Source organism: Pseudomonas sp. L5B5 (assembly GCF_020520285.1).
GTDB lineage: Bacteria > Pseudomonadota > Gammaproteobacteria > Pseudomonadales > Pseudomonadaceae > Aquipseudomonas.
This window is the reverse complement of record NZ_CP084742.1, coordinates 3,334,333-3,446,619: the sequence shown is the minus strand read 5'-3', so window position 1 is coordinate 3,446,619 and position 112,287 is coordinate 3,334,333. Positions and strand designations below refer to the sequence as shown.

Annotated in this window: 98 protein-coding genes, 2 tRNA genes, 3 rRNA genes and 1 pseudogene (2 of these 104 cut by a window edge); 48 read left to right on the top strand and 56 right to left on the bottom strand. The window is 63.7% G+C overall.

All coding sequences use genetic code 11. The features are described 5' to 3' along the window. The 10 genes from purH to LGQ10_RS15765 all read right to left on the bottom strand — a co-directional run. Positions 1 to 1,441, bottom strand: the 5' portion of a protein-coding gene (gene purH, locus LGQ10_RS15810; RefSeq protein WP_226522509.1) for a bifunctional phosphoribosylaminoimidazolecarboxamide formyltransferase/IMP cyclohydrolase. It extends 167 nt beyond the left edge of the window; 1,441 of the gene's 1,608 nt are visible here — the first part of the coding sequence; the start codon lies at positions 1,439 to 1,441; its stop codon lies beyond the left edge, outside the window. 83 nt (positions 1,442 to 1,524) lie between these two features. Further along, a complete protein-coding gene (fis, locus tag LGQ10_RS15805; protein ID WP_003186237.1) occupies positions 1,525 to 1,845 on the bottom strand; it encodes a DNA-binding transcriptional regulator Fis in 321 nt (106 codons plus the stop codon). Next, positions 1,842 to 2,855, bottom strand: a complete 1,014-nt coding sequence (gene dusB / locus LGQ10_RS15800; RefSeq protein WP_226522508.1) for a tRNA dihydrouridine synthase DusB — start codon at positions 2,853 to 2,855, stop codon at positions 1,842 to 1,844. Before dusB ends, fis begins: the two co-directional genes overlap by 4 nt. Positions 2,856 to 3,050: 195 nt before the next feature. Then, a complete protein-coding gene (locus tag LGQ10_RS15795) occupies positions 3,051 to 4,379 on the bottom strand; it encodes a DUF3426 domain-containing protein (RefSeq protein WP_058435669.1) in 1,329 nt (442 codons plus the stop codon). Between the two features lie 30 nt (positions 4,380 to 4,409). Further along, positions 4,410 to 5,288, bottom strand: a complete 879-nt coding sequence (gene prmA / locus LGQ10_RS15790; protein WP_226522507.1) for a 50S ribosomal protein L11 methyltransferase — start codon at positions 5,286 to 5,288, stop codon at positions 4,410 to 4,412. Positions 5,289 to 5,455: 167 nt separating this feature from the next. After that, positions 5,456 to 6,817 carry an acetyl-CoA carboxylase biotin carboxylase subunit gene (accC, locus tag LGQ10_RS15785; protein ID WP_226522506.1) on the bottom strand — a complete coding sequence of 454 codons (1,362 nt, stop codon included), beginning with the start codon at positions 6,815 to 6,817 and terminating at the stop codon, positions 5,456 to 5,458. A 17-nt stretch (positions 6,818 to 6,834) separates the two neighbouring features. Next, on the bottom strand, positions 6,835 to 7,293 hold the full coding sequence (accB, locus tag LGQ10_RS15780) for an acetyl-CoA carboxylase biotin carboxyl carrier protein (protein ID WP_058435672.1): 459 nt from the start codon (positions 7,291 to 7,293) through the stop codon (positions 6,835 to 6,837). A gap of 48 nt (positions 7,294 to 7,341) precedes the next feature. After that, positions 7,342 to 7,794: a type II 3-dehydroquinate dehydratase gene (gene aroQ / locus LGQ10_RS15775; RefSeq protein WP_058435673.1), complete on the bottom strand. Its 453-nt coding sequence runs from the start codon at positions 7,792 to 7,794 to the stop codon at positions 7,342 to 7,344. 296 nt (positions 7,795 to 8,090) lie between these two features. Beyond that, positions 8,091 to 9,134: a methyl-accepting chemotaxis protein gene (locus LGQ10_RS31565; RefSeq protein WP_413247625.1), complete on the bottom strand. Its 1,044-nt coding sequence runs from the start codon at positions 9,132 to 9,134 to the stop codon at positions 8,091 to 8,093. 971 nt (positions 9,135 to 10,105) lie between these two features. Beyond that, entirely contained in the window at positions 10,106 to 11,776 is a 1,671-nt protein-coding gene (locus LGQ10_RS15765) for a response regulator (protein WP_226522504.1), read from the bottom strand. Positions 11,777 to 12,063: 287 nt separating this feature from the next. Here LGQ10_RS15765 and LGQ10_RS15760 point away from each other — a divergent pair, with 287 nt between their 5' ends. The 4 genes from LGQ10_RS15760 (at position 12,064) to speA (ending at position 16,379) form a co-directional block, all read left to right on the top strand. Then, positions 12,064 to 13,131 carry a DUF2333 family protein gene (locus LGQ10_RS15760; RefSeq protein WP_058433636.1) on the top strand — a complete coding sequence of 356 codons (1,068 nt, stop codon included), beginning with the start codon at positions 12,064 to 12,066 and terminating at the stop codon, positions 13,129 to 13,131. A gap of 3 nt (positions 13,132 to 13,134) precedes the next feature. Next, positions 13,135 to 13,674 (top strand): NUDIX hydrolase, encoded by a 540-nt coding sequence (locus LGQ10_RS15755; protein WP_226522503.1) that lies wholly within the window; start codon positions 13,135 to 13,137, stop codon positions 13,672 to 13,674. A 197-nt stretch (positions 13,675 to 13,871) separates the two neighbouring features. Continuing rightward, positions 13,872 to 14,243, top strand: coding sequence for a translation initiation factor Sui1 (locus LGQ10_RS15750; RefSeq protein ID WP_058433634.1), 372 nt, complete (start codon positions 13,872 to 13,874; stop codon positions 14,241 to 14,243). Between the two features lie 222 nt (positions 14,244 to 14,465). Then, positions 14,466 to 16,379 (top strand): arginine decarboxylase, encoded by a 1,914-nt coding sequence (speA, locus tag LGQ10_RS15745; RefSeq protein WP_226522502.1) that lies wholly within the window; start codon positions 14,466 to 14,468, stop codon positions 16,377 to 16,379. Positions 16,380 to 16,484: 105 nt separating this feature from the next. Here speA and LGQ10_RS15740 read toward each other — a convergent pair whose 3' ends face one another. Together LGQ10_RS15740 and LGQ10_RS15735 are read right to left on the bottom strand one after the other, a co-directional pair. After that, positions 16,485 to 17,831 carry an MATE family efflux transporter gene (locus LGQ10_RS15740; protein ID WP_226522501.1) on the bottom strand — a complete coding sequence of 449 codons (1,347 nt, stop codon included), beginning with the start codon at positions 17,829 to 17,831 and terminating at the stop codon, positions 16,485 to 16,487. 64 nt (positions 17,832 to 17,895) lie between these two features. Further along, entirely contained in the window at positions 17,896 to 18,189 is a 294-nt protein-coding gene (locus tag LGQ10_RS15735) for a hypothetical protein (RefSeq protein WP_226522500.1), read from the bottom strand. A gap of 190 nt (positions 18,190 to 18,379) precedes the next feature. Here LGQ10_RS15735 and LGQ10_RS15730 point away from each other — a divergent pair, with 190 nt between their 5' ends. The 5 genes from LGQ10_RS15730 (at position 18,380) to LGQ10_RS15710 (ending at position 22,774) form a co-directional block, all read left to right on the top strand. Then, positions 18,380 to 18,685 carry a MazG-like family protein gene (locus tag LGQ10_RS15730; protein WP_058433631.1) on the top strand — a complete coding sequence of 102 codons (306 nt, stop codon included), beginning with the start codon at positions 18,380 to 18,382 and terminating at the stop codon, positions 18,683 to 18,685. Beyond that, complete coding sequence (locus LGQ10_RS15725; protein WP_226522499.1) at positions 18,682 to 19,431, top strand: methyltransferase domain-containing protein; 750 nt, start codon at positions 18,682 to 18,684, stop codon at positions 19,429 to 19,431. The genes LGQ10_RS15730 and LGQ10_RS15725 overlap by 4 nt, the downstream gene beginning before the upstream one ends. An 11-nt stretch (positions 19,432 to 19,442) precedes the next feature. Beyond that, positions 19,443 to 20,069, top strand: coding sequence for a DUF4136 domain-containing protein (locus tag LGQ10_RS15720; RefSeq protein WP_226522498.1), 627 nt, complete (start codon positions 19,443 to 19,445; stop codon positions 20,067 to 20,069). Positions 20,070 to 20,101: 32 nt separating this feature from the next. Then, positions 20,102 to 20,659 (top strand): DUF4136 domain-containing protein, encoded by a 558-nt coding sequence (locus LGQ10_RS15715; RefSeq protein ID WP_058437609.1) that lies wholly within the window; start codon positions 20,102 to 20,104, stop codon positions 20,657 to 20,659. Between the two features lie 117 nt (positions 20,660 to 20,776). Further along, a complete protein-coding gene (locus LGQ10_RS15710; RefSeq protein ID WP_226522497.1) occupies positions 20,777 to 22,774 on the top strand; it encodes a pilus assembly protein TadG-related protein in 1,998 nt (665 codons plus the stop codon). On the opposite strand, the gene LGQ10_RS15705 is transcribed toward LGQ10_RS15710, so the two are convergent. Both LGQ10_RS15705 and LGQ10_RS15700 read right to left on the bottom strand, forming a co-directional pair. After that, positions 22,759 to 25,527, bottom strand: coding sequence for a PAS domain-containing sensor histidine kinase (locus tag LGQ10_RS15705; RefSeq protein WP_226522496.1), 2,769 nt, complete (start codon positions 25,525 to 25,527; stop codon positions 22,759 to 22,761). The genes LGQ10_RS15710 and LGQ10_RS15705 overlap by 16 nt on opposite strands. Next, positions 25,524 to 25,961 carry a TadE/TadG family type IV pilus assembly protein gene (locus LGQ10_RS15700; RefSeq protein WP_058438630.1) on the bottom strand — a complete coding sequence of 146 codons (438 nt, stop codon included), beginning with the start codon at positions 25,959 to 25,961 and terminating at the stop codon, positions 25,524 to 25,526. The genes LGQ10_RS15705 and LGQ10_RS15700 overlap by 4 nt, the downstream gene beginning before the upstream one ends. Positions 25,962 to 26,035: 74 nt before the next feature. On the opposite strand from LGQ10_RS15700, the gene LGQ10_RS15695 reads away from it, so the two are divergent. After that, positions 26,036 to 26,503 carry a prepilin peptidase gene (locus tag LGQ10_RS15695; RefSeq protein ID WP_058438628.1) on the top strand — a complete coding sequence of 156 codons (468 nt, stop codon included), beginning with the start codon at positions 26,036 to 26,038 and terminating at the stop codon, positions 26,501 to 26,503. 123 nt (positions 26,504 to 26,626) lie between these two features. Continuing rightward, on the top strand, positions 26,627 to 27,412 hold the full coding sequence (locus tag LGQ10_RS15690; protein ID WP_058438626.1) for a response regulator transcription factor: 786 nt from the start codon (positions 26,627 to 26,629) through the stop codon (positions 27,410 to 27,412). Between the two features lie 42 nt (positions 27,413 to 27,454). On the opposite strand, the gene LGQ10_RS15685 is transcribed toward LGQ10_RS15690, so the two are convergent. The 8 genes from LGQ10_RS15685 to cpaB are packed head-to-tail and all read right to left on the bottom strand — an operon-like array spanning position 27,455 to position 34,934. Beyond that, positions 27,455 to 27,727 (bottom strand): DUF3613 domain-containing protein, encoded by a 273-nt coding sequence (locus LGQ10_RS15685; protein ID WP_226522495.1) that lies wholly within the window; start codon positions 27,725 to 27,727, stop codon positions 27,455 to 27,457. After that, on the bottom strand, positions 27,727 to 28,461 hold the full coding sequence (locus LGQ10_RS15680; RefSeq protein ID WP_058437338.1) for a tetratricopeptide repeat protein: 735 nt from the start codon (positions 28,459 to 28,461) through the stop codon (positions 27,727 to 27,729). Before LGQ10_RS15680 ends, LGQ10_RS15685 begins: the two co-directional genes overlap by 1 nt. Positions 28,462 to 28,471: 10 nt before the next feature. Continuing rightward, positions 28,472 to 29,356, bottom strand: a complete 885-nt coding sequence (locus LGQ10_RS15675) for a type II secretion system F family protein (protein ID WP_058437339.1) — start codon at positions 29,354 to 29,356, stop codon at positions 28,472 to 28,474. Position 29,357: 1 nt separating this feature from the next. Next, complete coding sequence (locus LGQ10_RS15670) at positions 29,358 to 30,239, bottom strand: type II secretion system F family protein (protein ID WP_058437340.1); 882 nt, start codon at positions 30,237 to 30,239, stop codon at positions 29,358 to 29,360. Between the two features lie 16 nt (positions 30,240 to 30,255). Continuing rightward, a complete protein-coding gene (locus tag LGQ10_RS15665) occupies positions 30,256 to 31,530 on the bottom strand; it encodes a CpaF family protein (RefSeq protein ID WP_226522494.1) in 1,275 nt (424 codons plus the stop codon). Further along, positions 31,527 to 32,726 carry an AAA family ATPase gene (locus tag LGQ10_RS15660; protein ID WP_226522493.1) on the bottom strand — a complete coding sequence of 400 codons (1,200 nt, stop codon included), beginning with the start codon at positions 32,724 to 32,726 and terminating at the stop codon, positions 31,527 to 31,529. Before LGQ10_RS15660 ends, LGQ10_RS15665 begins: the two co-directional genes overlap by 4 nt. After that, positions 32,723 to 33,976: a type II and III secretion system protein family protein gene (locus LGQ10_RS15655; RefSeq protein WP_226522492.1), complete on the bottom strand. Its 1,254-nt coding sequence runs from the start codon at positions 33,974 to 33,976 to the stop codon at positions 32,723 to 32,725. Before LGQ10_RS15655 ends, LGQ10_RS15660 begins: the two co-directional genes overlap by 4 nt. A gap of 19 nt (positions 33,977 to 33,995) precedes the next feature. Beyond that, complete coding sequence (gene cpaB / locus LGQ10_RS15650) at positions 33,996 to 34,934, bottom strand: Flp pilus assembly protein CpaB (protein ID WP_226522491.1); 939 nt, start codon at positions 34,932 to 34,934, stop codon at positions 33,996 to 33,998. Between the two features lie 328 nt (positions 34,935 to 35,262). On the opposite strand from cpaB, the gene LGQ10_RS15645 reads away from it, so the two are divergent. The 3 genes from LGQ10_RS15645 to LGQ10_RS15635 are packed head-to-tail and all read left to right on the top strand — an operon-like array spanning position 35,263 to position 36,202. After that, a complete protein-coding gene (locus tag LGQ10_RS15645) occupies positions 35,263 to 35,469 on the top strand; it encodes a Flp family type IVb pilin (protein ID WP_058433255.1) in 207 nt (68 codons plus the stop codon). A 55-nt stretch (positions 35,470 to 35,524) separates the two neighbouring features. Next, positions 35,525 to 35,731: a Flp family type IVb pilin gene (locus LGQ10_RS15640; protein ID WP_058433254.1), complete on the top strand. Its 207-nt coding sequence runs from the start codon at positions 35,525 to 35,527 to the stop codon at positions 35,729 to 35,731. A gap of 57 nt (positions 35,732 to 35,788) precedes the next feature. Continuing rightward, a complete protein-coding gene (locus tag LGQ10_RS15635; RefSeq protein ID WP_226522490.1) occupies positions 35,789 to 36,202 on the top strand; it encodes a response regulator in 414 nt (137 codons plus the stop codon). Positions 36,203 to 36,493: 291 nt separating this feature from the next. Here LGQ10_RS15635 and LGQ10_RS15630 read toward each other — a convergent pair whose 3' ends face one another. Beyond that, on the bottom strand, positions 36,494 to 38,170 hold the full coding sequence (locus LGQ10_RS15630; RefSeq protein WP_226522489.1) for a ShlB/FhaC/HecB family hemolysin secretion/activation protein: 1,677 nt from the start codon (positions 38,168 to 38,170) through the stop codon (positions 36,494 to 36,496). A gap of 192 nt (positions 38,171 to 38,362) precedes the next feature. Further along, entirely contained in the window at positions 38,363 to 40,072 is a 1,710-nt protein-coding gene (locus LGQ10_RS15625; protein WP_226522488.1) for a collagen-like triple helix repeat-containing protein, read from the bottom strand. A 411-nt stretch (positions 40,073 to 40,483) separates the two neighbouring features. Here LGQ10_RS15625 and LGQ10_RS15620 point away from each other — a divergent pair, with 411 nt between their 5' ends. Continuing rightward, complete coding sequence (locus LGQ10_RS15620) at positions 40,484 to 40,933, top strand: DMT family transporter (protein ID WP_226526061.1); 450 nt, start codon at positions 40,484 to 40,486, stop codon at positions 40,931 to 40,933. Positions 40,934 to 40,939: 6 nt separating this feature from the next. Here the strand turns inward: LGQ10_RS15620 and LGQ10_RS15615 are convergent, their stop codons facing one another. Both LGQ10_RS15615 and LGQ10_RS15610 read right to left on the bottom strand, forming a co-directional pair. Next, positions 40,940 to 41,803 carry a MaoC/PaaZ C-terminal domain-containing protein gene (locus LGQ10_RS15615; protein WP_226526060.1) on the bottom strand — a complete coding sequence of 288 codons (864 nt, stop codon included), beginning with the start codon at positions 41,801 to 41,803 and terminating at the stop codon, positions 40,940 to 40,942. A gap of 2 nt (positions 41,804 to 41,805) precedes the next feature. Next, a complete protein-coding gene (locus tag LGQ10_RS15610) occupies positions 41,806 to 43,158 on the bottom strand; it encodes a 3-oxoacyl-ACP reductase (RefSeq protein WP_058438510.1) in 1,353 nt (450 codons plus the stop codon). 165 nt (positions 43,159 to 43,323) lie between these two features. On the opposite strand from LGQ10_RS15610, the gene LGQ10_RS15605 reads away from it, so the two are divergent. After that, a complete protein-coding gene (locus LGQ10_RS15605) occupies positions 43,324 to 44,601 on the top strand; it encodes an acetyl-CoA C-acetyltransferase (protein WP_226526059.1) in 1,278 nt (425 codons plus the stop codon). A gap of 44 nt (positions 44,602 to 44,645) precedes the next feature. Here LGQ10_RS15605 and LGQ10_RS31560 read toward each other — a convergent pair whose 3' ends face one another. Beyond that, positions 44,646 to 45,374, bottom strand: a complete 729-nt coding sequence (locus LGQ10_RS31560) for a methyl-accepting chemotaxis protein (RefSeq protein WP_413247624.1) — start codon at positions 45,372 to 45,374, stop codon at positions 44,646 to 44,648. A 129-nt stretch (positions 45,375 to 45,503) separates the two neighbouring features. Next, positions 45,504 to 46,436: pseudogene (locus LGQ10_RS31555) on the bottom strand (cache domain-containing protein); the annotation flags it as partial. 612 nt (positions 46,437 to 47,048) lie between these two features. Here LGQ10_RS31555 and LGQ10_RS15595 point away from each other — a divergent pair. Next, complete coding sequence (locus LGQ10_RS15595) at positions 47,049 to 47,945, top strand: PA4780 family RIO1-like protein kinase (RefSeq protein ID WP_226526058.1); 897 nt, start codon at positions 47,049 to 47,051, stop codon at positions 47,943 to 47,945. 214 nt (positions 47,946 to 48,159) lie between these two features. On the opposite strand, the gene cueR is transcribed toward LGQ10_RS15595, so the two are convergent. The 3 genes from cueR to LGQ10_RS15580 form a co-directional block, all read right to left on the bottom strand. Beyond that, on the bottom strand, positions 48,160 to 48,564 hold the full coding sequence (gene cueR, locus LGQ10_RS15590; RefSeq protein WP_058438517.1) for a Cu(I)-responsive transcriptional regulator: 405 nt from the start codon (positions 48,562 to 48,564) through the stop codon (positions 48,160 to 48,162). Next, complete coding sequence (locus LGQ10_RS15585) at positions 48,561 to 50,957, bottom strand: heavy metal translocating P-type ATPase (protein ID WP_226526057.1); 2,397 nt, start codon at positions 50,955 to 50,957, stop codon at positions 48,561 to 48,563. Before LGQ10_RS15585 ends, cueR begins: the two co-directional genes overlap by 4 nt. Before the next feature lie 139 nt (positions 50,958 to 51,096). After that, a complete protein-coding gene (locus tag LGQ10_RS15580) occupies positions 51,097 to 51,480 on the bottom strand; it encodes a hypothetical protein (RefSeq protein WP_058438184.1) in 384 nt (127 codons plus the stop codon). Positions 51,481 to 51,626: 146 nt separating this feature from the next. Here LGQ10_RS15580 and LGQ10_RS15575 point away from each other — a divergent pair, with 146 nt between their 5' ends. Next, complete coding sequence (locus tag LGQ10_RS15575; protein WP_058438181.1) at positions 51,627 to 51,824, top strand: heavy-metal-associated domain-containing protein; 198 nt, start codon at positions 51,627 to 51,629, stop codon at positions 51,822 to 51,824. Positions 51,825 to 51,916: 92 nt separating this feature from the next. Further along, on the top strand, positions 51,917 to 53,113 hold the full coding sequence (locus LGQ10_RS15570; RefSeq protein ID WP_226526056.1) for a Bcr/CflA family multidrug efflux MFS transporter: 1,197 nt from the start codon (positions 51,917 to 51,919) through the stop codon (positions 53,111 to 53,113). A gap of 1 nt (position 53,114) precedes the next feature. Here LGQ10_RS15570 and LGQ10_RS15565 read toward each other — a convergent pair whose 3' ends face one another. The 3 genes from LGQ10_RS15565 to LGQ10_RS15555 all read right to left on the bottom strand — a co-directional run bounded on the left by LGQ10_RS15565 (position 53,115) and on the right by LGQ10_RS15555 (position 54,779). Further along, positions 53,115 to 53,294, bottom strand: coding sequence for a hypothetical protein (locus tag LGQ10_RS15565; RefSeq protein ID WP_058438179.1), 180 nt, complete (start codon positions 53,292 to 53,294; stop codon positions 53,115 to 53,117). A 144-nt stretch (positions 53,295 to 53,438) separates the two neighbouring features. Next, positions 53,439 to 54,452, bottom strand: coding sequence for a zinc-binding alcohol dehydrogenase family protein (locus LGQ10_RS15560; RefSeq protein WP_226526055.1), 1,014 nt, complete (start codon positions 54,450 to 54,452; stop codon positions 53,439 to 53,441). A 33-nt stretch (positions 54,453 to 54,485) separates the two neighbouring features. Next, positions 54,486 to 54,779 (bottom strand): putative quinol monooxygenase, encoded by a 294-nt coding sequence (locus tag LGQ10_RS15555; protein WP_058437467.1) that lies wholly within the window; start codon positions 54,777 to 54,779, stop codon positions 54,486 to 54,488. Positions 54,780 to 54,895: 116 nt separating this feature from the next. Between LGQ10_RS15555 and LGQ10_RS15550 the strand changes: the two genes are divergently transcribed. Next, positions 54,896 to 55,807 (top strand): LysR family transcriptional regulator, encoded by a 912-nt coding sequence (locus LGQ10_RS15550; RefSeq protein ID WP_058437468.1) that lies wholly within the window; start codon positions 54,896 to 54,898, stop codon positions 55,805 to 55,807. A gap of 131 nt (positions 55,808 to 55,938) precedes the next feature. Then, a complete protein-coding gene (locus LGQ10_RS15545; RefSeq protein WP_226526054.1) occupies positions 55,939 to 57,309 on the top strand; it encodes an MFS transporter in 1,371 nt (456 codons plus the stop codon). Positions 57,310 to 57,544: 235 nt separating this feature from the next. Here LGQ10_RS15545 and LGQ10_RS15540 read toward each other — a convergent pair whose 3' ends face one another. Beyond that, complete coding sequence (locus tag LGQ10_RS15540; protein ID WP_058435757.1) at positions 57,545 to 58,498, bottom strand: adenosine deaminase; 954 nt, start codon at positions 58,496 to 58,498, stop codon at positions 57,545 to 57,547. Between the two features lie 278 nt (positions 58,499 to 58,776). Here LGQ10_RS15540 and LGQ10_RS15535 point away from each other — a divergent pair, with 278 nt between their 5' ends. Continuing rightward, positions 58,777 to 59,865, top strand: a complete 1,089-nt coding sequence (locus LGQ10_RS15535) for a calcium:proton antiporter (RefSeq protein ID WP_058435758.1) — start codon at positions 58,777 to 58,779, stop codon at positions 59,863 to 59,865. Here LGQ10_RS15535 and LGQ10_RS15530 read toward each other — a convergent pair. The 4 genes from LGQ10_RS15530 to LGQ10_RS15515 form a co-directional block, all read right to left on the bottom strand. Continuing rightward, positions 59,862 to 60,665 carry a formylglycine-generating enzyme family protein gene (locus LGQ10_RS15530; RefSeq protein ID WP_226526053.1) on the bottom strand — a complete coding sequence of 268 codons (804 nt, stop codon included), beginning with the start codon at positions 60,663 to 60,665 and terminating at the stop codon, positions 59,862 to 59,864. The genes LGQ10_RS15535 and LGQ10_RS15530 overlap by 4 nt on opposite strands. Positions 60,666 to 60,977: 312 nt before the next feature. Then, complete coding sequence (locus LGQ10_RS15525) at positions 60,978 to 62,336, bottom strand: 8-oxoguanine deaminase (RefSeq protein WP_058435760.1); 1,359 nt, start codon at positions 62,334 to 62,336, stop codon at positions 60,978 to 60,980. A 205-nt stretch (positions 62,337 to 62,541) separates the two neighbouring features. Continuing rightward, a complete protein-coding gene (locus LGQ10_RS15520; RefSeq protein WP_226526052.1) occupies positions 62,542 to 63,225 on the bottom strand; it encodes an SDR family oxidoreductase in 684 nt (227 codons plus the stop codon). 33 nt (positions 63,226 to 63,258) lie between these two features. After that, entirely contained in the window at positions 63,259 to 63,429 is a 171-nt protein-coding gene (locus LGQ10_RS15515) for a hypothetical protein (RefSeq protein WP_226526051.1), read from the bottom strand. A gap of 82 nt (positions 63,430 to 63,511) precedes the next feature. Here LGQ10_RS15515 and LGQ10_RS15510 point away from each other — a divergent pair, with 82 nt between their 5' ends. After that, complete coding sequence (locus tag LGQ10_RS15510; protein ID WP_226526050.1) at positions 63,512 to 63,949, top strand: hypothetical protein; 438 nt, start codon at positions 63,512 to 63,514, stop codon at positions 63,947 to 63,949. A gap of 359 nt (positions 63,950 to 64,308) precedes the next feature. On the opposite strand, the gene LGQ10_RS15505 is transcribed toward LGQ10_RS15510, so the two are convergent. From LGQ10_RS15505 to LGQ10_RS15495, 3 genes are all read right to left on the bottom strand, one after another. Beyond that, entirely contained in the window at positions 64,309 to 64,890 is a 582-nt protein-coding gene (locus tag LGQ10_RS15505; RefSeq protein WP_058435504.1) for an IMPACT family protein, read from the bottom strand. Between the two features lie 5 nt (positions 64,891 to 64,895). Beyond that, positions 64,896 to 65,564 carry a TetR/AcrR family transcriptional regulator gene (locus LGQ10_RS15500; protein ID WP_058435505.1) on the bottom strand — a complete coding sequence of 223 codons (669 nt, stop codon included), beginning with the start codon at positions 65,562 to 65,564 and terminating at the stop codon, positions 64,896 to 64,898. A gap of 103 nt (positions 65,565 to 65,667) precedes the next feature. Next, positions 65,668 to 66,588: a LysR family transcriptional regulator gene (locus LGQ10_RS15495; protein ID WP_058435506.1), complete on the bottom strand. Its 921-nt coding sequence runs from the start codon at positions 66,586 to 66,588 to the stop codon at positions 65,668 to 65,670. A 126-nt stretch (positions 66,589 to 66,714) separates the two neighbouring features. On the opposite strand from LGQ10_RS15495, the gene LGQ10_RS15490 reads away from it, so the two are divergent. The 13 genes from LGQ10_RS15490 (at position 66,715) to LGQ10_RS15430 (ending at position 87,271) form a co-directional block, all read left to right on the top strand. Next, on the top strand, positions 66,715 to 68,064 hold the full coding sequence (locus tag LGQ10_RS15490; protein ID WP_058435507.1) for an aspartate aminotransferase family protein: 1,350 nt from the start codon (positions 66,715 to 66,717) through the stop codon (positions 68,062 to 68,064). Between the two features lie 73 nt (positions 68,065 to 68,137). After that, complete coding sequence (locus LGQ10_RS15485; protein WP_226526049.1) at positions 68,138 to 69,631, top strand: CoA-acylating methylmalonate-semialdehyde dehydrogenase; 1,494 nt, start codon at positions 68,138 to 68,140, stop codon at positions 69,629 to 69,631. 623 nt (positions 69,632 to 70,254) lie between these two features. Further along, positions 70,255 to 71,791: ribosomal RNA gene (locus LGQ10_RS15480) — 16S ribosomal RNA — on the top strand. A gap of 123 nt (positions 71,792 to 71,914) precedes the next feature. Then, positions 71,915 to 71,991: transfer RNA gene (locus LGQ10_RS15475), tRNA-Ile, on the top strand. Between the two features lie 10 nt (positions 71,992 to 72,001). Further along, positions 72,002 to 72,077: transfer RNA gene (locus LGQ10_RS15470), tRNA-Ala, on the top strand. Between the two features lie 216 nt (positions 72,078 to 72,293). Beyond that, a 23S ribosomal RNA gene (locus tag LGQ10_RS15465) occupies positions 72,294 to 75,184 on the top strand. A gap of 145 nt (positions 75,185 to 75,329) precedes the next feature. After that, a 5S ribosomal RNA gene (rrf, locus tag LGQ10_RS15460) occupies positions 75,330 to 75,445 on the top strand. The 16S, 23S and 5S rRNA genes sit together here with 2 tRNA genes alongside, the layout of an rRNA operon. A gap of 160 nt (positions 75,446 to 75,605) precedes the next feature. Continuing rightward, positions 75,606 to 79,058: an exodeoxyribonuclease V subunit gamma gene (gene recC, locus LGQ10_RS15455; RefSeq protein ID WP_226526048.1), complete on the top strand. Its 3,453-nt coding sequence runs from the start codon at positions 75,606 to 75,608 to the stop codon at positions 79,056 to 79,058. Beyond that, complete coding sequence (gene recB / locus LGQ10_RS15450) at positions 79,055 to 82,744, top strand: exodeoxyribonuclease V subunit beta (RefSeq protein ID WP_226526047.1); 3,690 nt, start codon at positions 79,055 to 79,057, stop codon at positions 82,742 to 82,744. Before recC ends, recB begins: the two co-directional genes overlap by 4 nt. Continuing rightward, complete coding sequence (gene recD / locus LGQ10_RS15445; RefSeq protein WP_226526046.1) at positions 82,741 to 84,810, top strand: exodeoxyribonuclease V subunit alpha; 2,070 nt, start codon at positions 82,741 to 82,743, stop codon at positions 84,808 to 84,810. The genes recB and recD overlap by 4 nt, the downstream gene beginning before the upstream one ends. Before the next feature lie 105 nt (positions 84,811 to 84,915). Continuing rightward, positions 84,916 to 85,497: a YfiR family protein gene (locus tag LGQ10_RS15440; RefSeq protein WP_226526045.1), complete on the top strand. Its 582-nt coding sequence runs from the start codon at positions 84,916 to 84,918 to the stop codon at positions 85,495 to 85,497. Further along, positions 85,494 to 86,762 carry a diguanylate cyclase domain-containing protein gene (locus LGQ10_RS15435; RefSeq protein WP_058437058.1) on the top strand — a complete coding sequence of 423 codons (1,269 nt, stop codon included), beginning with the start codon at positions 85,494 to 85,496 and terminating at the stop codon, positions 86,760 to 86,762. The genes LGQ10_RS15440 and LGQ10_RS15435 overlap by 4 nt, the downstream gene beginning before the upstream one ends. 17 nt (positions 86,763 to 86,779) lie before the next feature. Next, the gene (locus LGQ10_RS15430) at positions 86,780 to 87,271 is read left to right on the top strand and encodes an OmpA family protein (RefSeq protein ID WP_226526144.1); all 492 of its coding nucleotides are present in this window, start codon (positions 86,780 to 86,782) and stop codon (positions 87,269 to 87,271) included. Between the two features lie 70 nt (positions 87,272 to 87,341). On the opposite strand, the gene LGQ10_RS15425 is transcribed toward LGQ10_RS15430, so the two are convergent. Next, positions 87,342 to 88,292, bottom strand: a complete 951-nt coding sequence (locus LGQ10_RS15425) for a LysR family transcriptional regulator (RefSeq protein ID WP_226526044.1) — start codon at positions 88,290 to 88,292, stop codon at positions 87,342 to 87,344. Between the two features lie 149 nt (positions 88,293 to 88,441). Here LGQ10_RS15425 and LGQ10_RS15420 point away from each other — a divergent pair, with 149 nt between their 5' ends. Both LGQ10_RS15420 and mmsB read left to right on the top strand, forming a co-directional pair. Then, a complete protein-coding gene (locus LGQ10_RS15420; RefSeq protein ID WP_226526043.1) occupies positions 88,442 to 89,968 on the top strand; it encodes a CoA-acylating methylmalonate-semialdehyde dehydrogenase in 1,527 nt (508 codons plus the stop codon). A 10-nt stretch (positions 89,969 to 89,978) separates the two neighbouring features. Further along, positions 89,979 to 90,866 (top strand): 3-hydroxyisobutyrate dehydrogenase, encoded by an 888-nt coding sequence (gene mmsB / locus LGQ10_RS15415; protein WP_226526042.1) that lies wholly within the window; start codon positions 89,979 to 89,981, stop codon positions 90,864 to 90,866. Positions 90,867 to 90,978: 112 nt separating this feature from the next. Here mmsB and LGQ10_RS15410 read toward each other — a convergent pair whose 3' ends face one another. The 3 genes from LGQ10_RS15410 to LGQ10_RS15400 all read right to left on the bottom strand — a co-directional run bounded on the left by LGQ10_RS15410 (position 90,979) and on the right by LGQ10_RS15400 (position 92,443). Next, on the bottom strand, positions 90,979 to 91,497 hold the full coding sequence (locus LGQ10_RS15410) for an RES family NAD+ phosphorylase (protein ID WP_058436509.1): 519 nt from the start codon (positions 91,495 to 91,497) through the stop codon (positions 90,979 to 90,981). Next, entirely contained in the window at positions 91,494 to 91,979 is a 486-nt protein-coding gene (locus tag LGQ10_RS15405) for an antitoxin Xre/MbcA/ParS toxin-binding domain-containing protein (RefSeq protein ID WP_058436510.1), read from the bottom strand. Before LGQ10_RS15405 ends, LGQ10_RS15410 begins: the two co-directional genes overlap by 4 nt. A 119-nt stretch (positions 91,980 to 92,098) precedes the next feature. After that, positions 92,099 to 92,443, bottom strand: a complete 345-nt coding sequence (locus LGQ10_RS15400; RefSeq protein WP_058436511.1) for a cupin domain-containing protein — start codon at positions 92,441 to 92,443, stop codon at positions 92,099 to 92,101. A gap of 282 nt (positions 92,444 to 92,725) precedes the next feature. Between LGQ10_RS15400 and kynB the strand changes: the two genes are divergently transcribed. The 3 genes from kynB (at position 92,726) to LGQ10_RS15385 (ending at position 95,993) form a co-directional block, all read left to right on the top strand. Beyond that, positions 92,726 to 93,367, top strand: a complete 642-nt coding sequence (gene kynB / locus LGQ10_RS15395) for an arylformamidase (protein ID WP_058436512.1) — start codon at positions 92,726 to 92,728, stop codon at positions 93,365 to 93,367. A 91-nt stretch (positions 93,368 to 93,458) separates the two neighbouring features. Further along, the gene (kynA, locus tag LGQ10_RS15390; RefSeq protein ID WP_226526041.1) at positions 93,459 to 94,310 is read left to right on the top strand and encodes a tryptophan 2,3-dioxygenase; all 852 of its coding nucleotides are present in this window, start codon (positions 93,459 to 93,461) and stop codon (positions 94,308 to 94,310) included. A gap of 171 nt (positions 94,311 to 94,481) precedes the next feature. Then, positions 94,482 to 95,993 carry a PLP-dependent aminotransferase family protein gene (locus LGQ10_RS15385; protein ID WP_226526040.1) on the top strand — a complete coding sequence of 504 codons (1,512 nt, stop codon included), beginning with the start codon at positions 94,482 to 94,484 and terminating at the stop codon, positions 95,991 to 95,993. On the opposite strand, the gene LGQ10_RS15380 is transcribed toward LGQ10_RS15385, so the two are convergent. From LGQ10_RS15380 to antA, 5 genes are all read right to left on the bottom strand, one after another. Further along, positions 95,988 to 97,196 carry a benzoate/H(+) symporter BenE family transporter gene (locus tag LGQ10_RS15380; protein ID WP_226526039.1) on the bottom strand — a complete coding sequence of 403 codons (1,209 nt, stop codon included), beginning with the start codon at positions 97,194 to 97,196 and terminating at the stop codon, positions 95,988 to 95,990. The genes LGQ10_RS15385 and LGQ10_RS15380 overlap by 6 nt on opposite strands. A 202-nt stretch (positions 97,197 to 97,398) precedes the next feature. Beyond that, positions 97,399 to 98,853, bottom strand: coding sequence for an amino acid permease (locus LGQ10_RS15375; RefSeq protein ID WP_226526038.1), 1,455 nt, complete (start codon positions 98,851 to 98,853; stop codon positions 97,399 to 97,401). Between the two features lie 25 nt (positions 98,854 to 98,878). Next, positions 98,879 to 99,901 (bottom strand): anthranilate 1,2-dioxygenase electron transfer component AntC, encoded by a 1,023-nt coding sequence (gene antC / locus LGQ10_RS15370; protein WP_058439015.1) that lies wholly within the window; start codon positions 99,899 to 99,901, stop codon positions 98,879 to 98,881. A gap of 17 nt (positions 99,902 to 99,918) precedes the next feature. Further along, positions 99,919 to 100,410, bottom strand: coding sequence for an anthranilate 1,2-dioxygenase small subunit (gene antB, locus LGQ10_RS15365; protein WP_058439030.1), 492 nt, complete (start codon positions 100,408 to 100,410; stop codon positions 99,919 to 99,921). A 2-nt stretch (positions 100,411 to 100,412) separates the two neighbouring features. Then, positions 100,413 to 101,801, bottom strand: coding sequence for an anthranilate 1,2-dioxygenase large subunit (antA, locus tag LGQ10_RS15360; RefSeq protein ID WP_226526037.1), 1,389 nt, complete (start codon positions 101,799 to 101,801; stop codon positions 100,413 to 100,415). Between the two features lie 390 nt (positions 101,802 to 102,191). Between antA and LGQ10_RS15355 the strand changes: the two genes are divergently transcribed. Beyond that, entirely contained in the window at positions 102,192 to 103,193 is a 1,002-nt protein-coding gene (locus LGQ10_RS15355; protein WP_226526036.1) for an AraC family transcriptional regulator, read from the top strand. A 15-nt stretch (positions 103,194 to 103,208) separates the two neighbouring features. Here the strand turns inward: LGQ10_RS15355 and LGQ10_RS15350 are convergent, their stop codons facing one another. Next, a complete protein-coding gene (locus LGQ10_RS15350) occupies positions 103,209 to 103,682 on the bottom strand; it encodes an Lrp/AsnC family transcriptional regulator (RefSeq protein WP_058439036.1) in 474 nt (157 codons plus the stop codon). Positions 103,683 to 103,867: 185 nt separating this feature from the next. On the opposite strand from LGQ10_RS15350, the gene kynU reads away from it, so the two are divergent. Then, the gene (gene kynU / locus LGQ10_RS15345) at positions 103,868 to 105,118 is read left to right on the top strand and encodes a kynureninase (RefSeq protein WP_058439024.1); all 1,251 of its coding nucleotides are present in this window, start codon (positions 103,868 to 103,870) and stop codon (positions 105,116 to 105,118) included. A gap of 129 nt (positions 105,119 to 105,247) precedes the next feature. Continuing rightward, positions 105,248 to 106,651 carry an amino acid permease gene (locus tag LGQ10_RS15340; protein ID WP_226526035.1) on the top strand — a complete coding sequence of 468 codons (1,404 nt, stop codon included), beginning with the start codon at positions 105,248 to 105,250 and terminating at the stop codon, positions 106,649 to 106,651. 78 nt (positions 106,652 to 106,729) lie between these two features. On the opposite strand, the gene LGQ10_RS15335 is transcribed toward LGQ10_RS15340, so the two are convergent. From LGQ10_RS15335 to LGQ10_RS15325, 3 genes are read right to left on the bottom strand one after another with little or no spacing between them, the layout of a single operon-like run. After that, positions 106,730 to 107,098: a MerR family transcriptional regulator gene (locus tag LGQ10_RS15335; protein WP_058438738.1), complete on the bottom strand. Its 369-nt coding sequence runs from the start codon at positions 107,096 to 107,098 to the stop codon at positions 106,730 to 106,732. A gap of 60 nt (positions 107,099 to 107,158) precedes the next feature. Continuing rightward, positions 107,159 to 107,734, bottom strand: coding sequence for an NAD(P)H-dependent oxidoreductase (locus tag LGQ10_RS15330; RefSeq protein WP_058438736.1), 576 nt, complete (start codon positions 107,732 to 107,734; stop codon positions 107,159 to 107,161). 57 nt (positions 107,735 to 107,791) lie between these two features. Beyond that, positions 107,792 to 108,673: a LysR substrate-binding domain-containing protein gene (locus tag LGQ10_RS15325; protein WP_226526034.1), complete on the bottom strand. Its 882-nt coding sequence runs from the start codon at positions 108,671 to 108,673 to the stop codon at positions 107,792 to 107,794. Positions 108,674 to 108,781: 108 nt separating this feature from the next. Between LGQ10_RS15325 and LGQ10_RS15320 the strand changes: the two genes are divergently transcribed. Further along, positions 108,782 to 109,546, top strand: a complete 765-nt coding sequence (locus tag LGQ10_RS15320; RefSeq protein ID WP_058436888.1) for a sulfite exporter TauE/SafE family protein — start codon at positions 108,782 to 108,784, stop codon at positions 109,544 to 109,546. On the opposite strand, the gene LGQ10_RS15315 is transcribed toward LGQ10_RS15320, so the two are convergent. Then, positions 109,536 to 109,847, bottom strand: coding sequence for a putative quinol monooxygenase (locus LGQ10_RS15315; RefSeq protein WP_058436889.1), 312 nt, complete (start codon positions 109,845 to 109,847; stop codon positions 109,536 to 109,538). The genes LGQ10_RS15320 and LGQ10_RS15315 overlap by 11 nt on opposite strands. Before the next feature lie 197 nt (positions 109,848 to 110,044). On the opposite strand from LGQ10_RS15315, the gene LGQ10_RS15310 reads away from it, so the two are divergent. The 3 genes from LGQ10_RS15310 to LGQ10_RS15300 all read left to right on the top strand — a co-directional run. After that, the gene (locus tag LGQ10_RS15310) at positions 110,045 to 110,635 is read left to right on the top strand and encodes an NAD(P)H-dependent oxidoreductase (protein WP_058436890.1); all 591 of its coding nucleotides are present in this window, start codon (positions 110,045 to 110,047) and stop codon (positions 110,633 to 110,635) included. A 106-nt stretch (positions 110,636 to 110,741) separates the two neighbouring features. Further along, positions 110,742 to 111,653 carry a LysR family transcriptional regulator gene (locus tag LGQ10_RS15305; RefSeq protein ID WP_058436891.1) on the top strand — a complete coding sequence of 304 codons (912 nt, stop codon included), beginning with the start codon at positions 110,742 to 110,744 and terminating at the stop codon, positions 111,651 to 111,653. A gap of 133 nt (positions 111,654 to 111,786) precedes the next feature. Continuing rightward, positions 111,787 to 112,287: the 5' portion of an NAD-dependent epimerase/dehydratase family protein gene (locus LGQ10_RS15300; RefSeq protein ID WP_226526033.1), read on the top strand. Its footprint extends 393 nt past the window's final position; the window shows 501 of its 894 coding nt (coding positions 1–501); the start codon lies at positions 111,787 to 111,789; its stop codon lies beyond the right edge, outside the window.

Here is a 112,287-nt window from a genome sequence, read left to right as displayed (position 1 = left end):
AGGCCATGACCGAACCGGCTACCTGCAGGCCGGCGTGCTCGGCCTTGATGGCAGCGATACGGGCGGAGTTCACGCGGCTCATCTGGCCGGCGCCGACACCGATGGTCTGGCGGTTCTTGGCGTAGACGATGGCGTTGGATTTAACGTACTTGGCGACTTTCCAGGCGAAGATCAGGTCGTTGATCTCTTGCTCGGTCGGGGCGCGCTTGGTCACGACTTTCAGGTCGTCGACACTGATCATGCCGATATCACGGCTCTGGACCAGCAGGCCGCCGTTGACGCGCTTGTAGTCCCAGGCCGCAGCGCGGTCAGCCGACCACTCGCCACAGGCCAGCAGGCGCACGTTGGCTTTGGCGGCGACGATGGCGCGGGCTTCTTCGCTCACCGACGGGGCGATGATCACCTCGACGAACTGACGCTCGACGATGGCTTTGGCGGTTTGAGCATCCAGTTCGCGGTTGAAGGCGATGATGCCGCCGAAGGCCGACTCGGTGTCGGTGGCGTAGGCCAGTTCGTATGCCTGGCGGATACCGCCTTCGGCGTCCGGGCTTACGGCCACGCCGCACGGGTTGGCGTGCTTGACGATGACGCAGGCCGGCTTGACGAAGCTCTTCACGCATTCCAGCGCGGCGTCGGTGTCGGCCACGTTGTTGAACGACAGTTCCTTGCCCTGCAGCTGGGTCGCGGTGGCGATGCCCACTTCGGCAGGCGTCGCTTCAACGTAGAACGCCGCGCTCTGGTGCGGGTTCTCGCCGTAGCGCATTTCCTGGGCCTTGATGAACTGGCTGTTGAAGGTGCGCGGGAATTCGCTGCGGCCGGAGGTCGAGAGCGTTTCAGCCGCCTGGTTCACGGTGCCCATGTAGTTGGCGATCATGCCGTCGTAGGCGGCCGTGTGTTCGAACGCCTTGAGCATCAGGTCGAAACGCTGGGCGTAGGTCAGGCCGCCGGCCTTGAGGCCTTCCAGGACGCTGGCGTAGTCGCTGGCGTTGACCACGATGGCCACGTCTTTATGGTTTTTTGCCGCCGAACGGACCATGGTCGGGCCGCCGATGTCGATGTTCTCGATGGCGGTCGGCAGGTCGCAGCCTGGCTTGTTGATGGTGGCTTCGAACGGATACAGGTTGACCGCTACCAGGTCGATCGGCTTGATGCCGTGCTCGTTCATGATGGCGTCGTCGATGCCGCGACGGCCGAGGATGCCGCCGTGGATTTTCGGGTGCAGGGTCTTGACCCGGCCGTCCATCATTTCTGCGAAACCGGTGTAATCGGCGACTTCCACTGCGGACACGCCGTTGTCCTGCAGCAGCTTGAAGGTCCCGCCGGTAGAAAGGATCTCCACGCCGAGGGCTTCCAGCTCCTTGGCGAATTCGAGGATCCCGGTCTTGTCGGAAACACTGATCAAGGCGCGGCGGATCGGCAGGCGGGTAGTCTGGTCGGTCATCTCAATTTCCATCAACAAGCTAGGGGGTCAGCAAAAAAGGCGACCGTTTTTTACGCGGGCGCCTTTCTGGTTTGGTTGAATGCTTACAGCAAATCGTACTGCTTGAGTTTCTTGCGCAGGGTGCCGCGATTCAGACCCAGGAGTTCGCTGGCCTTGGTCTGATTGCCCTTGACGTAATTCATCACACTTTCGAGTAACGGAGCCTCGACTTCGGAGAGCACCAGGTTGTACACGTCCGTGACGGCCGCGCCCTCAAGGTGGGCGAAATAATTGTGCAGCGCCTTCTCGACACTCCCGCGAAGGGTCTGGCCTTCTTCGCTGGGGGTATTGAGGTGCTGTTTCAAATTCACGTTGTCGCTCACGGGTGTTGTTCCACTCACTAAAGTCTCGGTCATCATCGTCATGCGGCCACCCCCTCTCCGTCCCCTGTTTCCAGGCTCTTGTAACGTCCGGCGAAGAACTCACGGACGTTGGCGCATTGTGCTTCCCTATCTTCCAAACGATTGAAGTGGGCGCGAAACTCCCTGGCGCCCGGCAGGGTTGCGAGATACCAGCCCACATGCTTGCGCGCAATGCGTACGCCCATGACATCCCCATAGAAGGCATGCAGCGCGGCCAGGTGCTCCAGCAGAATACGTTCCACTTCGAACAGGTCCGGTGCCGGGAGGGTTTCACCGGTACGCAGGAAGTGCTCGATCTCACGAAAAATCCATGGCCGCCCCTGGGCAGCCCGGCCGATCAACAGCCCGTCGGCCCCGGTGGCATGCAGCACCTGCCGGGCCTTTTCGGGCGAGTCGATATCGCCGTTGGCGAAGACCGGAATCGACACCGCCTGCTTGATCGCGGCGATGGTGTCGTACTCGGCTTCACCGGTGTACAGGTCGGCGCGGGTCCGACCGTGGACCGCCAGTGCCGTGATGCCCGCCTGTTCGGCGATCTTCGCCACGGTCAGGCCGTTCTTGTTCTGCCGGTCCCAGCCGGTGCGGATCTTCAGGGTGACCGGTACGTCCACCGCGGCCACCACCGCCTGGAGAATCTCGTTGACCAGGGCTTCGTCTTTCAGCAATGCAGAGCCGGCGGCCTTGTTGCAGACCTTCTTTGCCGGGCAACCCATGTTGATATCAATAATCTGTGCACCCAACTCGACGTTGGCGCGGGCGGCGTCTGCCAGCATCTGTGCATCGCCACCGGCAATCTGTACCGAGCGTGGCTCGGGATCGCCTTCGTGGATCATGCGCAGCCGGGATTTGCGGCTGTTCCACAAACTCATGTCGCTGGTGACCATTTCCGAGACTACAAGGCCGGCGCCCAGTTGCTTGCAAAGCTGACGAAAGGGCTGGTCGGTGACCCCCGCCATCGGGGCGAGAATCAAGCCGTTTTGCAATGTATATGGGCCGATGCGTACCGCCGACATAGGACTTCCCTGTTGTGGGGCCGGATCATGAGAGTTCGAAAAAGGGTTGGCATGATACCCGCTCTCGATGACCGGATAAAGGCTGAATTGGATAAAATCTGAACAGTTCTTCTGCCGGCTTCCAGGATCCATCCGAGGGAAGCTGTCACAAATCTGTCGTCAATCCAGAGTCGTCCGTCAACTCTTCCAGCCGTTTCACTCTGGCGAGTGGAAACTCAGACTGTAGTTCACGGCCTTGGGTCCGGGGTCGAGAATATCGAGGGCGATGTGAATGGGGGTTTGTGGTGGCATTTCTGCCACGTCCTGCAAGTCGCCGCCCAGGTATTCCCCCGGCTTGAAGCTACGGCTGGCGATCAGGTGGCCGTTGAGGTCGGCAAAGCGCAGTTCCAGCAGCGGAAAGGGCTGGGAGAAGGGGGCTCGGTTATAGATGATGGCATCCACCACCAAGGCGCCGCTGAACTCCGGATGGCTGCGCACCACCAGGTTGCTGCTCTTGATCCGGCTGATGTCGACGCGCGAGGGGACCGTGCATCCGAACTCCGGGCACAGCTGTTGGAACCATGGGCGGTACTGGTCCTGGCGGGCCAGTTCGTCGAAGTGATAGGCGATGTATTGTCCCACCAGGCCGCCAGCGGCCAGCAGGATCAGCAGCAGCCAGAGCAGGCGTCGGCCCCAGGGCGAGCGACGTTTCTGCCAGTCGAGGCGCAGCGGATCATCGACCAGGTCCAGCAGTACATCGTCCTGGACTCCCGGTTCACTGCGTTCGCGGCGTTTCTTGCCTGGCGCCGTGGCTTGCGGTTCATCGTCGTGCTCGAGGGCGCGCGTCGCGGCCAGGGGCTCTACAGGCTCCAGTTCAGCGTCCAGGCGCAGCCTGGGCGACGGTGGTTCGTCGTCCAGGTCCGCCAGGTTGAATGACAGCGACGGTTCGGTGCGGCTGGGCTTCGCCGGCTCGGGTTCGTCGGAGTCCCTGGCTGGGGGCTTGAGGTTGTCGGGGGTGGTTTCCTCCTGCTCGCCAGCGCTGCCGAACAGGGCGTCGGGCCACTGGGCCTCGTCGCTATCCTGCGGGTCGCGGCGGGCGCTCAGGCCGTTTTCCTGGTGCTCGCGCTCCTGGCCAAACGCCTTGGTGGGCTGGATCTCACGCTGCTCGAGCTTGGCCAGCTCCTCGTCGAGGTCGAGGTGGTCCAGGTCCATTTCTGCCGCCGACCATTGTTTCTGGCTGATGGCGCGTTGGGCGGGTGGCGGTTCGACAGGTGCCTGCGGCGGTGGTTCTGGCAACTCGGATTGCACTTGCGCTGCCGGTGCGGCCGGGGCCACTGGCGCCTCAGGTGAGGTTGCCGGTCTGGCGGCGGGTCTTGAGGCTGCACTTTCCTTGGCCGCGCGCTGCTCGAGCAATTGCCGCGCAGCGTTGAACACCTGCAGGCAGGAGCCGCAACGAACCACTCCGCGAGCCACGCTCAACTGAGCGTGGCTGACACGGAATCGGGTTTGGCAATGCGGGCACTGGGTGACGAAACTGTCGGTCATGCGGCCATCCGGATTATGCAGGCGGCCATTCTAGCGCCGACGGCCGGTGATGCGCACCCAGCCATCGAGGGTGGCAATCGGGTCCAGATCGAAGTCCTGGGCATAAGCTGCGGCCACCTCTTCGCCCTGTTCGGCGAGGATGCCCGAGAGCGCCAGGCGCCCGCCGGACTTGACCAGGCCCGACAGCTGCGGCGCCAGGGCTACCAGCGGGCCGGCGAGGATGTTGGCCACCAGCACATCGGCCTGCACCTGGGGCAGTTGCTCGGGCAGGTACAGCGGGAACAGTTCGTCGGCAATGCCGTTGCGCCCGGCGTTGTCGCGGGAGGCTTCCAGGGCCTGGACGTCGATGTCGGTGCCGACTGCCTGCTTGGCGCCCAGCAGCAGGGCCGCGATGGCCAGGATCCCCGAGCCGCAGCCGAAGTCCAGTACGTTGCAGTCCTTCAGGTCCTGGCCGTCGAGCCACTCCAGGCACAGGGCGGTGGTCGGGTGGGTGCCGGTGCCGAAGGCCAGGCCCGGGTCGAGCAGCAGGTTGACGGCCTCCGGTTCCGGCGCTGCGTGCCAGCTGGGGACGATCCACAGCCGCTGGCCAAAGCGCATTGGCTGGAAGTTGTCCATCCAGCTGCGTTCCCAGTCCTGGTCCTCGATGACTTCGCTGTGATGTTCGGGCAGTGGGCTGCCGGTCAGCAGCTCGAGGTGGGCCAGGACGCTGGCGGCCTCGGTGCCGCCTTCGAACAGGGCCAGCAGGTGAGTGTGGGACCACAGCGGGGTGGTGTTCAGTTCAGGTTCGAAGATCGGTTGATCCTCGGCGTCCATGAAGGTCACCGACACGGCGCCGACTTCGAGAAAAGCGTCTTCATAGGTTTCGGCTTGTTCTGGGCTGATGGCGAGACGGACTTGCAGCCAAGGCATGGCGGGCACCTTTGAAAATATGTGATGTGCAGCCTAGTGGGCCACGGGAAGCGCGCAAGTTTACGCGAGCAGGAGGCAGAAGACGACAGCGGCAGGCGGGCAAGCCTCGCTCCCGCGGAAACGACAAGGCCGCTCGAAAGCGGCCTTGTCGGTGTGGCGAATGCCGATCAGTGTTGTTCGGCCAGCTTGTGCTCGAGGTAGTGAATGTTCACGCCCCCTTTGCAGAAGCCTTCGTCACGGGTCAGCTCGCGGTGCAGCGGGATGTTGGTCTTGATCCCGTCGACGACGATTTCGTCCAGCGCATTGCGCATGCGCGCCATGGCTTCGTCACGGGTCGCCCCGTAGGTGATCAGCTTGCCGATCAACGAATCGTAGTTCGGTGGAACCGCGTAACCGCTGTACAGGTGCGAGTCGACGCGCACGCCGTTGCCGCCCGGAGCATGGAAATGCTTGACCGTGCCTGGGCTTGGCATGAAGGTTTTCGGGTCTTCGGCGTTGATCCGGCATTCCAGGGAGTGACCGCGGATAACCACGTCATCCTGGGTGAACGACAGCTTGTTGCCGGCGGCGATGCTGAGCATCTCCTTGACGATGTCGATACCGGTCACCATCTCGGAAACCGGATGCTCTACCTGCACACGAGTGTTCATCTCGATGAAGTAGAAGCGGCCGTTCTCGTAGAGGAACTCGAACGTGCCGGCACCGCGGTAGCCGATGTCGATGCACGCCTTGACGCAACGGGCGAAGACTTCCTGGCGAGCCGTCTCGTCGATGCCCGGTGCCGGCGCTTCTTCGAGTACTTTCTGGTGGCGACGCTGCAGCGAGCAGTCGCGGTCGCCCAGGTGGATCGCGTTGCCCTGGCCGTCGGACAGTACCTGGACTTCCACGTGGCGTGGGTTGGTCAGGAACTTCTCCAGGTAGACCATCGGGTTGCCGAAGGCTGCGCCCGCTTCGGAGCGAGTCAGCTTCGCCGAGGCGATCAGGTCTTCTTCCTTGTGCACCACGCGCATGCCGCGACCACCACCGCCACCGGCGGCCTTGATGATCACCGGATAGCCGACTTCACGGCCGATGCGCAGTGCGGTCTCTTCGTCTTCAGGCAGCGGGCCGTCGGAACCTGGGACCGTGGGAACGCCAGCGGCGATCATGGCGTGCTTGGCGGACACCTTGTCGCCCATCAGGCGAATGGTCTCGGCTTTCGGGCCAATGAAGGCGAAGCCGGAGTTTTCCACCTGCTCGGCGAAGTCGGCGTTTTCCGCCAGGAAGCCGTAGCCAGGGTGGATCGCCGTGGCGCCAGTGACTTCAGCGGCCGCGATGATGGCCGGGATGTGCAGGTAGGACTGCGCGGCTTGCGCAGGGCCGATGCACACCGATTCGTCTGCCAGGCCCAGGTGCATCAGCTCCTTGTCGGCCTTGGAGTAGACGGCTACGGTCTTGATCCCCATTTCCTTGCAGGCGCGCAGGATCCGCAGGGCGATTTCGCCGCGGTTGGCAATCAGGACTTTTTCCAGCTTCGCAGGCTTCAACATCAAAGACTCTCCGCGGTTCAAACGATGGTGAACAGCGGTTGGTCGTACTCAACCGGCTGGCCGTCTTCGACAAGGATGGATTCGATCACACCGCTGGTTTCAGCTTCGATGTGGTTCATCATCTTCATCGCTTCGACGATGCACAGGGTGTCGCCTTTCTTCACGCTCTGGCCGACTTCAACGAAGGCTGGCGAGGTCGGAGAGGACTTGCGGTAGAAGGTACCGACCATTGGCGAACGGGCCACGGTGCCGTTCAGCACAGGCGCAGCCGGGGCGGCAGGAGCAGCGGCGGCTGGTGCGGCAGCGGCAGGGGCGGCTACAGGCGCTGCGACCGGAGCCGGTGCGTAGTATTGCTGGGCTGGAGTCTTGCTGTGACGGCTGATGCGTACGGACTCTTCGCCTTCCTTGATCTCCAGCTCGTCGATGCCGGACTCTTCCAGCAGTTCGATCAGTTTCTTGACTTTACGGATATCCATGAATCATCAACTCCCAGGGGTCGGTCAGGGGCGTTTAACGCTTGTTGTTCAAGCTATTGCCGGTCTTTCAAGCTGTTCCAGGGCAGCCTCCAGGGCCAGTCGGTAACCGCTGGCGCCAAGGCCGCAGATCACTCCCACCGCAACGTCGGAAAAGTAGGAGTGATGGCGGAAAGGTTCGCGTTTGTACACGTTGGACAAATGCACTTCGATGAATGGGATGCTCACCGCCAGCAGCGCGTCACGTAATGCGACGCTTGTATGCGTAAAAGCTGCTGGATTGATCAAAATGAAATCCACGCCTTCATCCCGCGCGGCATGGATGCGCTCGATCAATTCGTACTCGGCATTGCTCTGCAGGTACTGCAGGTGATGTCCACCGGCACGGGCCCGCTGCTCCAGGTCCTGGTTGATCTGGGCCAGGGTGGTTGCACCGTAGACGCCCGGTTCGCGGGTGCCGAGCAGGTTCAGGTTGGGGCCATGGAGAACCAGTAGGGTGGCCATCGGTTGTTCCTTGTTATCGGAGGCGGTTGTCAGAACCCGGCGACTATGCCGGAAAGACTTTGTGACTGTCCAGTTCCCGGCAATAGCCAGCACGATGACCGATGTTTACGCGAAATATGTGACCGAGCGACTGGATTTGGTCATTTGCCCCCGGGAGCGGAGGCGGCGTGGGTGATGGTGCAGGTTTCGCCGATGTTGGGGGTGAGTGGCTCAGGTGGGCCGCTGCCGATCGTGGCGATCTCAAGGTGTTTGCAGGCCCTGCGGACCTGGGCGCAGCTGCGGCAGCGGCTAAGAGATCAGACGCGGAAGGCCTGTACCGCAGTGTGCAACTGGCCACCCAGGTCCAGCAGGTTTTCGCCCTGGGCGCGACCTTGGCCGATGCGCAGCAGGTTGTCGCCGCCCAGTTGATGGATACGTTCGCTGTGGTCGCGAATTTCGCTGACCGCACCACTCTGCTGGGCGGTGACGTCCGCGATCCGCACGGCGGTATCGGCAATGGTCTGGATCGCGCCGACGATTTCGTCCAGTGCGCCGTCGGCAGCCTGGGCCTGGCCGGCGGTGGCTTCGGCGTGCTCGACCTGGGCGCGCATGCCCTGTACCGATTGCTGCGCGGCGGTCTGCAGGCCGGCAATCAGGGTCTGGATCTCGGCTGTGGCGCCGGCGGTACGCTGGGCCAGGGAGCGCACTTCTTCGGCGACCACGGCAAAACCCCGGCCCATCTCGCCGGCGCGGGCTGCCTCGATGGCGGCGTTGAGGGCCAGCAGGTTGGTCTGGTCGGCGATGGAGCGGATGACCGTGAGCACGCCGCCGATGGTGGCCGATTCCTGCGCCAGGTGTTCGATCATCTGTGCGTTGCCCTGGACTTCCCCGACAAGCGCGTGCAAACCGGTGAGGCTCAGGCCGATGACTTTCTGCCCCTGCTGGACAGCCTGGCCGGCGCTGCGGCTGGCATCCGCGGCCTGGCTGGCATCGCCGGCCACCTGCTGGATGGTGGCCTCCAGTTCCCCCAGGGCATCGCGGATCTGCGCGGTGTCGCCAGCCTGGCGCTCGGCGCCGCTGTGCAGGCCGGTGCTCAGGTCAGCCAGGGCCCGGCTGCTGCCAGCCACTTGTTCGGCGTTCTGGCGAATGGTCCCCACCAGGTCCACGAGGTAGGCCCGCAGGCGGTTCAGGGATTCTTCGATGGCATGCAGTTCGCGGTTGGTCTTGCCCAGCTGGATCGGTCGGCTGAAGTCGCCTTCGGCCCAGTTCGACAGCGCCGGGGCGAGGTTGGTCAGGACCCGGGCCAGCTTGCGCTGCAGGGTGTCGATCACCAGGGCAATCAGCAGGATCAGGCCGATCATCAGTCCTTGCATCAAGCGCACTTCGCCCTGGATCTGTCCGTGCTGGGCTCGGACCGCCGGTTCCAGTTCGGCGATCGCCTGGCGTACGGCGGTGATCTTCAGCAGGGTCGCGGCGCTCAGGTCGGCACGTTTCTGGATCTGCTCGCGGGTGCGCTGCAGCTCTGCCGGGTAGCGGCTGAGCAGGCTGTGGAGCTCGCGCTTGAGGCCGATGCCAGCGTCTTCGGCGACACTTTCCTGGGTGTTCTCCAGGCCCATCATGGCGGCAAAGTCATCGGTGCTCGATGCGTTGCTGGTCGCCACGCCTAATAAAGGCAGCGCCTGGAGTTGGTCAGCCTGGGCGCGAATGTTGTTCAGCTCGCGCTCGACGTCGGCCGCCAGTTCGCTGCGCCCGCTGCTGACCAGCTTGTCCCGGGCCAGGGACAATTTGCCCAGGTGCTGGGCGGCCGTGAGCAGCAAAGGCAGGTAGTTCGCGGCTTCTGCGGTCTTGGCGCCGCTGGCGTACTGGCTGAGCTGTTCCAGGTTGGCTCCCAGCTCGCGTTCGGCTTGCAACAGCAGGGCCTGGGGATCGCCGGCCAGCTTGCCCGCTGCCAGCAGGTCGGTCTTGCTGAAGTCGTCGAGGCCGGCCAGGCTCGGGCGCAGGCTCTGGGCCAGTTGCGGTGGCAGTTCGGGCAACGCGCCCTGCAGGGTCTCGATGGCCTGGGTGGCGCTGCTCAGTCGCAGGGCATCGCCGCTGGCCAGGTAATCCTCGATGTTGCGTGCTGCCTGGTTCTGAAACTGCTGGGACAGCCCCAGGTAGCGCTCCATCAGGAGATAGGGTCGCTCCAGCGCGCGTTGCGACCACCAGAGTGTCGCTCCCAGGGCCAGGCACACGGCAACTAACAGCAGGGTATTGAGATTGGTCAGCAACTTCAGGCGCATCGGGGCTCTACCAACGACTTGAATGGCAAGCGCCTGAATTTATTGCGTTTGTATTACAGGGTTATGACCGAATCAGTGGAGTCGGATGAAAAGATGGCACTTTGACTTGATTGCCTAGCGCTCTGCACCCGATTGCGTCCGCTGTGCTTGGCGCGATACAGGGCCTCGTCCGCCTGGCTGGCCATCATCAGGCTGTCGGAGTCTTCCTGCATCTGCACCACCCCGGCACTGAAGGTGCACCACAGGTCCTGGGGTTGGGCCGGGTAGTGGATTTCGGCGAAGCGCTGGCGGATCTCGTCCAGTACCCGGCAGGCGGCGTCCTGGTCGGTATCGGGCATGACGATGGCGAACTCCTCGCCGCCGTAGCGGCCGATGAAGTCGGTCTTGCGCAGGCGTTGCTTGAGGAACAGTGCCAGGCTCTTGATCACTCGGTCGCCCATGGGGTGGCCGTGGCTGTCGTTGACCCGCTTGAAGTGGTCGATGTCCAGCATCGCGAAGCTCAGCGGCTTGTTTTCGCGGCGGGCGCGGAAACAGCAGTCTTCCAGCAGTTGCAGGATGTGGGTGTGGTTGTACAGCCCGGTCAGGCTGTCGCGGACCATCCGCGCCTTGAGATTGCGCGCTCGTGCTGCACGGTTGCGTACTGTGGTGATCAGGTGGCGTGGCTTGATGGGCTTGGTGAGGAAGTCGTCGCCACCTTCGCTCATGGCGTCCAGTTGCTTGTCCAGGTCATCTTCGGCGGACAGGTAGATGATCGGCACGCTGACGTAGCGGTCGTTGTGGCGAATGACCTTGGCCAGTTCGGTGCCGGTGCAGGCCGGCATGTACATGTCGAGGATGATCAGGTCCGGCTGGAAATCCGCCAGCTCGGCCATGGCCTGGATCGGCTCGATCAGGGTACGGGTGACGATCCCGGCGCTGTTGAGCAGGCGTTCGGTGTGCAGGGCCTGGGCCCGGGAGTCGTCGATGATCAGCACTTTATAGGGCTCGTACTGGGCGACGCAGGTCAGCACCTCGATCTTCTCCAGCAGGCTGGAGGCTTCCAGGGTGCCGGTGAGAAATTCCTGGCCACCGGCGCGCACTGCCGCGAGGCGGGTCGGAGTGTCGGTTTCGTGCAGGCTGAAGAACAGCAGTGGCAGTTTCTGTTCCAGGCCGACCTGGGCCTCGGCAGCCAGGGTCAGGCCCATACCGGGGCTGCAGAAATCGACGTCGATGACGATGGCCGCCGGCAGGCGCTCGAGCATGGACGAGCGAAATGCGCCGATGCTGTCCAGGGACTGGGCGCTGAGGCCGAAGAACTCCAGTTGCTTGGCCAGGCGCTCGGCCCGGTCATGATCTTGCAGCATCACGTAGATTGGTTTGCGCAGTGGCGGCAGGAAGGTCTGTTCCAGCTGGTCGCCATGGCGCAGACCGGTGCGCGACAGACGCTGCATCAAGCGGTTCAGATCGGTGATCAGATTGCTGCTCAGGCGTCCGCGATTGGCGTCCACGGCCTCCAGCGACTGGCTGATGCTGCGGGCCAGCTGCGTATGTTCGGGCTGTTCGAAGCGCTCGGCGAAACGCAGCAGGCGCAGGTTGGCCTCGCACAATTCCGACATGTCGGTGGACGACCATTCGCTGCGCTGCAGCCGCTGCCATATCTCAAGGATCTGCCGTGCCTGATGAATTACCCGCTGGGCAAAGTGGTGCTTGAGGCGCTCACGGCTGGGGTCTTCTGGCTCGGTCATATCCTGACTACTAGTTAGGGTGCATGCTGAGATCGACTGGTGGCTCTATGCTAGCACCACTTTTGGTTCGCATGAGTGTCGTACGTCAATAATGTGCAAAGCGACCTGACCGGGCTCCGATCGACTGGCTGCATAGGCTGTGGACTGTGCTTCATCTATAGTGGCCGTCTGATGCGCAATCATTGCACGGCGCGCCGTTGCCAGGAGATTTATCCCGCCAGGGCAAGGCACGATGGAGTAGGGTAGCGGTCGAATCGATGAACCCAAGTGATTGAAAGGATATAGCCATGCTGGATTGGAAGAATCGCGCAGACAGCGCTCCGGACCGTGCAGCCCAACCCAAGTCGGCGACACGCAGCTATTTCGGGACGCTGCTGTTCAGCCGCGCCCTGGCGACCTTGCTGGGTCTGTACCTGTTGGTTACCGGTGCCCTGGGCTGGTACTGGAGCGAGGAGCCGGCGCTGTTCCCGGTCCAGCAGAATGCCCAGATCGCTGCCGAGAAGGACGGGCGGCAGATGGTGGTGGGCTATACCACGGTGGAAACCCTCAAGACCGTGGTCGGTACCTTGCTCGACAAGCCGGGTGGCTATATCTCCAACGACCGTTTCCCCCCAGGCCTGTGGATGGACAACATGCCCAGCTGGGAATACGGGGTCCTGGTCCAGGTCCGCGACCTGACCCGCGCCCTGCGCAAGGACTTCGCCCGCTCCCAGTCGCAGTCCGCCGAAGACGCCGACCTGGCCAAGGCCGAACCGCGCTTCAACTTCGACAACAAGAGCTGGATCCTGCCGTCCAGCGAGTCGGAATACCAGGACGGCATCAATTCCCTGAGCCGCTACCAGGCGCGCCTGTCCGACCCGAACCAGAAGACCGCGCAGTTCTATGCCCGTGCCGACAACCTCAACAACTGGCTGGGTGACGTGGGCACGCGCCTGGGTTCGCTGTCCCAGCGCCTGTCGGCCAGCGTCGGCCGGGTCAAGCTCAACACGGCGCTGAAGACTGAAGTCCCGGCCCCGGGCCAGGTCCCGCAGGTGGGCGAGGAAATCGAAGAAACCCCATGGATGCAGATCGACAATGTGTTCTACGAGGCTCGTGGTCAAGCCTGGGCGCTGTCGCACCTGCTGCGGGCGATCGAAGTGGACTTTGCCGATGTGCTGGCGAAGAAGAACGCCACCGTCAGCGTGCGCCAGATCATCCGTGAACTGGAGGCTTCCCAGGAGCCGGTATGGAGCCCGATGATCCTCAATGGGGGCGGTTTCGGCGTGCTGGCCAACCATTCGCTGGTGATGGCCAACTACATTTCCCGGGCCAACGCGGCGGTCATCGATCTGCGTCAACTGCTCAATCAGGGCTGAACCATGGTTGCAACCCCCTACGACGAGGCGGCTCACCGAGCCGCTTCCGACGCCGAAGAGATTGCCTGGGTCGATGGCGAAGACCAGCTGCTGGGTGCCATGGTCCGTTCGCAGCTGCGCGAGCGCGGCCTGATCGGGCGGGGTACGTACATCATGCTGTTCAATTCCGCCGGTGAACTGTGTGTGCACCGGCGCACCCTGAGCAAGGCCATCTACCCTGGTTACTGGGATGTCGCAGCGGGTGGCATGGTCCTGGCGAGCGAAAGTTATGCCGAGTCGGCAGCCCGGGAACTGGAGGAAGAACTGGGGGTGAGCGGGGTAGAACTGACTGCCCACGACCACTTTTTCTTCGAGGACACCGACAACCGTCTCTGGTGCTCGGCCTTCTCTGCGGTCTGGGACGGTCCGCTGCGCCTGCAGCCCGAAGAAGTGCTGGAAGCACGCTTCCTTCCGTTGGATCAGGTGCTGCGGGAAATCCACGAAAAGCCCTATTGCCCGGACTCCCTGGCCGCCTTGCAACGCTATCTGGCGCGACGTCGCTAAAGTTGCATAAATTGGCGCTGATTGGCTCTTAGCAAGCCGGCTTTTTGCCGTTACACTGCGCGACTTTTCAAGCTGAGCCAGCGCTGCCTCCACAAGGGCCGCCGGCCAGTAGCGCTGCCCCTGCCTGAGTGGGGCTTCGCGGTCGGCGGCACCGCCATGTGCCCCGACCAGTCTTTGTCCTCCCAAGAGGATTGCCGGTGGCCAAAAAAGCCGCATCCTTCGCCGCCCTTGGTGGCCTGGTGTTTTCCACCGACGCAGGTCGACATTGCCCGGACTGTAGCCAGCCGGTGGCCGCCTGTATCTGCAAACAAACCGTGATTCCGGCCGGCGACGGCATTGCTCGCGTGCGCCGCGAAAGCAAGGGCCGTGGCGGCAAGACGGTGACCACCATCACCGGCGTGCCCCTGGCCGAAGACGCCCTCAAGGAACTGGCCACGGCGCTGAAGAAACGCTGCGGGACCGGTGGTGCCTTGAAGGACGGCGTCATCGAGATCCAGGGCGATCACGTCGAGCTACTCTTGGCGGAACTGGTCACTCGCGGTTTCAAGGCGAAGAAGTCCGGCGGCTAGCAGCCTCTGTGAAAACCACCTGTGACTGGACGCTGCCTTGATCGATTCGGGCCGCTGGCGTCATCTCCATGGTTTTCACAGAGCCTGTTCATGAACGGTTTCTAAACTCGGTCCTGCCGGCGTGGTCTATTGCGCTTGCAGGCTAATCGTCATTTTCATTCTTTAGACTGCGCCGGCCCCGGATCGGGGAGGCGCTTCATGACTTCTTCATAGGGGACTTCGATGTCCGTACGACGCACACGCAAAGACGATGGCAGCCAATGGACAGTTGCGGACAGCCGCAGTGTTTACGGGATTCGCCATTGGGGGGCCGGATATTTCGCGATCAATGACGCCGGTCGCGTCGAAGTTCGCCCGAACGGTCCAAGCAGCTTGCCCATCGATCTGTTCGAACAGGTCGAGCAATTGCGCAAAAGTGGTTTGTCCCTGCCGTTGCTGGTGCGTTTCCCGGACATCCTCCAGGACCGCGTGCGCCAGTTGACCGGCGCTTTCGACGCCAACATCGCGCGCCTTGAATACCAGAGCAAGTACACCGCCCTGTACCCGATCAAGGTCAACCAGCAGGAGGCGGTGATCGAGAACATCATCGCGACCCAGAACGTTTCCATTGGCCTGGAAGCCGGCTCCAAGCCTGAGTTGCTGGCTGTCCTGGCCCTGGCGCCCAAGGGCGGCACCATCGTCTGCAACGGCTACAAGGACCGCGAGTTCATCCGCCTGGCGCTGATGGGCCAGAAGCTGGGCCACAACGTGTTCATCGTCATCGAGAAAGAGTCCGAAGTGGGCCTGGTGATCGAGGAAGCGGCCTCGCTCAAGGTCAAGCCGCAAGTCGGCCTGCGGGTACGCCTGTCGTCCCTGGCTTCGAGCAAGTGGGCCGACACTGGGGGCGAGAAATCCAAGTTCGGCCTGTCGGCGGCGCAACTGCTGTCGGTGGTGGAGCGCTTCCGCGATGCCGGCCTGGACCAGGGCATTCGCCTGCTGCACTTCCACATGGGTTCGCAGATCGCCAACCTGGCCGACTATCAGCACGGCTTCAAGGAAGCCATCCGCTATTACGGCGAGCTGCGCAACCTCGGCCTGCCGGTGGACCACATCGACGTCGGCGGTGGCCTGGGCGTGGACTACGACGGTACCCACTCGCGCAATGCCAGCTCCATCAACTACGACATGGATGACTACGCCGGCGTCGTGGTGGGCATGCTCAAGGAGTTCTGCGATGCGCAGAGCCTGCCGCACCCCAACATCTTCTCCGAGAGCGGCCGCTCCCTGACCGCCCACCACGCCATGCTGGTGGTACAGGTCACCGACGTCGAGAAACACAACGACGACGTGCCGGCGGTGGAAAACAAGGAAGAGCTGCCGGAAACCGTGCAATGGCTGGTGGACCTGCTGGGTCCGACCGACATCGAGATGGTCACCGAGACCTACTGGCGTGCCACCCATTACATGAGCGACGTGGCCGCGCAGTATGCCGATGGCAAGCTGACCCTGGCCGAGAAAGCCCTGGCCGAGCAATGCTACTTCGCCGTGTGCCGTCGCCTGCACAACTCGCTCAAGGCCCGCCAGCGCTCCCACCGCCAGGTGCTGGACGAACTCAACGACAAGCTCGCCGACAAGTACATCTGCAACTTCTCGGTGTTCCAGAGCCTGCCGGACACCTGGGCCATCGGCCAGGTCCTGCCGATCCTGCCGCTGCACCGCCTGGACGAAGAGCCGCTGCGCCGCGCGGTGCTGCAGGACCTGACCTGCGACTCCGACGGCAAGATCAAGCAGTACGTCGACGAGCAGAGCATCGAGACCAGCCTGCCGGTGCATTCGGTCAACGAAGGCGAGGACTACCTGCTGGGCATCTTCCTGGTGGGTGCCTACCAGGAAATCCTCGGCGACATGCACAACCTGTTCGGTGACACCGATTCGGTGAACATCTACCAGCGGGCCAATGGCAGCGTGTACCACGCTGGCATCGAGACCCACGACACCATCGAAGACATGCTGCGTTATGTGCACTTGTCGCCCGAGGAGCTGATGACCCACTACCGCGACAAGGTGGCCAGCGCCAGGATCAGCGCCGCCGAGCGTACCCAGTACCTGGATGCCTTGCGCCTGGGCCTGACCCGCTCGTCCTACCTGTCGTCCTGACGCCGGGGGCATCCCTGGCGATGCCCGAAGGCCCATGAAGAACGCCGTTTCCCTGTCAGGGGAAACGGCGTTTTTTTGTGCCTGGGCTCGCGCTTGCAGAGCGCCTCAATGGACCTTGGCGAACCAGCCGTCCGTGCGCTCCAGGCGCCAGGCGAAGGCGCCCAGGGTCAGGCTGCGCAGCAGCATGAACAGCAGGAAGCTCAACCACAGGCCATGGTTGCCCAGGCCCTGCAGGGCCCAGGCGCAAGGCAGCAGCAGGAGCACGGTGAGCAGCATGGCGTTGCGCATCTCGCGGGCTCGGGTCGCGCCGATGAACAGCCCATCCAGCAGGTAGCTCCAGACCGCGATCAAGGGCAGCACGGCAAGATAGGGCAGGTAGATGAAGGCGGTCTGGCGCACGTCGGTGATGTCGGTCTGCATGTTGATGAACAGATGCCCTGCCAGCAGGAACAGCACGGTGAAGCCCAGGCTGGCGAGCAGTGACCAGCCGCCGGCCACCACCAGTGAGCGGCGCAGGGTGCGCGGGTCGCGGGCACCGATGGCGTGTCCGCACAGGGCCTCTACCGCATGGGCCAGGCCGTCCAGGGCGTGAGCCGTGAGCAGCAGGCCATTGAGCAGCAGGGCATTGGCCGCGACCGTGGCGTCGCCCAGGCGTGCGCCTTGCACGGTGATCAGGAAAAACACCGACTGCAGGGCCAGGCTGCGGATGAAGATATCGCGATTCACCGCCAGCAGCGGGCGCCAGCTCTGCCAGCGGCGCAGGGCTGCCCAGGCGATCTGCCCGGGGTAGGCGCGCAGGGCCGGACGGGTCATGGCCAGGCCCACCAGGGCCCCGGTCCACTCGGCGATCACCGAAGCCCTGGCCGACCCCACGACTCCCCAGTCCAGGCCAAGCACGAACCACAGGTTCAGGGCGATGTTCACAAGGTTGGTGCTGAGCAGGATGGCCAGCGGTGCCCGCGCGTTCTGGGTCCCCAGGAACCAACCCACCAGGGCGAAGCTGGCCAGGGCCGCGGGCAGGCCCAGCAGGCGGGTATGGAAGAACGCGCGGGTCATCTGGTCCAGGTCCGCCGAGGGTTGCATCAGGTGCAGGGCGACACCGCTGAGGGGCACGCCGATGATCCCCAGCAGCAGGGCCAGGCCCAGCGCCAGCAGCAAGCCCTGGAGCAGCACTTGTCGCAGGGCCGCACCGTCGCTGCGGCCGGCGGCCTGGGCGGCGAAACCGGTGGCGCCCATGCGCAGGAAGCCCATGGCCCAGGCGAGAAAGGTATAGAGGCTGGCGCCTACTGCGACTGCGCCCAACTGGTGGGCATGGGGCAGGTGGCCGATCACCGTGCTGTCCACGAGGGCCACCAGGGGCACGGAAATGTTCGACAGGATCATCGGCGCGGCCAGGGCCCAGACACGACGATGGGTGGGACGGTGACGCCAATCGGAAATCAGGGGGGACATGCAGGCTCCTTGCGAGAGCGGGCATTGTACCCGGCGCCTGTGGACGCCGGGGCGCGCGAGGGGATCAGTGAATGATCCAGCTCAACAGCCAGAGGCCAAGCACCAGCCAGATGATGCCGAGGATGATCGAGGCGCGCATGAAGGCGCGGATCGCCGAATACAGGAACATCAGGCCGATGATCAGCGCAATGATGCTGATGATCGACGTGTCCATGCCCAGGGCCTGGGCCAGGCCGTCGACAAAGTTGCCCCCGGCGTGAGTCAGGGTGTTGAACAACCCGCTGAGCAGGTCGACGATAAAGCGGATGACCGAGCCGATGGCCTGGCCGAGCCATTCGAAGAAGCTTTCTACCTGCATGTTTGCGTCCTGATGAAAGAGGGGGCGGGTGCCCGAGGTCAACCTTGGGCCCTGAATATCCGCAGCGAGTTCCCTATCAAGCATAGAAGCTGCCAGGGGCTGCACATTCTGTAGGAGCCGGCTTGCTGGCGAAAGCGCTCTTGCGTCCCACGCTCATCCCCCGGAAGCTATACGCCTTCAGGAGACCCCGATGAACCTAGAGCAACTGACCCAACGCCTGCACGCCATCCGTGACCACAACGACTGGCGGCAATTCCACAGCCCGAAGAACCTGGCCATGGCCGCCAGCGTCGAGATGGCCGAACTGGTGGAAATCTTCCAGTGGCTGAGCGAAGACCAGTCGCGCCAGCTGCCGGCGGACAAGCTGGCCCATGCCGGGCAGGAAGTTGGCGATATCGTCCTCTACCTGCTGTTGCTGTGCAGCGAGCTGGGGCTGGACATGGACCAGGTGGTGCGCAGCAAGCTGGCGGACAGCGAACGGCGGTTCTGCTCATGAGCGACCGGCATTTCGATCAGTTGGCCACCCGTTTCGCCGAGAAGATCTATGGCGGCGCCAAGGGGGCGATCCGTCTTGCGGTGCTCCAGGCCGATCTCAAGGAGGCGCTGCCCGAGCGCCCGTTGCGCGTGCTGGATATCGGCGCCGGCCTGGGGCACATGTCCCTGTGGCTGGCGCAGCATGGTCACCAGGTGACCCTGGCCGAACCCGCCGCGCCCATGCTCGAAGGCGCCCGCCAAAGGTTTGCCGAGGCGGGCCAGCAGGCCACCTTCATCCAGGCGCCCTGGCAGGAACTGCTGGGGCAACTGACCGAGTCCTACGACCTGGTGCTTTGCCATGCGGTGCTGGAGTGGCTGGCCGAGCCCCATTCGATCCTGCCGGTGCTGCACCAACTGACTGCCGCCGATGGCTGGTTGTCCCTGGCGTTCTACAACCGCGACGCCCTGGTCTACCGCAACCTGCTCAAGGGGCATTTTCGCAAGCTGCGCAAGAACGACATGGCGGGCGAGAAACAGAGCCTGACCCCGCAACAACCTCTTGATCCTCGCGAGCTGGCGGCGCAACTTGAGGGCAAGTGGCGAGTCGAAGCCCAGAGCGGGGTCCGGGTATTCCACGACTACATGCCCGTGGAGTTCCAGTCTCGTGCCGAGCTGACAGATCTTCTGGAGATGGAATTGGCTCATCGCCGACACCCAAGTCTCGCCGGGCTTGGGCGTTATCTGCATTGGCTGTGCCGGCCAGTCTGACGGAGTACCTGATGAAACGCCGCCTGGGTCTGCTTCTCCTGTGTTCGGGGCTCGCTGCTTGCCAGGGCAGCAACCCCTATGTCGCCAGTTCCAGGCCGTTGCCGCCGGCCCCACCGCAGGCGGCCACCACCTTTGACCGCAGCGCCTATCCGGCACCGCCCCGGGACTACGGTCGCTATCGCAGCTGGGGCTGGCTCAATGGGCGATTGCCCGCTGGCACGGCCTGGGCCGATTCGGCACAGGTCGCCGAAGCGGTCAGCGGCGCCCTGGACCAGCGTGGCCTGCGACCCTTGCATGACCAGCGGCCGGCCGACCTGTGGGTCAGCGCCGACCTGCGCCTGGAAAAACGCCTGCGCCAGGTCCGGGATGACTACGGTTATGGTGGCTACGGCGGCTATAGCGACTACGATCGCCGTCACCGCTACGGGCCGGGCTACGGCATGTACGGCAGCGCACCGGTGGTGCGTACCTATGAAGTGGAAGTGGTGGTGGTCAGGGTCGACCTGTTCGACGCCGGCACGGGACAGCCGGTGTGGAGCACCAGTGCCGAGACCAGCAGCAGCGGCACCTTGGGTGAGCGCGCCGATGCACTGCGCGAAGCGGTGCAGAAGGCCATGGCGGCCTATCCTCCCAGCTAGGCCGGGTTCTGACTTCAAAGCGGAGAAACGACATGTTCCATCGAATCGCGTTACTGGTGTGTGCCGCCTTGCTCAGCGCCTGCGCCGCCAACCAGGTCAACCATGACTTCGACGCCAGCCGGGACTTTGGCGCCTACCGCAGCTGGAGCTGGAAGGAACCTGCGCTGCAATACCGCCCGGATGATCCGCGGATCAGGAGTGACCTGACCGAACAGCGCATCCGCCAGGCCGTGGCCGAGCAACTGGACCAGCGCGGCCTGCGCCCGGCAGCGGGTGGGGCCCGGGCCGACCTGAACGTGCAGGCCTACCTGATCGTCGAGGATCGCCAGCAGCAGGTCACCACCAACTATGGCGGGGGCTGGGGTGGTCCGTGGAATGGCTACTGGGGTGGACCTGCGTACAACGAGACCCGCAACATCACCTACAAGGTGGCGACCCTCCAGGTCGATCTGCTCGATGGCAAGGACGGCAAGCTGGTATGGCGCGGCAGTGACGAGCAGTTGCTCAGCAGTTCGCCCAATCCCGCCGACCGTGCTGCTGCAGTTCGTGCGACGGTGACGCGCATCCTGCAGAACTACCCGCCCCGCTAGCGGGCGCCGTCAGTCAGCCGGGCTGGCACCGTGCCAGCGCCGGCTTCGGACCTTGGCTACACTGCTTTGCATCGATGGAGATAGCCCACGGCTGCGTGTCGGTAAAGGAGTGCCTCGATGTCTGCCCTCAAGCGGTTTTCCGGTCCTGCCCGCCAGCGTGGCGCCATCGGCCTGATGGCGGCGATCACCTTTGGCCTGGCGTTGCTGTTCATGCTGGTGGTGGTGGACAGCGGCCGCCTGTACCTGGAACAGCGCAAATTGCAGCGGGTCGCCGACAACGCGGCCCTGGAGGCGGTCAGTCGCGGTGGCACCTGCCAGGCCGGCCTGACTGCCGCCGCCTACGCCACCCAGAATGCCGTTCGCAACGGCTTCGTCGTCGCCACCGGCAGCACCCTGGCCACCGCCTGCGGTTCCCTGGCAACGGGAGCCAACAGCCTGCGCAGTTTCACCGTCGATCCCACGCAGTCGGTCGCGGTCCGCGTCACCGTGACCAATACCGTTCCCATCAGTTTGGCGGGGGGAATCATCGCGCTGTTCTCCCCGGGCCCGGTCAACCTCACCACCCAGCTTGGCGCCACGGCGGTGGCGGCGGCACCGACGCCGCCCGTCGCGCAACTGAGCATTCGCAGCACCCTGGGTACGATCAATACCGCGCAATCGAGCATTCTCAACCCGCTGGTGGGTGGCTTGCTGGGGGGCAGCCTGAACCTGACGGCGGTGGGCTGGAACGGCTTGCTCAATACCAACGTCAATCTGCTGAGCTACCTCGACCAGCTGGCGATCAACCTCAATGTGGCGGCGGGCAACTACACCCAGTTGCTCAGCACCACCACCACCCTGACCAAGCTGATCCAGGCGGCGATCACGGTGGTCCAGGCCAACGGGGCGACGGCCGAGATCCTCACGGCGCTGGGCAACTTGCAGATCGCCGCGCTCAATGCCGCACCACTGAAGCTGGGGGATATCCTCAAGCTGCAGACCGGCCTGCCCAGCACGGCGCTCAATGCCAGCGTGCAGCTGTTCCAGCTGCTGCAGGCCATGATCCAGCTGTCTAACAGCAACAGTGCGGTGGCCGCCGTCGTGCCGGTCAACGTCCTGGGCCTGGCCAATATAACTGTGCAAACCAAGGTCATCGAGCCACCGCAGTTGTCGGCCATCGGCAACCCGGCGCTGGCCAGGGCCAACCCCACCGGCCCCAACCGGATCTATGTACGCACGGCGCAAGTGCGGACCCTGATACGGATCAACTTGTCGCTGCCGCTGGTCTCGGGCTTGAGCTCGGCGGTGGGGAATCTGGTGGCTCCGTTGACGCCGGTACTCAACAGCCTGCTGACCCTGAACCTGGTGCAGACCCTTGGCTCGGCCTTGTGCCTGCTGGGTGCTGGGTGCGAGCAGTTGTATCCCGACCTGGCACCTTCCTCTGAGATCGACCTGAGCCTGGATGCCGGGGGAGCCAGCGCCTATGTCACCGATTACAGTTGCCCGGTGAATGGCAACAGTGCAACCAAGAGCCTGACCGTGCACACCACCAGTTCCCTGGCCGACCTGAAAGTCGGGAAGATCGACCCCACCAATGCCTTTTCCTCCTCCGCCGAGCCTACGGTGACACCGCTACCTCTGGTGGATCTGGGCATCCGCACGTGCTACCAGTTCCTGGTGCTGCCAGGGCGTTGCGATCCGGTGGTGCACTATGCCGGTGGCGGGATCGCGATCATGGTCGACTCCAAAGTGGGGCGGACCGACCAGGACTTGGTGTACTCCAGTTCTGCATCACCCTATCCGGTGCCGCCCAACGTCAACCAGACACCGAGCTACCAGACGGCGGCCCCTACCAGCAATGTGGTCGGCAGCCTGGCCGGAACCCTGGCGGGCATCAATCTGGTGGTCTACAAGCCGGTCAATGGCAATCCGCTGGGCACTATCGTCACTGGGTTGGCGTCGGCCATCAGTGGGGTCACCAACCTGCTGACGCCGGTGATCACCGGACTCTTGAGTCCGCTACTGGACCCGTTGCTGAACAACCTGCTGTCGGGCCTGGGGATCAACCTGATGAGTGTCGATGTGGGCGCCAACATGACCTGCGGCCAGACCGGCAAGGCCTACCTGGTGATCTGAGCCGCATCGACGATCGGCAGCTCGATGCAGAAGCGCGCGCCTTCCTGGCCATTGGTCACGCCCAGGCGCCCGCCCATGTTCTCGATGATCCCGTAGCTCACCGACAACCCCAGCCCGGTGCCCACGCCCACCGGCTTGGTGGTGAAGAACGGTTCGAAGATCCGGTCCAGCAAGCGTGGGTCGATCCCGCCGCCGTTGTCCTCGACCCACAGGCGCACCCATTGTTCGTCGCGCTGGCCGTGCACCCGGATCCACGGCTTGAAGTCGGCCTGGGCCTCGCGCCTGGCCAGCAGCGCATCACGGGCGTTGACCAGGAGATTGATCAGGACCTGCTCGAGCTGGTCGACGAACCCCACGACCTGGACCTCGAACCCCAGTTCGCTGATCCGCAGGTCCAGGCCCTTGCCGCGCATGCCTTCGGCCAGCAGCGACAGCGTGCCCTCGATGGCCTGGGCCGGATTGAAGGGCTGCTGCTCCACCTCCGAGCGCCGGCCGAATACCCGCATGTGGTCCACTACCCGCGCCGCTCGCTGGACCTGGGCATCGATGCGGTTGAGCTTGTCGGTCAGGTAGTCGATCTGCACGTCACCGTTGCCCAGGCGCTTGAGCACATTGACGATGGCCATGCGCATCACGTTCAGCGGCTGGTTGATCTCGTGGGCAAGGCCAGTGGCCATTTCGCCGAGGGTGGCCATCTTCGCGCTTTGCGTGAGCTGCTGCTGGGAGCGCCGGACTTCGGTGTTGTCGCGCCCCACGGCCTGGATCTCCAGCAGTTGGCCCTGGTCGTCGAATACCCCGCGATCGGACCAGACCCACCAGGCATGCTCGCGGCCTGGCAGTTGCAGGTTGATCTCCGCGGTGCTCACCGGATATTCCGGGCTCAGCAGCCTGATCCGGTGCTCGAAGCCCTCGCGTTGTTCGGCCGACAGCCACTGTCCCAGGTTGCTCCCGGGCAGGTCCTGGGCGGCGCATTCCAGGTAGGCCGCCAGGGGACGGTTGCCGAAGGTCAGGGTCAGGTCGGGGCGGTAGCGACAGATCATCGCCGGTGAGTCTTCCACCAGGATCCGATAGCGCTCCTCGCTCTGGCGCACCCGTTCGGCGGCCAGCGTCGCCTCGGTGACGTCCAGCCACAGGCCGACGACTTCCACCGGCAGGCCGAGGTCGTCGCGCAGCAGCCGGGCTTCGTCCAGTACCCAATGGTAGGTGCCATCGCGGCCCTGCAGGCGGTAGCGGGTGTGCACGCTGCCCTCGCGCAGCAACTGGCGGCAACGCTGGAAGTACAGGTCACGGTCTTCGGGATGCACCCATTGCACCAGCCTGTCGTCGGTGCAGTCCTCCAGGCTCCAGCCCAGCAGGGGCTCCAGGCTGGCGCTGAAGAAGCTCGGTTGCAGTGCGCCTTCGACGTAGCGCTGGACATAGATGACCGCCGGCGAGCTGGCGATCAGGTTGTCGAGCCGGGCATGGGCCGCGGCGGCCTGTTGCTGCTGGTTCTTGATGTCGCTGATGTCCAGCATGAATCCCACCAGCCGCTGATGCTCCCCCCGACCCAGCGATTGGCCCTGCACCCGGTACCAGAGCGCCGGGGCAGCGGGATCGCGCTGATGCAGGCGCACGCAGAGCAGCAGCGGCTTGCCCAGCTTCAAGGCTTGCAGGCGGCTGGCCAGCTCGGAGCGATCGGCAGGATGGATCAGCTCCAGCCAGGCTTCGACGCTCAGGCGGTGATGCTCGTCGTCCAGGTTCAGGCTGGTAGCGAGCTGGCCGGCCAGTTGCATCTCGGCCGTGCCCGGGAGCAACTCCCACCAGCCGGCGCCCAGCAGGCCCTGCAAGGCATCCAGGCGCTCCATCTGCAAGTGATGGCGTTGCTCGCGCAAGCGCCCGAGCAACGGGCCGGCGAGGGCGGCGGTGAGCATCAGCCAGTCGCGATCCAGCAGGTCCGACGCATGGCGCTGTACTGCGTAGCCCCCGCACAGCAGCCAGGCGGCGACGCCGTGGTCGTCGCGGTAGGGCACCAGGAATCCTTCCCGGTGGGCGAAGATCGCCTGCAGGCGCGGGTGCTCGTTGAGCCCATGGATCTGGTTCAGGCGCAGTGGAGTGTTGCCGCTCAGGCTGTCCAGGCCGGTGCCCAGGGCCTGGCCGTCCTGCCACAGCTGGGGGGCGTCGTAAGCGTGATAGCAACTGTGGATCATCCAGCTCTGTTCCCGCTCGTCCAGCAACGCCAGGCCGAGGCAGGGGATGTGCCAGGCGTGCGCCAGGTCGGCGAGCAGGTCGTGCAGCACTTCCGGCAGGCGTACCAGGCCGCACTGGCGCAGCTGTTCATTGCTCTGGGCCGCGAAGACCTGGCAGCGCTCGCGGCATAGGGATTGCTGGCGCTGCTGCACCAGGTCACTGATGTCCAGCAGTTGCAAGTGCCAGGTCGAGCCGTGTTGCTGGAGCCCGCCGCGCAGGTACAGGGTCTGGCCGGCCAGCCCGCGCAGTTGCAAGTCCAGCACCTGGCCACCCCAGTCGGCCGGGCGGCCTTCGAGCGCCTGGGTGGTACCCGGCAGCACATAGTCGACCAGCCTGGGCAGCTCGGCGCCGGACGGCAACTGGGCCAGGGCATGGCGCAGTGGTCCGGCCATGCTCAACACCCGGCCTGCCACATCAAGGACCAGCAGCAGGCCGGTGGCCTGGGCAGGCGCCTCTGTGGATGCAGACTCGCCGGCCGGCAGCGGTCGACCGAGAAAACGCCCGAAGAGCTTGTCGCCAGGAGTCAAAATTGCAGACTCGATTGGACGGTGAGGGTGGCGGGCAGGTTGGGCACTGGGCCGATCACCGGCAGGACCACCCGGGGCATCACCTGGTTCAGCTTGTCGGTGGAGTAGTTCACGGTCACCGTCAGCACGCCATTGGCGTAAACCGAGTTGTAATCGGTGGCGGCGAAGTTGAAGGGCGGAGGGATCCACGCGGTCTGGGCCTGCACCACACTGTTGGCGAGGTTCTGCACCGTGGTGGCGTAGTTCGGTGTGCTGGGGTCGACCATCACCGCCCGGCGCAGCGCCTCGGCGGTGGCCTGGTGGAAGGACTGCATCATCAACAGCGGCACGCTATAGCTGACAAGGCCATAGAACACCGCCAGGAAGATCACGAACACCGCCGCGAACTCTATCGCTGCAGCGCCTTTCTGTTTTCTAGGGAGGCCCGGTTTCATGAGTGCGTCTACCCTGACAACCGCTATGTTCATTGAGCATAGGATCAAACCGCTGAAAAGGACTGTTCTGGCCAATGCATTTCTTGGTTTTCTGGCTCTGGTTGGCAATCTGTGCGGCGCAGGATCTGCGCCAGCGAAAGATCGCCAATATCCTGACCCTGGGCGCAGGGCTGCTCGCCGGTCTGTACCTGCTGTGGACCGGTCACACTTGGCTGGGCGCTGCCCCCGCCGAGGGTGGCTGGGCCCTGTTGCTGGCCCTGCTGCTGACCCTGCCCGGGTATGCAATGGGCAAGATGGGGGCTGGGGATGTAAAGCTGATGGCGGCCCTGGGGCTGGCGTCCGATCTCCAGTACCTGCTGGGCTCCTTCATCGGCGCAGGGCTGTGCAGCCTGCTGTGGCTGTTGCTGTCAAGGCTTGGCAGCCAGGTTAAACAGGCACTTGGTCCTCCCGGAAAAGCCGCTGGCAACATCCCGTCAAAAAAATACCCCTTCGCCCCCTTTGTCCTGGCTGGAATGGTCTTAACTGTGATGGTGGCCCATTAGTCGCCGGGCCGTTTAATGCTATGTACATAGTCGGAAAGTAGGTCTAGGTTTTAGCTTAGCGGCCCGGATCATGCTAGGCACACAGGAGTGGCCGGTCAGTGCCGGGCCCGCACGGAGTAGCACGTGAACAAGCTCACCTCACCGATGAAAGTGCTCGTGGTCGACGATCAACCCCTGATCGTCGAAGAGCTCTGCGAATTCCTCGAAAACAGCGGCTATCGCTGCGTACCTTGCCAGTCCGGCCGCGAGGCGATGGACAGCTTCGGCAAGGACCCGGAGATCGCCCTGGTGCTCTTCGACCTGCACATGCCCGACCTGGATGGCATCGAACTGGTGCAGGAACTGCAACGCATCGCCGGCAAGCACCGAGTGTTCGAAGCCATCATGCTGACCGGCCAGTCCGACAAGCAGGATGTGATCAAGGCCCTGCGCATCGGGGTTGCCGACTACTACCAGAAGCCCATCGACCTGGATGAACTGCTCGAAGGCCTGCAACGCCAGGAACTGGCCCTGCAGGAGCGGCAGAAGAACCTGCACCTGGGGCAGTTGAACCAGAAGCTGCAGTTCCTTTCGGAATCCATCGACGACCTCTACCAGGACCTGGACAAGGTCCGGCGCACCCCAGCCTCCAGTCAGGCCAACCCGGGCGAATCCGCCTCCGACGCGGACGCCATCGAGATTCCGGCGATCTTCAACCAGCTCTCGCCCCGGCAACTGGATGTGGCCCGTCTGGTCGGCAAGGGCCAGACCAACTACCAGATCGCCTGCGAACTGGGGATCACCGAAAACACCGTCAAGCTCTATGTGTCCCAGGTGTTGCGCCTGACCCACATGCACAACCGCACGCAACTGGCCCTGGCCCTGTCGCCGAGCAGTTCGGGATTGCGCCAGCGCATGACGGAGCACTGAGCTGCAGGCGGTGGAGCATCCACCGCCGTTCCTGCCACGGGCCTACTTGTTGGTTTCTATCTTGCCGCCCACATCCGGATCATAGAAATCCGGGATCTCGTACTTGTATTTCTTCAGCCAGCGTTGCAGCGCCAGCTCTCGTTCACTGGCGGTGGCGGTCTGCGGTTGTGGCGAGGCCGCCAGGTTGCGGCTTTGCAGCAGCAGCCAGCCCTCGGTTTCCTGCTGCTGGGGCGAGGCCGGGCCGGGGTCGATGGCCTGGGCCGCCAGGGGCAGGGCCAGCAGGACAGCACAGCACAGCATGGGCAGTTTCATCATCAGTGCTCCTTGACGGGCGAGGCATCGGCTTGCAAGCCAGCCGAACCGCTGGCCACCTGGGTCACCTTGGCGCGGGGTGGCGCGAGGGCCTTGAGCTCTTCGGCGCGGGCCTGGGCCTGGGCGAACTGTTGCGGGCTCAGGCTCGCCTGGCTGAGCACTTGCGAGGCCTGTTTCCAGTTGTCCTGGTAGAGCAGCAGGGTCACCAGGTTGATGGCCGCCAGCGGGTCGGACTGCTTGAGCTCGATGGCGGTGAGGAATTCGAAGCGGGCATCCTCCAGCCGCAGCTGGTTGAGGTAGACCACCCCCAGGTCATTGCGGATCTTCTCGTTGGTCGGTGCCAGGCGCGCGGCCCGTTGCAGGTGGGCCTGGGCCTGGCCATTGTCGCCCTCGGAGGCGGCCAGCTGGCCCAGGCCGTGCTCGCCTTCGGCGGCCAGGCATGAGCCCAGCAGGCTGCGATACAGCGGTCCGGCTTCGCCGCGGCCCAGCAGGCGATAGACCCGAGCCTTGCGCACCCGGACCTCGGCCAGGTTGTCTGGCAGGTTTTGCAGGTTGGCCAGGCTGGCGTGCAGCTTGCCTTCGCTGGCCATGTCGTCGGCCAGGCTCACCGCCAGTTCCTGCTCGGAGCTGAGCTTGGTGCAGCTGGTGTCATGGGTCAGTGCCGCCCAGGGTGTCTGGCCGTTGCTGGCGCATCCGCCGAGCAGCGCCAGGCAGGCAGTGGCGATCAGTACTTTCATCAAGTTCCCCCTAGGAGGCGAAGGCCCGGGCGATGGCGGTGAAGCCCGGCCCGGCCAGGACGATCAACAAGGCGGGGAAGAGAAAAACCATCATCACCACCGACATTTTGGCTGACATTTTCGAAATGTATTCCTGCAGGCGGGTCAGGCGCCGGTCATCGAGCAGTTGCTTGAGCGCCTGCAGCGATTTCATCGCCCCACCGCCCTGCAGGATCAGTTGCTGGAGGATCACGCAGGTGTCGGTGAACTCGTCCACCGCCAACAGGATTGCGGTCTGGTTGAGCTCCTGGCCCAGTTCCAGCCCCGAGTCGACCCGCGCGAGGATTAGGCGCAGCTCGTGGGTCAGTTCCGGCAGCAGTTTTTGCGCTTCGTTGCCCAGGACTCGCAGCGCCTGTTCCACGGCCATGCCCGATTCGAACAGGATGCGCAGCAGGGGAATGAAGGTGGAGATCTCCAGGGCGATGTGTTTCTGCCGGCGCTGGGCGAAGTAGGCCAGGGCGCGCTTGGGCAGCAGGTATCCGGCACCGGCCGAGAGCATCGGCAGCAGCCACTTGTTTTCGGCCTGGGGGTAAGCCACTTCCTGGATGAACAACGTCAGGCAGACCACCACCAGCGGCGTGGCCAGTTGCAGGGCGGCGAACAGCGAGCGCTGGTTGGCACGACGCCAGCCCAGGCGGTTGAGCAGTGTCTGGGTTTCGCTGTCCATGCTCACCGCACGCTGGCCAAAGCGGGTTTCACCCAGTTGGCGCAGCCAGCTGCGCAGGCGGCTGTCGCGGGTCATGTGGCCTTGCAGTCGCTGGGCGATCTGGCGCTCGCGCCGACGCTGTTCGAGCACGACGTTGCCCAGCAGCAGCATGGCTCCGAGGAGCAAGAGCACGGCGGCCAGCAGCAACACCTCAGATACTCCTCAGCATGCGCCAGAGCGCGAGGCAGCCGAAGATCTGCAGGCAGATGGCAGCGATCAGCATCTTCTGGCCGGTGGGGTCATGCCACATGCCCAGCATGTAGCCGGGATTGGTCAGCATGAAATACGCCACCAGCAGCAATGGCAGGACCCCCAGGACCCAGGCGGTCATGCGGGTTTCCCCGGTCATGGCGCTCAATTGCCGGGCACCTTGCTCGCGCTCGCGAATCAGCTTGATCAGGTTCTCCAGCAGCTCGCTGGCGTTGCCGCCGTAACGGTGGTTGACCTTCAAGCCGAGGGCGAACATGCGCAGTTCGTCCTGATCGTAGAGCTCGGCGAAGTCGCTGACCGCCTCTGGCAGGTTGACCCCCAGCTGCACGTTGCGCGGGATTCGTCCCATGGCCTCCTTGAGCGGGTCGTTGCTGGATTCGATCGCCCCCAGGACTGCATCCGCCAGGGTGCGCCCGGATTTCAGGCTGCGCACGCTGTGATCCAGCAGGGGCGGCAATTGCTCGATCATGCGCTTGAGCCGGCGCTGGTAGCGCCAGCTGACGTACAGGCGCAGCAATACGGGCGGCCCGAAGGCGCCAGCGAGCAGGCCGATCCAGTCGGCCAGCAGATAGCCCAGCAGCATGCACAGGGCCCAGGCCGCCAGCCACAGCCCCAGGCGCTCGCCGGGTTGGCCAAGGCCGGCACGGGTGAAGGCGCGTTCCAGACCGTTCCATGAGTGGCGCTGCGGCGTCTGGTCGGGCTGTCCTTCGGCCAGGCGGCTGAGGACTCGCTCACGCTCGGTCTTGCGCACGCCGTGATAGAACATCCAGCCGGACAGCCCCAGCAGGAGCAGGCAGATCAGGGTCAGCAGCAGAGCGATCATGGCCCACTCCGGCAGTTCAATTGAGGCCCAGCCCGACTTCCCGGCGCAGCTTGTCGCCGGCCGGATTGAGCGCTTCGCGCAGGAAACCGAAGCCGGTGCGGCGATCGAGGCGGAACAGGGTATTGGTGACGTAGATGTCGTCGCGAATGCCCACCACTTCCACCACTTCGCTGACGCAACGGCGGCCGTCGGGCAGGCGGCTGAGCTGGATCACCACATCCAGGGCCGCGCAGATCATCTGCCGCAGGGTGCGCTCGGCCACATGGCGGCCGGTCAGGCCCACCAGGGTCTCCAGGCGCAGCAGGGCGTCCTGGGCGTTGTTGGCATGCACCGTACTCATCGATCCATCGTGGCCGGTGTTCATCGCTGTCAGGACGTCCAGCACCTCCACGCCGCGGATCTCGCCGAGGATGATCCGGTCGGGGCGCATCCGCAGGGCGTTGCGGATCAGGTCGCTGGCCTTGACCTCGCCATGGCCCTCGGCGTTCGGCGGACGGGTTTCCAGGCGCACCACGTGCGGATGGCCCAGTTGCAGCTCGGCCACGTCCTCGATGGTCACCAGGCGTTCGTGGGGGTTGATCAGCTGGCTGAGGATGTTCAGCAAGGTGGTCTTGCCGGTGCCGGTGCCGCCGCTGATGAGAATGTTGCAGCGCTTGCCCACCGCGTCCTGGAGGAAGTCGAAGATCGCCAGGTCGATGGTCTGCATGACGATCAGGTCGCTGCTCTTGAGCATGTCCTTGCGAAACTTGCGGATCGACAGGCAAGGCCCATCCAGGGCGATGGGCGGGATGATCGCGTTGACCCGGCTGCCGTCCGGCAGGCGCGCATCGACCATCGGCGAGGACTCGTCGAGCCGTCGCCCCAGTGGCGCGAGAATACGCTGCATGACCCGCTCCACGTGGTGGGCATCGATGAAGCGCAGATCGCTCTGGTGCAGCACGCCGTCGCGCTCGACAAAGACCCGATGCGGACCGTTGACCAGGATCTCGGTCACCGCCGGGTCGCGCAGCAGCACTTCCAGGGGGCCGAAGCCGGTCAGTTCATCGACGATTTCTTCCGCCAGGCGCTCCATCTCGTAGCGGGAAATGGCCAGGTGCATGCGCGCGATGTATTCGGCCACCTTGTCGGTGACGAACTGCGACAGGTTCTGTCGCGAGCTTTCCAGCAGGTTCTTTCCCGACTCCTCGATGGCATCGATGATGTAGCGATGCAGGACCAGCTTCAGGCCTTCGTGGTCACTGTTGCCGGTGCTGGCGCGATTTGACGCACCAAAGAGTTTTTCGCCGCTCATCGGCCCCCCATGATCCGGTTAAGCCAGCCAGCCTTGGGCTGGGGCAGGCCTTCGGAGCGCTTGGCCAGGCGTTCGCCCAGGGTTCGCAAGCCTTGGGTCAGGGGTTCGCGCGGGGCCAGTTCGAACAGGGTGACGCCCTGGTTCTTGGCGTTCAGGCGCAGCTCGGGGCTGTAGTTCAGTACGGCGATCACCTCCAGGCCGAAGGTCTTGCCTAGGGTGTCGGAGTCCGGGGCGACGGCGCGCAGGTAGCGGTCCACCAGCAGGCGCGCGTGTTCGAGCTTCATGCCCTTTTCCCGCCAATGGTTGAGCACTTCGAGGTTGCGTCGGCAATCCAGCACGTTCTGGTCGGTGCACCACAGCAACTTGTCGCAGTGGCTGACGAAGGTGCGCAGGGCCTCGCTGTCCGGTTGCCCGACCAGGTTCACCACGATGTGCTGGAAGTGCTGGCGCAGGGCGCTGAGCAGCATGTACAGCTCTGCCGCGCTGGTGTGTTCCAGGGGCTCGTCGTGGCTGGCGTAGGCGAGAATGCGCAGGCCGGCCTCGGCGCTGGTGAAGGCGCTGTCGATCAGGGTGGCGTCCAGGCGCCGCAAGTGGCGCAGGGCATCGCCGAAGTGGAACGAACTCTCCAGGCCGAGCAGGGCCAGGCTGTCGCCCCGGGGCAGGCCCAGGTCCAGCAGCAGGGTCTGCTGGCCGCTCTTTTGCACCACTAGCGCCAGGTGCCCGGCCAGCAGTGCGCCGTCGCCGTCGCCCTGGGCACCATAGAGCACGGTCAGGCCGCCCAGCTGGGTACTGGGCGTCACTGCCGGCAGGCGCTTGCTCAGGCGCCGGACCAGCCCGGCGACTTCGCTGGAGCGTGAGCCGTAGGCGACGAAATCCCGGGCTCCGGCGCGCATGGCATTGAGCACCAACTGGTTGTCCATGCCGTCGCCCAGGGCGACGATCGCCAGCATCGGCTTGGCCTCCAGGGCACCTTCGATCAGCGCTGCCTGGGCCACCACGTGTTCGCGGTCCAGGCCGACGAACACCAGGTTGGCGAAGGTCACGTCCACCAGCGCCAGCAACTCGTCCAGGCTGCCGTCGGCTCCCACCACCTGGCCCAGGGGGGCCAGGGCGCCTTGCAGCCACTCCAGGTCGGTGCTGTTGCGGGTAATGGCCAGGAAGGTCTGGCTCAGGTTCTGGTTCGGGTTCTGGTTCATTGCGACAACCCACTGCGCTTGTCGAAGTTGCCGTTCTCGAGGAAGAACATGCGATAGAAGTTCGGGTCGTATTGGCGCAGGCGTTCGCCAGGCAGGGCCGGCAGCTTGGCATCGACCGCCAGGGGCTGGACCAGGTGCGGGGTGACCACCATCAGCAGTTCGCGTTCTTCACGGCTGATGGAGTTGTCGCGAAAGAAGGCTCCGAGCACCGGCACGTCCCCCAGCCCCGGGAACTTGTTCACCTGGGAGCTGTTGCGGCTGCTGATCAGGCCACTGATGACGAAGCTCTCGCCATCGGCCAGGGAAATGCTGGTGTCGGTGCGCCGGATGGTCAGGGCCGGCACCCTGGTGCCGGCGATTTCCACGGCGTTGCTGTAGTCCAGTTCGCTGACCTCGGGTGCCACCTTCAGCGAGATGCGCCCGCTGTCGACGATGGTCGGTGTCAGGGTCAGGCGGATGCCGAACTCCTTGTACTCGATGGTCACGCTGTTACTGCCGGTGCTGGGCACCGGGATGGGGATTTCACCACCGGCCAGGAAGCTCGCGCTCTGGCCGCTGAGGGCCACCAGCGATGGGCGGGCCAGGGTGTAGGCGAAGCCGCTGCCTTCCAGCGCATTGATCAGGGTCAGCACCCGGCCGTTGCCGAAGCCGATGTTGAACGAGCCGTTGTTCAGGGGGATGTTGCTGCGCCGGCCACCAAAGGTCGGGGTGCTGCTGTCGGAAGTGCCGCCGGTGGCCGGGGCGGTTCCCGGCGAGCCGATCAGGAAGTTGTGGCCACGGCCGAAGAGCGAGACGCTGGCCTCCTTGAGCTTGGTCCGGCTGACTTCGACAAAGCGGATGTCGGTCTGCACCTGGCTGGGCAGCAAGGGATCTTCGCCGGTCGCTACGCGGGTGGCGTGCATCTCGGCACTGGCCCGTCCCTGGACGAACACCATGCTCTGGCGCGGAGTGCTGGAGCAGGCGGTCCACACCATCAGGCTGGTGGCTCCCGGCCCCATGCCGGTGAGCAGGAAACCCTGGTTGCCGGTGGCCTGGACGTCGGCGATCTTCGGGTCGCCCACTGCCAGCCGGGTGATCGCCACCGGGGACTGCAGTTGCTGTTGCAGGCCCTCGCCGACTTCCAGCACGGCAGGCAGTGGGGCCAGGCCCGAGCAGCCCGTTGCGGGGGCGGCCAGGGCCGGGTGCCAGAGCAAGGGGCCCAGACACAGGGCCAGCAGTGCGGTACAGGTCGGTGTGGAACGACTGCGCATGTATTGCATCCTTGCTCAATCAGGGGGTTTGTTGGGTGACCTGGTTGCCACGGATCACCTCCACCGCCGGCCGCGGCGCTGCGCCCTGGGCGGCAGGACTGCGCGCAGCACTGCCCAGGGCCAGCTGGGTGAACTGGAACAGGCTGCTGTTGGCGGCATCCAGGTGATCGATCGCGTCCTCGTTGCCGGCCCAGTATTGGGCCAGGCGCTGTTCCTCGCTGCTGCGCACCGCCAGGCGCAGTACGCCGACCTGGGTGGCCAGCATCATCCGGCTCAGCAGTTGTTCGGGCACCGCCAGGACCACGGTCCGGGCGTTGATCCGGCGCTGGTCCTGCTTGAGACGCTCGTCGTTGCTCAGGGTGGGGGTCGCAGGCTGGCCGTCGTTGGTCAGCCCCAGTTGGTCGCCCACGGCGAGTATGCGCATCGCGGGCACGGCAATCTGCGCCGACTGCTGCGGGTTGGCAGCATCCTGGCGCAGGAACAGCAGCACATCCACATAGTCGCCGGGACTCAGCTGGCCGGCTGCGCCGATCACCTCGTCGACGGCCACCGCCAGCGCTCGTTCGTCGCTGTGGATCATCCGGGCCAGGGCCCCGCCCGTGGCGAAACTCTGCTCGTTGAGCCAGGTCCCGGCGTTCAACGGCCGCCACGGAGTGCGACCCACGGCCTGGCTGATGGCGCTGAGACTGCCGGCAGGAGCCGTGCGCAGTTTTTCCAGCGCCAGATCGCTGGCGACCAGGGGCACGAATGGTGGTACGTCGTGTACCAGGACCACCACCGGCTGGCGGGTCTGGTCTTCGGCGGTGGTAGCGGTCTGCTGGACGACACTGGCCGTTGTCGGGGGCGCTGATACGGGTGTGGGTTCGGGTTGGCGGCTGAGCACCAGCCCCCAGTAACCGAAAAACACCGCACCCACCAGTAGAAGTCCTGCCAGGCCCATGGTGACGCGACTGTTCATGAGGGCTCTCCCTTTCCTGCTGCACTACCAGCCCGTGATTCCAAACGAGTCAATTCGCAATCAGGCAGCTATGAACATGCAACTATTTCGCTATGTGAAGGTAGTTGAGCTAGGACGAAATGCCATTACCTGAGCCAAAAATAGCTAACAAAAGTAGAGGGTTCCCAACACCGTATGGTTTTTTGGCGCTCACCTTCCAACTAGCACTTAGTGATTAATCCGTTCTTACAGTTGCTGGCCCCTGTTTTGTTGACAATGCTCAAATGGCGCCGGGGAAATAAGTCCGGTGCGGTTCCATCGGCGCCGTCTGGCGCAAAGGAGAGCTAGGATGATCCTTCATTATTTGTTGCTCAGGGCGCGCCTGTTTTTTGACCGTACCGAAGGCGCATCGGCCATCGAGTACGCGATCGTGGTGGCGATGGTCGCCGTGATCGCGGTGGCGTTCGTGACCCCGATGGGTAACCGGGTGCTTGCTATTTTCAACAACGTGCTGATCGCTCTGGGAGGCGCTGCTGTCGCTCGTCCCGTTCCGTGAACCGACGAGCAACTGCATGGCTGATTAGTCTCGCGACCCCTGACGGAGGTGCCTGATGCTGTTTGAATATCTGTTGCTTCGCGCTCGACTGTTGCTGGCCCGGACCGAGGGTGCCTCGGCCATCGAGTACGCGATCGTGGTGGCCATGGTCGCCGTGGTCGCGGTGGTGTTCGTCACCCCGATGGGTGACCGGGTCCTGGCAATCTTCAACAACATTCTTGTTGCCATGGGAGGTGCCGCGGTTGCCCGTCCCGCACCTTGAGGCCTGCTACTGCACCCGCAGTGAAGGCCACCTGACAGACCGATCAAGGTAAGGTTCATGAACACTCCCTCCACCCCACGCCAGCAACTGCTTCTCGTGGATGATGAAGAAGATGCGCTGATGGAGCTCGCCGAGTTGCTGGAAGGCGAGGGCTTCAGTTGCTTTACCGCCACCTCGGTGAAGCTGGCCCTGGATCATCTCACCCGCCATCCGGACATTGCGCTGGTCATCACTGACCTGCGCATGCCGGAGGAGAGTGGCCTGTCGCTGATCAAGCGCCTGCGCGAGCACACCGCACGCCAGCACCTGCCGGTCATTGTCATGTCGGGGCATGCCGACATGGACGACGTCAGCGACCTGCTGCGCCTGCAGGTCCTGGACCTGTTCCGCAAGCCGATCTACCACGTGCGACTGCTGGAAACCCTCAACAACCTGTTTCCCCAGCCTCGCCTGCAAGTCGTCGGCCCCTGATCGCTGCGCTTGCCCAGCGTCCCGGATTGCCGGGTCGTCGGCGTGCCCGCGACCTGGACAGCAGGCAAAAAAAGCCCGCGGTCGCGGGTAATGCCGGTCAGTTGAGCGGGGTGATCCCCTGTAGGAACAGCCGGTCGACGCTCGATTGCTCGCGATGATCGTGAGTGGCCGCGCATACTGACTGGATAGACGCAGCGCTCTCAACTCCATCGCGGGCAAGCCTCGCTCCTACAATCTTATTAACGGACTGGCGTTGCGCGCTAGCGGGCCACAAGTCACGCAACTGTTCGGTCAGAGTTGATAGCTGAAGCTCAGGCTGTAGCGCGGTCGGCGGTTGTAGGTGTCCAGGGCTTCGTCGGACATGGGTTTGGCGGCTTCCAGGGCGATGTTGTAGTGCTTGCTGTCGCCAAAGCGCAGGCCGACGGCCGCCGAAGACAGGCTGCTGCCCTTGACTGGCAGTTCGTTGAACCAGGTCTTCGAGCGATCGAGCACCACGTAGGGCTGGAGCACTTTGACCCAGGGACCTTCGCGGTTGAAGCTGTAGTTCAGCTCATAGGCCACGCCCCAGCCCTTGTCGCCCGTGGTCTGGTCATCGGGGTAGCCACGGGCGAAGTTCTGGCCGCCAAAGCTTGCCCGTTCGCTGTCCGGAAGGTTGTCGCGGCTCCAGTACAGGGCCCCGGACAGCACACCCTGCCAGTTGTCGAGGAAGCGGTTGCTCTGCACGCCGGCCAGGCGCACGCGGAAGAAGTCCAGGTCGTAGAGAGTGTTGTTGGTCTTGGCACCCATGCTGTCCAGGCCCCGATACAGGCCGGCGCTGAGGATGCGCAACTGACGCTGGTCGGACTTGCTCCAGTCGCCTTCCAGCGCCAGGGCGCGGATATCGGTCTTTTCCTCCACGCTCAACGGCAGGCCCTTCACTTGGTAGTGGGTCTTGTCGTTCACCGCATACAGACGCGTGCCGGCCGTGAGCATCTCATTGGGCGAGGCAATGAAGGGGTGGCTGACACCAATGGAAAATCGGTCGTTCTCGCGGTGGGGCTCCAGTTCCAGGCCGTTGCTCAGGCGCACGTTGCTATGGGGATCGGCACGGTAGCGCGCGCCGTACAGGCTCAGTTGGGTGCCTTCGGAACCGAGCAACTGGTTGTAGTCCAGGCGGTAGTAGTGCTCCTTGTCCCGTCCGGGCGGGAACAGCCCGCTGAGGGTCAGTTGCTCGCCCCAGGCGGTCTGCGAATTGCTGGTGATGCCCACCAGCGCCTGCATGCCATTGCGGTTGTCCTGGGTGCTGTTGAGGGTGGTGGTGATGGGTTTGCGGCTGGCCACGGCTACCAGCCCAGTCGCGCCGTCGGTGGTGCCTGGCGGCGGTACCACGGCTTGCAGCGTCACTCCGGGTACCCGGCTCATCAGCGTGGTGTAGCGCTCGAAGGTCTTGCGGGTCAGGGGACGCTCGGCCTTGAGCTTGGCCACCAGCTTGTCCAGGTAGGCCGACACCGGGCCGATCTCGCCCTGCAACTGGTAGTCGCGGATATAACCTTCCACCAGCACCACCCGCAGGGTGCCCTGGTCGAAGGGTTGCTGGGGTATGAATGCATAGGACAGCAGGTAGCCGTCGTCCTGGTAGCGTTGGGTGATGCTGCGCGTGGCTTCGATCAGTTGGCTGAAGCTGACCTGGCGACCGATCAGCGGCTGGTAGATGGCCGCCAGTTCTTCCAGGGGATAGACCGTGCCACCTTCGATCTGCAACTGGCGCACGGTGACCTGGGTGCCCATCGTCAGCGGTTGCTGGCCCTTGGGCGTGGCGGGTTCTTCGGGGAGTTGCAGTTTCGGGGTCACCGGGCGGTAGGCGTCCACCGGCAGGTTGGGGGTCGGCAGGTTGTTGATGCTGTCGTTGTTGTTGAGGAAGCGGGGCAGGGAGTCGGCGTAGGCGCTGGTGCAGCACCCGAGTAACAACAAGCTGGCCAACGTGCGCATAGGACACTCCATGGTCGAATTGCGGTGATGCCAAGACTGCTCATGCCTGGCAGCCGTCGGGAGCGGGCCCTGGATCCGGCGCAGGAATGTCGTGCTCTGGATGAACAAAAAGGCGAGAGACCCATTTGAATCTCTCGCCTTCAACCAAGCGTAGGCGCTGTAGGTAGGGCCGTCTAATCGGCCAGGTGCAAATTATCGAGTGCCGCCCAGGGCGCCGGTCAGGCCTCCCACCACGCCACCCAGGCCGCCGCCAGTGGTTCCGGTCGAAGCGCTGCCGCTGGCGGAGGCTCCGACATTCAGGCCGCCCAGCAGGCCGCCGCTGGGAGCGGTGCCGCCGTTGACCAGGCCACCCACCGAGGCCACGGTGCCGCCCACCGCGTTCAGTGTGCCACCCAGTGCGCTGCCGACCTGGCCGGTGCCGGTGGCGCCGGCGATGCTGGTGCCGACGTTGCTCACCGCGCCGCCCACCTGGTTCAGCAGGCCGCTCACGGGGGCCCCGGTGCCGGTGGCTGCGCCAACTTGCTGAGTCAGGCCGGTGACCGCCGAGGTGACCGGATTGAGCGCCGAGCCGACGCTGGCGCCGACACTGGCCAGAGGTGCGGTGACCACCAGGTTGGGTGTACCGCTGCCACCCAGCGCTCCGCCAACCGAGGCCACCAGGCCGCCGGCGGAGGCGCCGGTGACGCCGCCGGCACTGACGGTGCCATTGGTGTTGCCAGCGTTCAGGCCGTTACTCAGGTTGGCCACTGCACCGCCCACGGTTTCCAGCAGGCCGTTGTTGAGCCCCGCGCCGCCGGTACCGCCCGTGCCGCCGCTACCGGTACCGTTGCCGGAGACCGACAGGTAGCCGCCAGCGGTGCCCACGGTGGTGCCGGTGTTGTTCAGGGCATTACCCAGCAGGCTGGTCACCGGGCTGCCACTGCCGGTACCACTGACCTTGTCGCCGACACCATCCACTGCCTGGGCCACGCCATTGAGCAGGCCCTTGACTGGAGTACCCAGGCCCGTGGCACTGCCGACCTTGCCGGTCAGGCCTTCGGCCATGCTGACCACCGGCACCAGGACCTTGTTGCCCACGTTGTCGGTCAGGGTTCCCAGCGGCCCGCTGCTGGTAGCGGTGCTCAGGGTGTTGCCGAGCATGGTTACCCGGGTTCCGACACCGCCCAGTACCGGGGCGACGCGGGTGACCACGCCGCCGACTACCGGCACGCTCTGGGTGGTGGTAGCCAGTTTGCCGCTGAGGTCGGTGACCCCATCGCCCACATCGCTGACCACATTGCCAACGGTGGCGGTGGTCTTGCTCAGGGCCTTGGGATCGGTGCCCAGCTTGCCAAGGCCACCGGTCAGGCCATCGCCCACGGTGTCCACTACATTGCCGGTGGTATTGACGGCGCTCTGCACGATGCCGCCGACCACGGGAGTGCCACTCAAGGAGTCGCCCAGGCCACTGACGCCGTTGCCAACGCCGCTGACGGTGGTGCCCAGGTCGGAGACCAGGCTGCTGGTGGTCAGGGGAGTGCCAGTGCCGCCAGTGCCTCCGGTTCCACCTGTACCGCCTGTTCCACCGGTGCCACCACCCGTACCACCGGTGCCGCCACCTGTTCCGCCGGTGCCACCGCCCGTACCGCCAGTGCCGCCACCTGTTCCACCGGTGCCACCGCCCGTACCGCCAGTGCCGCCACCCGTACCGCCGGTGCCACCACCTGTTCCACCAGTGCCACCGCCCGTACCGCCACCGGTTCCGCCAGTGCCACCATCGGTGCCGCCGCTGTCGGTGGCAGGGGCTGAAGAACTGCTATCGCCACTCTTGTGGCCGCCGCCACCTCCGCTGCAGCCGGCCAGGCTGAGGGTCAGGATCATGGTCAGGGCCGTCAGTGTTTTCCATCCGTTATGAGTGTTCATGAGAGTTGTTCCTTGCACCTGTTACAACGTTTGTTGTTTCCGATGGCTCTCCAGTTCTATCGCTGGAAATGTCGTCGTCCGTTGTCCACATGAAAGGCGCGAAGGTAACTTTGAACAATTATGATCTTGGTATTAATGACTTATTCTCAGACGGCCTGATGCCTATAAATGAATAGTCTTAAAGTATTGATCGATAGTCTGGGTTTTTAAGAAAGTCTATCTAAAACAGCGACTAATAGAGTTGTCGAAAGCTGTCCCGGGTGGCTTCGACGAAAGTTATATACATACAATTAACAGGGTCGGCAGGAATGGGCCGAGGGCCGGTGCCCCCGACTCTTGACCGCAAGTTTCGTAGTTGTCCGGCTGGGCACTGGCCTATACTGCGCGCCCGAAATTTTCCAGGAGCTTGTGATGGTGAATCCAGTCTGGTGGCTGCTGTGCCTGCCATTTTTTGCCGGTGCCCTGATTGCCCTGCAAGCCGGGATCAATGGCCAGTTGGCCAAGCAGGTCGGCAGTGTGCTGGTGGCGGCGATGATTTCCTTTTTTGTCGGAACCATGGCCTTGCTGGTGCTGGTGGTGGCACAACGAGAGATACCCACGCTGAGTGCCTTCAAGGGGCTGACCTGGTGGCATTGGTGCGGCGGCCTGATGGGGGCTTTTTTCATCACCGTCGCGGCGTTCGCCGGGCCGCGCATTGGTGCCTTGCTGTTCATGACGCTGGTGCTGGCCGGTCAGTTGGGCATGGCCCTGATGCTGGACCACTTCGGCTGGGCGGGTTTTCGGGAGGCCCCGATCAGCCTGGGCAAGATGGCCGGACTGCTGCTGATCGTCCTCGGGGTGCTGTTGATTCGCCGCGGCTGACGCTGCTCAGGCGACTGGTTCCCAGCTGCCTTGCACATGCAGCAACTCACCCTTGCCCAACAGCTGCAATTCACCGCTGGCGCCGGCGGCGCTGGCCAGCAGTCTTAGCTCGCCGGGTAGCAGCACCGGTTTGCTGAAGCGCACCGTGACCTGCATGTTTGCCGTGGGCAGGTGCTGCTCCAGGGCTGCCAGGGCCCGGGCCTTGGTCCACAACCCATGGGCGATGGCCTGGGGAAAACCGAACAGCCGCGCACTCCAGGCGCTCAGGTGGATGGGGTTGTAGTCGCCCGACACCCTGGCATAACGCCGGCCAATGTCGCTCTCCGCCCGCCATTGGGCTACCTGTCCCAGACTATCGCCCGGCTCTTGGCTGGCAGGCATGGCAGGCTGCGCGGCTTCTGGCAGCTTGACACCCCGGCAGAGCATCTCGCTGCGGGCTTCCCAGAGCGGCCCGAGCAGATCGTCGATGCTGGTCACCAGGTCGAAAGTCGCGCCCTTGGCGTGGGGTTGCAGGTTGTCCACCCGGACCCCGACCCGCACGCTGCTCAGATTGCCCAGGGGCCGCAGCACACGAATGTGGTTGCTCAGGTGGACCAGCCCCAGCAAGGGAAAGGGGAAGTCGCTGGCGGTCAGCAACTGCATCTGCAGGGGAAACGCCAGCACGTGGGGATAGGTGGCAGGCAGCAGGCCATTGTCGGTAAAACCGCAGACCGTGCGGTAGGCCGCCAGCTGTCCGGGGTCGATGCTGATCCAGCAGCGCAGCCCCGGTTCGGGCAGTTGCGTGCCGTTGACCTTGCGTCGCAGTGCGGCCTTGAGGAACAGCGTCGGCAGGGGCGAGGGGATGTTCAGTTCATGCCATTGCGCTGTCATCTTCACGCTCCCAGGACACTTTGACCGCAGACCCGCAAGACCTGCCCACTGACCGCGCCGCTGCCCGGCTGGGCGAGCCAGGCCACCGCCTCGGCGACGTCCTGGGGCAGGCCGCCCTGGCCCAGGGAGCTCATGCGGCGTCCGGCTTCGCGCAGGGCGAAGGGGATGCTGGCTGTCATGCGGGTCTCGATGAAGCCCGGAGCCACGGCGTTGATGCTGATATCCCGCGCCTTCAACTGCGCAGCCCAGGCCTTGGCCAGGCCGATCAGCCCGGCCTTGCTGGCGGCGTAGTTGGTTTGCCCCCGGTTGCCGGCGATGCCGCTGATGGAGGCCAGCAGGATCACCCGACCGTGTTCATGCAGGCGCTGGCCATCGAGCAATGCCTGGGTCAGCACCTGCGGGGCCTGGAGGTTGACCGCCAGTACCGCGTCCCAGAATTCCGGCGTCATGTTGGCCAGGGTCTTGTCCCGGGTGATGCCGGCGTTGTGCACCAGGATGTCGATGCCCTGGGGCAGTTGCTCGAGCAACTGGGGCGCTGCGTCTGCGGCGCAGATATCCAGGCTGATGGCTTGTCCGCCGAGGCGCGCGGCCAGGGCTTCCAGGTCGGCCCTGGCCTGGGGGACGTCGAGCAGCAGGACCTGGGCACCGTCCCGGGCCAGGGTCTCGGCGATGGCCGCGCCGATCCCGCGCGCGGCACCGGTGACCAGGGCCTTGCGCCCGGCCAGTGGCCGGCTCCAGTCCGGAACCTGGGAGGCACAGGGTTGCAGGTGGAGCACCTGTCCGGAAACGAAGGCGCTCCTGGGTGACAGGAAAAAGCGCAGTGCGCCCTCCAGCTGGTCTTCGGCTCCAGTCGCGACATACAGCAGTTGCAGCGTGGCGCCTTGGCGCAGCTCCTTGGCCAGCGAACGGCTGAAGCCTTCCAGGGCTTGCTGGGCGCTGGCGGCGAAGGGAGAGTCGAGCTCTTGCGGCGGGCGACCCAGTATCACCAGGTGAGCGCTGGGTGCCAGGTTCTTCAGCAACGGCTGGAAGAATTCGCGCAATTGCTTGAGCTGCTCGGTGCACAGCAGCTCGCTGGCGTCGAACACCACGGCCTTGAGTCGGGGGCCGTGGCCGGGAATCCAGGGGCTGGCCAGGGTCGGGTCGCTGCCATAGCTGTAGATCGCATCGGTCAAGCGCGGTGCCAGGTCCGCCACTTGCCGGGCCAGTGGGCCACCACCGATCAGCAAGGCGCCCTCGACGGGCCGCAGGCGACCAGCCTGCCAACGCTCCAGGCGCGCAGGCGAGGGCAGGCCGAGGCTTGAGACCAGGCGCTGGCCGATGGTCGATTGGGCGAAGTCGATATAACGGTCAGACATGGAACGCACTCCGCAGGCTGGGGTTCAAAGTGTGGACCACGAATGGCCCCGGGTCGTTCGATCAGTGGCTCTCCCCCAGCCGTTCCAGGCAAGCACGCGAAGAAACCCTACGCTGGAGGGGGCAGGTACTCACCGCAGCCGCATTCACAGAACAGGGAGCTTTCCATGACACAACTGCGTCGCGTCGCGATCATCGGCGGTAACCGCATCCCCTTTGCCCGCTCCAACGGCCCCTACGCCACGGCCAGCAACCAGGCCATGCTCACCGCCGCTCTGGAGGGCCTGATCGAACGCTACCACCTGCATGGGCTGCGGATGGGCGAGGTGGCGGCCGGAGCGGTGCTCAAGCATTCCCGGGATTTCAACCTGACCCGTGAGTGCGTGCTCGGCTCGCGGCTCTCGCCGACCACCCCGGCCTATGACATCCAGCAAGCCTGTGGCACGGGCCTGGAGGCCGTGCTGCTGGTGGCCAACAAGATCGCCCTGGGGCAGATCGACTGCGGTATCGCCGGGGGTGTCGATACCACGTCGGATGCGCCGATCGGGGTCAACGAGGGGCTGCGCAAGATCCTGTTGCAGGCCAACCGCGCCAGGAGCACTGGCGACAAGCTCAAGACCCTGCTGCAACTGCGGCCCCACCACCTCAAGCCGGAACTGCCGCGCAATGGCGAGCCGCGCACCGGCTTGTCCATGGGCGAACACTGCGAGCAGATGGCCAAGACCTGGAGCATCCCGCGTGCCGAACAGGACCAACTGGCCCTGGAAAGCCATCAGAAGATGGCCGCCGCCTACGCCGAGGGCTGGCAGGACGATCTACTCACGCCTTTTCTCGACCTGACCCGAGACAACAACCTGCGCCCGGACCTGACCCTGGAGAAACTCGCCAGCCTCAAGCCGGCCTTCGACCGCAGCGGCCAGGGCACTCTCACGGCGGGCAACTCGACGCCCTTGACCGATGGTGCCTCCCTGGTGCTGCTGGGCAGTGAAGAGTGGGCCCGGGCGCGCGACCTGCCGATCCTGGCCTACCTGCGCGATGGCGAGGCGGCGGCGGTGGATTTCGTCCATGGTGCCGAGGGCCTGCTGATGGCCCCGGCATACGCTGTGCCGCGACTGCTGGCGCGCAATGGCTTGAGCCTGCAGGATTTCGACTACTACGAGATCCACGAAGCCTTTGCCGCCCAGGTGCTGTGTACTCTCAAGGCCTGGCAGGACCCGGAGTACTGCAAGTCACGCCTGGGGCTGGAGGCGCCCCTGGGCAGCATCGATCGCGCCAGGCTCAACGTCAAAGGCAGTTCCCTGGCGGCGGGGCACCCGTTTGCCGCCACTGGCGGGCGCATCGTCGCCAACCTGGCGAAGCTGCTGAGCGTGGCGGGGCAGGGGCGCGGGCTGATTTCCATCTGTGCGGCGGGCGGGCAGGGTGTCACGGCGATCATCGAGCGCTGAGCGTGTGACGCTGGCGAGGGAGCAGGCTCCCTCGCCTCCGGGCGTCAGGTCCTGAAGCGCCGCACCAGGGCGTCCAGCTCGTTGGACAGTCCGGCCAGGCTCTGGGAGTCCAGGCGGGCGGAGTTGGCCAGTTCCGCCACCAGTTGCGCATCGCCATGGATCTGGCTGATGTGTCGGTTGATGTCCTCCGCCACCTGATGCTGCTCCTCGGCGGCCGTGGCGATCTGGGTGTTCATGTCGCGGATCACGTCCACCGATTCGCGGATCTGCCCGAAGCTGTTGCGCGCCAGGCCGATGCGGTTAACCGACTGCTGGGACACCTCCAGGCTGGCGTGCATCTGCTGGGTCACGGCGCTGGTGCGCTTGGCCAGGTTGCCCAGCAGCCCGTCGATCTCTGCGGTGGAGTCGGCGGTGCGCTTGGCCAGGGCCCGCACCTCGTCGGCCACCACGGCAAAACCGCGACCCTGCTCACCGGCCCGGGCGGCCTCGATGGCGGCATTCAAGGCCAGCAGGTTGGTCTGCTCGGCGATCGAGCGAATGGTGCCCAGGATCGACTGGATATCGGTGCTGTCGCGCTCCAACTGCTGCATCGACTGCGCCGACTGTTCGATTTCCTGGCTCAGGCGGTCGACGCTGTGTACTGCATCGTCGATTTGCTGCTGGCCTTCCCGGGCCTGGCGCTGGCCACTGTCCGCCGACTCGGCGGCCTGGCTGCAGGAGCGGGCGACTTCGTTGGCGGTGGCGACCATTTCGTGGAAGGCGGTGGACACCATGTCCACGGCTTCGCGCTGGCGCCCGGCGGCTTCGGCCATGTCGGTGGAGACCTGGGTCGAGGTATGGGAGGTGGCGAGGATCTTCTGCGCCGCCTGGCCGATGTTCTGGATCAGGTTGCGGATGGCCGCGAGGAACTGGTTGAACCAGTTGGCCAGTTGCGCGGTTTCGTCGTTGCCACGGATGTTCAGGCTGCGGGTCAGATCGCCTTCGCCCTGGGCAATGCCTTCCAGGCCACTGGCCACACCGCGGATCGGCCGTACGATGAGGCTGGCGAAACTTGCCCCTACTACCGCGAACAGCACCGCCAGGATCCCGGCGATCCCGGCGATGATCCAGGTCAGCTGGGTGGCCGCGCCCATGACTTCGTCCTGCTTGATCAGCCCGATGAAGGTCCAGCCCAGTTGCTCGGAGGGCCAGACGTTGGCCATGTAGCGCTCACCGCCCAGCTCCACTTGCACCAGGCCCTTGCCGGCCTTGGCCAATTGCTCGTAGCCGCCGCCGAGACTGCCCAGGGCCTTGAAGTTGTGTTCCGGCTGCTTGGGGTCCACCAGCACCGTGCCGTTGTTCTCCAGCAGCATCAGGTAGCCGGATTCGCCGAGCTTGATCTGCTTGACGATCTCGGTGAGCTGCTTGAGCGACACGTCGACCGCGACCACGCCGCCTTGTGGGCCCAGCTGGTTGGCCAGGGAGCGCACGGTGCTGACCAGCACCGCATCGTCACTGGCCCAGTAATAGGCCTCGGTACGCAGGGTCTTGCCCGGGTTGGCCTGGGCGGTCTTGTACCAGGGGCGTACGCGCGGGTCGTAGTTGGCCAGCTTCAGGTCGGCGGGCCAGGAGACGTAACCGCCGTTGCTGACGCCATAGGACACGTAGGAGTAGGCGGGATGGCTGGCGGCCATGGCGGCGAACAGCTCGAAGATTCGTTTGTCCTGCTCGCCTTCCGGAGCCTTCGCGGCCTCGGCGCTCATCCAGGTCTTGAGGTTGTCGCCGGCCTGGGTGATCAAGGGTTGAGCCGCCAGGTAATCGATGTTCTGGCTGATGCCTTCGAAGAACAGTTGCATGGCGTTGGCCACTTGGCGGATCTCGCGACCGCTACCGTCAACGAAGCCATCCTCGGCATCGCTGCGCAGGTTGATCACCACCAGCGTGGCTACCAGGACCACGGGCAGGCAGGCGATGACGGCAAAGGCCCAGGTGAGTTTCTGTTTGATGTTCATCCGCGCTCCAGTTTTTTGTAAGACCACGAAGTGCAGGCGACTCGCGGATTTATGGGCAGCTTGAAAGATGAAGCCAGTTGCATCCCTGAGAGTGAAGTCGAGCAGGCGGCGATCGAACCTTGGCCAGCGGCTGACGTCTTTATTGGATTGTCGGACAAACTCCCTGTCTCTCTGAGGGCTTCGGCTGGCGCTGCGCAATATTGAGCCGTCGGCGCAAAAAAAACTTGCCGGGAGCAGGCCTGCGTGGGAGCGGGGAGGGCGGTGCCGGACCGTCGCCGATGGACGGTTGCCGGCGGCGTCTCGGCCAGGATCTTCGGCGGTGTCGATGGATGGATCTGGCACATTGAGTGCATTGCTGTCGCTCGGTGGTCGGCAGCCCTTTCCCGTCGTGGGAGGATTGCCGTATAACGAGAGACTTTCGCGTGTTTGGTAACAAGGGACCCACAATAAAAGCTGATGAAGACTCCAAAACGCATTGAACCGCTGATCGAAGACGGTTTGGTAGACGAGGTGCTGCGCCCACTCATGAGTGGTAAAGAGGCAGCTGTGTATGTGGTGCGCTGCGGCAACGAGCTACGTTGCGCCAAGGTCTACAAGGAGGCGAACAAACGCAGTTTCCGTCAGGCGGCGGAGTATCAGGAAGGTCGCAAGGTCCGTAACAGCCGTCAGGCGCGGGCCATGGCCAAGGGCTCCAAGTTCGGTCGCAAGGAGACCGAGGACGCCTGGCAGAACGCCGAAGTGGCGGCCCTGTTCCGCCTGGCCAATGCCGGGGTACGGGTGCCCAAGCCGTTCGACTTCCTCGAAGGCGTGCTGCTGATGGAGCTGGTGGCCGACGAGTACGGCGATGCGGCGCCGCGTCTGAACGATGTGATGCTGGAGCCGGACCAGGCCCGGGAATATCACGCCTTCCTGATTTCCCAGATCGTGCTGATGTTGTGTACCGGCCTGGTGCACGGTGACCTGTCCGAGTTCAACGTGCTGCTGACGCCGGACGGCCCGGTGATCATCGACCTGCCCCAGGCGGTGGATGCGGCCGGCAACAACCACGCCTTCAGCATGCTGGAACGCGATGTCGGCAACATGGCTGGATACTTCGGGCGCTTTGCCCCCGAGCTCAAGCGCACCCGATATGCCAAGGAAATGTGGGCCCTGTACGAGGCCGGCACCTTGCATCCGGGCAGCGTGCTGACTGGCGAGTTCGACGATCCTGAAGAGCTGGCGGATGTCGGCAGCGTGATCCGCGAGATCGAAGCGGCGCGCCTGGACGAGGAACGCCGCCAGGCAGTGCGAGCGGCGGATGATGCGCCGCCGGGCAAGTCCGAAGAGCCACCGCCTCCGCCCTGGATGCAGTGATGCCAAAAAAAATCCGGCTTCGGCCGGATTTTTCATTCCTGCAAACTACTTGGCATCTTGTAGCTGCTGCCGAAGGCTGCGCACGGCCCGAAGGGACGTAGGGATCTTCAGGGCGCTGAGGTTTTGCAAGGGATCGCCAAGCAAGGCCCTGCGAGCCTTTTCGCAGCCTCGCCAGGGCTCGGCAGCGGCCACAGAAATCGCTTCTTGCAAACACTCAGGACGCGCAGCAACTGCCCGAGGCCAGTTCCTTGAGAATCGGGCAGTCCGGACGATGGTCGCCCTGGCAGTGCTCCACCAGGTCCTGCAGGGTATCGCGCAGCCCCGCCAACTCGCGGATCTTCTGGTTCAGCTCATCGATATGCTGGCGCGCCAGGGCCTTCACGTCGGCGCTGGCCCGCTGCCGGTCCTGCCACAGGGTCAGCAGCTTGCCCACTTCCTCCAGGGAAAACCCCAGGTCCCGGGAGCGCTTGATGAAGGCCAGGCTGTGCAGGTCGTCGTCGCCATACAGGCGATAGCCGCTGTCACTGCGGTGGGCGGGCTTGAGCAGGCCGATGGACTCGTAGTAACGGATCATCTTCGCGCTCAGGCCGCTCTTGCGGGCTGCTTGGCCGATGTTCATTCGGCGTTCTCCAGGTCTTTGGGTTTCCAGGTTTTCAACAGTAGCGCATTGCTGACCACGCTGACGCTGGACAGGGCCATGGCTGCCCCGGCGAGCACCGGGTTGAGCAGGCCGAACGCCGCCAGCGGGATGCCGATCAGGTTGTAGACGAAGGCCCAGAACAGGTTCTGGCGGATCTTCGCGTAGGTCTTGCGGCTGATTTCCAGGGCCGCCGGGATCAACCGTGGATCGCCACGCATCAGGGTGATGCCGGCCGCGTGCATGGCCACGTCGGTGCCACCGCCCATGGCGATGCCGATGTCTGCCGCTGCCAGGGCCGGGGCGTCGTTGATGCCGTCGCCGACCATGGCCACCACGCCGGTCTTCTTCAGCTCGGCCACCGTGGCCGCCTTGTCCGCGGGCAGCACTTCGGCGTGCACGTCGTTGATGCCCAGGGCGTCGGCCACCACCTTGGCGCTGCCGCGGTTGTCACCGGTCAGCAGGTGGCTGCTGATATGCCGTGCGTTGAGTTGCTGCACCGCCTGCAGCGCGCCGGGCTTGAGTGTGTCGCCAAAGGCGAACAGGCCCAGCACCCGGGATTGCGGGTTCTGCTCGATCAGCCAGGACAGGGTCCGGCCTTCGTGTTCCCAGTCCTTGGCCGCCTGGGCCAGGTTGCCGGGGTTGAGGCCGCTTTCTTCCAGCAGGCGCCGGTTGCCCAGGGCCAGTTGGCGACCCTCCAGGGTGCCGGCGATGCCACGCCCGGTGAGGGACTGGCTGGCGCTGACGTCGGCCACTGGCAATTGGCGTTCCTGGCACAGGTCCAGCACCGCCTTGGCCAGGGGGTGCTCACTGCCGCGCTGCAGGGCGCCGGCCAGTTGCAGCACCGTGTTCTCGTCGCCTTCCACCGCCTGCATGTGGGCGATGCGCGGAGTGCCGGAAGTCAGGGTGCCGGTCTTGTCGAACACCACCGAACTGACTTCGTGGGCACGCTCCAGGGCTTCGGCGTCCTTGATCAGGATGCCGTGGCGGGCTGCCACGCCGGTGCCGGCCATGATCGCGGTGGGCGTGGCCAGGCCGAGGGCACAAGGGCAGGCGATCACCAGCACTGCCACGGCGTTGATCACCGCGGTTTCCAGGGGGGCGCCGTACAGCCACCAGCCCACCAGGGTGATCAGCGCCAGCACCAGGACGGCGGGCACGAACACCTGGCTGACTTTATCCACCAGTTTCTGGATCGGTGCCTTGCCGGCCTGGGCGTCTTCCACCAGGCGAATGATCCGTGCGAGCACGGTTTCCGCTCCCAGGGCCTGGGTGCGTACCAGCAGGCGGCCTTCGCCGTTGATGGCCCCGCCGGTGACCTTGTCGCCGGGCTGCTTGGGCACTGGCAGGCTTTCACCGCTGATCAGCGCTTCATCGGCGTGGCTCTGGCCGTCGATGACTTCGCCATCCACCGGAAAGCGCTCGCCGGGCTTGACCAGCACCAGGTCGCCCAAGCGCAAGGCGCTGATGGCCACTTCCTGTTCGCGGCCGTCGATGACCTGGATTGCCCGTTCCGGACGCAGGGCTTCCAGGGCACGGATGGCGCTGGCGGTCTGGCGCTTGGCGCGGCTTTCCAGGTACTTGCCCAGCAGCACCAGGGCGATCACCACCGCCGAGGCTTCGAAGTACAGGTGCGGCATGCTGCCAGCGGCGGCGGCGCCCCACTCGTACAGGCTCAGGCCGTAGCCGGCGCTGGTACCCAGGGCCACCAGCAGGTCCATGTTGCCGCTGCCGGCGCGTACGGCCTTCCACGCCGCCACGTAGAAGCGGGCGCCGAAGATGAACTGCACCGGGGTGGCGAGGGCGAACTGGGCCCAGGCCGGGAGCATCCAGTGCAGGCCGAACGGCTGCACCAGCATCGGTAGCACCAGGGGCAGGGCCAGGAGAATGGCCAGCACCAGGCTCCAGCGCTCGCGGCGCAGGTTCTGCTGTTGCTCGTCGCCGTGCTTTTGCTCGGCTTGCCACAGGCTGGCGGTGTAGCCGGCCTGGGTCACGGCGTTGATCAGCAGGGTCGGCTCGACCTGGCCCAGCAGCTCGACGTGAGCGCGCTCGGTGGCCAGGTTGACGCTGGCACTGCGCACTCCAGGAAGTTTGTTCAGGGCCCGTTCGACACGCCCGGCGCAGGTGGCGCAGGTCATGCCGCCGATGCTCAGCTCGACCGATTGCACCGGCACGCTGTAGCCGGCGTTCTCCACGGCCTCCAGCAGGGCCGGCAGGCTGTCTCCCGGTGCTTCGACCCGAGCCTGTTCCGTGGCCAGGTTGACGCTGACGGTGCGAATGCCGGCCACCTTGCCCAGGGCGCGTTCCACGCGTCCGGCGCAGCTGGCGCAGGTCATGCCGGCAATCGGCAGGTCGAAAGTGGTTGATTCAGGCATGGCGACGCTCCCTGTAAATGTTGCCTACAGGATCAACCTTGCCATGCAGGCAAGGTCAAGGGGCATTGCAGGGGTGCTTCATTTTGTCCCAGGGATGAACAACGGACAGGCCCGGCGCCAAGGGGCGCCAGGCCGTCCGTCAGTATCCCAGGGCGGTGGGCTTGAGGTACATGCCCGAAGGGCTGGTGGCGATGCGGAACTTCAGCACGTCGCCGGCCTTGAGGCTCACCTCCTGGGTGCTCGGCGCCAGCATGCCGGCGCTGCAACCCGGTGCCTGGCCCGGCAGCAGTTTCAGGCTCAGCGCCACCTTGCCGGCCGGCAGGTTGAAGGAGGTGGTCTGTTCCTGGAACAGCCGGCCGGCCAGCTGGTCCTGGATGTACAGGCCGATTTCACAGGTGGTGGCCACTTCCAGCCGTTCCCTTGAAATGATCAGTACCCCGTAATCCTCGCCGGCAGCCAGGGCCGATGGCGCTGCCGCGGTGAGGCCCAGCAGGCCGATGAGGCTGAAAGTTGACCAGCGCATGGCTGAATCTCCCGCTTTGATGACATAAGGAGTGAAGCTTGGCCGAGCGCGGCGCCGATTTCCAGCCCGGCAGGTTGCGCTGGAACTTGACCTTGCCATGGTGGCAAGGCCAAGACTCTGCTCAACCTCAACACTGGAGAAGCGCAATGCAAGTATTCAACGTTCAAGGCATGTCCTGCGGCCACTGTGTGCGAGCCATCACCCAGGCCTTGCAGAACAAGGACCCGGCGGCCACCGTGCGGGTGGACCTGGCGGCGAAGGAAGTCGGGGTGGAGAGCCGGCTGTCCACCGATGAGGTCATCAGCTTGATCAGCGAAGAGGGCTATGGGGTGCAGGTCGCCTGAACGATCTGATCGTTAGCGACCTATCGGAATGTTCAAGGCGTCCAAGCACGGATAAACTATCGGGCCGCTGACCCGATGCTCGTTTGGATGCCATGAACCTACGCATTATCTTGATTCTCGGCGCCCTGAGCGCATTCGGCCCCCTGGCCATCGATTTCTACCTGCCAGCCTTCCCGGCGATGGCCCAGGCTTTCGCCACCGATGAAAAACATATCCAGTTGACCCTGGCCGCCTATTTCCTGGGGCTGTCCATCGGGCAGCTGGCCTATGGGCCACTGGCCGACCGCTTTGGCCGGCGACCACCGCTGCTGGCCGGTGTCGGGTTGTTCACCCTGGCGTCCCTGGCTTGTGCCTATGCGCCAAGCCTGGAGTGGCTGATCGGTGCGCGGTTCGTCCAGGCCCTGGGCGGCTGTGCCGGAATGGTGATATCCCGCGCGGTGGTCAGTGACAAATGCGACGCCGTGGGCTCGGCCAAGGTGTTTTCGCAGCTGATGCTGGTGATGGGGCTGGCGCCGATCCTGGCACCGATGCTCGGCGGCCTGCTGGTCAATCTCCATGGCTGGCAATCGATCTTCATCATGCTCACGGTATTCAGTGCCCTGTCCGGGCTGGCGGTGGCCCTGGGCCTGCCGGAAAGCATGCCGGTCGAACGACCACGCCTGCCGTTGTCCGGGGCACTGCACCAGTACGGCCTGCTGATCAAGGACCGGGTGTACCTGGGGCATGCCCTGACCGGCGGCATCGCGATTGCCGGGATGTTTTCCTATATCGCCGGCTCACCCTTTGTCTTCATCAAGCTCTATGGCGTACCGGCGGAGCATTTCGGCTGGTTCTTCGGGATCAACGCCGGTGGTTTCATCCTGGTGGCGCAGATCAATGCACGGCTGCTGGCCAAGCGCGGGCCGGCTTTCCTGCTGGCGCGCACGGTATGGATCTACCTGGCGGCGGGCCTGGCCCTGCTGGGTATCAGCGCCGTGCATACCACGGCACTGTGGCCGCTGCTGGTGCCGCTGTTCGTCTGCATCGCCAGCCTGGGCTGCATCATTCCCAACGCTGCGGCCTGTGCCATGAATGGCCAGGGCGCGCGGGCCGGCAGCGCCTCGGCGCTGCTGGGGTGCCTGCAGTTCAGTGTCGCCGCGGGCGCGGCCTACCTGGTGGGGGTGTTGCACGACGGCAGCGCCATGCCAATGGCCATGGTCATTTGCCTGTGCGGCGTGCTGGCGGTCAGCATGGCGGTCATGACCCGGCGTTTGCAGAACGCCCGGGCGCTGAAGGCCGTCGAACTCTGATTCAGCCGGCGGCGCGTTGCTGGGGCAGGGGAATCGCATGAGGAGCCAGCAGTCGGGTCTGCAGGGTCTGGGTGAACATCCGGGCCTCGGCCTCGCTGCGGAACGTCACCGCGTGCTGGTCCAGGCGAACCTGCCACTGGGAGCCTTGGGGGGTTGCCAATTCTTTTATCAGGATCTTCATTGCTGACCTCCTAACGGTAAAAGACTGCACTGCAAGGGACCCCAAGTGTAGACCTGAATACGGTCACGAATATGACCGAAATCAACTCTCGGACTGACGGCAGCCAGCACCTTTTACCGGTGCCGGCTGCTGCTCGTGACGGTGTCAGAAACCTTCGAGGACGATCTTGCCGCGAGCCTTGCCGCTCTCCAGCAGAGCGTGGGCACGGCGCAGGTTGGCCGCGTTGATCTGGCCGAAGTGCTCGCCGACCGTGGTCTTTAGGGTGCCGGCGTCAATCAGTTCGGCGACCCGGTTGAGCAGCACGTGCTGTTCCTGCATGTCGGCGGTTTCGAACAGCGAACGGGTGTACATGAACTCCCAGTGCAACGACAGGCTCTTGCGCTTGAGCTGGGTCACGTCGAGGCTTTTCGGGTCGTCGATCAGCGCCAGCTTGCCCTGGGGCGCCAGGGCTTCCACCAGTTGGTCGAGGTGGGCATCGGTCTGGGTCAGGCTGGCGACATGGGTCACCGAGTCGATGCCGATGCGCTTGAGTTCGGCGCTCAGCGGCTGGCTGTGGTCCACCACCGCATGGGCGCCCAGTTCGCGGACCCAGGCCTGGGTCTGTTCGCGCGATGCAGTGCCGATCACCTTGAGGCCCGTGAGCTGGCGAGCCAGCTGGGTGAGGATCGAGCCGACCCCGCCGGCAGCGCCAACGATCAGCAGGCTCTGGCCCTTGTCAGACGGCTCCTGGTTGACCTGCAGGCGTTCGAACAGCAACTCCCAGGCGGTGATCGCGGTCAGCGGCAAGGCTGCGGCCGCGGCGAAATCCAGGCTCTTGGGCATGTGGCCGACGATCCGTTCATCCACGGTGTGCAGCTCGCTGTTGCCGCCGGCCCGGGCGATGGAGCCGGCGTAGAACACCCGGTCACCGACCTTGAACAGGCTGACGTCGCTGCCCACGGCCTTGACCACCCCGGCCACGTCCCAGCCCAGCACCTTGGCTGCGCCGCCTTCGGGCTGGACGTTCTGGCGCACCTTGGTGTCCACCGGGTTGACCGAGATGGCCTTGACCTCCACCAGCAGGTCGCGGGGGCCGGCCACCGGCTCGGGCAGTTCGATGTCTTGCAGGGACTTGGCGTCGTCGATGGGCAGGGAGGCGTAATAGGCGATGGCTTTCATGTGGAGAGTTCCTGATGAGTAGGTGAAAAAGGCTCAGACGATCAATTGCAGGCGCTTGAGCTCGAAGTGCTCGATCGCCTCGCGGGTCTGGGCGATGAAGTGCTGGAAGTGCGCGGTGTTGTTGTGAAACTCCAGGGCTGCTTCATCGTCCCAGCGCTCCAGCACGTAGAAGGTGCCCGGCTGCTCGGCGTCCTGGTGCAGCTCGTAGTACTGGCAGCCGCTTTCCTCGCGGCTGGGCGGGACCAGGGCGCTGAGCTCGCGCTCGAGGACGGCTTGCTGGCCGGGCTTGGCGATCAGGGTGGCAATCGCGGTGAAGGCTTGGGACATGGGAATTTCCTCAGGGGTTGGCCGATGGAGGGGATGATTGGCTATTTCTCCTGAAGATAAAACCCGCTAAAAGAGCAGGCTCTTTCAATATTTTCTTGATAATCCAGGTGCGCTCCATGCTTCGATTCGATGACCTGCAGTTGTTCGTGCGTGCCGCAGACCTGGGCAGCCTGTCGGCGGCGGCACGGGTCATGGACCTGTCACCGGCGGTGGCCAGCGCCGCCCTCAAGCGCATCGAGGAACACTTGGGCGCGCGCCTGCTGGCCCGTTCCACCCGCAGCCTGCGCCTGACCGCCGAGGGCGAGGGGTTTCTCGAATATGCCCGTGCCGCCTTGAGCAACCTGGATGAAGGCCGGCGCCTGCTGGCCAGCGGACAGGATCAGGTCAGCGGCGTGTTGCAGCTGTCCGCACCTTCGGATTTTGGCCGCAACCTGCTGCTGCCCTGGCTCGATGAATTTCAGCGCGAGCATCCCAAGCTCAGCGTGCGCCTGCTGTTGGGGGACCGAATTGCCGACCTGTTTCGCCAGCCGGTGGACATTGCCCTGCGCTACGGCGAGCCGGAAGACTCCAGCCTGGTGGCCCTGCCGGTGGCTCCGGACAACCGCCGGGTGCTGTGCGCCGCCCCCAGCTACCTGGCCCGCCACGGCGAGCCGCGCCAGCTGGAGCAACTGGCCCAGCACAACTGCCTGCTGTACATGCTCGACAGCCGGGCCCACGACCTCTGGAGCTTTCATGACGGCAAGCGCGAAGTGAGCCTCAGCGTCAGCGGCGACCGCCTGAGCGACGATGCCGATGTGGTGCGGCGCTGGGCCGTGGCCGGGATAGGGATTGTCTACAAGTCCTGGCTGGACGTGGCCGCCGATGTGCTGGAGGGGCGCTTGCAGGTGTTACTGCCGGAGCTGACTTGCGAGCGGGCGTCGCTGAACCTGCTGTGCACCCACCGGGCGCACCTGAGCAAACCCGTGAAGCTGTTGCGGGACCTGCTCCAGAACCGCTGCGCCGAGATCAGCGCCCGGCGCCCGCTCTAGGAGCGGCCTGGCACTCAACGTTCCAGGTCCGGGCGTCGCTGGCGGACGCGAACAGGTCGCCCTGGGCAATCAGCCCCAGCCCCGATTCCGCACACTCCAACGGTCAAGCATTCAACCGGGGGGAACGGGACATGGGCATACAGGGATACAGCGCCGCAGAGCGCCTGGAACGGCTACCCATCAGCGGCTATCACCGCGTGATCTTCATCATCATCGCCCTGGCGTTTTTCTTTGACTCCATGGACCTGGCGATGATGACTTTCCTCCTCGGCTCGATCAAAGCCGAGTTCGGCCTGAGCTCGGCCCAGGCGGGCCTGCTGGCCAGTTCCAGCTTCTTCGGCATGGTGCTGGGTGCTTCGCTGTCGGGCCTGCTCGCCGACCGTTTCGGGCGCAAACCGGTATTCCAGTGGAGCATCGTGCTCTGGGGCGTGGCCAGCTACCTGTGTTCCACCGCCCAGAGCGTGGACAGCCTGACCCTGTTCCGGGTGCTGCTGGGGATCGGCATGGGCATGGAGTTTCCCATCGCCCAGTCGATGCTCTCGGAGATGATTCCGGCCCAGCGTCGTGGGCGCTACATCGCCTTGATGGATGGCTTCTGGCCCCTGGGTTTCGTCGCCGCCGGAGTGCTGTCGTATGTCCTCCTGCCGCTGATCGGCTGGCGCGACATCTTCCTGGTGCTGGCGATCCCGGCGGTGTTCGTGCTGGTGATCCGCTTCTTCATCCCCGAGTCGCCGCGCTGGCTGGAACAGGCCGGGCGCCACGCCGATGCGGATCGGGTGCTGTGCGACATCGAGGACAAGGTGCGCGCCTCCCTGGGCACCACGCAGTTGCCGGAGCCGGTGCGCCTGCCGCGCATCGACAGTGCGCCGGGGCACTTTTTCTCTGCACTGAAGCAGATCTGGTCGCCGCTCTACCGCCAGCGCACGCTGATGATCTGGAGCCTGTGGTTCTTCGCCCTGCTGGGTTTCTACGGGCTGACGTCCTGGCTCAGCGCCTTGCTCCAGCAGTCCGGTTTTGCCGTGACCCAGTCGGTGTACTACACGGTGCTGATCTCCCTGGGCGGGATTCCCGGGTTCCTCATGGCGGCCTGGCTGGTGGAGCGCTGGGGACGCAAGCCGGTGTGCATCGTCACCTTGCTCGGTGGCGGGATCATGGCCTTCTTCTACGGACAGAGCGCGGTGTTTGGCGGCAACGTCAGCCTGCTGGTCGGCACCGGGCTGCTGATGCAGTTCTTCCTGTTCGGCATGTGGGCGGTGCTCTACACCTATACCCCGGAGCTGTATCCGACCTCGGCCCGGGCCACGGGCTCGGGGTTCGCTTCGGCGGTGGGGCGCATCGGTTCGCTGCTGGGGCCGCTGGTGACCGGGCTGGTGTTTCCGGTGACCGGGCAGGGCGGGGTGTTCGCCCTGGGGGCGGCATGCTTTGTGATTGCGGCGGGAGTGGTCTGGCTGTTCGGGATGGAGACCCGGGGCAGGACCCTGGAGGAGTTGAGCGAGGGCTAGCAGGCCGTTGAAAGACTACCTGCGTTGCCATCGCTGCGTTAGAAACAAGCTCAAAATGCTCATTTACCACTCGTAGACTGCGCTTTTTCGCCTGTTCTTGCCTTGCGCTGACGGCCTCGCCTACGTTTTTCAACGGTCTGCTAGAGCCTGTAGCCCGGGCACCCTTGCAAGAGGGCGCCCGGAAAGGTTCTTCGAACCTTGTCGCAGCCTGTGGCAGAGGCTACAGGAGGCAGGCCTAGGGCTTGACCAGGCGTGCGTCCAGGCTGTTCTGGGCCAGGCGCCGGGCCTGGTCCTGGGTCATGCCGAGGTCAGTGTGCAGGGCATGGAAGTTCTCGGTGACGTAGCCGCCGAAGTAAGCCGGGTCATCGGAGTTGACCGTCACCTTCACCCCGCGCTCCAGCATCTCGAGGATGTTGTGCTGGGACATGTGGTCGAACACGCACAGCTTGGTGTTGGACAGCGGGCATACGGTCAGCGGGATCTGCTCGTCGATGATCCGCTGCATCAGCCGCTCGTCCTCGAAGGCACGCACGCCGTGGTCGATGCGCTGGATCTTCAGCAGGTCCAGGGCTTCCCAGATGTACTCGGGCGGGCCTTCTTCGCCAGCGTGGGCAACGGTCAGGAAGCCTTCGCTACGCGCGCGGTCGAACACTCGCTGGAACTTGCTCGGCGGGTGGCCCATTTCCGAGCTGTCCAGGCCCACGGCGACGAAGGCTTCGCGAAACGGCAGGGCCTGGTCGAGGGTCTTCTGCGCTTCTTCTTCGCTCAGGTGACGCAGGAAGCTGAGGATCAGGCCGCTGGTGATGCCCAGTTGCTGCTCGCCATCCTTCAGGGCACCGGCAATGCCGTTGAGCACCACTTCGAAAGGCACGCCACGGTCGGTGTGGGTCTGCGGGTCGAAGAAGGGCTCGGTGTGGATCACGTTCTGCGCCTTGCAGCGCAGCAGGTAGGCCCAGGTCAGGTCGTAGAAATCCTGGGAGGTGCGCAGCACGTCGGCACCCTGGTAATAGAGGTCGAGGAACTCTTGCAGATTGTTGAAGGCGTAGGCCTTGCGCAGGGTCTCGACGTCGCCCCAGGGCAGGGCGATCTTGTTGCGTTCGGCCAGGGCGAACAGCAGCTCCGGCTCCAGGGAGCCTTCCAGGTGCAGGTGCAATTCGGCCTTGGGCAAGGCGTTCAGCCAGTCATACATGGTGTTGTCTCATCAGGTGCGGATGCGCGTGGAAACGTGGAAGCCCGGACGGTGCCCTTCTATGGGGCCTGGTCATCGGCTCGCGGTTCCCGGCAGGTGCGAAAAAGCCGCCATTCTACAGTGGGCGCGGCGAATGTCCGGCAAAACCTGACCGGGGGAAAGACACCGATGCTGCCTGGTGGAACCTTTGGCGGGCAATATGTAACGAAACATTAGTGACTCGCGACAGGCTTCCGCTCATCTCCTATGTCCGTTTTTATTTCCGTCAAGGGACTGCAATGCTCACTTCCATCAAGCAAGAAAAGCTTCTGCTGCTTGCGCTACTGGCCGCTGTGGCCGCCTATCCGCTGGAACACCTGCTGCTGGGCAGTGGCCAGGGCATTGCCCTGGTCGCAGGGCTGGTACTGATCGGTTTTATCGTGGTGGCGTCGATGCGTGTTGCCCATCACGCCGAACTGTTGGCGGAAAAGGTCGGCGACCCCTACGGCACCATGATCCTGACCCTGGCCGCGGTGCTGGTGGAAGTGGTGATCCTGGCGATCATGATGAGCAACGAAGCCTCGCCGACGCTGGTGCGCGACACCATTTATTCGGCGGTGATGCTGGACATCAACGGCATTCTTGGCCTGGCCGCGCTGATGGGCGGCATCAAGCACGGCGAGCAGCCCTACAACGACGACTCGGCACGCACCTACAGCGTGATGATCCTCACGGCCATGGGCGTGTCGATGGTGGTGCCGGAGTTCATCCCCGAGGCTGACTGGAAGGTCTACTCGGCCTTCACCATTGGCGCGATGGTGGTGCTCTATACGTTGTTCCTGCGGATGCAGGTCGGGCCCCACAGCTATTTCTTCAGCTACAGCTACCCGGAAAAACGCCGCAATAAAGAAACCCGGGAACAGCCCGATGCCGTCAATCTGGCCTGGAGCATCGGCATCCTGGTGTTCGGGGTGGTGGTGATCGGTGCCCTGGCCGAGGTGATGTCCAAGGCCCTCGATCTGGGCCTGGAAGGTACCGGCGCACCACCAGTGATCACGGCGATCCTGGTGGCGGCGATTTCCGCCGCGCCGGAGATCCTGACCGCCCTGCGTGCCGCCCTGGCCAACCGCATGCAGTCGGTGGTCAACGTGGCCCTGGGTGCCTCCCTGTCGACGGTGATCCTCACGGTGCCGGTGATGGAGGCCATGGCCTTGTACACCGGTCAGCCGTTCCAGATGGCCATGACGCCGGTGCAGACGGTGATGGTGTTCATCACCTTGATCGTCAGTGCGATCAACCTCAACGACGGTGAAACCAACGCCATCGAGGGCATGACCCACTTCGTCCTGTTCGCGACCTTCATCATGCTGTCGCTGCTTGGTCTTTAAAGCGCTCGCGCCGACTGGATGGCGCAGCGAAAGCTGACCCCGGGGGCATTCCAGGCCGCGAGTGCCCCCCAACGCCAACGGCGCACGGTACTGGCCGAAGGCGAAAAGGTCGGGTCGTTGGCGAACTCGTTGTTGGCACCACGTTGTGCCCGATAAATGCCGGTTTCAGGCCCTTGCGGATTCTCCACGGGAGATTCGCGGTAGTAGTGTTTGTCGTACCAATCGTTGACCCATTCGCTGGCATTGCCGGTGAGGTTGTAGAGGCCAAGAGGATTGGGAACGAATCGGTCCACGGCGAAGGCCTTGTTGTCGTCAGGTGCCGGAAAGTTGCGGCCGTAGTCCAGGTTGCCGTTGTCGGTGGCAAACATCACCGGTTGGCCCCGGTTGCGTGCCGCATATTCCCACTGGGCTTCGGTGGGAAGATCCACGGGATAACCGCTGAGGTCCGCCAGCCAGCCGCAGTAATCCTTGGCTTCCTGCCAGTCTCGAGATGCCGGGGCGGGCAGGTTTTCCTGGTAGAGGTGCTTCATGTCGGCGCGCTTGCGCAGTGCCGCGTCGAATGGCGGTTTGCCTTGCGCCAGGAAGAACAGGTCGAAATCGCCCAGGGTGGTTTGCAGTGAGGACAGGTAATAGCTGCTCAACTTGACGGGGTGAACGAAGTCGTCATCGACGTCGAGGCTGATCCGCTCCATGTTTGCCGGGTCCACGCCGCAGGGCCATTGGCACAAGGCCTGTGGGTCGAAGCCGCGGGGCCAACCGAAATCGCCCATCTGGAATTCGCCACCTTCAATCAACACCATGTTGTCCATCGAGCGCACGACCGTGTTCAGCACCGCATCGCGAGTTTGCGGGGAGAGGTCCGGGTATTTGCGGCTGATGGTCGAAGCTATTTCTGCAACTTTGTCAGGCGACAGCACTTTGCTGGCGGGGCCGGCAACCTCCTGTTTTCCACAGCCTGAAATCAGCAGAGCGACGCAGAGCGCCAGTCCGTGCTTTTGTCTCACGTAATATCCCTATGACTGCTCGTTTGGGGGCGCAAAATTACCATGTTTCCTCAAGCTGATTGCGCTCCAAGGGCGAGGGATCGGATACCTCGCCGCTGGAGACAAGGATCAGCTGCCGGCGATCAGTTGCCGGGCCGCCTGGCTGTGATCGGCGATCAGGTGTCTCAGGTCCAGCCCTTCGACCTGGCCATCGATCACCCGCCACTTGCCGCCAATCATGACCCGATCCGCTCGGTCCGCACCGCACAGCAGCAGCGCTGATACCGGATCATGGCTACCCGAGAAGCGCAGCTCATCGAGCTTGAACAACGCCAGGTCCGCCTGCTTGCCCACTGCCAGTTCGCCGATGTCGGTGCGGCCCAGCAGGCTCGCCGAACCCCGGGTCGCCCAGCCCAGTACCCGCTCCGGGGTGATCTTTGCGGCGCCGTAGCGCAGACGCTGAATGTACAGCGCCTGACGCGCTTCGAGGATCATGTTCGAGGCGTCATTGGACGCCGAGCCATCCACGCCCAGGCCGAACAGCGCACCCGCATCGGTCAGCTCGATGCTGGGGCAGATGCCGGATGCCAGTCGCATGTTCGAACTCGGACAATGGCAGATGCCGGTGCCGGCCTGGCCGAGGCGGGCGATTTCATCCGGATTGAAGTGGATGCCGTGGGCCAGCCACGTGCGCGGGCCGAGCCAGCCGACGCTGTCCAGATAATCCACGGTGCGCAGGCCGAAACGCTGCAGGCAGAAGTCTTCTTCATCGAGCGTCTCGGCCAGGTGAGTGTGCAGGCGCACATCGAGTTCGTTGGCCAGTTCGGCGCTGGCCGACATGATTTGCGGGGTCACCGAAAACGGCGAACACGGCGCCAGCGCGATCTGGATCTGCGCGCCGTCGCCACGCTCGTGGTACTGGTGAATCAGGCGCTGGCTGTCGTCGAGAATCACCTGGCCCTCCTGCACCGTCTGCTGCGGTGGCAGGCCGCCGTCCTTCTCGCCAAGGCTCATGGAGCCGCGGGTGAGCATGGCGCGCATGCCCAGTTCACGTACGGCTTCGACTTGCACGTCGATAGCGTTTTCCAGGCCGTCGGGGAACAGATAGTGATGGTCAGCGGCAGTGGTGCAACCGGAAAGCAGCAGCTCGGCCAGCGCCACCTTGGTCGCCAGGGCGAGTTTTTCCGGAGTCAGCCGGGCCCAGACCGGATACAGGGTCTTGAGCCAGGGGAACAGCGGCTGGTTGACCACCGGCGCCCAGGCGCGGGTCAGGGTCTGGTAGAAGTGATGGTGAGTGTTGATCAGGCCCGGCAGCAGCACGTGCTCGCGGGCATCGAAGACCTGCTGGCAAGGGCTCGCAGGTTGCTGGCCGAGGCCCAGCACTTCAATGATCAGGCCGTCTTGCAGCACCAGGCCGCCGCGGGCGTCGAGGGCATTGCCGGTGAAGATGGCCAGGGGATTTTTTAACCAGGTACGGGTCGCAGGCATGGTGGCCGGCTCCTCTGAAAGTGGGTTCAGGTTAGCCAGCTCAGTGATGCCCTGTCTGCTGATCCAGGGTCGCCGCGATGGGCGAGTTGCGCAGTCTAGCGAAAGTTTTGTCGGGCGACAAAATGCTTGTTCAGTGCCCGATTCCAGAGCCTTTGGCGAAGGTGGCCGCTGCTTGCGACAGCGGCCACCGAGACTGGCCCCGGGCTTACCAGGGGATGGCCCGCCCCTGGTAGTCGATGAAGTGATGGCCGCCCTTGCCGGCATAGGCCTTGACCTGGGCGATCAGCCCCTGGGTGCTGGTCAGCACGTCGAGGTCGGCGCCTTCGCCGCCCATGTCGGTCTTCACCCAGCCCGGATGCAGCGAGAGCACGGTCAGCGGCTGCTCGAGCTGGCTCACGAAACTGTTGGTCATGGAGTTCAGCGCCGCCTTGCTGGCCTTGTACAGCGCCAGCTCGGGAGCGTCCGGCATGGTCACGCTGCCCAGCACCGAGCTCATGAACGCCAGCACGCCGCTGTCCTTGCGGATCTGCCCGACAAAGCGCTGGGCCAGGTTGATCGGCGCCACGGCATTGGTGAAGAACAGCTGGCCGACTTCTGCCTGGGTGGCGTGCCCCGGCATCTGGTTGTCCGGGCCCTTGACCCCGGCATTGACGAACAGCAGGTCGAAGACCTGGCCCTTGAGTTTCTGGCTCAGGGCGAGCACGGCGTGCTGGTCGTCCATGTCCAGTTGCTCGATTTGCACCTTGCCCAGGGCTTGCAGCGCCTCGGCCTTGTGCGGGTTACGCACGGTGGCGGTGACCTGCCAGTCGTCTTCCAGCAGGCGCTGGACCAGGCCGAGGCCCAGGCCCCGAGAGGCGCCGATGATCAGTGCGGTTTTTGCCGTGGACATGGTGAAGCTCCTTGATGAAGGGGAATCATGGGATCAGTGGACAGGCTTGCCCGAGTCTTGGCTGCAGTTCCCGACGCAAGCGGTCCGTTCGTTGATGTGGGTTTCGATCAGCTCCAGGGTGTTGTGCAGCAATTGGGCGACAGCCTGGCTCGCATGGGCGCTGTGCCACAGGGTACTACCGCCGGCCAGTGCTCGAATGCGCATGCGGCAAACTGGAAAGTGCTTGACCCTGGAGCATACTCCAGGCTTTAGCGTGGGAGCTCCTTGAATCGATGGAGCGACAACCATGTGGACAAACGAGCAGTACCGGACATTGGTCCGGGCCAGTGGCTGGTACGACTTGCTGGTAACCCTGGCCTTTGCCACGCCGTGGAGCTTCATGGCGTTGCATGGGCTGGTGGCCGACACGGCCCTGGCAATGAATCTGCCGGGAGCCTTGCCGGCTTTCGAGCCCATGCATGTGCTGATGGTCAATCTGATGGGGTCGATCATCTGTGTCTGGGCGCTGTTGCGGATTCGCGATCCACAACCGGCGTTCGGGCGTTATGACGCACTGGGACGCATCCTGTTTTCGACGTGGCAGGTCTATGCCCTGGCGCAGGGGGCTACAGCGCTGATCGGGGTGATCCTGTTCTTCGAACTGGCCTGGTGCGTGGCCCAGCTGCTACCGGTGCGTGCTGACCACTACTCAGGTAGCCGCCTGCCAGTACCGGCGACGTCATGAGTCAGGATGCCTTGAGCAAAAAATGAGCAGATGCGCCCAGGCCCTGTGCAATCTGCGGCGCACGCAGCCTTGCACGGGTTATCCACAGCTTGCTCCACAGTATTTGTGCGCAAGCCTGAAACTTGGGCATAAGCGCGCATGGCTTATCTTCCAAGCGCGATAAAGCCATCTAAGCCGCTGTTTTTCGTTGTAAAAAAACCGCTGGCGAGCACTTTGGGTGAAAAATGATCAACGCCGTCAAAGCCACGTTGCAAAAGGGTTACAGCGCGGTGTGCTCAGGTTATCCACAGCCGGATGCACAGCAGATGTGGGCAACTGCGCTGGCCTTGACCGGTTATGCACAAGCGTGAAGCCGGTGTTCAGCGTGCCAGCAGAATGCGCCCGCGGCTCAGGTCGGCCAGTTGTTGCTGCAGGGTATCGATCTGCTCTTCACCCAGGGCCAGTTGCAACTCCACGCCGTTGGCGGTGAAGTCTTCCTGGACCAACAGTCCCCCCAGCTCGGCGACCCGCAGCTTGACCAGGGCCAGTTCACTGAAGCTGCAGGCGCAGTGAAGGGGAACTCGATTGACCAGGGCGATGCGTTCGGCGCCTTGCAGGCATTTGTTGGCGCCACCGCCATAGGCCCGGGCGAGGCCGCCGGTCCCCAACTGGATGCCGCCGTACCAGCGGATCACCAGGACTGCCACCTGATCGCAGTCCTGGGCTTCGATGGCGGCCAGGATCGGCCGTCCGGCAGTGCCGCCGGGTTCGCCATCGTCGTTGCTGCGGTACTGGTCGGCCAGCTTCCAGGCCCAGCAATTGTGCGAGGCGTTGGGGTCGCTGTGGGTCTGGATAAAGGCTTGGGCCTCAGCGGCGCAGCTGATGGGCGCGGCGAAGGTGATGAAGCGGCTCTTGCGAATTTCCTCGCGGTATTCGCAAAGGCCGGCCAGGGTAAAGGGCATGGAGGTCAGTCTTTTTCGGCAGGTGTCAGGCCGCAGCCTTTGAGGATGATGCGCAGCAGATTGTCAGTGGCGCTTTCCATGTCCTGCTTGGTCAAGCGGCTGCGGCCGGTGACCCGGCAGATCTGGGTGGCGAAGTCGGCGTAGTGCTGGGTGCTGCCCCATAGCAGAAAGATCAGGTGCATCGGGTCCACGGGGTCCATCTTGCCGGCGTCGACCCAGGCCTGGAACACATCGGCCCGACCCTGGAACCAGGAACGGTAGTCCTGGTTGAAGTATTCGCTGAGGCATTCGCCGCCACTGATGATCTCCATGGCGAAGATCCGCGATGCCTGGGGCTGGCGTCGGGAAAACTCCATCTTGGCGCGGATGTAGCGGGTCAGGGCCTGGGCCGGATCGTCCTCGGCGGTGAGGCTGTTGAAGGTGCTGTCCCACTGCTGGAGGATGTTGCTCAACACCGCGACATACAACCCCAGCTTGTTGGTGAAGTAGTAGTGCAGGTTGGCCTTGGGCAGCCCGGCCTTCTGCGCGATGGTGTTCATGCTGGTGCCTTTGAAGCCATGGCGGGCGAATTCGTCCTCGGCGGCCTGGATGATGGCTTGTTCGTTCTTCTGCCGGATGCGACTGGCCGGCTTGCCTGGTTGAGGGGCGCTGTGGGCGGGGACTTCAAAGGTCATGGAGGTTTCCGAACGAGTCTGTGGGGGACAGCCTGTGCGTTGATAGCGTACCCGGGTTGAACAGACAAGCCTTGGTGCAACAAAAGCGGGGCAGGGGGCCTGGCTACCGGGTGGCTGCCAGGCTTTCCAGGAAACTCTCCAGCACCAGGTGCGCACGCCGGCCCTTGCGCGTGACCGTCGACAGGTTCAGGTCGTAGAACCGCGAATTGGGCTTTAGGGCCCGCAACCGGCCCTGCTGTACCCACAGGCTGGCGTAATGATCCGGGAGGTAGCCGATGTAGCGCCCGGTGAGAATCAGGAAGGCCATGCCTTCGCGGTCGGAGGCGCTGGCGGTGCAGTTCAGGGCCTGGTACTGGGCCTGGATCTCGGCCGGCAGGCGGAAGGTCGGGGCGATGGCGTCCTGGTCATTGAGGCGCTGGTCGTCCAGTTGCTTGTCGTCCACATAGAACAGCGGGTGGCCAACCGCGCAATAAAGCAGCGAGCGTTCGTCGTACAACGGTTGGTACTCCAGGCCGGAGAGGGCGCTGGCCTGGGGGACCACGCCGACGTGCAGGCGGCCATCCAGTACCCCTTGCTCGACTTCACTGGGGGCAATCATGCGGATCTGGATCTGCACGTCCGGACCACGCTCCTTCAGTTGCGCCAGGGCGTGGGTGATGCGCATGTGGGGCAGGGTCACCAGATTGTCGGTGAGGCCGATGATCAGCTCGCCGCGCAGGTGGCGGTGCAGGCCATTGACCTCGGTACGAAAGCTTTCCAGGGCGCTGAGCAGTTGCAGGGTCGACTGGTAGACCTCGCGACCTTCCTCGGTCAGGGAAAAACCGGCGCGTCCGCGTTGGCACAGGCGCAGGCCGAGCCTCTGTTCCAGGTCGCTCATCTGCTGGCTGATGGCCGAGCGGCCGATGCCGAGCACGGTTTCGGCGGCGGAGAATCCACCGCACTCCACCACGCTGCGAAAGATGCGCAAGAGGCGGATATCAAAGTCGCTGACTTGTGCCAGCGGATCGGCTCGGCGGATGCTCATAGTTTAGCTGGGGGCTGACTGAAGGTTATTAAAGTTGGATTTCACCGACTTTATAGCCGTGGCAACTTAGCTGCAACAACGCTTCATCCTTCCTACGCCGCTTCATTGCCCTGCGAGGTCTTGTCCATGAACATGCCGCAAAGCGCTCCACAGTCCCTGGCCAGCCAGCTTAAGCTCGACGCTCACTGGATGCCCTACACCGCCAACCGCAATTTCCAGCGTGACCCGCGCCTGATCGTCGGCGCCGAAGGCAGTTGGCTGGTGGATGACAAGGGTCGCAAGGTCTATGACTCGCTGTCCGGTCTGTGGACCTGTGGTGCCGGCCACTCGCGCAAGGAAATCCAGGAAGCGGTGAGCAAGCAGCTGGGCACCCTGGATTACTCCCCGGGCTTCCAGTACGGCCATCCTCTGTCGTTCCAGCTCGCGGAGCGGATCACGGCCCTGACGCCAGGCAACCTGAACCACGTGTTCTTCACCGATTCGGGTTCCGAGTGCGCCGATACTGCCGTGAAGATGGTGCGTGCCTACTGGCGCCTGAAAGGCCAGTCGACCAAGACCAAGATGATCGGTCGCGCGCGGGGTTATCACGGGGTGAACATCGCCGGCACCAGCCTGGGCGGCGTCAACGGCAACCGCAAGCTGTTTGGCCAGGCGATGATGGATGTCGACCACCTGCCCCATACCTTGCTGGCCAGCAATGCCTTTTCCCGCGGCATGCCGGAGCAGGGTGGTATCGCCCTGGCCGACGAGCTGCTGAAGCTGATCGAGCTGCACGACGCTTCCAACATCGCCGCGGTGTTCGTCGAGCCGTTGGCCGGTTCCGCCGGCGTGCTGGTACCGCCTCAGGGCTACCTCAAGCGCCTGCGGGAAATCTGCGACCAGCACAACATCCTGCTGGTGTTCGATGAGGTGATCACCGGCTTTGGTCGTACCGGTGCAATGTTCGGCGCCGACAGCTTCGGCGTGACGCCAGACCTGATGTGCGTGGCCAAGCAGGTCACCAACGGCGCTATTCCCATGGGGGCGGTGATTGCCAGCTCCGAGATCTACCAGACCTTCATGAACCAGGCGACTCCCGAGTACGCGGTGGAGTTTCCCCACGGCTACACCTATTCGGCGCACCCGGTGGCCTGCGCTGCCGGCCTGGCGACCCTGGACCTGATGCAGAAGGAAAACCTGGTACAGAGCGTGGCCGAAGTCGCCCCGCACTTCGAGAATGCATTGCACGGCATCAAGGGCGCGAAGAACGTGATCGACATCCGTAACTTCGGCCTGGCTGGCGCGATCCAGATTGCCCCGCGTGATGGCGATGCCATCGTACGGCCGTTCGAGGCGGGCATGGCCTTGTGGAAAGCCGGCTTCTATGTGCGCTTCGGCGGCGACACCCTGCAGTTCGGCCCAACCTTCAACAGCAAGCCACAGGACCTCGATCGCCTGTTCGATGCGGTTGGCGAAGTGCTGAACAAGCTCGATTGATTCGATCCTTCTTATATAGAAGCAGGCGCGAAGTGTTCAGCGCCTGCACCTTCACTTTTTCAGGAGCCCCCGCATGAGTCTGATTCCTCACCTGATCCATGGCGAGTTGGTAAATGACAGCGGCCGCAGCAGCGACGTGTTCAACCCATCCACTGGCCAGGCGATCCATAAAGTGCCGCTGGCCAGTCGCGAAACCATCCAGCAGGCCATCGATTCCGCCAAGTCGGCGTTCCCGGCCTGGCGCAACACACCGGCGGCCAAGCGTGCCCAGGTGATGTTTCGCTTCAAGCAGTTGCTGGAGCAGAACGAAGCACGTATTGCCCAACTGATCAGCGAAGAACATGGCAAGACCCTGGAAGACGCAGCGGGCGAACTGAAGCGCGGTATAGAGAACGTCGAGTACGCCTGCGCCGCGCCGGAAATCCTCAAGGGCGAGTACAGCCGTAACGCGGGACCGAACATAGATGCCTGGTCCGACTTCCAGCCGCTGGGCATTGTCGCGGGTATCACCCCGTTCAACTTCCCGGCCATGGTGCCGTTGTGGATGTACCCGCTGGCGATTGCCTGTGGCAACTGCTTCATCCTCAAGCCTTCCGAGCGTGACCCGAGTTCAACCCTGCTGATTGCCCAGTTGCTGCAGGAAGCCGGGTTGCCCAAGGGCGTGCTGAACGTGGTGCATGGCGACAAGGCCGCGGTGGATGCGCTGATCGAGGCGCCAGAGGTCAAGGCCTTGAGTTTTGTCGGTTCGACGCCGATCGCTGAATACATCTATGCCGAGGGGACCAAGCGCGGCAAGCGTGTCCAGGCGCTGGGCGGGGCGAAGAACCACGCAGTGCTGATGCCCGATGCCGACCTGGACAACGCGGTCAGTGCACTGATGGGCGCAGCCTACGGTTCATGCGGTGAGCGTTGCATGGCGATCTCGGTCGCTGTGTGCGTAGGTGATCAGGTGGCGGATGCGCTGGTGGCCAAGCTGGTGCCGCAGATCAAGGCGCTGAAGATCGGTGCCGGGACTTCGTGTGGCCTGGACATGGGGCCGCTGGTCACCGCCCAGGCACGGGACAAGGTCAGCGGTTATGTGGAGGATGGCGTGGCGGCCGGAGCACAACTGGTGGTGGATGGTCGCGGGTTGAGTGTGGCTGGCCACGAAGAGGGCTTCTTCCTCGGGGGGTGCCTGTTCGACCGTGTCACTCCACAGATGCGTATCTATAAAGAAGAGATCTTTGGGCCGGTGCTGTGCATCGTGCGGGTCAACAGCCTCGAAGAGGCCATGCAACTGATCAACGATCACGAATACGGCAACGGCACCTGCATCTTTACCCGTGACGGAGAGGCTGCACGACTCTTCTGCGATGAAATCGAAGTAGGCATGGTGGGTGTCAACGTGCCGCTGCCGGTGCCGGTTGCCTATCACAGCTTCGGTGGCTGGAAGCGTTCGCTGTTCGGTGATCTGCATGCCTATGGACCCGATGGTGTGCGTTTCTATACTCGTCGCAAGGCCATCACCCAGCGTTGGCCGCAGAGGGCCAGCCATGAGGCCTCGCAGTTCGCTTTTCCGAGCCTGTAAAGGGAAGTGAGCAAAGGCCGCCCCCCTGGGGCGGCCTTTGCATGCACGGTTTTTTGACCGATATGACAGTTTTATGAAATTAATGCTTGACGCTCGATTCTACAGGTCTATAATTCGCCCCACTTCCGGCGCAGTCGAAACGGAAAACTCCTTGAGATTCAATGAGTTACACGGTTTTCGACAGCGGTAACGCTTCAGTTCATCGAAGCCCAGAAGGAGCTGATAAGGCAGCGTTTTTCGCCTTGTTAGCGTTTCGATCCTCTCGATCGAAAGCGGATAAAAAGAGGTGTTGACAGCAGCGTGTAACGCTGTAGAATTCGCCTCCCGCTGACGAGAGATCGGAAGCGCAAGTGGTTGAAGTTGTTGAAGAAATCTTCGAAAGCTTCTGAAAATAATCACTTGACAGCAAATGAGGCTGCTGTAGAATGCGCGCCTCGGTTGAGACGAAAGCTCTTAACCAACCGCTCTTTAACAACTGAATCAAGCAATTCGTGTGGGTGCTTGTGTAGTCAGACTGATAGTCAGAAAGATTATCAGCATCACGAGTGACCATGCGAGAAATCACATAGTCATTTGAGATTGCTGAGCCAAGTTTAGGGTTACTTAAAAACCCAAGCAGTATTGAACTGAAGAGTTTGATCATGGCTCAGATTGAACGCTGGCGGCAGGCCTAACACATGCAAGTCGAGCGGATGAAGTAAGCTTGCTTACGGATTCAGCGGCGGACGGGTGAGTAATGCCTAGGAATCTGCCTGGTAGTGGGGGATAACGTTTCGAAAGGAGCGCTAATACCGCATACGTCCTACGGGAGAAAGCAGGGGACCTTCGGGCCTTGCGCTATCAGATGAGCCTAGGTCGGATTAGCTAGTTGGTGAGGTAATGGCTCACCAAGGCTACGATCCGTAACTGGTCTGAGAGGATGATCAGTCACACTGGAACTGAGACACGGTCCAGACTCCTACGGGAGGCAGCAGTGGGGAATATTGGACAATGGGCGAAAGCCTGATCCAGCCATGCCGCGTGTGTGAAGAAGGTCTTCGGATTGTAAAGCACTTTAAGTTGGGAGGAAGGGCAGTAAGCTAATATCTTGCTGTTTTGACGTTACCGACAGAATAAGCACCGGCTAACTCTGTGCCAGCAGCCGCGGTAATACAGAGGGTGCAAGCGTTAATCGGAATTACTGGGCGTAAAGCGCGCGTAGGTGGTTTGTTAAGTTGGATGTGAAAGCCCCGGGCTCAACCTGGGAACTGCATCCAAAACTGGCAAGCTAGAGTATGGTAGAGGGTGGTGGAATTTCCTGTGTAGCGGTGAAATGCGTAGATATAGGAAGGAACACCAGTGGCGAAGGCGACCACCTGGACTGATACTGACACTGAGGTGCGAAAGCGTGGGGAGCAAACAGGATTAGATACCCTGGTAGTCCACGCCGTAAACGATGTCAACTAGCCGTTGGGAGCCTTGAGCTCTTAGTGGCGCAGCTAACGCATTAAGTTGACCGCCTGGGGAGTACGGCCGCAAGGTTAAAACTCAAATGAATTGACGGGGGCCCGCACAAGCGGTGGAGCATGTGGTTTAATTCGAAGCAACGCGAAGAACCTTACCAGGCCTTGACATGCAGAGAACTTTCCAGAGATGGATTGGTGCCTTCGGGAACTCTGACACAGGTGCTGCATGGCTGTCGTCAGCTCGTGTCGTGAGATGTTGGGTTAAGTCCCGTAACGAGCGCAACCCTTGTCCTTAGTTACCAGCACGTTATGGTGGGCACTCTAAGGAGACTGCCGGTGACAAACCGGAGGAAGGTGGGGATGACGTCAAGTCATCATGGCCCTTACGGCCTGGGCTACACACGTGCTACAATGGTCGGTACAGAGGGTTGCCAAGCCGCGAGGTGGAGCTAATCCCACAAAACCGATCGTAGTCCGGATCGCAGTCTGCAACTCGACTGCGTGAAGTCGGAATCGCTAGTAATCGCGAATCAGAATGTCGCGGTGAATACGTTCCCGGGCCTTGTACACACCGCCCGTCACACCATGGGAGTGGGTTGCACCAGAAGTAGCTAGTCTAACCTTCGGGAGGACGGTTACCACGGTGTGATTCATGACTGGGGTGAAGTCGTAACAAGGTAGCCGTAGGGGAACCTGCGGCTGGATCACCTCCTTAATCGACGACATCAGCTGCTTCATAAGCACCCACACGAATTGCTTGATTCATTGAAGAAGACGATAGAAGCAGCTTTAAGCTCCAAGCTGATAGCTCCAAGCTAACAGTTACAAGCTCGAAATTGGGTCTGTAGCTCAGTTGGTTAGAGCGCACCCCTGATAAGGGTGAGGTCGGCAGTTCGAATCTGCCCAGACCCACCAATTTTGTTATGGGGCCATAGCTCAGCTGGGAGAGCGCCTGCCTTGCACGCAGGAGGTCAGCGGTTCGATCCCGCTTGGCTCCACCATAAACTGCTTCGAAAAGCTTAGAAATGAGCATTCAGACACGAATGTTGATTTCTAGTCTTTTGATTAGATCGTTCTTTAAAAATTTGGGTATGTGATAGAAAGATAGACTGAACACTACTTTCACTGGTAGTGGATCAGGCTAAGGTAAAGTTTGTGAGAACAAACTTTCGGCGAATGTCGTCTTCACAGTATAACCAGATTGCTTGGGGTTATATGGTCAAGTGAAGAAGCGCATACGGTGGATGCCTTGGCAGTCAGAGGCGATGAAAGACGTGGTAGCCTGCGAAAAGCTTCGGGGAGTCGGCAAACAGACTGTGATCCGGAGATGTCTGAATGGGGGAACCCAGCCATCATAAGATGGTTATCTTGTACTGAATACATAGGTGCAAGAGGCGAACCAGGGGAACTGAAACATCTAAGTACCCTGAGGAAAAGAAATCAACCGAGATTCCCTTAGTAGTGGCGAGCGAACGGGGACTAGCCCTTAAGCTTCTTTGATTTTAGCGGAACGCTCTGGAAAGTGCGGCCATAGTGGGTGATAGCCCTGTACGCGAAAGGATCTTAGAAGTGAAATCGAGTAGGACGGGGCACGAGAAACCTTGTCTGAATATGGGGGGACCATCCTCCAAGGCTAAATACTACTGACTGACCGATAGTGAACTAGTACCGTGAGGGAAAGGCGAAAAGAACCCCGGAGAGGGGAGTGAAATAGATCCTGAAACCGTATGCGTACAAGCAGTGGGAGCAGACTTTGTTCTGTGACTGCGTACCTTTTGTATAATGGGTCAGCGACTTATATTCAGTGGCAAGCTTAACCGAATAGGGGAGGCGTAGCGAAAGCGAGTCTTAATAGGGCGTTTAGTCGCTGGGTATAGACCCGAAACCGGGCGATCTATCCATGGGCAGGTTGAAGGTTAGGTAACACTGACTGGAGGACCGAACCGACTACCGTTGAAAAGTTAGCGGATGACCTGTGGATCGGAGTGAAAGGCTAATCAAGCTCGGAGATAGCTGGTTCTCCTCGAAAGCTATTTAGGTAGCGCCTCATGTATCACTGTAGGGGGTAGAGCACTGTTTCGGCTAGGGGGTCATCCCGACTTACCAAACCGATGCAAACTCCGAATACCTACAAGTGCCGAGCATGGGAGACACACGGCGGGTGCTAACGTCCGTCGTGAAAAGGGAAACAACCCAGACCGTCAGCTAAGGTCCCAAAGTTATGGTTAAGTGGGAAACGATGTGGGAAGGCTTAGACAGCTAGGAGGTTGGCTTAGAAGCAGCCACCCTTTAAAGAAAGCGTAATAGCTCACTAGTCGAGTCGGCCTGCGCGGAAGATGTAACGGGGCTCAAACCATACACCGAAGCTACGGGTATCACGTAAGTGATGCGGTAGAGGAGCGTTCTGTAAGCCTGTGAAGGTGAGTTGAGAAGCTTGCTGGAGGTATCAGAAGTGCGAATGCTGACATGAGTAACGACAATGGGAGTGAAAAACTCCCACGCCGAAAGACCAAGGTTTCCTGCGCAACGTTAATCGACGCAGGGTTAGTCGGTCCCTAAGGCGAGGCTGAAAAGCGTAGTCGATGGAAAACAGGTTAATATTCCTGTACTTCTAGTTATTGCGATGGAGGGACGGAGAAGGCTAGGCCAGCTTGGCGTTGGTTGTCCAAGTTTAAGGTGGTAGGCTGAGATCTTAGGTAAATCCGGGATCTTAAGGCCGAGAGCTGATGACGAGTTGCCTTTAGGCGACGAAGTGGTTGATGCCATGCTTCCAAGAAAAGCTTCTAAGCTTCAGATAACTAGGAACCGTACCCCAAACCGACACAGGTGGTTGGGTAGAGAATACCAAGGCGCTTGAGAGAACTCGGGTGAAGGAACTAGGCAAAATGGCACCGTAACTTCGGGAGAAGGTGCGCCGGTGAGGGTGAAGGACTTGCTCCGTAAGCCCATGCCGGTCGAAGATACCAGGCCGCTGCGACTGTTTATTAAAAACACAGCACTCTGCAAACACGAAAGTGGACGTATAGGGTGTGACGCCTGCCCGGTGCCGGAAGGTTAATTGATGGGGTTAGCGCAAGCGAAGCTCTTGATCGAAGCCCCGGTAAACGGCGGCCGTAACTATAACGGTCCTAAGGTAGCGAAATTCCTTGTCGGGTAAGTTCCGACCTGCACGAATGGCGTAACGATGGCGGCGCTGTCTCCACCCGAGACTCAGTGAAATTGAAATCGCTGTGAAGATGCAGTGTATCCGCGGCTAGACGGAAAGACCCCGTGAACCTTTACTATAGCTTTGCACTGGACTTTGAGCTTGCTTGTGTAGGATAGGTGGGAGGCTTTGAAGTGGGGACGCCAGTTCTCATGGAGCCATCCTTGAAATACCACCCTGGCAATCTTGAGGTTCTAACTCAGGTCCGTTATCCGGATCGAGGACAGTGTATGGTGGGTAGTTTGACTGGGGCGGTCTCCTCCTAAAGAGTAACGGAGGAGTACGAAGGTGCGCTCAGACCGGTCGGAAATCGGTCGTAGAGTATAAAGGCAAAAGCGCGCTTGACTGCGAGACAAACACGTCGAGCAGGTACGAAAGTAGGTCTTAGTGATCCGGTGGTTCTGTATGGAAGGGCCATCGCTCAACGGATAAAAGGTACTCCGGGGATAACAGGCTGATACCGCCCAAGAGTTCATATCGACGGCGGTGTTTGGCACCTCGATGTCGGCTCATCACATCCTGGGGCTGAAGCCGGTCCCAAGGGTATGGCTGTTCGCCATTTAAAGTGGTACGCGAGCTGGGTTTAGAACGTCGTGAGACAGTTCGGTCCCTATCTGCCGTGGACGTTTGAGATTTGAGAGGGGCTGCTCCTAGTACGAGAGGACCGGAGTGGACGAACCTCTGGTGTTCCGGTTGTCACGCCAGTGGCATTGCCGGGTAGCTATGTTCGGAAAAGATAACCGCTGAAAGCATCTAAGCGGGAAACTTGCCTCAAGATGAGATCTCACTGGGATCTTGAATCCCCTAAAGGGCCGTCGAAGACTACGACGTTGATAGGTTGGGTGTGTAAGCGCTGTGAGGCGTTGAGCTAACCAATACTAATTGCCCGTGAGGCTTGACCATATAACACCCAAGCAATTTGCGAACTCGAAAGAGGCCAGATTGCGGTGTGTGAAGATGACAGACCGAAAGTTTGAAGCACAAACCAAACCTATTACATACCCATTTGCTGGCTCGTTGCATAAGCAACGGATCGGCTCCAGAATTTCTTGACGACCATAGAGCGTTGGAACCACCTGATCCCATCCCGAACTCAGTAGTGAAACGATGCATCGCCGATGGTAGTGTGGGGTTTCCCCATGTGAGAGTAGGTCATCGTCAAGATTAAATTCCGAAACCCCAATTGCGAAAGCAGTTGGGGTTTTGTCTTTGTGCGCGGAAAACATGCCAGTGGCTCGGTGCTCCCTGATCGGCTCGGCTGCCAGCTTTGCGTGACAGTGCTAAGGTTCGGCCCTAGCTTTTTGCATTCTCCAAGGAAGCCCTCATGCCGGACGCCTCGTCCATCAACCCTGGTTTCATGGTGGTTCACGGCAACCGCCTGGACGAACTGCGCAGCTTGGTGGTCAGCTGGATGCGGCGTTACCCATTGCCACCCCTGGAAAATGAAATCGCCCTGGTGCAGAGCAACGGTATTGCCCAATGGCTGAAGCTGGCCTTGGCCGAAGACCCAGAAGACGATGATTCCGGTGGTTGCGGCATTGCGGCTGCCATTGACGTGCAATTGCCCGGCAGCTTCATGTGGCAGCTTTATCGCCTGGTGCTGGGGCGAGACGAGATCCCGCCCAAATCCCTGCTGGACAAGGCCCCGCTCACCTGGCGCCTGATGCGCTTGTTGCCAGCGTTGATCGACGAACCCCATTTCGAGCCCTTGCATCGTTTCCTGACCCACGACAGCGACCTGCGTAAACGCTATCAACTGGCCGAGCGCCTGGCCGACCTGTTCGACCAGTACCAGGTGTACCGCGCCGATTGGCTGGAGGACTGGGCCGCAGGGCGTCATCAATTGCGCAATGTGCGCGGTGAGCCCAAGGCCCTGCCCCCGGCCAATTGCTGGCAGGCCGAGTTGTGGCGTGCACTGCTCCTGGACGTTGGTAGCGCGGGTATGGCCCAGAGCCGAGCAGGCGTGCACCAGCGCTTTATCGAACGCATCAATAGCCTGGAGGCGACTCCTGCCGGTTTGCCATCACGCGTTATCGTTTTCGGCATTTCCTCATTGCCGGCTCAGGTACTGGAAGCCTTGGCCGGGTTGGCTCGCTTCAGCCAGGTGCTGCTCTGTGTGCACAACCCCTGTCGTCATCACTGGGCCGATATCGTCGCTGACAAGGACCTGCTGCGGCATCAATACAAACGCCAGGCGCGAAAGACCGGCATGCCCCTGGCACTCGATCCGCAGACCCTGCACCAGCACGCCCATCCCTTGCTGGCAGCGTGGGGCAAGCAAGGTCGTGACTACATCAATCTGCTGGACAGCTACGACGATCCCAACAGCTATCGCGCGGCCTTCCGTGACGGGCGAATCGACCTGTTCAGCGAGACCCGCCCCGCCAGCATGCTCCAGCAATTGCAGGACGACATTCTCGAGCTACGCCCTCTCAATGAAACCCGCGAGCTGTGGTCAGACGTCGATCCCCAGCAGGACCCCTCGATTCGTTTCCACATTGCCCACAGTGCCCAGCGCGAGGTGGAAATCCTCCATGACCAGTTGCTGGCACGCTTCAGCGCCGACCCCGAACTGCGCCCTCGCGATGTGATCGTCATGGTTCCGGACATCGACAGCTACGCCCCGCACATTCGAGCGGTGTTCGGCCAGCTGGAGCGTGATGACCGGCGCTTCATTCCCTTTACCCTTGCCGACCAGGGGCAACGCGGTCGCGATCCGTTGCTGATCGCTGTGGAACACTTGTTGAAGCTGCCGGACAGCCGTTTCCCGGTCAGCGAGATTCTCGACCTGCTGGATGTCCCGGCCTTGCGCGCCCGCTTTGCTGTCGATGAGGCCGACTTGCCCACCCTGCATCGCTGGATCGAAGGTGCCGGCATTCGCTGGGGCATGAATGCCCAACAGCGGGCCGAGTTGGGATTGCCCCAGGAGCTGGAGCAGAACAGCTGGCGTTTCGGCTTGCGGCGGATGTTGCTGGGCTACGCCGTTGGCCGGTCCGATGCTTGTGACGGGATCGAACCCTACGATGAAATCGGTGGCCTGGATGCAGCCCTGATCGGCCCACTGGTGGCCTTGCTCGATGCGCTGCAATTGGCCTACGAGCAGCTCTGCCAACCCGCGGTGCCGGGGCAGTGGGGCGAGCGCTTGCACAACCTGCTGGAGCAATTCTTCCTGGCCAGTACCGAGCATGACGACTACCTGCTCGGCCAGCTCGAAGAGCTGCGTGAAACCTGGCTGCAAACCTGCGAATCGGTAGGTTTGCAGGACGAACTGCCGCTGACCGTGGTGCGCGAAGCCTGGCTGGCCGGACTCGATCAGGGGCGCCTATCCCAACGCTTCCTGGCCGGCGCAGTGAATTTCTGCACCCTGATGCCGATGCGCGCCATCCCCTTCAAGCTGGTGTGTCTCTTGGGCATGAACGATGGCGACTATCCTCGGGCCCAGCCGCCCCTGGACTTCGACCTGATGGGCAGCGACTACCGCCCAGGAGATCGCTCACGCCGCGAGGATGATCGCTACTTGTTGCTCGAAGCCCTGCTCTCGGCTCGCGACCAGCTCTATATCAGTTGGGTCGGCCGTAGCATTCGTGACAACAGCGAACGCCCGGCTTCAGTGCTGATCGGCCAGTTGCGCGACCACCTGGCCAGCGGCTGGCAGTTGGCGGATGGCGAACAATCGCTGTTGGATGCCCTCACCCAGGAACACCCGTTGCAGCCTTTCAGTGCCCGCTACTTTCATGACAGCGACCCGCTGTTCAGCTACGCCCGGGAATGGCAAGTGCTGCACCAGGCCGACCAAGAGCAGCTCCTGGTCGAGCCCCTGGAGCCCTATGTCCAGGACGAACCGCTGAGCCTGGCACAGTTGCAGGATTTCCTGCGCCACCCGGTACGCCATTTCTTCAGCCAGCGGCTCAAGGTGTTCTTCGAGGCGATGGAGGCCCCCCTGGCCGATGAAGAACCCTTCGTTCTCGATGCGCTGCAACGCTACAACTTGAGCGACAGCCTGCTGGAGGCCGCGCTGGGTGATGCCGCTGCGCCTGAACAAGCATTGCAGGCCCAGGCGCAGCGCTTGCAGGCCAGTGGCCTGCTACCGATGGCCGGCTTTGGTGAATGCCTGCAGCGCGAGCTGATGGAACCCCTGCCAGACTTGCTGCAACGCTACCGGCAACTGCTGGCCCTGTGGCCCACTCCCCTGACCAGTGCCCTGCCTGTCAGCCTGGAGCTGCAAGGCGTGCAAGTGGAGGGCTGGCTCAGCGGCCTGCACCAGCGGGCCGACGGTGGATTGCTGGCCGTGACTACCATCGCCAATGCCATCGGCTCCACCAAGACCCGCAAATGGCACCGCCTGATCAAGCCCTGGATCAATCATCTGCTGGCCTGTGCCTGTGAATACCGCCTGACCACTGCGCTGGTGGCCAGTGACGACAGCTTGCTACTGGCTCCTCTGGAGCCGGACGTGGCCCGACAAATCCTTGCCCAGTTGCTGCGAGCCTGGCAGGTGGGCATGCGCCAACCTTTGCCCGTGGCGGTCAAGACTGCCTTCGCCTGGCTGGGCCAGGGCGATCCGGACAAGGCCGCCGCCGCGGCGCGCAAGACCTACGATGGCGACGGCCAGAGCACCCAGGGCGAGCGGCGTGAAAGCCCGGCCCTGGCCCGGCAGTTCGCTGACTACAACGCATTGACCGCCGATGAAACCTTCAGCGGCTGGGCCGAGACACTCTATCGCCCGCTGCTCGATGCGCCCTGGCGCTCGGCCCCAGGCGAGGAAAGCGACGCATGACTGGACAGACTCCCCTGGCGCTGGCGTTTCCCTTGCGCGGCAGCCAATTGATCGAGGCCAGTGCCGGTACCGGCAAGACCTTCACCATTTCCGCGCTCTATCTGCGCCTGGTGTTGGGCCATGGCGGAGAACCCGCAGGTTTTGGTCGTGAACTGCTGCCGCCGCAGATCCTGGTGGTGACCTTTACCGATGCCGCGACCAAGGAGCTGCGTGAGCGTATCCGTACCCGCCTGGCCGAGGCCGCACGCTTCTTTCGCGAGGAGACCCCGGCCCCGGACAGCCTGATCGATCAGTTGCGCGAGCAATATCCCGCCGAACAATGGGCCGCTTGCGCCAACCGCCTGGACATTGCCGCCCAGTGGATGGACGAGGCCGCGGTCTCGACCATTCACAGTTGGTGCCAGCGCATGCTGCGTGAACACGCCTTCGACAGCGGCAGCCTGTTCACCCAGACCCTGGAGACCGACCACAGCGACCTGTTGGGCCAGGTCCTGCGCGACTACTGGCGGTTGTTCTGCTACCCCTTGCAAGGCGATGCGCTGAACTGGGTGCGCAGCCACTGGGTCGGCCCGGCCGAGCTGCTGCCACGGGTCAGGGCGATGTTCGGCAATGAGCGCCGCGGCCCCCTGGAGCAGACGCCCGGCGAGCTGATCGACGCTTGCCTGCAAGAGCGCCGTGAGGCCCTGGTGCAGATCAAGGCCCCCTGGCGTCAATGGGCCGGGGAGTTGCGCGAGATCTGCCTGCAAGGCGTGGCGAGCAAAAGTGTTGATGGGCGCAAGATGCAGGCGCGCTATTTCGAGCCCTGGTTCGACAAGATCAGCGCGTGGGCCGAGGACGAGAGTCTCGAGCAACTGGATATCGGCACCGGTTTCAGCCGCCTGACCCCCGAAGGCATGGGCGAAGCCTGGAAGGGCGTGCCTCCCAGCCACCCCGGCCTCGATGCCATGGCCGGGCTCAAGGCCAACCTCGATGCCCTGCCCAGCCCGGATGCGGCGGTGCTGCAACATGCCGCGCAATGGGTGGGGACGCGCTTTGAAGAAGAGAAGCGCCGTCGTGCCGAGATGGGCTTCGACGACATGCTGCTGCGCCTTGACACGGCCTTGCAGAATGAAGGGGGCGAGCGCCTGGCCAGCCTGATCCGCGAGCAGTTTCCGGTAGCCCTGATCGACGAGTTCCAGGACACCGACCCGGTGCAGTACCGGATCTTCGAGAGCATCTACCGCATCGAGGACAACGACCCGCAGACCGGCCTGTTCCTGATCGGCGACCCCAAGCAGGCGATCTATGCCTTTCGTGGCGCCGACATCTATACCTACCTGCGGGCGCGCCAGGCCACCAGCGGTCGCCTGCATACCCTGGGCACCAACTTCCGCTCCAGCCAGGCCATGGTTGGCGCGGTCAACCACGTGTTCCTGCAAGCCGAGCAGCGCGAGCAAGGGCGAGGTGCCTTCCTGTTTCGCCAGCCCAATGGCGACAACCCGGTGCCGTTCCTGGCCGTGGCGGCCCAGGATCGCAAGGAGCGCTTGCTGGTCGATGGGCAACCGATACCGGCGCTGAATGTCTGGCTGCTGCCTTCGGAGCAGCCGGTGTCCGGGGCCCAGTATCGCCAGTACCAGGCCGCAGCTTGTGCCAGCGCCATCGTCGGCCTGCTCAATGGCGGCCAGCAAGGGTGCAGCGGTTTTGCCCGTGGCCCGCAGGCGCTCGAAGGCCTGCTGCCAGCGGACATCGCCATCCTGGTGCGCGACGGCAAGGAAGCCCAGGCCGTTCGCACCGAACTGGCGGCCCGCGGCGTGCGCAGCGTGTACCTCTCGGACAAGGACTCGGTGTTTGCCGCCCAGGAAGCCCGCGACTTGCTGGTCTGGCTCAAGGCTTGTGCCGAGCCGGACGTGGAGCGCCCGCTGCGGGCGGCCCTGGCATCCTTGACCCTCAACCTGCCGCTGGCGGACCTGGAGCGCCTGAACCAGGACGAACTGGCCTGGGAAGCGCGGGTCATGCAGTTTCGCGGTTACCGTGCGATCTGGCGCAGCCAGGGCGTGCTGCCGATGCTGCGGCGCCTGCTGCACGACTTCCAGTTGCCCCAGGCGCTGATGGCCCGCAGCGATGGCGAGCGAGTGCTGACCAACCTCCTGCACCTCTGCGAGCTGCTGCAACAGAACGCCGCCGAACTGGATGGCGAGCAGGCCCTGATCCGTCACCTGTCCGAACATCTGGCATTGTCCGCACAGGCGGGCGAGGAGCAGATCCTGCGCCTGGAAAGCGATGAGCAGCTGGTGAAAGTGGTCACCATCCACAAGTCCAAGGGCCTGGAGTATCCCCTGGTGTTCCTGCCGTTCATTTGCTCCACCAAACCGGTGGACGGCAGTCGCTTGCCCCTGCATTACCACGACGCCACGGGCAAGCCCCAGGTCAGCCTGCGTCCCACCGAGCAGCTGATCGCCCAGGCCGACGACGAGCGCCTGGCCGAGGACCTGCGCCTGCTCTACGTGGCCCTGACCCGCGCCCGTCATGCCTGCTGGCTGGGCGTTGCCGACCTCAAGCGCGGCAACCAGGGCAGCTCGATCCTGCATCTCTCGGCCCTGGGGTACCTGTTGGGCGGTGGGGCGCAGCTTGCCGAGTCCGCCGGCCTGCAGCGCTGGTTGCTGGACTTGCAGCAAGGTTGCGACGCGATCGGCGTGGGCGAGCTGCCTGCTGCCGATGCCCAGCGCTTCCATCCCCCGCGCAACGAAGCCCGTTTGCTGGAGCCGCTGGTTCCCGTGCGTCGGGCAGCGGAGCATTGGTGGATCGCCTCCTACAGCGCCCTGCGCATCAGCGACACCCTGGGTAGCGCCAGCCAGGCTCCTGACGACCCCCAGGCGCAGAAGCTGTTCGATGATGAGCGGCTGGACCCCGAGGCCCCTCGCGAGGTGCTCGCCAGCAGCGGCGATATCCATCGCTTTCCCCGCGGTCCCAACCCCGGCACCTTCCTCCATGGTCTGCTGGAGTGGGCCGGGGAGGAGGGTTTCGACGTTTCTCCCGAAGCGATTACCGATGCGGTTGCCCGGCGTTGCAACCGACGAGGCTGGCAAGGCTGGATTCCGACCCTGAGTGATTGGCTGCAGCATCTGTTGCAGTTGCCGATGTACGCCGGCGAAGGGCAGCCGCCGGTGGTGCTCGGCCAACTGGGCCAGTATCGGGTGGAGATGGAGTTCTGGTTCGCCAGCCACAAGGTCGATGTGTTCAAGCTCGACGAACTGGTGCGCCAGCAGACCCACCAGGGAGCGGCACGAGTGACCGCCGAACCGGTATTGCTCAACGGCATGTTCAAGGGCTTCATCGACCTGACGTTCGAGCACCACGGGCGTTACTACGTGGCCGACTACAAATCCAACTGGCTGGGCGCCGATGACGCCGCCTATACCGAGCAGGCCATGGAACAATCGATCCTCGACAACCGCTACGACCTGCAATACGTGCTCTACCTGCTGGCCCTGCACCGGCAATTGAAGGCTCGCCTGGCCGACTACGATTACGATCGGCACATGGGGGGCGCCCTGTACCTGTTCCTGCGGGGGACCCGCTCAGCCAGCCAGGGTGTGTATTTCGCCCGGCCGCCACGGCAGTTGATCGAGCGCCTGGACCTGATGTTCCAGGGGCGCGAGGCTCCCCCCAAGGCTGAACCGGCCTGGGAGCAGGGGGTACTGCTATGACCCCGGACCTGTTTTCCGATCTGGACGAACCGACCCCGCAAGCCCAGGACCTGGCGCCCTTGCGCCGATCCGCAGACTTGCTGCTGTTGCTCGATGGCTGGGTCGCCCGCGGTTGGTTGCGTGCCCTGGACAGGGCCTTCGTCGGTTTCCTCCATGAGCTGGACCCGGACAGCGACCCGCTGGTGCTGATGGCTGCGGCCCTGACCAGCCACCAGTTGGGGCATGGGCATGTCTGCCTGGACGTGTTCGAGACGCTCAAGGAGCCCGACTTCGCCCTGTCACTGCCGCCGGAAGGCGATGTACAGGGCGGTGCCCCGGTGTTGCCTTCCCAGGTGCTGGCAAGCCTCGAGGGAGCCCAGTGGTGCAAGGTCCTGGCCGGCAGCCGCTTGGTGGCCCTGGCGGCGGATCACGGCGAATCGTCCCGGCAGCGACCGCTGGTACTGTCGGGCAAGCGCCTGTACCTGAGGCGCTATTGGTCCTATGAGCGGCGTATCGATAACGCCCTGCGCCAGCGCCTGCAGCAAACCGAGGCTACCCCCGAGCATCTGTCCCGGCGCCTCGACGAATTGTTCGGTGCGGCTCGGGCCAGCGGCCCCGTGGATTGGCAGAAGCTCGCCTGCGCCCTGGCCACTCGCGGCGCCTTCAGCATCATCACGGGCGGCCCCGGTACCGGCAAGACCACCACTGTGGTGCGTCTGCTGGCGCTGCTCCAGGGACCGGCGGTGGAGGCGCGCAAACCGCTGCGCATCCGCCTGGCGGCGCCTACCGGCAAGGCTGCGGCGCGGTTGACGGAGTCCATCAGCCTGCAAGTGCGGTCGTTGTCGGTGGCCGACGACGTGCGGGAAAAGATCCCCAGCGACGTGACCACCGTGCATCGCTTGCTGGGCAACCGGCCCGGCACTCGGCATTTTCGCCACCATGCCGGCAATCGCCTGCCGCTGGATGTGCTGGTGGTGGATGAAGCCTCGATGATCGACCTGGAAATGATGGCCAACCTGCTCGATGCCTTGCCGGTCCATGCGCGGCTGGTGCTGCTGGGAGACAAGGACCAGCTGGCGTCGGTGGAGGCCGGGGCCGTGCTGGGCGACTTGTGCCGCGACGCCGAGGCCGGCTGGTACGACCCGCAGACACGGGCCTGGCTGGAGGCCGTCAGCGGCGAAGACCTTGCCGCCAGTGGCCTGCAGGAGGATGCCGGGCACCAGCATCCCCTGGCGCAGCAGGTGGTGATGTTGCGCCACTCCCGGCGCTTCGGCGAAGGCAGTGGCATTGGCCAGCTGGCCCGCTGGGTCAACCAGCAGCAGGCCGACGAAGCCCGGCGCCTGCTGGCGGCCCGCAGCCACGCCGACCTGTACAGCCTGAACCTCAAGGGCGAACAGGATCGGACCCTGGAGCGGCTGCTGCTGGAAGGCCACGGCGAAGGGCCGCAAGGTTATCGCCATTACCTGAATGTGTTGCGCAGCCAGCGTCCGCCGGGCGATGCCGACGTGGATGACCGGCGCTGGACCGACTGGGCGCGCAATGTCCTGCAGGCCTTCGACCGCTTTCAGTTGCTGTGTGCGGTGCGCAAGGGCCCCTGGGGCGTGGAGAGCCTCAACCAGCGGGTCACCCAGGCGCTGTTCAAGGCCCGGCTGATCGACAGCGACCAGCAGTGGTACGAAGGCCGTCCGGTGCTGATGACCCGCAACGACTACGGGCTGGGCCTGATGAACGGCGACATCGGCATTGCCCTGCGGCTGCCGGAGCAGGAGGGGCGCCAGGTGCTGCGCGTGGCCTTCCCGCGCAATGACGGCCAGGGCGGGGTGAGACTGGTATTGCCCAGCCGTCTCAATGATATCGAGACGGTCTTTGCCATGACGGTACACAAGTCCCAGGGATCGGAGTTCGCCCACACCGCGCTGATCCTTCCCGATGCCTTGAATCCGGTGCTGACCAAGGAATTGATCTATACCGGCATCACCCGGGCCAAGGACTGGTTCAGCCTGATCGAGCCCCGTCACGGGGTGTTCGAGGAGGCGGTGCGGCGCAAGGTCAAGCGCCTGAGCGGGCTGATGCTGGAGCTGGACTGAACCCCCGGTTCCAGGCATGGTTGCATCGCTTCGATATCGCTGGACTTTCCAGGGCTGTGCTATCGTTGCGGCATCATATCCGTGAAAATCAACGAGATTCCCTGCATGGACGTGGCTGTCTTGAGGACAGAGCGCTTTTTGGGGTGGAGACAGTGTGTGCTGTCGACCGTCCTCTGCCTGTTCAGCCTGTTGGCCATCGCTCAGCCAGAGCCCTCGGCCACGGCCAGCCTGGCCGAGCAGCGGGCCAGGGCGGTGACGCAAGTCGTGCTGGGCATCCTCAGCTACGCCCGCTGGCCGGTAGAGCCGGCCCAGCTGCGCCTGTGCGTGGTCGGCCCCACCGAGTACACCGACGACCTGCTCAAGGGCACCACCCAGGCTACCGGTCGCCCAGTACTGGTGCGTCGCCTGTTGTCCAGTAACCCGTCGATCGCCAGCGAGTGCGATTCGGTCTATGTCGGCAAGCTGCCTGCGGAGGAACGCACCCGCCTGTTCAGTTCATTGACCGGCCAGCCGGTATTGAGCATCAGCGAGGGCGGCGATCATTGCACGGTGGGCAGCCTGTTCTGCCTGCGGGTCAGCGATAGCCAGGTGTCGTTCGAGGTCAACCTGGATTCCGTGGCCCGCAGTGGGGTGAGGATCCATCCCAGCGTGCTGCAGCTTTCCCGTCGGCGTCCGGCGGTGCCATGAGACTGTTCAAGCCCAATTCCCGTCCCACGCTGCGGTCGGTCATCGGTCGTGGCCACCTGGCCGTCGCGCTGCTGGCGATCGGCATGGCCAGCCTGTCCCTGACCGGCCTTGGCGTGCTGGCCCTGCGGGTGTATGCCGATCACAACCTGCACCTGATCGCTCGCTCCATCAGCTATACCGTGGAAGCTGCGGTAGTGTTCAACGACAGTGGCGCGGCGGCCGACTCCCTGGCCCTGATCGCCTCCACCGAAGAGGTGGCCGACGCCAAGGTGTACGACAGCCAGGGTCAGTTGCTGGCCAGCTGGCAACGCCCGGATAGCGGCCTGCTGGCCAACCTGGAAATGCACATCGCCAGTGCCTTCCTGGAAAAGCCCATCAGCTTGCCGATCTTCCGTCAGGGCCAGGAAATCGGCACCGTCAACGTTACCGGCCATGGCGGCAACCTGTTGCGCTTTCTCTTCAGCGGACTGGTGGGCATCGTGCTGTGCATCGCCCTGAGCGCCTGGGCGGCCCTGTACCTGGCGCGCCGGCAACTGCGGGGCATCACCGGCCCCTTGCGCAGCCTGGCAGATGTGGCCCATGCGGCCCGACGCGAGCGAGCCTTCGACCAGCGGGTACCGCCGGCGCAAATCGCCGAGCTGGACAACCTGGGCAATGACTTCAACGCCCTGCTCGATGAGCTGGAGGTCTGGCAGACCCACTTGCAGAGCGAAAACGAGACCCTGGCCCACCAGGCCAGCCACGACAGCCTCACCGGCCTGCCCAACCGGGCGTTCTTCGAAGGCCGGTTGATCCGCGCATTGCGCAGTGCCAACAAGCACAACGAGCGCATGGCGGTGCTGTTCCTGGACAGCGATCGCTTCAAGGAGATCAACGACAACTTCGGTCACGCTGCCGGTGATGCGGTGCTGGTGGCGGTGGCCACGCGAATTCGTGCGCAACTGCGCGAGGACGACCTGGTGGCGCGCCTGGGCGGTGACGAATTTGCGGTGCTGCTGACGCCGTTGCACCGGATCGAGGATGCCCAGCGCATCGCCGACAAGATCATCAGCAGCATGGAGATGCCGATCCAGTTGCCTGGCAGCCTGTCGATCCTGACGTCGCTGAGCATCGGCATTGCCGTGTACCCGGAGCATGGCGCTACCCCGGGCAGCCTGTTGAATGCCGCCGATGCGGCCATGTACCAGGCCAAGCGCGGTGCGCGAGGCGGGCAACACACAGTGGGGGCGGAGTCCTCCGTCGTTCAGGTTAAAAACAGGAGCTAATTTCCGTGTTCTCATCGATGCAACATCCGGTTCGACTTTTCAGCACCCTGGTGTTCCTGGCCGTGCTGGCCTTGAGTGGTTGCCAGAGCGTGCCGCCCAAGGGGCTGACCCCCAAGCAGATCGCGGTACTGAAACAGGAGGGCTTCGAACTGACGGATGAAGGCTGGGCCTTCGGTCTCTCGGGCAAAGTGCTGTTTGGCAGCGATGTGGAAACCTTGAACCCTGCCAGCACCACAATCGTCCAGCGCATCGGCAAGGCCTTGCTCGGCGTCGATATCCAGAAGGTCAGGGTCGACGGCCACACCGATGCCTCGGGCAAGGAACCCTACAACGTGCAACTCTCCGTGCGCCGTGCCAAGAGCGTGGTCAAGGTCCTGACCCAGGTCGGCATGCGCGAGGAGAACATCCAGCTGCGCGGCCTGGGCAGCAGCGAGCCGGTGGCGTCCAACAGCACCCCGGCCGGGCGTACCGAGAACCGCCGCGTATCGATCGTGGTGATCGCCGACTGACCGGCGATCCACTCTATGGCGGCTGTAGTCCTACGGCCGTTTCTCCAGGCCGCGGGTGCCAGAGGGCCATCTAGGGGGCGCTGAACGACATGTTCCGGCTGTCTCCCATCAACAGAGGCTGGTTCTGCTCGGTCATTTCCCTGATGTAATCCCACAGCAGGGTGATGCGCTTGAGCTTGCGCAAGTCCTCGCGGCAGTACATCCAGAATTGCCGGGTCAGGTTGATTTCCTTGGGCAGCACCGGCAGCAACCGTGGGTCCTGGGCCGCCAGGAAACATGGCAGGATCGCCAGCGAGCGGCCCTGCTGCGCGGCCACGTACTGGGCGATCACGCTGGTGCTGCGCAGGTTGGCGCTGGCCCCGGGGACCACGTTGGCCAGGTACAGCAGCTCGGAGCTGAAGGCTAGGTCGTCCACGTAGCTGATGAACTGATGCTCGCCCAGGTCGCTGGCGCGGCGGATCGGCGGATGGCGGTCGAGGTATTCCTGGGTCGCATACAGCTGCAGGCGGTAGTCGCACAACTTGCAGCACACATAGGGGCCATGCTCCGGACGCTCCAGGGCGATGACGATATCGGCTTCGCGCTTGGACAGGCTGATGAAGTGCGGCAGTGGCAGGATATCCACCGAAATTGCCGGGTAGGCGTCGAGGAAGTGGCTCAGCTGCGGGGTGATGAAGAACGTGCCGAAGCCTTCGGTGCAGCCCATGCGTACATGCCCGGACAATGCCACGCCGGACCCCGAGACCTGTTCGCAGGCCATGTGCAGGGTGCTTTCGATCGACTCGGCATACCCTAGCAGGCGCTGGCCCTCGGCGGTCAGCACGAAGCCGTTGGTACGGGATTTCTCGAACAGCAGGGTGCCCAGGGCGGTTTCCAGCGAACCGATGCGCCGTGACACCGTGGTGTAGTCCACCGCCAGGCGCTTGGCCGCGCTGCTGGCCTTGCGGGTACGTGCCACCTCCAGGAAAAACTTCAAGTCGTCCCAGTTCAGGGTGCTTAGCGAGGTGATGTTTTTTTGCATGTTGGACCGGATTTTATGTGCGTTCTTATTAGAAGTTTGCACATCTATACTCCAAAAACAGTCCGATACCAACTCGCGACTCCCCCTCTTTTCAAGGCGCTGCAACGCCTTGGTTCCCTGCATAAGAACTCAAGAAGTCAGGAGACCCCATGAACGCACCCCTCCAGTCCGGTGGCACCACCCTGCAGCAGGTCAAGCTGTTGATCGACGGTGAATGGGTCCAGTCCCAGAGCCAGGAGTGGCATGACATCGTCAATCCGGCGACCCAGGAAGTCCTGGCCAAGGTACCCTTTGCCACCGCTGGTGAAGTCGATGCCGCTATCGCCGCCGCCCAGCGCGCCTTCCAGACCTGGAAGCTGACCCCGATCGGCGCGCGGATGCGCATCATGCTCAAGCTCCAGGCGCTGATTCGCGAACATTCCAAACGCATCGCCCAAGTCCTGAGTGCCGAGCAGGGCAAGACCATCGCCGATGCCGAGGGCGATATTTTCCGTGGCCTGGAAGTGGTGGAACACGCCTGCTCCATCGGCACCCTGCAGATGGGCGAGTTCGCCGAGAACGTGGCCGGTGGCGTGGATACCTACACCCTGCGCCAGCCCATCGGCGTGTGTGCGGGCATCACGCCGTTCAACTTCCCGGCGATGATTCCGCTGTGGATGTTCCCGATGGCCATCGTCTGCGGCAACACCTTCGTTCTCAAGCCCTCCGAGCAGGATCCGCTGTCCACCATGCTGCTGGTGGAACTGGCAGTGGAAGCCGGAGTGCCGGCCGGTGTGCTGAACGTGGTCCATGGCGGCAAGGAAGTGGTGGATGCCCTGTGTACCCATCAGGACATCAAGGCGGTGTCCTTCGTCGGCTCCACGGCTGTAGGCACCCATGTCTATGACCTGGCGGGCAAGCATGGCAAGCGTGTGCAATCGATGATGGGCGCCAAGAACCACGCGGTGGTACTGCCTGACGCCAACCGCACCCAGACGGTCAACGCCCTGGCCGGTGCGGCCTTTGGCGCGGCCGGCCAGCGCTGCATGGCCACCTCGGTGGCGGTACTGGTGGGCAAGGCCCGCGAATGGCTGCCGGACATCAAGGAAGCCGCGAGCAAGCTCAAGGTCAACGCCGGTTGTGAGCCGGGTACCGATGTCGGCCCGGTGATCTCCAAGCGCGCCAAGGAGCGCGTGCTGGGCCTGATCGAAAGCGGTATCAAGGAAGGCGCCAAGCTCGAGCTGGACGGCCGTGACGTCAAGGTGCCGGGCTACGAGCAGGGCAACTTCGTCGGCCCGACCCTGTTCTCCGGGGTGACCACCGACATGCAGATCTACACCCAGGAAATCTTCGGCCCGGTGCTGGTGGTACTGGAAGTCGACACCCTGGACCAGGCCATCGCCCTGGTCAACGCCAACCCCTTCGGCAACGGCACCGGCCTGTTCACCCAGAGCGGCGCGGCAGCGCGCAAGTTCCAGAGCGAGATCGACGTTGGCCAGGTGGGGATCAACATCCCGATCCCGGTGCCGGTACCGTTCTTCAGCTTCACCGGTTCGCGCGGTTCCAAGCTCGGCGACCTGGGGCCTTACGGCAAGCAAGTGGTGCAGTTCTACACTCAGACCAAGACCGTCACCAGCCGCTGGTTCGACGATGACAGCGTCAACGACGGTGTGAACACCACCATCAGCCTGCGTTGAGGAGCCTGACATGAACATTGCATTCATCGGCCTGGGCAACATGGGCGCGCCCATGGCCCGCAACCTGATCAAGGCCGGGCACCAGTTGAACCTGTTCGATCTCAACCAGAGCGTGCTGGCCGAGCTGGCACAACTGGGCGGGCGCATCAGCACCTCGCCCAAGGTTGCTGCCGAAGGCGCCGAGCTGGTGATCACCATGCTCCCGGCCGCTGCCCATGTGCGCAGCGTCTGGCTGGGCGAGGACGGCGTGCTGGCGGGAATCGGCCGGGGCGTTCCGGCAGTGGACTGCAGCACCATCGATCCGCAGACCGCTCGGGAAGTCGCCGCGGCTGCGGCCAAGCAAGGCGTGGCCATGGCGGATGCGCCGGTTTCCGGCGGCACCGGCGGGGCCCAGGCCGGCACCCTGACCTTCATGGTCGGCGCCGGCGCCGAACTGTTCGCCACCCTGCAACCGGTGCTGGCGCAGATGGGCCGCAATATCGTGCACTGTGGTGAAGTGGGTACAGGACAGATCGCCAAGATCTGCAACAACCTGCTGCTGGGGATTTCGATGATCGGCGTCAGCGAAGCCATGGCCCTGGGGGATGCCCTGGGCATCGATACTCAGGTGCTGGCCGGGATCATCAACAGCTCCACCGGGCGGTGCTGGAGCTCCGACACCTACAACCCATGGCCGGGGGTGATCGAAACGGCCCCGGCCTCGCGAGGCTACACCGGTGGTTTTGGCGCCGAACTGATGCTCAAGGACTTGGGGCTGGCCACCGAGGCCGCCCGCCAGGCTCATCAGCCGGTGGTGCTGGGCGCGGTGGCCCAGCAGCTGTACCAGGCCATGAGCCAGCGGGGGGAGGGTGGCAAGGACTTCTCGGCCATCGTCAACAGCTACCGCAAACCGCAGTGACTCACTGCGTGGCGGGGGCAGCCCTCGCCACGAACACCGTCTCATGATCGCGCCCCCTGAGTGAGGCGTTTTCGGGAATCCGCGTCGGGCGGATTCCCGTTTTTTTTGCCGTTCAGTTGGGCCGGCCCGCCGGTGTGCGGGGTGGCGGGTTGAGGCGGGTGTCGAGGCCGAAGCGTTCCTGGACCACGACCTGGTACAGCCCCTTGGCCAGCAGCGGGTTGATCAGGATGTTCCAGCTGTGGCGCGAGACCGAGGACGGCACCAGCACAAAAGGGTGGTCAGCCAGCAACTGGTCGGCGAACTGCTGCTGGCCGGCGCTGGGAATGCCTGGCACCAGCCAGTTGGGATTGGGCACGCTGCCTTCGTCCAGACGATAGATGGTCGAGGGGTCATGAATCAGGGCGCCGGTCAACACGTGGGGCACGCTGTCGAGCGCGGCAAAGCCCTTGTGCACGGCGACCTCGAGGATCGCCGTGGCCGGGTCGGCGCTGCCATACACCGCCTTGACGCCCTTGGAGTTCCAGCGCCCGCCGCACAGTTCGGCACCGATGCCGCTGTCCCAGCTGGCGGCATGCTGCGCGGCGTCCAGGCGCCAGAAATGGATCGCGCTGGCGCCGGGCACACTGATCACTGATAGACCCCGTATTCCAGGCGGGTGAGGAACTCGTCCACCAGTTCAAAGCCGATGGGGTTGGTCAACAGGTCCACCGGCTTGTGGCCGTCCAGGGCCATCACCGGCTTGGCCATCCAGTCCTGGGCCTGCTCGCTGCTGCCGAAGATTTCCCGGGCCTTGGCCAGCACCTGGGCGAAACGCACTGCCCGGGCGCTCTGTTCCGGGTTCAGCGGCTCGTCGGGGGTCTTCAGGCGTCGATGCAGGGTGCGCTCGGACAGGCCGATGATCTTCGCCAGGACCTGTTCATCCTTGAGCATGGGGACCGAGGAGACGAACTTGACGATCGCCGCCAGCGGGATGCCTTCCTCGGTCAGGCGGTAGATCGAGATGCGGTCGTCGAAGCGGGCCCGGCCACCGAGCAGGATGTCCGAGGTCCGGTCCTTCGTTGCGGGTTTGCCGCGTCGTTTTACGGCGATATCGCTACTGGTCAGTGCAACCATGGGCGTGACTCCTGCCTTTGCCATTTGGCAGGGATTATAGCGACATCTGGCAGATTGCGCCGCGCCGGACGTCGCCAGCGCGGGGCCGTTGGGCACCGCCCCGCGCGATACCGGCGAACTCAGGCGAACACGAAGTACTTGCGTACGGTCTCCAGCACTTCCCAGGTGCCCTTCATGCCGGGCTCGACCACGAAGATGTCGCCGGCCCGCAGGTGGATGGGCTCCTGGCCGTCCGGGGTGATCACGCAGTAACCCTCCTGGAAGTGGCAGTACTCCCACTTTTCGTAAGCCACCCGCCACTTGCCGGGGGTGCAGATCCAGGTGCCCATGATCTTGCTGCCATCCTCGCTGGTGTAGGCATTGAGGTTGACGGTGTGCGGGTCGCCTTCGAGTTTCTCCCACTTGCAGGCGTCGAGGACTGGCAATGGATGGGTGTCACGCAGAACGGTAATCGGGGTGGACATGCTGGGCTCCTGGCAGGCCGCGAACTGGAAACCGCACCCTATAGGGCCTGGCGCCCGTGGAGATGCCTGGACTCGACACCCAGCTATCCAGAAACGCAGCAAGCGCTCCTCGCAGCTGTCGGAACGGGAAAACCCCCGACTTTGGACGTGAAAGATTCAGCGGGTAAACATGGCTTTATTGGCAGTAATTGCGAAATATCCACGGTGGCTCGAGCCATTTCGCAAGAATCTTTACTGGCTTCGCTCGTATCATGCAATCCGGACCGACCGAGAGCCGCACCCATGGAAAACACACCCCGTTGGTGGGATATCAGCCCACCCCTGAGCACTGCGACCCCGACCTGGCCGGGTGACACGCCATTCCAGGAAGAGCGCACCTGGCAGTTCGGGCCAGAATGTCCAGTGAATATCGGGCGGATCACCCTGTCGCCCCACACCGGCGCCCATGTCGATGCCCCCCTGCATTACACCCCCGATGGCCTGCCCATCGGTGAAGTGCCGCTGGACGTCTACATGGGCCCATGCCGGGTCCTGCACTGCCTGGACAGCGATGCCCTGGTGCAGCCCGAGGCCCTGCTCGGGCGCCTCGACAACCTGCCCCAACGCGTGTTGCTGCGCACCTACCGCCAGGTTCCGTTGAGCGCCTGGGACCCGGACTTCACCGCCGTGGCCGAGGCCACCATCGAGCTGCTGGCCAGCCTCGGTGTGCGCCTGGTGGGCATCGACACTCCATCCCTGGACCCGCAACAGTCCAAGACCATGGACGCCCACAATGCAGTGGCCCGGCATGGCATGGCGATCCTCGAAGGCGTGGTGCTCGACGAGGTGGCCGAAGGTGACTACGAACTGATTGCCCTGCCATTGCGCTTCGCCCACCTGGACGCCAGTCCGGTGCGGGCGATCCTGCGCCCACTGGCCGATTGATTCCTACAATAACTATGACGGCGGGCCATTCGCGCACCCTTGCCCCGGCAGCGGTGCCGGGTCCAGCCGACCGAGACGAGGAGCCCACCCGATGAGCCAATGTCCCTTTTCAAGCAATCCGCCGGATGAATGGCATAACGCCCAGCTGAATTTTTCCGACTCCATGAGCTACGGCGACTACCTGGACCTGGGGCGCATCCTCAGTGCCCAGCATCCTCTGTCGCCGGATCACAACGAAATGCTCTTCATCATCCAGCACCAGACGTCCGAGCTGTGGATGAAACTGATGCTCCACGAGCTCAAGGCGGCCCGCGAGCAGGTGCGCGAGGGCCAGCTAGCGCCGGCGTTCAAGATGTTGGCGCGGGTCTCGCGAATCTTCGATCAGCTGGTCCATGCCTGGGCGGTACTGGCCACCATGACGCCATCGGAATACAAGGCCATCCGCCCCTACCTGGGCCAATCCTCGGGCTTCCAGTCGTTCCAGTACCGCGAGATCGAATTCATCCTGGGCAACAAGAGCGAAGCCCTGCTGCGTCCCCATGCCCATCGTCCCGAGTTGTTGCAGGCACTGCAGGACTCCATCGCCATCCCGTCGCTGTACGACGAGGCAATCGCCCTGATGGCCCGCAGCGGCCTGGCCATCGATCCACAGCGCCTGGCGCTGAACAGCACCAGCACCACCCGCCACGATCCGTCGGTAGAGGCGGCCTGGCGCCAGGTGTATGCCGACCCTTCGCAGTACTGGGATCTGTACCAGCTGGCGGAAAAATTCATCGACCTGGAAGACTCCTTCCGTCAATGGCGCTTCCGCCACGTGACCACGGTGGAGCGGATCATCGGCTTCCAGCCGGGCACCGGTGGCACCGAAGGCGTGGGCTACCTGCGCAAGATGCTCGACACCGTGCTGTTCCCCGAATTGTGGCGGGTGCGCTCGCCACAATGACCCAGACCAACGCCCCGCCAGCCGGGGCGTTTTCATTCCTGGCATCGCCCATTCGCTTCTTGCTCCTGTCCTGGCGCCTGCGACAGTGGCCAGGCAGGAGGTGACCGCAAGGGTGACCGGCGCTAAAGTGGCTGCCCAAAGATAACGCTTTCACCTCTCCAGGCAGACCACATGGGCCGTACCTTCGAGCTTGAAACCCTGAACATGCGCCTCAACGATCCGGAGTTCCAAGCCTTGGACCTGCATCAGCGCATCCAGCGGGCGTTGTGTGGCCTGATCCTCGATGGCGCCCTGGCACCGGGCTTGAAGCTGCCAGCGAGCCGGGCCCTGGCCAAGTCCCTGGGAGTGTCGCGCGATACCGTGGAAAACGCCTATGTGCAGTTGCAGCGCGATGGGTTCATCGTGCGTCGCGAGGGTTCCGGCAGCTACGTTTCCCAGTCCATAGGTGCACAACTGCGCGGCGCAGCCCGCAGGCGCCTGCGCTTGCAGGAGCAGCCACGCAGTGCCCGCGAGCCGGGGACGGGCCTGAGTCGTCGGGGGCGGGTGCTGTTCGAGCGCGGCGGGGTCGCTGACCAGCAGGTAGTCAGGGCCTTTGCCACCGGCCTGCCGGAAACCCGCAGCTTTCCGGTGCAGACCTGGGAGCGCCTGCAACGCCAGGTGCTCAAGGAGTATCGCTCCAGCGTGCTGCTGCATGGCGATCCACAAGGGGTCGAGCCCTTGCGCAAGGCCATTGCCGCCTATCTGAACCTGGAGCGCGGGGCCAAGGTGGCGCCCGACCAGATCCTGGTGCTGAGCAGTACCCGCCAGGCGCTGTTCCTCTGTGCCCAGCTGCTGGTGGACGCCGGCCAGCCGATCCTGATGGAGAACCCGGGGTACTTTGGAGCCCGCAAGGCCTTCGAGGCCGCCGAGGCGCGGATCGTCCCCATCGATGTCGACGAGCAGGGCCTGCGTACCGACTTGCTGCGGGCCGACCGTAGCGGCGCCCGGTGTGTCTACGTGACGCCGTCGCACCAGTATCCCAGCGGTGTCACCTTGGCCCTGGAGCGTCGGCTGGAGCTGACTCGCTGGGCGGGCGAACATGATCGCTGGATCATCGAGGACGACTACGACAGCGAGTTCCACTACACCGGCCTGCCCACCGCTTGCGTCCAGGGCCTGGACCCGTACCGGCGAACCCTGTACATCGGCACCTTCAGCAAGACCCTCTCCCCCGGCCTGCGCATGGGTTACATGGTCCTGCCCGACGAGCTGGTGGCGCCTTTCAGTGCCGCCCGCAGCATCATGGACGGCCATACTCCGCAGATCCTCCAGCTGACCCTGGCCCGCTTCATGGAGGAAGGGCACTACAACGCCCATGTGCGCGCCATGCGCAAGCTCTATGCCGGCCGCCGGCAAGCCATGCTCGAGGCCATCGAGCGGCACCTGGCAGGCATCGCCCGGGCCTTGCCTGCGCCAGGAGGCTTGCAGATCCCCTGCCTGCTGGAGCCTGGCTGGACCGAACAAGCGACCCAGGGCCGCGCGTCTGCCATCGGCTTGCAGTTGCCCGGGCTCAGCCGACTCTATGCCGGTAAACACAAGGAACAGGGCTGGCTGCTGGGTTACTCCTCGCTGAGTGCCCATGAAATCGACTCGGCCATGGCGCGCCTGGGCCAGGCGCTGAGAAACCCCCAGGCTCGGTCATGAGCGGGCAGCCTTGCCAGCGAACGGCCAATGCCGGCCATGGATCAGCAGATGCGCGGTCAAGCCGGCGAGCAGTCCCCAGAACGCACCGCCGATGCCCAGCAAGGTGACGTTGGCGGCCGTGGCGAGGAAGGTGATCAGCGCTGTTTCCCGGGTCCTGGCATCGGCCATGGCGTTGCCCAGGCTGCCGCCGATGGCGCCCAGCAGCGCCAGGCCCGCCAGGGTGCCGATGAAGGCCTTGGGCAGCACCAGGAACAGGCTCGCGAGGGTCACTCCGAAGGTGCCCACCAGGATGTACAGCAGCCCGCAGGCGATACCGGCCAGGTAACGCTTGCCCGGGTCCGGGTGGGCGTCCTTGCCGGTACAGATGGCGGCAGTGATCGCCGCGACGTTGAAGGCGTGGGCGCCGAACGGTGCCATCAGCAGCGAGCCCAGCCCCGTCACCGAGAGCAGCGGGTTGGCGCTGGTGGGAAACCCATCGTTGCGCAGCACCAGCATGCCCGGCATGTACTGGCCGGTCAGGGTAATGATGAACAGCGGCAGGGCTACCCCGAGCAGGGCCTGGAACGAGAATTGCGGGGCACTGAACAGCGGCGTGGCCAGGCTCAGTTGCAGGGCACCGAAGTCGATCCGCTGCTGGCCCACCAGCAACCCCAGGCCGATGAACAGGATGCCCACCACGGCAAACCGCGAGGTGAAGCGTCGCAGCAATGCATAGGACACCAGCAGCACGATCACCAGCCAGGGATCGCTGCTGGCGCCGCCAAACGCGTTGATCCCGAACTGCAGCAGGATGCCGGCCAGCAGGCCCGCTGCGATTCCCTGGGGAATCATGCGCACCAGCTTGTCGAACGCCCCGGACAGGCCCAGCACAATGAAGCCCAGGGCCGAGATCAGGTAGGCGCCGATCACTTCGGCGTATGGCGTGTTGGGCAATACGCTGGCCAGGAACGCCGCGCCCGGTGTCGACCAGGCCGTGATGATCGGCGCGCGGTAGCGCAGGCTCAGCCACAGCCCGGTGACGCCCACGCCCACCGACACCGCCCAGACCCAGGAGGCGGTCTGGGCGGGCGAGAGGTGGGCCATTTCCGCAGCTTGGAGCACCAGCACGAAGGTTCCGCCGTAGTTCACCAGCACCGAGATCAGCGCTGCCACGGTGGGTGAAAAAAAGTCGCTTGGCCTGAGGCCTGCGGTTGTTCCGGTCATGCGCCACTCTCCATCCAGGGACAGGTTCCCGGGTCGAGGTCGCCGGGAGGAGCGGCGATTCTAGAGAGCTGGCGGACTGTCGTTTCAGTCCACCTGTGCACGAGGCGGCAGACCACTTTGCCTGCGGGCATGAAAAAGCCCGGCCTTGGATCAAGGCCGGGCTTCGAGGTGTGCCAGGGGCTTGCACGCCGCCCCGGCGGGGTCAGCGCAGGGCCGGTTGTGCGGCCTTCCTGGCCCGGCTCAAGCGGTAGAACACCCAGATCAGCGCGACCCACACCGGGATCGCATACACCGAGGCGCGGATGCCCGGGATCATCCACATCACGCCCACGATCATCACCATGAAGGCCAGGCACAGGTAGTTGCTCAGCGGCGACCAGAAAGCCCTGAATGACGGCACCACGCCTTGCTCGGCCATGGCCTTGCGAAAGCGCAGGTGGGTCAGGCTGATCAGTGCCCAGTTGATCATCAGCGCAGCCACCACCAGGGCGAACAGCAACTCCAGCGCTTCATGCGGGGCCAGGTAGTTGACCAGCACGCAGAGCAGGGTGATCAGTGCGGAAATGCCCAGGGCCAGGATCGGCACGCCCTGCTTGTTGAGCTTCATCAGCGCCCTGGGTGCGTCGCCCTGTTCGGCCAGGCCGTAGAGCATGCGGCTGTTGCAGTACACGCCGCTGTTGTACACCGAGAGCGCCGCCGTCAGGACCACGAAGTTGAGGACCTGCGCCGCGGCATCGCTGCCGATCAGCGCGAAGATCTTCACGAAGGGGCTGCTGCTGTAGGCATCGCCGCCAGCGTTGAGGCTCACCAGCAGCTCGTCCCACGGGTACAGCGACAAGAGCACCGCCAGGGCGCCGACGTAGAAGATCAGTACCCGGTAGACCACCTGGTTGATCGCCTTGGGAATCACCTTGCGCGGTTCGGCGGCTTCGGCCGCGGTGATGCCCACCAGCTCCAGGCCGCCGAAGGAGAACATGATGAAGGCCATGGCCATCAGCAGGCCGCTGCCGCCATTGGGAAAGAAACCGCCATGGGACCACAGGTTGCTTACCGAGGCCTGGGCGCCGCCGCTGCCGCTGAACAGCATGTAGCAACCCAGCACGATCATGCCGACGATGGCCACCACCTTGATGATGGCGAACCAGAACTCGGCTTCGCCATAGAACTTCACGTTCATCATGTTGATCAGGTTCACCAGCACGAAGAACACGGCCGCGCTGACCCAGGTCGGGATTTCCGGCCACCAGAACTGCACGTACTTGCCCACCGCGGTGAGTTCGGCCATGCCCACCAGCACATACAGCACCCAGTAGTTCCAGCCGGCGAGGAAGCCGAAGTAGCCGCCCCAGTACTTGTGGGCGAAATGGCTGAAGGAACCGGCTACCGGCTCCTCGACGATCATCTCGCCCAGTTGGCGCATGATCAGGAAGGCAATGAATCCGGCAATCGCATAACCCAGGATCATCGAGGGGCCGGCGGACTTCAGGACCCCGGCCGAGCCGAGGAATAGTCCGGTGCCGATCGCCCCGCCCAGGGCGATCAGCTGGATATGGCGATTCTTCAAGCCACGCTTGAGTTCACCCTGCTTCAAGGTTTGATCCACTAACTTGCGCTCTCTTCTAGTTGTTATCAGAACCGATTCCCGGGATTCAGGCATCGGTCGCGGCTTATGACTGACGGGATCAGATATTACTCTGCGTGAACCTCTCATAGTAAAGCTGAACGCGCCCAAGTCCCTGTTCTTGCTGCCAAGTTCGGATCGAATCGACCATGGGAGGTGGCCCGCAGACATACATGTCGGCGTCGTCGGCACGCAGTGCCTCGGTGTCGAAGTGCTCGGTGATGTAACCGCGCTTGCCGGTCCAGGCCGGATCGACGTCGCTGATCACCGGCGTGAAGCGAAACCCCGGCAGACGCTCGCCGTAGGCGTGGATGCGTTCCAGCTCGCACAGGTCGGCGCTCTGGCGGACGCCGTAATACAAGTGCACCGGGTGCTGGCAGCCTTGCTCGGCGACCTGTTCGAGCATCGCCAGCAAGGCCGACAATCCGGTGCCGCCGGCAACCAGCACCAGTGGACGGCTGATCTGGCGCAGGTAGAACGCCCCCAGCGGTGCTTCCAGCTCCAGGGTATCGCCCACCTGGCAGCGCTCGCGGATGTAGTTGCTCATGGTGCCGTCGGGCAACAGGCGGATCAGGAACTGCAGCTGATGGTCTGCTGCCGGCCGGTTGGCGAACGAGTAGGCGCGGCTGCTGCTGGTGCCGGGAATGCTCAGGCGGGCGTACTGCCCGGGCAGGAAGTCCAGCGCAGCCGGGTTGTCGTCCAGCGCCAGGCGCAGGATCGCCGTGCTGTCCGAGACCTGGCGGACCTCCTGCACCGAGGCCCGGTAGCGTACCGGTTCGGCGCTGTGGCAAAGGCTGGAATCGAAGTCGAAGTAGAACGCCGCATCGGACTGCACCCGGGTCTGGCAACTGAGCATCTTGCGTTGTGCCAGGTCCTGCGCCGACAGGGCTTCGTCGTCCACGTAGTCCTGGCTGTACTGGCCCGACTCGCAGCGACCCTGGCACGTGCCGCAGACGCCTTCGCGGCAGTCCAGGGGGATCTTGATGCCGTTGCGCAGGGCGGCGTCGAGCAGTATTTCATTGGCTTGCACCGGGAAGAACAGGGTCTTGCCGTCGGCAAAGCTGAACGCGACCTTGTGCGTCATGGGAGAACTTCCGTGGGTCAGAGGTGGTAGAAATCGAGCACCGAGTTGATCCGGTCGTTGAGCAGCAGCACATGCTTGCGCTGGATCAGCCAGCTGTCGCCATGGGGCTTGAGGTCGTAGGTGGCGTGGCCGTAGAAGTCCTCGGAGGTGGCCAGGCGATAGAACAGCGTGTGCCAGTTCAGGCGCACCTGCAGGTGGCCGTGCTCGCCCTCGGCGATCCGCAGGTTGCTGACCAGGTGCAGGGTGCGCGGCATCGGGATGGTGGAGGCCGCCTTGCCGGTGCGCAGGCGGAACACCCGGTCCTCCAGCCCCGAACGGTTGGCGTAGTAGATCAGCGACATCTCGCGTTTCGGGTCCTGGGTGTAGACATGTTCCGAATCCCATTGCGGCAGGTGGAATTCACTGTCCACGGCAAACAGCTGCAGGTAGGCGTCCCAGTCCTGGGCATCGCACAGCTCGGACTTGCGGTAGAAGAATTGTTCGATCCGGTACTGCAATTGCGCATTCATGTTCATACCTCACGCAGTTTCAAGGGCTGGCGCTGCAGGCCATCGAGGAGGAATTTCTGCCAGTTCTGGTGCTGGTTGACGTACAGCCCTTCGTGGGTGATCTCGGTGCCGGTCATGGCCGGCTGGATGCCCAGGTTCTCGCTGTTGGCGGTGGGGCCGGTGGCCCAGCGGTGATGGCCGCGCGAGACATCGCTCCAGCGCTCCAGGCGCCCCTGGAAGCCGCGCTGGGCCTCGCGAAACTCCACCAGGTCGTCCGGCGTGCCCATGCCCGAGACGTTGAAGAAGTCCTCGAACTGGCGGATGCGGTTTTCCCGGTCGGCGTCGCTCTCGCCCTTGACCCCGATGCACTGGCTGACGATCTCCGTCTTGTTCCAGGCAATGGGGCGAATGATCCGCAGCTGCGAGCTGATCTGGTCGAGGAAGAACAGGCTGGGGTAGATGTTCAGGTTACGCAGGCGGTGCATCATCCACTCGGCCCTGGCCTGGCCGTACTCTTCCACCAGGCGCGGCATGATGCGGGCATAACCGGAGCGCACCGCCGGGTTGGGCATTTCGCTGAACAGCACACTGTGACCGTTGGCGAAGGCGAACCAGCCATCGTCGGTTTCGGCATCGCCGGCGCCGAGCTTGCTGTAGTCCAGGGTGGCGCTGCTGCCGGCGCCGTTGTCGAGGTTGACCTGCTGGCGGTGCTGCACCGTGGCCACGTAGTTGTAGTGCACGGTACTGACGTGATAACCGTCCAGGCCGTTCTCGTTCTGCAGCTTCCAGTTGCCGTCGTAGGTGTAGGCGGACTTGCCCGGCAGTACTTCCAGCTCACCGGTGGGCGACTGGGCGACCATCATGTCGAAGAAGATCCTGGCATCGCCCAGGAAGTCCTCGAGGGAGTCTTCGGCGCTCACGTCCAGGCTGATGAAGACAAATCCCTTGTAGCTTTCGATGCGCGCTTTCTTCAGGCCACGGGTGGCCTTGTCGAAGCCTTCGGCGTATTCCCCGGGGGCCTTGACCTTCACCAGGCGTCCATCGCTCTTGTAGCACCAGGCGTGGAACGGACAAGTGAAGGTGGACTGGTTGCCCTTGCCGACCCGGGTCAGGGTCGTGCCGCGATGCTGGCAGGCATTGATCAGCGCATTGAGCCGGCCCTCGCCGTCGCGGGTGATGATCATCGGCTGGCGCCCGGCGCGCATCGTGACGAAGTCATGGTTGTTGGGCAGTTCGCTCTCGTGGCAGGCGTAGATCCAGTTCTTCTCGAAGATCAGCTCCATTTCCAGGTCGAACAGCTCGGGCTCGGTGAACATGTCCCGGGCAATGCGGAACACCCCGTCCGCAGGACGAAAATCCAGGCAGCCGTGGATGAACTCCTGCCATTGCTCGACGTTTCTTGCACCATTCATGGTCGGTACCTTTTTTATTCAGGCCAATCGGTGCGGTCATTAGAGAGAGGACGGCAGGGCAGTGGCTATCCGCTTAGTCGACCAAGCGCATCCACAAATTTGCCAGGCCCCGTGTCCCGGTCGCCGCCATCTGCTCTCGGGGCCGCTGCGCGCTCATGCGCAGCCTGGCCAGGGTGGGGAGTGGGGACTTTCTACCCGACTGCCGGCAGCGGCGAGGGATACCGATCAGGTACTGTGGGCGTAATCGATGAGGGGGCCGGGCAGGTTTATCCGTTTAATCGGCGATTGCTATCCACTGGGTTGGCAGCATCGCCGGCTGGCGCAAAACTTGCCCTGCCATACAAGACGCGCCGCCAGAGCGCGCTTAAAAATATTGCCGTGGGTGCCGTGATGAACAGCAAGGCTGATGGACAGTTGCGCGATATTCGTGTCGACCACTACGACCTCGAGGGCGCCAGGAGCTGGATGTCGGGCATATGCGGCCCGCACCGCCTGGAGACCGCGACCCCGGGGCGGATTCGCTTTCACCACAGCGCCCATGTGCTCAGGTCGCGGGCCACGACCCTGGGCATCATCGAGTACGGCACCGACGTGGTGGTGGACATCGAGGACATCGAACGCTTCAGCAGCTACAGCCTGAGCCTGCCGCTGTGTGGCCAGCAGGAACTGAGCAAGGACGGCCGGCTGCTGCGTTCGGACAGCGCCCATGGGGTGATCATCGCCCCCAACGAGAGCCAGGTGCTGGCCATCTCCGGCGACTGTCGCAAGCTTCAGGTGGTGATCTCCCGCCCGGCCATGGCCGAGGCCCTGGAGGCCCTGCTGCAACGTCCTGTGCAGGAGCCGCTGCGCTTCGAGCCGGGCATGGACGCGCTGCAGGGGGCGACGGCTTCCTGGTGGCGCATGGCCCGGCACTTCATCGGCGAACTGGCCCAGGGCAACGAACTTTACGAGCAACTGGCCTTCACCCGGGAAATCGAGAACTCGCTGATCAAGGGCCTGATCCTGGCCCAGCCCAACAATTACTCCAGCGAGTTGCGGGAGATGCTTGGGGTCAAGCTGCCGCACTACCTGGTGCGGGCCCGCCAGTACCTGCAGGAGCATGCCCGCGAGGCGGTGCGCCTGGAGGACCTGGAAGCCGCTGCCGGGGTCTCGCGCTTCAAGCTGTTCGAAGCCTTTGGCAAGTACTTCGCGCTGTCGCCGATGGCCTATCTCAAGCGCCATCGGCTCAACGGCGTACGTCAGGAAATCCTCGAGTATGGCGCAGCGCGCAATATCTCCGAGATTGCCCTGGGCTGGGGCTTCACCCATTTGGGGCGGTTTGCCGCCGAATATCGCAAGGTGTTCGACGAAGCCCCCAGCGCCACGCTCCAGCGCCGCCCCGCCCGCGGCTGAGCGGCGACGCGGCGGTTACTTGCGCGGTACCAGGTCCAGCAGGCTGTTCTGCTCCTTGATCTTCTGCAGGACGATTTCCGAACGGATGTCGGTGACCCCGCTGGCGCGGTTCAGGTGGTTGACGATGAAATCCGAGAAATGCTTGAGGTTGCGCGCCTGGATGCGCAGCACGTAGTTGCTGGCCCCGGTGATCACGTAGGCCGTCATCACTTCCGGCCATTGCTGGACCTTGGCGATGAAGGTCTCGTGCCAGCCTTCCACGTCCTGGCGCAGGGACACATGAACGATGGCTTCCAGCTCGATCCCCAGGCGTTCGGCGTTGAGCTGGGCACGGTAGCCGCTGATGATTCCGTCACCTTCGAGCATGCGCAGCCGGCGCAGGCATGCCGAGGGCGACAGGGCGACTTTCTCGGCCAGTTCCTGGTTGCTGATGCGCCCGTCCTGTTGCAGGTAATGCAGGATGCGCAAGTCGGTGGCGTCGAGAGTCATGGATGGCATAAATCCTCGTTTGTTATTGGGATTTTAGAATTTTATTCGAGATTAGTACGGGATCGCGCTGCACTTTGCACGAAAATTCTCCGCTGCTTCGTTCATTATTTTTCGAGTTTATTCATTGCCGACACCCTGCGTTCCGCCTCCGGACAGGCAGGGCACTGACCAAGACAGGACCTCCAATGATCGATAAAAACCACTGCCTGCGTCTCGATGAACACGACTCGCTGGCGCCGCTGCGCCAACGCTTCGCCCTGCCCGAAGGGGTGATCTACCTCGATGGCAACTCCCTGGGCGCCCGTCCGGTGGCGGCCCCGGAGCGGGCCAGGCAGGTCATCGAACAGGAGTGGGGCGAGGGCCTGATCCGCAGCTGGAACAGCGCCGGCTGGCGCGACCTGTCCCAGCGCCTGGGCGATCGCCTGGCACCGCTGATCGGTGCCGACGCCGGTGAGGTGGTGATCACCGATACCACGTCGATCAACCTGTTCAAGGTCCTCAGCGCGGCCTTGCGGGTCCAAGCCGAGCGCGCGCCCCAGCGTCGAGTGATCGTCTCCGAGAGCAGCAACTTCCCCACCGACCTGTATATCGCCGAGGGCCTGACCCAACTGCTCCAGCAGGGTTATTCGCTGCGCCTGGTGGACAGCCCGGAGCAGGTGCCGGCAGCCATCGACCAGGACACCGCAGTGGTGATGCTCACCCACGTCAACTACAAGACCGGGCACATGCACGACATGCAGCAACTCACCGGGCTGATCCATGAGGCTGGCGCCCTGAGCATCTGGGACCTGGCCCACTCGGCCGGCGCGGTGCCGGTGGAGCTCAAGCGTTGTGGCGCCGACTACGCCATCGGCTGCACCTACAAGTACCTCAATGGCGGGCCCGGTTCCCAGGCCTTCGCCTGGGTCGCCCCGACACTCTGCGACCTGGTGACCCAGCCGCTGTCAGGCTGGTTTGGCCACGCCAGGCAATTCGACATGGCCACCGCCTACGAGCCCAGCAGCGGCATCGCCCGCTACCTGTGCGGTACCCAGCCGATCACCTCCCTGGCGATGGTCGAGTGCGGCCTGGAAATCTTCGAGCAGACCGACATGCAGAGCCTGCGCCGCAAGTCCCTGGCCCTGACCGACCTGTTCATCGAACTGGTGGAGCAGCGCTGCGCCGGCCATGACCTCAAGCTGGTGACCCCGCGTGACCACGCCAAGCGCGGCAGCCACGTGAGCTTCGAGCATCCCGAGGGTTATGCGGTGATCCAGGCCCTGATCGCCCGGGGCGTGATCGGCGACTATCGCGAGCCGCGGATCATGCGTTTCGGTTTCACCCCGCTGTACACCACCTTCAGCGAAGTCTGGGATGCGGTGCAGATCCTCGGCGAGATCCTCGATGCCAGGACCTGGGCCCAACCGCAATTCCAGGTGCGCCATAGCGTGACCTGAAGCCGCTGGCGCAGGCCGCGACCGGGCCTGGCTCGCTCACGGCCTGCGCCGCATAACGACACTGAGTGGCACAAGGACGCGCCGCCAAATAGATCAACACGTGCACACAACAATAAAGAGGCACTGAACGTGACCACCACCAACAAGGGTTTCGAAGCGATTTCCAATCGCGAGCACGGCCTGAGGCGGCAGCTGACCGCCGGCCAGATGAGCATGATCGCCATCGGTGGAGCCATAGGTACCGGGCTGTTCATGGGCAGCGCCTATGCCATCGGTTATGCCGGGCCCAGCGTGCTGCTCAGCTATGCCATCGGCGCCCTGATCACCCTGCTGCTGATGGGTTGCCTGGCGGAAATGACGGTGGCCCATTCAACCTCCGGCTCCTTCGGTGCCTATGCCGAGTTCTACATCGGACCCCTGGCCGGTTTCCTGGTGCGCTACGCCTACTGGGCGGCCATCGTCCTTGCGGTGGGGGCCGAGGTCACGGCCATCGCCATGTACATGAAGTACTGGTTCGCCAACGTTCCGGAGTGGGTGTGGATCATCTCCTTCTCCAGCGTGCTGATCCTGCTCAACGCCATCAGCGTGAAGACCTTCGGCAACTTCGAATACTGGTTCTCCACCATCAAGATCGCCGCCATCGTCGGCTTCATCATCTTGGCGGTGTACGTGGTGTTCGGCTCCGGCAACCCCGATTACGGAGTGCATAACTACAGCGCTCACGGCGGCTTCTTTCCCAATGGTTTTCAGGGCATGTGGATCGCGGTGATCGTGTCGATCTTCAGCTACCTGAGCGTGGAGATGATCGCGGTGGCGGCCGGGGAGGCCAAGGACCCGCAGCGCGCGGTGAAGCAGGCGTTTCGCGCCACCATCGTGCGCCTGGTGGTGTTCTACCTGCTGACCCTGGCACTGATGCTGGCCATCGTGCCCTGGGTCCAGGCGGGCAAATCCCAGAGTCCGTTCGTCACGGTGATGCAGACCATCGGCATTCCCGGGGCCACTGGGGTGATGAACTTCGTGATCCTGATCGCCGCGCTGTCGGCCATGAACAGCCAGCTGTACATCACCACGCGGATGATGTTCAGCCTGTCCCGCGCCGGTTATGCGCCCAAGTCCATGGGCGCCTTGAGCAAGACCGGGATCCCGCTCAATGCCCTGCTGCTGTCCAGCTCCGGCATTGCCCTGGCGACCCTGATCAACGTGTTCTACCCGGAAAGCTCATTCGCCCTGATGATGGCGATCTCGATGTTCGGCGCGATCTTCACCTGGTTCATGATCTTCCTCACCCACTACTGCTTCCGGCGCTACCACCAGCGCCATGGCGAGCAGCAGCTGTCGTTCCGCATGCGCCTGTTCCCCTACAGCACCCTGCTGGGGTTGTTCCTGATGGGGGCGGTGATGATCACTACCTTCTTCACCGACGCGTTCAAGATGACCCTGGTGTTCGGCGTGCCGTTCCTGCTGTTGCTGAGCCTGGTCTACTGGGTGTTCTTCCGCCGACCCAGGAGCACGGCCGCGTTGTCGCAAGTCTGAGGCGACGCCTCCCGGGCAGCCCAGGCAGACCGTTGAAAACGTAAGCGATGGCAGCGCAGCTAGTTTTTCAACGGCCTGCTAGAGGCCCAGGGGGCACTCCTCACGAGCCTGGTGCAGGCTGATCTCGAAGGCGTCGAGCCGGGCGTGCAACTGTTGCAGTTCATCGATCTGGCATTGCAGTTCACGCTTCTTCTGCGCCAGGGCCGCCTGGGCCTGGTCCCAGGGGAACGCCTGGCCCTGGTGGGTGGCGAATACCTGCTGCAGTTCCCTGAGCTTGAACCCCAGCTGCTGGGCGCACTTGATGAACATCAGTTGCTCGACGCTCTGCGCGTCGTAGAGTCGATAGCGGCCTTGGCGTGGCGCTTCGGGCAACAGGCCGATGGCTTCGTAGTGGCGAATGCTCTTGATGGTGGTTCCGGACAATCGCGCGGCTTGGCCGATGTACATGGCGGCTTCCTTGTGCTGTACCGGGCAGGGTGGCCGGATGCCGCGCATTATCGGGCAGTTTCAGCGCCTGGCAAGCTGCTCGGCCTGCTGCAGCCAGTTGGCCCGGCTGAGGTCGCTGGCGTCCAACACCGGGCCGAAGGTCAGGGTGCGCAGCGTGCGAATGCCGCAGAAGGCCAGGGTGGTGCGGCGCATCTGGTGCAGCCCCGGCATGCGGTAGAACCAGCGGTAGTACCAGGGCGGGGTGTCCATGGTCACCACCAGGTCGGCAGTGCGGCCCTTGAGCAACTGCTCGGGAAAGGCCTTGCCGGGGCGGTACTTGAAGGCGAAGCCGGGCAGCAGCACCCGATCGAGAAACCCCTTGAGCAGCGCCGGGATCCCGCCCCACCAGATCGGGAAGACCCAGGTCAGGTGCTCGGCCCAGAGGATGTCGGCCTGGGCTTGCTGCAAGTCGTCCTCCAGCGGCTGGATCCGCCGATACCCCTCGTGCAGCACCGGGTCGAAGCGCAGGTCGCCCAGGTACAGGCTGCGCACTTCATGTCCGGCCTGTTGTGCCGCGTGGATGTAGCGTTCGCTCAGTGCCGCACACAGGCTGGAGCGGGAGGCGTGGCCGAGAATCACCAGGATGCGTTTGCCCATGGTCGTGGTCCTTGAAGGAATGGACCCCCAGGCTAAGGTCTGCCCCTAGGGGCAGAGTCAAGACTCGCGCAACGCCTGGTACAGGCCCTGGGCATAGTGCGGCAGGGCGTCGAAGCCGCGGGCGCATAGCAACAGGCGGCGGCGGGCCCAGGGCTCGCCGAGCGGCCGGGTACACAAGGCCAGCGACCGGTTGCGCTCCAGGGCCGCCAGGGGCACCAGCGCTAGCCCGGCCCCCCGGGCGACCATGCGCAGCACCGCGTCGAAACCCTCGGCGCGGACCCGCAACTGCATGCGCAGGCCCAGGTGCAGGGCCTGTTCCTCCAGGTACACCGCCAGGGCACTGTGGCTGGCCAGGCCGACGTAGTCGTAGGCCAGGGTGTCAGCGAAGCTGGGCGCTGGCTGCAGGCACAGGGGATGGTCTTCGGGCATCGCCAGGATCAGTGGATCGTCGCGAAACGGCCGGGTTTCAAGGCCCCGGGTATCCACCGCGTCGGAGACGATGCCCAGGTCCGCCGCGCCCTGGCGCAGGGCATGGGTGATGCGCTGGCTGGGCAGCTCCTGCAGGTCGATGTCCACATGGGGCTGGTCCCGCAGGAAATCGGCCAGCAATTCCGGCAGGTATTCGCTCAAGGCGGTGGTATTGCACAGCAGGCGGACCTGGCCCCTGACCCCCAGGGCGTACTCGGCCAGCTCCTGGCGCAGGTGCTCGGCATACAGCAGCAGGGTTCGTGCGTGCCGGGCCAGGGCCTTGCCGGCCGGGGTCGGGCTGATGCCGCGTCGGCCGCGCTCCAGCAGCTCGATGCCCAGCGAGGCCTCCATGGCGCGAATGCGGGCACTGCCGGCCGCCAGGGACAGGTGGCTGTGGGCGGCGCCGGCAGTGATGTTGCCGGCCTCCAGGACGTTCAGGTACAGGCGCAGGTCCACCAGGTCGAAGTGCATGCAGGGCCTCCGCAGCCAAGCCAGTCAGGATCAGCCTCTTGCCGAACAAGAGGCTGGATCAGTATATGGTAGATTTTCCACAACGCCCGGCGGGTGCAGGATAGGCCCATGAATACTGTTCTCGGGTTTTACCAGCACCTCGGATTCTCCCTGTCTTTGCTGGTGCTGGGCATCTTCGTGATGGCCGGCATGGTCAAGGGCGTGATCGGCCTCGGGTTGCCCACCGTCGCCATGGGGCTCCTGGGCCTGGCTATGGGACCGGTGCAGGCTGCCGCCTTGCTGGTCATACCGGCGACCCTGACCAATCTCTGGCAGTTGGCTTTTGGTGGGCACCTGCCTGCCTTGCTGAGGCGCCTGTGGCCGATGTTGCTGGCGATCTGCGCCGGCACGCTGGGTGGCTCCCTGTGGCTGGGCATCGATGGCGGGCCCTGGGTGGTGCGTGGCCTGGGGGCGGCCCTGCTGCTGTATGCCCTGGGCGGCCTGTGCCTGCCGCAACTGCGGATCGCACCGGCCCGCGAGCGCTGGCTGGCCCCGTTGTGCGGGCTGCTCACCGGCATCGTCACTGCGGTCACCGGGGTATTCGTGATTCCCGCGGTGCCTTACTTGCAGGCGCTGGGCCTGGGGCGAGATGCGCTGGTTCAGGCCCTGGGCCTGTCGTTCACCGTCTCGACCCTGGCCCTGGCTGTCGGCCTGGCCTGGCGTGGCGTCCTGGGCGGCGCCGAGTTGGGGGCCTCGCTGCTGGCCCTGGCCCCGGCGCTGCTGGGCATGTGGCTGGGGCAATGGTTGCGCCAGCGCATCAGCGCGGCGTTGTTCAAGCGGGTGTTCTTCATCGGCCTGGGCCTGCTGGGGGCCCACTTGCTGATCAGCGGCTAGCCGAGGTGGGGCTGAGCATGTCGATGGCGCGGATCTCGAAATCGCGTTCCAGGTACTCCATGCGCGCCTCGTGGAATTGCTTCATGTGCGGCAGGTTGGAGTGCACGTCCAGCGCCTCCCGGGACTCCCAGACTTCAAAGAAGATGAACAGGTTCGGGTCCTGCTGGTCGCGCAGCATGTGGTATTCGATGCAGCCGGGTTCGCCACGGCTGGCGGCGACATGCCCCAGGAACAGCGCCTCGAATTCGGCGCAGCGTTCGGGACGGGTCTTGGCGTGAAGGATGAAGGCCTGGCGGGACATGGCGTTACTCGGGTGGCAAAGGAAGGTGCCAGGATTCTAAGACAACAATCTGCTGCCGATTCGTGCTTTTTAGGCAAATATATTTTGTGTGCCCGGGGCTTATTCCGGTGCCTGTCCTTCACTAACCTGCCGGCCTCGTTTCCACTCCACGGCCCGGCACAGCGTTGCAACGGGCTGTCCCCGCGATAGGCCCGATCATGAAAAAAGTACTGCTGCTCAATGGCGCCAAGCAATTCGCCCACTCCGATGGCCGCTACAACGACACCCTGCACGAGGCTGCGCTGGCGGTGCTGGATCGGGGCGGCCTGGACGTCAAGGTCACCCATATCGACCAGGGCTACGACATCCAGGAAGAAGTGGCGAAGTATCTCTGGGCCGACGTGATCGTCTACCAGATGCCCGGCTGGTGGATGGGCGCGCCGTGGATCGTCAAGCAGTACATCGACGAAGTCTTCACCCAGGGTCATGGCAGCCTGTACGCCAGCGATGGCCGGACCCGTTCCGACGCGTCGCAGAAGTACGGCAGTGGTGGCCTGGTCCAGGGCAAGCAGTACATGCTTTCGCTGACCTGGAACGCGCCGCAGCAGGCCTTCGACGATCCGAGCGATTTCTTCGAAGGCAAGGGCGTGGATGCGGTGTACTTCCCCTTCCACAAGGCCAACCAGTTCCTGGGCATGAGCGGCCTGCCCACCTTCCTCTGCGTCGATGTGATGAAACGCCCGAACATCGAGGCCGATGTGCGCCGCTACGAGGAGCACCTGCGGACGGTGTTCGGCCTCAAGGCCTAGAACCGTTACTATCGGTACGCTGCCGTAGCCGCTGCCGCAGGCGGCGACCGGTCCGCGAAGTCCTTGAGGGCCGCGGCCACGGCGGCTCATCGATAGAGGATTCCCTGTGAAAGCCAGATCCGACGAACTGCAGATTTTCGTCTGCGTCATCGAGTGCGGTTCCATCTCCGCCGCCGCCGAGCAGGTCGGGCAGACGCCCTCGGCAGTCAGCCGCACCCTGTCGCGCCTGGAGGCCAAGCTCGATACCACGCTGATCAACCGCACGACCCGGCGCATGGACCTGACCGAAGAGGGCAAGTATTTCTTCGAGCAGGCCAAGTCGATCCTCGATCAGATGGACGAACTCGAAGAGCGGCTGTCTTCGCGCCAGCAGACCCCTTCGGGGCGCCTGCGGATCAACGCCGCCTCGCCGTTCATGCTGCACGCCATCGTGCCCTATGTCGCCGAGTTCCGAAGCCTGTACCCGCACATCCAGCTGGAGCTCAACAGCAACGACCTGATCATCGACCTGCTGGAACAGAGCACCGATGTTGCGATCCGCATCGGCATCCTGGCCGACTCGACCCTGCATGCCCGCTCCCTGGGTTGCAGCCCGCTGCACATCCTGGCCAGCCCGGCCTACCTGGAGCGCTACGGCATCCCGCGCAGTGTGGCCGAACTCGACGAGCACACGCTCCTGGGCTTCACCCAGACCGAAAGCCTCAACCACTGGCCGTTGCGCCATGCCCATGGCGATCGCTGGCAGATCCGGCCGGGCATCAGCGCCTCCAGCGGCGAGACCCTGCGCCACCTTGCGCTGGAGGGGCAGGGCATCGCCTGCCTGTCGCACTTCATGACCATCGACGACATCCGCGCCGCACGCCTGACGCCGATCCTCGGCGAGTTCAACAGCGGCTACCGCCAGCCGATCAACGCCGTGTACTACCGCAACTCGCAACTGGCCTTGCGCATCCAGTGCTTCCTGGACTTCATCCAGGGCAAGCTGGCCGACTACGCCGACCCGCTGTTCGAGGGCTGACGGCCGCTCCCCGGCAACGGGCCGGCAGGGATTCGTGATTCCCGGGCAAGAGTGATTTGGGCCAGCCCGGCTGTTTCGCCGCCAGGGGCACGTCGATACTGACGCCATCACTTATCCACCTGGGAGTCTGTCCATGAATGTATTCGTTACCGGTGCCGCGGGTTTCATTGGCGGCTCCATCGCCACCGGCCTGGCCAAGGCCGGGCATCAGGTCACCGGCCTGGTGCGCAGCGCCGAGCAAGCCGCCGAACTGACGGCCCTGGGCATCACGCCCGTAGTGGGCAGCCTGGACGACAGCGCCCTGCTGACCGAGCAGGCCCAGGTCGCCGATGCGGTGATCAACGCGGCCAGCAGTGACCATCGCGCAGCGGTGGAAGTGCTGCTGGCCGCGCTCAAGGGCTCGAACAAGCCGTTCTTGCACACCAGCGGTTCGAGCATTGTCGGCGACGCTTCCGGCGGCCTGGGCAGCGATGTCGTCTACTACGAAGACCAGTTGCCGGAGCCCACCGTGGACAAGGCGGCCCGAGTGGCCATCGACAACCTGATCCTGGCGGCGGCCAAGGACGGGGTGAACTCGGCGGTGCTGTGCAACACCCTGATCTACGGTCACAGCCTGGGCGTCAAGCGTGACAGC

Bases quoted from the DNA above. Each gene is read 5' to 3' on its own strand.
- fis (WP_003186237.1), bottom strand. From the start codon at position 1,845: ATGACGATGATGACCGAGACTTTAGTGAGTGGAACAACACCCGTGAGC.
- dusB (WP_226522508.1), bottom strand. From the start codon at position 2,855: ATGTCGGCGGTACGCATCGGCCCATATACATTGCAAAACGGCTTGATT.
- LGQ10_RS15795 (WP_058435669.1), bottom strand. From the start codon at position 4,379: ATGACCGACAGTTTCGTCACCCAGTGCCCGCATTGCCAAACCCGATTC.
- prmA (WP_226522507.1), bottom strand. From the start codon at position 5,288: ATGCCTTGGCTGCAAGTCCGTCTCGCCATCAGCCCAGAACAAGCCGAA.
- accC (WP_226522506.1), bottom strand. From the start codon at position 6,817: ATGTTGAAGCCTGCGAAGCTGGAAAAAGTCCTGATTGCCAACCGCGGC.
- accB (WP_058435672.1), bottom strand. From the start codon at position 7,293: ATGGATATCCGTAAAGTCAAGAAACTGATCGAACTGCTGGAAGAGTCC.
- aroQ (WP_058435673.1), bottom strand. From the start codon at position 7,794: ATGGCCACCCTACTGGTTCTCCATGGCCCCAACCTGAACCTGCTCGGC.
- LGQ10_RS31565 (WP_413247625.1), bottom strand. From the start codon at position 9,134: ATGATCGGCCTGATCCTGCTGATTGCCCTGGTGATCGACACCCTGCAG.
- LGQ10_RS15765 (WP_226522504.1), bottom strand. From the start codon at position 11,776: ATGACCGAGCCAGAAGACCCCAGCCGTGAGCGCCTCAAGCACCACTTT.
- LGQ10_RS15760 (WP_058433636.1), top strand. From the start codon at position 12,064: ATGCTGGATTGGAAGAATCGCGCAGACAGCGCTCCGGACCGTGCAGCC.
- LGQ10_RS15755 (WP_226522503.1), top strand. From the start codon at position 13,135: ATGGTTGCAACCCCCTACGACGAGGCGGCTCACCGAGCCGCTTCCGAC.
- speA (WP_226522502.1), top strand. From the start codon at position 14,466: ATGTCCGTACGACGCACACGCAAAGACGATGGCAGCCAATGGACAGTT.
- LGQ10_RS15740 (WP_226522501.1), bottom strand. From the start codon at position 17,831: ATGTCCCCCCTGATTTCCGATTGGCGTCACCGTCCCACCCATCGTCGT.
- LGQ10_RS15735 (WP_226522500.1), bottom strand. From the start codon at position 18,189: ATGCAGGTAGAAAGCTTCTTCGAATGGCTCGGCCAGGCCATCGGCTCG.
- LGQ10_RS15730 (WP_058433631.1), top strand. From the start codon at position 18,380: ATGAACCTAGAGCAACTGACCCAACGCCTGCACGCCATCCGTGACCAC.
- LGQ10_RS15725 (WP_226522499.1), top strand. From the start codon at position 18,682: ATGAGCGACCGGCATTTCGATCAGTTGGCCACCCGTTTCGCCGAGAAG.
- LGQ10_RS15720 (WP_226522498.1), top strand. From the start codon at position 19,443: ATGAAACGCCGCCTGGGTCTGCTTCTCCTGTGTTCGGGGCTCGCTGCT.
- LGQ10_RS15715 (WP_058437609.1), top strand. From the start codon at position 20,102: ATGTTCCATCGAATCGCGTTACTGGTGTGTGCCGCCTTGCTCAGCGCC.
- LGQ10_RS15710 (WP_226522497.1), top strand. From the start codon at position 20,777: ATGTCTGCCCTCAAGCGGTTTTCCGGTCCTGCCCGCCAGCGTGGCGCC.
- LGQ10_RS15700 (WP_058438630.1), bottom strand. From the start codon at position 25,961: ATGAAACCGGGCCTCCCTAGAAAACAGAAAGGCGCTGCAGCGATAGAG.
- LGQ10_RS15695 (WP_058438628.1), top strand. From the start codon at position 26,036: ATGCATTTCTTGGTTTTCTGGCTCTGGTTGGCAATCTGTGCGGCGCAG.
- LGQ10_RS15685 (WP_226522495.1), bottom strand. From the start codon at position 27,727: ATGATGAAACTGCCCATGCTGTGCTGTGCTGTCCTGCTGGCCCTGCCC.
- LGQ10_RS15680 (WP_058437338.1), bottom strand. From the start codon at position 28,461: ATGAAAGTACTGATCGCCACTGCCTGCCTGGCGCTGCTCGGCGGATGC.
- LGQ10_RS15670 (WP_058437340.1), bottom strand. From the start codon at position 30,239: ATGATCGCTCTGCTGCTGACCCTGATCTGCCTGCTCCTGCTGGGGCTG.
- LGQ10_RS15665 (WP_226522494.1), bottom strand. From the start codon at position 31,530: ATGAGCGGCGAAAAACTCTTTGGTGCGTCAAATCGCGCCAGCACCGGC.
- LGQ10_RS15660 (WP_226522493.1), bottom strand. From the start codon at position 32,726: ATGAACCAGAACCCGAACCAGAACCTGAGCCAGACCTTCCTGGCCATT.
- LGQ10_RS15655 (WP_226522492.1), bottom strand. From the start codon at position 33,976: ATGCGCAGTCGTTCCACACCGACCTGTACCGCACTGCTGGCCCTGTGT.
- cpaB (WP_226522491.1), bottom strand. From the start codon at position 34,934: ATGAACAGTCGCGTCACCATGGGCCTGGCAGGACTTCTACTGGTGGGT.
- LGQ10_RS15645 (WP_058433255.1), top strand. From the start codon at position 35,263: ATGATCCTTCATTATTTGTTGCTCAGGGCGCGCCTGTTTTTTGACCGT.
- LGQ10_RS15640 (WP_058433254.1), top strand. From the start codon at position 35,525: ATGCTGTTTGAATATCTGTTGCTTCGCGCTCGACTGTTGCTGGCCCGG.
- LGQ10_RS15635 (WP_226522490.1), top strand. From the start codon at position 35,789: ATGAACACTCCCTCCACCCCACGCCAGCAACTGCTTCTCGTGGATGAT.
- LGQ10_RS15630 (WP_226522489.1), bottom strand. From the start codon at position 38,170: ATGCGCACGTTGGCCAGCTTGTTGTTACTCGGGTGCTGCACCAGCGCC.
- LGQ10_RS15625 (WP_226522488.1), bottom strand. From the start codon at position 40,072: ATGAACACTCATAACGGATGGAAAACACTGACGGCCCTGACCATGATC.
- LGQ10_RS15620 (WP_226526061.1), top strand. From the start codon at position 40,484: ATGGTGAATCCAGTCTGGTGGCTGCTGTGCCTGCCATTTTTTGCCGGT.
- LGQ10_RS15615 (WP_226526060.1), bottom strand. From the start codon at position 41,803: ATGACAGCGCAATGGCATGAACTGAACATCCCCTCGCCCCTGCCGACG.
- LGQ10_RS15610 (WP_058438510.1), bottom strand. From the start codon at position 43,158: ATGTCTGACCGTTATATCGACTTCGCCCAATCGACCATCGGCCAGCGC.
- LGQ10_RS15605 (WP_226526059.1), top strand. From the start codon at position 43,324: ATGACACAACTGCGTCGCGTCGCGATCATCGGCGGTAACCGCATCCCC.
- LGQ10_RS31560 (WP_413247624.1), bottom strand. From the start codon at position 45,374: ATGGTGTCCACCGCCTTCCACGAAATGGTCGCCACCGCCAACGAAGTC.
- LGQ10_RS15595 (WP_226526058.1), top strand. From the start codon at position 47,049: ATGAAGACTCCAAAACGCATTGAACCGCTGATCGAAGACGGTTTGGTA.
- cueR (WP_058438517.1), bottom strand. From the start codon at position 48,564: ATGAACATCGGCCAAGCAGCCCGCAAGAGCGGCCTGAGCGCGAAGATG.
- LGQ10_RS15585 (WP_226526057.1), bottom strand. From the start codon at position 50,957: ATGCCTGAATCAACCACTTTCGACCTGCCGATTGCCGGCATGACCTGC.
- LGQ10_RS15580 (WP_058438184.1), bottom strand. From the start codon at position 51,480: ATGCGCTGGTCAACTTTCAGCCTCATCGGCCTGCTGGGCCTCACCGCG.
- LGQ10_RS15575 (WP_058438181.1), top strand. From the start codon at position 51,627: ATGCAAGTATTCAACGTTCAAGGCATGTCCTGCGGCCACTGTGTGCGA.
- LGQ10_RS15570 (WP_226526056.1), top strand. From the start codon at position 51,917: ATGAACCTACGCATTATCTTGATTCTCGGCGCCCTGAGCGCATTCGGC.
- LGQ10_RS15565 (WP_058438179.1), bottom strand. From the start codon at position 53,294: ATGAAGATCCTGATAAAAGAATTGGCAACCCCCCAAGGCTCCCAGTGG.
- LGQ10_RS15560 (WP_226526055.1), bottom strand. From the start codon at position 54,452: ATGAAAGCCATCGCCTATTACGCCTCCCTGCCCATCGACGACGCCAAG.
- LGQ10_RS15555 (WP_058437467.1), bottom strand. From the start codon at position 54,779: ATGTCCCAAGCCTTCACCGCGATTGCCACCCTGATCGCCAAGCCCGGC.
- LGQ10_RS15550 (WP_058437468.1), top strand. From the start codon at position 54,896: ATGCTTCGATTCGATGACCTGCAGTTGTTCGTGCGTGCCGCAGACCTG.
- LGQ10_RS15545 (WP_226526054.1), top strand. From the start codon at position 55,939: ATGGGCATACAGGGATACAGCGCCGCAGAGCGCCTGGAACGGCTACCC.
- LGQ10_RS15540 (WP_058435757.1), bottom strand. From the start codon at position 58,498: ATGTATGACTGGCTGAACGCCTTGCCCAAGGCCGAATTGCACCTGCAC.
- LGQ10_RS15535 (WP_058435758.1), top strand. From the start codon at position 58,777: ATGCTCACTTCCATCAAGCAAGAAAAGCTTCTGCTGCTTGCGCTACTG.
- LGQ10_RS15530 (WP_226526053.1), bottom strand. From the start codon at position 60,665: ATGGTGTTGATTGAAGGTGGCGAATTCCAGATGGGCGATTTCGGTTGG.
- LGQ10_RS15525 (WP_058435760.1), bottom strand. From the start codon at position 62,336: ATGCCTGCGACCCGTACCTGGTTAAAAAATCCCCTGGCCATCTTCACC.
- LGQ10_RS15520 (WP_226526052.1), bottom strand. From the start codon at position 63,225: ATGTCCACGGCAAAAACCGCACTGATCATCGGCGCCTCTCGGGGCCTG.
- LGQ10_RS15515 (WP_226526051.1), bottom strand. From the start codon at position 63,429: ATGCGCATTCGAGCACTGGCCGGCGGTAGTACCCTGTGGCACAGCGCC.
- LGQ10_RS15510 (WP_226526050.1), top strand. From the start codon at position 63,512: ATGTGGACAAACGAGCAGTACCGGACATTGGTCCGGGCCAGTGGCTGG.
- LGQ10_RS15505 (WP_058435504.1), bottom strand. From the start codon at position 64,890: ATGCCCTTTACCCTGGCCGGCCTTTGCGAATACCGCGAGGAAATTCGC.
- LGQ10_RS15500 (WP_058435505.1), bottom strand. From the start codon at position 65,564: ATGACCTTTGAAGTCCCCGCCCACAGCGCCCCTCAACCAGGCAAGCCG.
- LGQ10_RS15495 (WP_058435506.1), bottom strand. From the start codon at position 66,588: ATGAGCATCCGCCGAGCCGATCCGCTGGCACAAGTCAGCGACTTTGAT.
- LGQ10_RS15490 (WP_058435507.1), top strand. From the start codon at position 66,715: ATGAACATGCCGCAAAGCGCTCCACAGTCCCTGGCCAGCCAGCTTAAG.
- LGQ10_RS15485 (WP_226526049.1), top strand. From the start codon at position 68,138: ATGAGTCTGATTCCTCACCTGATCCATGGCGAGTTGGTAAATGACAGC.
- recC (WP_226526048.1), top strand. From the start codon at position 75,606: ATGCCGGACGCCTCGTCCATCAACCCTGGTTTCATGGTGGTTCACGGC.
- recB (WP_226526047.1), top strand. From the start codon at position 79,055: ATGACTGGACAGACTCCCCTGGCGCTGGCGTTTCCCTTGCGCGGCAGC.
- recD (WP_226526046.1), top strand. From the start codon at position 82,741: ATGACCCCGGACCTGTTTTCCGATCTGGACGAACCGACCCCGCAAGCC.
- LGQ10_RS15440 (WP_226526045.1), top strand. From the start codon at position 84,916: ATGGACGTGGCTGTCTTGAGGACAGAGCGCTTTTTGGGGTGGAGACAG.
- LGQ10_RS15435 (WP_058437058.1), top strand. From the start codon at position 85,494: ATGAGACTGTTCAAGCCCAATTCCCGTCCCACGCTGCGGTCGGTCATC.
- LGQ10_RS15430 (WP_226526144.1), top strand. From the start codon at position 86,780: ATGCAACATCCGGTTCGACTTTTCAGCACCCTGGTGTTCCTGGCCGTG.
- LGQ10_RS15425 (WP_226526044.1), bottom strand. From the start codon at position 88,292: ATGCAAAAAAACATCACCTCGCTAAGCACCCTGAACTGGGACGACTTG.
- LGQ10_RS15420 (WP_226526043.1), top strand. From the start codon at position 88,442: ATGAACGCACCCCTCCAGTCCGGTGGCACCACCCTGCAGCAGGTCAAG.
- mmsB (WP_226526042.1), top strand. From the start codon at position 89,979: ATGAACATTGCATTCATCGGCCTGGGCAACATGGGCGCGCCCATGGCC.
- LGQ10_RS15405 (WP_058436510.1), bottom strand. From the start codon at position 91,979: ATGGTTGCACTGACCAGTAGCGATATCGCCGTAAAACGACGCGGCAAA.
- LGQ10_RS15400 (WP_058436511.1), bottom strand. From the start codon at position 92,443: ATGTCCACCCCGATTACCGTTCTGCGTGACACCCATCCATTGCCAGTC.
- kynB (WP_058436512.1), top strand. From the start codon at position 92,726: ATGGAAAACACACCCCGTTGGTGGGATATCAGCCCACCCCTGAGCACT.
- kynA (WP_226526041.1), top strand. From the start codon at position 93,459: ATGAGCCAATGTCCCTTTTCAAGCAATCCGCCGGATGAATGGCATAAC.
- LGQ10_RS15385 (WP_226526040.1), top strand. From the start codon at position 94,482: ATGGGCCGTACCTTCGAGCTTGAAACCCTGAACATGCGCCTCAACGAT.
- LGQ10_RS15380 (WP_226526039.1), bottom strand. From the start codon at position 97,196: ATGACCGGAACAACCGCAGGCCTCAGGCCAAGCGACTTTTTTTCACCC.
- LGQ10_RS15375 (WP_226526038.1), bottom strand. From the start codon at position 98,853: ATGCCTGAATCCCGGGAATCGGTTCTGATAACAACTAGAAGAGAGCGC.
- antC (WP_058439015.1), bottom strand. From the start codon at position 99,901: ATGACGCACAAGGTCGCGTTCAGCTTTGCCGACGGCAAGACCCTGTTC.
- antB (WP_058439030.1), bottom strand. From the start codon at position 100,410: ATGAATGCGCAATTGCAGTACCGGATCGAACAATTCTTCTACCGCAAG.
- antA (WP_226526037.1), bottom strand. From the start codon at position 101,801: ATGAATGGTGCAAGAAACGTCGAGCAATGGCAGGAGTTCATCCACGGC.
- LGQ10_RS15355 (WP_226526036.1), top strand. From the start codon at position 102,192: ATGAACAGCAAGGCTGATGGACAGTTGCGCGATATTCGTGTCGACCAC.
- LGQ10_RS15350 (WP_058439036.1), bottom strand. From the start codon at position 103,682: ATGACTCTCGACGCCACCGACTTGCGCATCCTGCATTACCTGCAACAG.
- kynU (WP_058439024.1), top strand. From the start codon at position 103,868: ATGATCGATAAAAACCACTGCCTGCGTCTCGATGAACACGACTCGCTG.
- LGQ10_RS15335 (WP_058438738.1), bottom strand. From the start codon at position 107,098: ATGTACATCGGCCAAGCCGCGCGATTGTCCGGAACCACCATCAAGAGC.
- LGQ10_RS15330 (WP_058438736.1), bottom strand. From the start codon at position 107,734: ATGGGCAAACGCATCCTGGTGATTCTCGGCCACGCCTCCCGCTCCAGC.
- LGQ10_RS15325 (WP_226526034.1), bottom strand. From the start codon at position 108,673: ATGCACTTCGACCTGGTGGACCTGCGCCTGTACCTGAACGTCCTGGAG.
- LGQ10_RS15320 (WP_058436888.1), top strand. From the start codon at position 108,782: ATGAATACTGTTCTCGGGTTTTACCAGCACCTCGGATTCTCCCTGTCT.
- LGQ10_RS15315 (WP_058436889.1), bottom strand. From the start codon at position 109,847: ATGTCCCGCCAGGCCTTCATCCTTCACGCCAAGACCCGTCCCGAACGC.
- LGQ10_RS15310 (WP_058436890.1), top strand. From the start codon at position 110,045: ATGAAAAAAGTACTGCTGCTCAATGGCGCCAAGCAATTCGCCCACTCC.